General features: G+C 44.5%; 111 protein-coding genes, 7 pseudogenes, 4 riboswitches and 1 other annotated feature (1 of these 123 running past the window's edge). Of the genes and pseudogenes, 44 read left to right on the top strand and 74 right to left on the bottom strand.

Going from position 1 to position 115,343, the window contains the following annotated elements:
• The 27 genes from GJB59_RS01565 to GJB59_RS01435 all read right to left on the bottom strand — a co-directional run.
• Positions 1-31: the beginning of a PHP domain-containing protein gene (locus tag GJB59_RS01565; RefSeq protein ID WP_142828650.1), read on the bottom strand. 785 nt of this gene lie to the left of the window's left edge; the window shows 31 of its 816 coding nt (coding positions 1-31); its start codon is at positions 29-31; the stop codon falls past the left edge of the window.
• On the bottom strand, positions 21-746 hold the full coding sequence (locus GJB59_RS01560) for a phosphonate C-P lyase system protein PhnL (protein WP_142828537.1): 726 nt from the start codon (positions 744-746) through the stop codon (positions 21-23). The genes GJB59_RS01565 and GJB59_RS01560 overlap by 11 nt, the downstream gene beginning before the upstream one ends.
• Positions 747-836: 90 nt before the next feature.
• Positions 837-2,018, bottom strand: a complete 1,182-nt coding sequence (phnM, locus tag GJB59_RS01555; RefSeq protein ID WP_142828536.1) for a phosphonate metabolism protein PhnM — start codon at positions 2,016-2,018, stop codon at positions 837-839.
• A gap of 13 nt (positions 2,019-2,031) precedes the next feature.
• The gene (locus GJB59_RS01550; RefSeq protein ID WP_142828535.1) at positions 2,032-2,871 is read right to left on the bottom strand and encodes an ATP-binding cassette domain-containing protein; all 840 of its coding nucleotides are present in this window, start codon (positions 2,869-2,871) and stop codon (positions 2,032-2,034) included.
• Entirely contained in the window at positions 2,864-3,730 is an 867-nt protein-coding gene (locus GJB59_RS01545; RefSeq protein ID WP_142828534.1) for an alpha-D-ribose 1-methylphosphonate 5-phosphate C-P-lyase PhnJ, read from the bottom strand. The genes GJB59_RS01550 and GJB59_RS01545 overlap by 8 nt, the downstream gene beginning before the upstream one ends.
• A complete protein-coding gene (locus GJB59_RS01540) occupies positions 3,720-4,835 on the bottom strand; it encodes a carbon-phosphorus lyase complex subunit PhnI (RefSeq protein WP_142828533.1) in 1,116 nt (371 codons plus the stop codon). Before GJB59_RS01540 ends, GJB59_RS01545 begins: the two co-directional genes overlap by 11 nt.
• The gene (gene phnH, locus GJB59_RS01535) at positions 4,836-5,432 is read right to left on the bottom strand and encodes a phosphonate C-P lyase system protein PhnH (protein WP_142828532.1); all 597 of its coding nucleotides are present in this window, start codon (positions 5,430-5,432) and stop codon (positions 4,836-4,838) included.
• Positions 5,433-5,468: 36 nt separating this feature from the next.
• On the bottom strand, positions 5,469-5,891 hold the full coding sequence (gene phnG, locus GJB59_RS01530) for a phosphonate C-P lyase system protein PhnG (RefSeq protein WP_142828531.1): 423 nt from the start codon (positions 5,889-5,891) through the stop codon (positions 5,469-5,471).
• Between the two features lie 146 nt (positions 5,892-6,037).
• Entirely contained in the window at positions 6,038-6,739 is a 702-nt protein-coding gene (locus tag GJB59_RS01525) for a GntR family transcriptional regulator (protein ID WP_328822952.1), read from the bottom strand.
• 49 nt (positions 6,740-6,788) lie between these two features.
• Positions 6,789-8,558 (bottom strand): aminodeoxychorismate synthase component I, encoded by a 1,770-nt coding sequence (gene pabB, locus GJB59_RS01520; protein WP_142828529.1) that lies wholly within the window; start codon positions 8,556-8,558, stop codon positions 6,789-6,791.
• The gene (locus GJB59_RS01515; RefSeq protein WP_142828528.1) at positions 8,533-9,156 is read right to left on the bottom strand and encodes an anthranilate synthase component II; all 624 of its coding nucleotides are present in this window, start codon (positions 9,154-9,156) and stop codon (positions 8,533-8,535) included. The genes pabB and GJB59_RS01515 overlap by 26 nt, the downstream gene beginning before the upstream one ends.
• A 142-nt stretch (positions 9,157-9,298) precedes the next feature.
• Complete coding sequence (locus GJB59_RS01510; protein WP_142828527.1) at positions 9,299-9,646, bottom strand: GNAT family N-acetyltransferase; 348 nt, start codon at positions 9,644-9,646, stop codon at positions 9,299-9,301.
• Positions 9,647-9,673: 27 nt separating this feature from the next.
• Positions 9,674-10,078, bottom strand: a complete 405-nt coding sequence (locus GJB59_RS01505; protein WP_142828526.1) for a DUF1259 domain-containing protein — start codon at positions 10,076-10,078, stop codon at positions 9,674-9,676.
• A gap of 491 nt (positions 10,079-10,569) precedes the next feature.
• Entirely contained in the window at positions 10,570-10,758 is a 189-nt protein-coding gene (locus GJB59_RS01500; protein WP_142828525.1) for a hypothetical protein, read from the bottom strand.
• 64 nt (positions 10,759-10,822) lie between these two features.
• Positions 10,823-11,278, bottom strand: coding sequence for a flavodoxin domain-containing protein (locus GJB59_RS01495; RefSeq protein ID WP_142828524.1), 456 nt, complete (start codon positions 11,276-11,278; stop codon positions 10,823-10,825).
• Entirely contained in the window at positions 11,259-12,305 is a 1,047-nt protein-coding gene (locus GJB59_RS01490) for a ribonucleotide-diphosphate reductase subunit beta (RefSeq protein WP_142828523.1), read from the bottom strand. The genes GJB59_RS01495 and GJB59_RS01490 overlap by 20 nt, the downstream gene beginning before the upstream one ends.
• Before the next feature lie 12 nt (positions 12,306-12,317).
• On the bottom strand, positions 12,318-14,603 hold the full coding sequence (locus GJB59_RS01485) for a ribonucleoside-diphosphate reductase subunit alpha (RefSeq protein ID WP_142828522.1): 2,286 nt from the start codon (positions 14,601-14,603) through the stop codon (positions 12,318-12,320).
• A gap of 1 nt (position 14,604) precedes the next feature.
• On the bottom strand, positions 14,605-15,090 hold the full coding sequence (locus GJB59_RS01480) for an acyl-CoA thioesterase (protein ID WP_142828648.1): 486 nt from the start codon (positions 15,088-15,090) through the stop codon (positions 14,605-14,607).
• Between the two features lie 150 nt (positions 15,091-15,240).
• Positions 15,241-15,418: riboswitch (cobalamin riboswitch) on the bottom strand.
• A 105-nt stretch (positions 15,419-15,523) separates the two neighbouring features.
• Positions 15,524-16,300 carry a PAS domain S-box protein gene (locus GJB59_RS01475; RefSeq protein WP_142828521.1) on the bottom strand — a complete coding sequence of 259 codons (777 nt, stop codon included), beginning with the start codon at positions 16,298-16,300 and terminating at the stop codon, positions 15,524-15,526.
• Positions 16,301-16,434: 134 nt separating this feature from the next.
• Positions 16,435-16,620 (bottom strand): DUF3934 family protein, encoded by a 186-nt coding sequence (locus GJB59_RS01470; RefSeq protein ID WP_185960073.1) that lies wholly within the window; start codon positions 16,618-16,620, stop codon positions 16,435-16,437.
• Positions 16,621-16,803: 183 nt separating this feature from the next.
• Positions 16,804-17,280 (bottom strand): glutathione peroxidase, encoded by a 477-nt coding sequence (locus GJB59_RS01465; RefSeq protein WP_142828520.1) that lies wholly within the window; start codon positions 17,278-17,280, stop codon positions 16,804-16,806.
• A gap of 38 nt (positions 17,281-17,318) precedes the next feature.
• Positions 17,319-17,756 carry a MarR family winged helix-turn-helix transcriptional regulator gene (locus GJB59_RS01460; protein ID WP_142828519.1) on the bottom strand — a complete coding sequence of 146 codons (438 nt, stop codon included), beginning with the start codon at positions 17,754-17,756 and terminating at the stop codon, positions 17,319-17,321.
• Between the two features lie 23 nt (positions 17,757-17,779).
• Positions 17,780-18,199, bottom strand: coding sequence for an organic hydroperoxide resistance protein (locus tag GJB59_RS01455; protein WP_142828518.1), 420 nt, complete (start codon positions 18,197-18,199; stop codon positions 17,780-17,782).
• A gap of 167 nt (positions 18,200-18,366) precedes the next feature.
• Complete coding sequence (locus GJB59_RS01450) at positions 18,367-18,924, bottom strand: methyltransferase family protein (protein ID WP_142828517.1); 558 nt, start codon at positions 18,922-18,924, stop codon at positions 18,367-18,369.
• A 447-nt stretch (positions 18,925-19,371) separates the two neighbouring features.
• Positions 19,372-21,024 carry a b(o/a)3-type cytochrome-c oxidase subunit 1 gene (locus tag GJB59_RS01445; protein WP_142828516.1) on the bottom strand — a complete coding sequence of 551 codons (1,653 nt, stop codon included), beginning with the start codon at positions 21,022-21,024 and terminating at the stop codon, positions 19,372-19,374.
• Positions 21,021-21,494 carry a cytochrome c oxidase subunit II gene (locus GJB59_RS01440; RefSeq protein WP_142828515.1) on the bottom strand — a complete coding sequence of 158 codons (474 nt, stop codon included), beginning with the start codon at positions 21,492-21,494 and terminating at the stop codon, positions 21,021-21,023. Before GJB59_RS01440 ends, GJB59_RS01445 begins: the two co-directional genes overlap by 4 nt.
• A gap of 304 nt (positions 21,495-21,798) precedes the next feature.
• Entirely contained in the window at positions 21,799-22,461 is a 663-nt protein-coding gene (locus GJB59_RS01435) for a Crp/Fnr family transcriptional regulator (RefSeq protein ID WP_280525830.1), read from the bottom strand.
• A 223-nt stretch (positions 22,462-22,684) separates the two neighbouring features.
• Here GJB59_RS01435 and GJB59_RS01430 point away from each other — a divergent pair, with 223 nt between their 5' ends.
• From GJB59_RS01430 to GJB59_RS01420, 3 genes are all read left to right on the top strand, one after another.
• Positions 22,685-23,149, top strand: a complete 465-nt coding sequence (locus tag GJB59_RS01430) for a universal stress protein (RefSeq protein WP_142828512.1) — start codon at positions 22,685-22,687, stop codon at positions 23,147-23,149.
• A gap of 287 nt (positions 23,150-23,436) precedes the next feature.
• Positions 23,437-24,819, top strand: coding sequence for a murein hydrolase activator EnvC family protein (locus tag GJB59_RS01425; RefSeq protein ID WP_142828511.1), 1,383 nt, complete (start codon positions 23,437-23,439; stop codon positions 24,817-24,819).
• A 233-nt stretch (positions 24,820-25,052) separates the two neighbouring features.
• A complete protein-coding gene (locus GJB59_RS01420; RefSeq protein ID WP_142828510.1) occupies positions 25,053-25,877 on the top strand; it encodes an SDR family oxidoreductase in 825 nt (274 codons plus the stop codon).
• Between the two features lie 140 nt (positions 25,878-26,017).
• Here GJB59_RS01420 and GJB59_RS01415 read toward each other — a convergent pair whose 3' ends face one another.
• Positions 26,018-27,058, bottom strand: coding sequence for an NAD(P)-dependent alcohol dehydrogenase (locus tag GJB59_RS01415; protein WP_142828509.1), 1,041 nt, complete (start codon positions 27,056-27,058; stop codon positions 26,018-26,020).
• Positions 27,059-27,329: 271 nt separating this feature from the next.
• Between GJB59_RS01415 and GJB59_RS01410 the strand changes: the two genes are divergently transcribed.
• Entirely contained in the window at positions 27,330-27,740 is a 411-nt protein-coding gene (locus GJB59_RS01410; RefSeq protein ID WP_142828508.1) for a MerR family transcriptional regulator, read from the top strand.
• A gap of 111 nt (positions 27,741-27,851) precedes the next feature.
• Here the strand turns inward: GJB59_RS01410 and GJB59_RS01405 are convergent, their stop codons facing one another.
• On the bottom strand, positions 27,852-28,196 hold the full coding sequence (locus tag GJB59_RS01405) for a YolD-like family protein (RefSeq protein ID WP_142828507.1): 345 nt from the start codon (positions 28,194-28,196) through the stop codon (positions 27,852-27,854).
• A 262-nt stretch (positions 28,197-28,458) separates the two neighbouring features.
• On the opposite strand from GJB59_RS01405, the gene GJB59_RS01400 reads away from it, so the two are divergent.
• The 5 genes from GJB59_RS01400 to GJB59_RS01380 all read left to right on the top strand — a co-directional run bounded on the left by GJB59_RS01400 (position 28,459) and on the right by GJB59_RS01380 (position 32,687).
• A complete protein-coding gene (locus GJB59_RS01400; protein WP_142828506.1) occupies positions 28,459-29,319 on the top strand; it encodes a MurR/RpiR family transcriptional regulator in 861 nt (286 codons plus the stop codon).
• A gap of 189 nt (positions 29,320-29,508) precedes the next feature.
• Positions 29,509-30,186 carry an RraA family protein gene (locus GJB59_RS01395; protein WP_142828505.1) on the top strand — a complete coding sequence of 226 codons (678 nt, stop codon included), beginning with the start codon at positions 29,509-29,511 and terminating at the stop codon, positions 30,184-30,186.
• 23 nt (positions 30,187-30,209) lie between these two features.
• Entirely contained in the window at positions 30,210-31,082 is an 873-nt protein-coding gene (locus tag GJB59_RS01390; protein ID WP_142828504.1) for an NAD(P)-binding domain-containing protein, read from the top strand.
• A gap of 21 nt (positions 31,083-31,103) precedes the next feature.
• Entirely contained in the window at positions 31,104-32,444 is a 1,341-nt protein-coding gene (locus GJB59_RS01385) for a TRAP transporter large permease subunit (protein WP_142828503.1), read from the top strand.
• A 15-nt stretch (positions 32,445-32,459) separates the two neighbouring features.
• Positions 32,460-32,687, top strand: coding sequence for a hypothetical protein (locus GJB59_RS01380; protein WP_142828502.1), 228 nt, complete (start codon positions 32,460-32,462; stop codon positions 32,685-32,687).
• 306 nt (positions 32,688-32,993) lie between these two features.
• On the opposite strand, the gene GJB59_RS01375 is transcribed toward GJB59_RS01380, so the two are convergent.
• The 7 genes and pseudogenes from GJB59_RS01375 to GJB59_RS01345 form a co-directional block, all read right to left on the bottom strand.
• The gene (locus GJB59_RS01375; protein WP_142828501.1) at positions 32,994-34,301 is read right to left on the bottom strand and encodes an LLM class flavin-dependent oxidoreductase; all 1,308 of its coding nucleotides are present in this window, start codon (positions 34,299-34,301) and stop codon (positions 32,994-32,996) included.
• A 79-nt stretch (positions 34,302-34,380) separates the two neighbouring features.
• Complete coding sequence (locus tag GJB59_RS01370; RefSeq protein WP_142828500.1) at positions 34,381-35,133, bottom strand: 3-oxoacyl-ACP reductase; 753 nt, start codon at positions 35,131-35,133, stop codon at positions 34,381-34,383.
• Between the two features lie 133 nt (positions 35,134-35,266).
• Positions 35,267-35,755, bottom strand: a complete 489-nt coding sequence (thiW, locus tag GJB59_RS01365; RefSeq protein ID WP_142828499.1) for an energy coupling factor transporter S component ThiW — start codon at positions 35,753-35,755, stop codon at positions 35,267-35,269.
• Position 35,756: 1 nt separating this feature from the next.
• Positions 35,757-36,368: pseudogene (gene thiE / locus GJB59_RS01360) on the bottom strand (thiamine phosphate synthase).
• 19 nt (positions 36,369-36,387) lie between these two features.
• A complete protein-coding gene (gene thiD, locus GJB59_RS01355; protein ID WP_142828643.1) occupies positions 36,388-37,218 on the bottom strand; it encodes a bifunctional hydroxymethylpyrimidine kinase/phosphomethylpyrimidine kinase in 831 nt (276 codons plus the stop codon).
• Positions 37,197-38,012, bottom strand: coding sequence for a hydroxyethylthiazole kinase (gene thiM, locus GJB59_RS01350; RefSeq protein ID WP_142828498.1), 816 nt, complete (start codon positions 38,010-38,012; stop codon positions 37,197-37,199). The genes thiD and thiM overlap by 22 nt, the downstream gene beginning before the upstream one ends.
• A complete protein-coding gene (locus GJB59_RS01345; RefSeq protein WP_185960072.1) occupies positions 38,002-38,163 on the bottom strand; it encodes a hypothetical protein in 162 nt (53 codons plus the stop codon). The genes thiM and GJB59_RS01345 overlap by 11 nt, the downstream gene beginning before the upstream one ends.
• A gap of 86 nt (positions 38,164-38,249) precedes the next feature.
• A riboswitch (TPP riboswitch) is annotated at positions 38,250-38,352 on the bottom strand.
• 83 nt (positions 38,353-38,435) lie between these two features.
• Between GJB59_RS01345 and GJB59_RS01340 the strand changes: the two genes are divergently transcribed.
• Positions 38,436-38,762, top strand: coding sequence for a hypothetical protein (locus tag GJB59_RS01340; RefSeq protein WP_142828497.1), 327 nt, complete (start codon positions 38,436-38,438; stop codon positions 38,760-38,762).
• Between the two features lie 126 nt (positions 38,763-38,888).
• Here the strand turns inward: GJB59_RS01340 and GJB59_RS19335 are convergent, their stop codons facing one another.
• Entirely contained in the window at positions 38,889-39,086 is a 198-nt protein-coding gene (locus GJB59_RS19335) for an IS3 family transposase (protein ID WP_142828496.1), read from the bottom strand.
• A gap of 419 nt (positions 39,087-39,505) precedes the next feature.
• A complete protein-coding gene (locus GJB59_RS01330; protein WP_142828641.1) occupies positions 39,506-40,405 on the bottom strand; it encodes a LysR family transcriptional regulator in 900 nt (299 codons plus the stop codon).
• A gap of 389 nt (positions 40,406-40,794) precedes the next feature.
• On the opposite strand from GJB59_RS01330, the gene GJB59_RS01325 reads away from it, so the two are divergent.
• The 6 genes and pseudogenes from GJB59_RS01325 to bsh all read left to right on the top strand — a co-directional run bounded on the left by GJB59_RS01325 (position 40,795) and on the right by bsh (position 49,514).
• The gene (locus GJB59_RS01325) at positions 40,795-41,910 is read left to right on the top strand and encodes a 5-methyltetrahydropteroyltriglutamate--homocysteine S-methyltransferase (protein ID WP_142828495.1); all 1,116 of its coding nucleotides are present in this window, start codon (positions 40,795-40,797) and stop codon (positions 41,908-41,910) included.
• A gap of 142 nt (positions 41,911-42,052) precedes the next feature.
• Entirely contained in the window at positions 42,053-43,432 is a 1,380-nt protein-coding gene (locus GJB59_RS01320; RefSeq protein WP_142828494.1) for an MFS transporter, read from the top strand.
• A 933-nt stretch (positions 43,433-44,365) separates the two neighbouring features.
• Complete coding sequence (locus tag GJB59_RS01315) at positions 44,366-44,599, top strand: ubiquitin family protein (protein WP_142828493.1); 234 nt, start codon at positions 44,366-44,368, stop codon at positions 44,597-44,599.
• Positions 44,600-45,025: 426 nt separating this feature from the next.
• A pseudogene (locus GJB59_RS19330) lies at positions 45,026-45,307 on the top strand (MHYT domain-containing protein); the annotation flags it as partial.
• Positions 45,308-45,379: 72 nt separating this feature from the next.
• Complete coding sequence (locus GJB59_RS01310) at positions 45,380-48,178, top strand: EAL domain-containing protein (RefSeq protein ID WP_280525828.1); 2,799 nt, start codon at positions 45,380-45,382, stop codon at positions 48,176-48,178.
• A gap of 362 nt (positions 48,179-48,540) precedes the next feature.
• Positions 48,541-49,514: pseudogene (bsh, locus tag GJB59_RS01305) on the top strand (choloylglycine hydrolase).
• A 366-nt stretch (positions 49,515-49,880) separates the two neighbouring features.
• Here bsh and GJB59_RS01300 read toward each other — a convergent pair.
• Positions 49,881-50,639: a TerC family protein gene (locus GJB59_RS01300; RefSeq protein WP_142828491.1), complete on the bottom strand. Its 759-nt coding sequence runs from the start codon at positions 50,637-50,639 to the stop codon at positions 49,881-49,883.
• Positions 50,640-51,201: 562 nt separating this feature from the next.
• Here GJB59_RS01300 and GJB59_RS01295 point away from each other — a divergent pair.
• Together GJB59_RS01295 and GJB59_RS19370 are read left to right on the top strand one after the other, a co-directional pair.
• Positions 51,202-51,891 carry a phosphatase PAP2 family protein gene (locus GJB59_RS01295; RefSeq protein WP_185960069.1) on the top strand — a complete coding sequence of 230 codons (690 nt, stop codon included), beginning with the start codon at positions 51,202-51,204 and terminating at the stop codon, positions 51,889-51,891.
• 289 nt (positions 51,892-52,180) lie between these two features.
• Positions 52,181-53,021, top strand: a pseudogene (locus GJB59_RS19370) (aldo/keto reductase); the annotation flags it as partial.
• A gap of 469 nt (positions 53,022-53,490) precedes the next feature.
• On the opposite strand, the gene GJB59_RS01285 reads toward GJB59_RS19370, so the two are convergent.
• Positions 53,491-54,342 (bottom strand): LysR family transcriptional regulator, encoded by an 852-nt coding sequence (locus GJB59_RS01285; RefSeq protein ID WP_142828489.1) that lies wholly within the window; start codon positions 54,340-54,342, stop codon positions 53,491-53,493.
• Between the two features lie 315 nt (positions 54,343-54,657).
• Between GJB59_RS01285 and GJB59_RS01280 the strand changes: the two genes are divergently transcribed.
• On the top strand, positions 54,658-55,302 hold the full coding sequence (locus GJB59_RS01280) for a DsbA family oxidoreductase (protein WP_142828488.1): 645 nt from the start codon (positions 54,658-54,660) through the stop codon (positions 55,300-55,302).
• A 65-nt stretch (positions 55,303-55,367) separates the two neighbouring features.
• Positions 55,368-56,459 carry an oxidoreductase gene (locus GJB59_RS01275; protein WP_425325253.1) on the top strand — a complete coding sequence of 364 codons (1,092 nt, stop codon included), beginning with the start codon at positions 55,368-55,370 and terminating at the stop codon, positions 56,457-56,459.
• A gap of 515 nt (positions 56,460-56,974) precedes the next feature.
• Here GJB59_RS01275 and GJB59_RS01270 read toward each other — a convergent pair.
• The gene (locus GJB59_RS01270) at positions 56,975-57,328 is read right to left on the bottom strand and encodes a winged helix-turn-helix transcriptional regulator (protein WP_101190298.1); all 354 of its coding nucleotides are present in this window, start codon (positions 57,326-57,328) and stop codon (positions 56,975-56,977) included.
• A 194-nt stretch (positions 57,329-57,522) separates the two neighbouring features.
• On the opposite strand from GJB59_RS01270, the pseudogene GJB59_RS01265 reads away from it, so the two are divergent.
• Positions 57,523-58,508 (top strand): annotated as a pseudogene (locus GJB59_RS01265) (Gfo/Idh/MocA family protein).
• Between the two features lie 15 nt (positions 58,509-58,523).
• Here the strand turns inward: GJB59_RS01265 and GJB59_RS01260 are convergent.
• The 4 genes from GJB59_RS01260 to hxlA form a co-directional block, all read right to left on the bottom strand.
• Positions 58,524-59,375, bottom strand: a complete 852-nt coding sequence (locus GJB59_RS01260) for a Cof-type HAD-IIB family hydrolase (RefSeq protein ID WP_142828486.1) — start codon at positions 59,373-59,375, stop codon at positions 58,524-58,526.
• Positions 59,376-59,435: 60 nt separating this feature from the next.
• Positions 59,436-60,053 (bottom strand): cyclase family protein, encoded by a 618-nt coding sequence (locus GJB59_RS01255; protein ID WP_142828485.1) that lies wholly within the window; start codon positions 60,051-60,053, stop codon positions 59,436-59,438.
• Positions 60,054-60,223: 170 nt separating this feature from the next.
• On the bottom strand, positions 60,224-60,778 hold the full coding sequence (gene hxlB, locus GJB59_RS01250) for a 6-phospho-3-hexuloisomerase (protein WP_101190294.1): 555 nt from the start codon (positions 60,776-60,778) through the stop codon (positions 60,224-60,226).
• Position 60,779: 1 nt separating this feature from the next.
• Positions 60,780-61,421, bottom strand: a complete 642-nt coding sequence (gene hxlA, locus GJB59_RS01245; RefSeq protein WP_142828484.1) for a 3-hexulose-6-phosphate synthase — start codon at positions 61,419-61,421, stop codon at positions 60,780-60,782.
• Between the two features lie 552 nt (positions 61,422-61,973).
• On the opposite strand from hxlA, the gene zwf reads away from it, so the two are divergent.
• The 3 genes from zwf to gnd (GJB59_RS01230) are packed head-to-tail and all read left to right on the top strand — an operon-like array spanning position 61,974 to position 66,332.
• Complete coding sequence (gene zwf / locus GJB59_RS01240) at positions 61,974-63,491, top strand: glucose-6-phosphate dehydrogenase (RefSeq protein WP_185960068.1); 1,518 nt, start codon at positions 61,974-61,976, stop codon at positions 63,489-63,491.
• 31 nt (positions 63,492-63,522) lie between these two features.
• The gene (locus GJB59_RS01235) at positions 63,523-64,896 is read left to right on the top strand and encodes a glucose-6-phosphate isomerase (RefSeq protein ID WP_142828483.1); all 1,374 of its coding nucleotides are present in this window, start codon (positions 63,523-63,525) and stop codon (positions 64,894-64,896) included.
• Positions 64,893-66,332 (top strand): NADP-dependent phosphogluconate dehydrogenase, encoded by a 1,440-nt coding sequence (gene gnd / locus GJB59_RS01230; protein ID WP_142828482.1) that lies wholly within the window; start codon positions 64,893-64,895, stop codon positions 66,330-66,332. The genes GJB59_RS01235 and gnd (GJB59_RS01230) overlap by 4 nt, the downstream gene beginning before the upstream one ends.
• A gap of 389 nt (positions 66,333-66,721) precedes the next feature.
• Here the strand turns inward: gnd (GJB59_RS01230) and GJB59_RS01225 are convergent, their stop codons facing one another.
• The 7 genes and pseudogenes from GJB59_RS01225 to GJB59_RS01195 form a co-directional block, all read right to left on the bottom strand.
• Positions 66,722-67,672, bottom strand: a complete 951-nt coding sequence (locus GJB59_RS01225) for an NADP-dependent oxidoreductase (RefSeq protein ID WP_142828481.1) — start codon at positions 67,670-67,672, stop codon at positions 66,722-66,724.
• A gap of 250 nt (positions 67,673-67,922) precedes the next feature.
• Positions 67,923-69,062: pseudogene (locus GJB59_RS01220) on the bottom strand (zinc-dependent alcohol dehydrogenase).
• A 549-nt stretch (positions 69,063-69,611) separates the two neighbouring features.
• Positions 69,612-70,448 carry a 3-methyl-2-oxobutanoate hydroxymethyltransferase gene (gene panB / locus GJB59_RS01215; RefSeq protein WP_142828480.1) on the bottom strand — a complete coding sequence of 279 codons (837 nt, stop codon included), beginning with the start codon at positions 70,446-70,448 and terminating at the stop codon, positions 69,612-69,614.
• 306 nt (positions 70,449-70,754) lie between these two features.
• Positions 70,755-71,300 carry a GNAT family N-acetyltransferase gene (locus GJB59_RS01210; protein WP_142828479.1) on the bottom strand — a complete coding sequence of 182 codons (546 nt, stop codon included), beginning with the start codon at positions 71,298-71,300 and terminating at the stop codon, positions 70,755-70,757.
• Between the two features lie 25 nt (positions 71,301-71,325).
• Entirely contained in the window at positions 71,326-71,670 is a 345-nt protein-coding gene (locus tag GJB59_RS01205) for a DUF6176 family protein (protein ID WP_142828637.1), read from the bottom strand.
• Positions 71,671-71,676: 6 nt separating this feature from the next.
• The gene (locus GJB59_RS01200) at positions 71,677-72,159 is read right to left on the bottom strand and encodes a GNAT family N-acetyltransferase (protein WP_142828478.1); all 483 of its coding nucleotides are present in this window, start codon (positions 72,157-72,159) and stop codon (positions 71,677-71,679) included.
• Positions 72,160-72,303: 144 nt separating this feature from the next.
• The gene (locus GJB59_RS01195; RefSeq protein ID WP_142828477.1) at positions 72,304-72,993 is read right to left on the bottom strand and encodes a Type 1 glutamine amidotransferase-like domain-containing protein; all 690 of its coding nucleotides are present in this window, start codon (positions 72,991-72,993) and stop codon (positions 72,304-72,306) included.
• 107 nt (positions 72,994-73,100) lie between these two features.
• On the opposite strand from GJB59_RS01195, the gene GJB59_RS01190 reads away from it, so the two are divergent.
• On the top strand, positions 73,101-73,871 hold the full coding sequence (locus GJB59_RS01190) for a nucleotidyltransferase domain-containing protein (protein WP_142828476.1): 771 nt from the start codon (positions 73,101-73,103) through the stop codon (positions 73,869-73,871).
• Positions 73,872-73,925: 54 nt separating this feature from the next.
• On the opposite strand, the gene GJB59_RS01185 is transcribed toward GJB59_RS01190, so the two are convergent.
• The 11 genes from GJB59_RS01185 to gnd (GJB59_RS01140) form a co-directional block, all read right to left on the bottom strand.
• Positions 73,926-74,618 (bottom strand): Na-translocating system protein MpsC family protein, encoded by a 693-nt coding sequence (locus GJB59_RS01185; RefSeq protein WP_142828475.1) that lies wholly within the window; start codon positions 74,616-74,618, stop codon positions 73,926-73,928.
• 164 nt (positions 74,619-74,782) lie between these two features.
• On the bottom strand, positions 74,783-75,151 hold the full coding sequence (locus GJB59_RS01180) for a DUF4181 domain-containing protein (protein WP_142828474.1): 369 nt from the start codon (positions 75,149-75,151) through the stop codon (positions 74,783-74,785).
• Between the two features lie 18 nt (positions 75,152-75,169).
• Entirely contained in the window at positions 75,170-75,718 is a 549-nt protein-coding gene (locus GJB59_RS01175; RefSeq protein WP_142828473.1) for a GNAT family N-acetyltransferase, read from the bottom strand.
• Complete coding sequence (locus GJB59_RS01170; protein ID WP_142828472.1) at positions 75,669-76,232, bottom strand: GNAT family N-acetyltransferase; 564 nt, start codon at positions 76,230-76,232, stop codon at positions 75,669-75,671. The genes GJB59_RS01175 and GJB59_RS01170 overlap by 50 nt, the downstream gene beginning before the upstream one ends.
• Before the next feature lie 15 nt (positions 76,233-76,247).
• Entirely contained in the window at positions 76,248-76,787 is a 540-nt protein-coding gene (locus GJB59_RS01165) for a GNAT family N-acetyltransferase (RefSeq protein WP_142828471.1), read from the bottom strand.
• A 47-nt stretch (positions 76,788-76,834) separates the two neighbouring features.
• A complete protein-coding gene (locus tag GJB59_RS01160) occupies positions 76,835-77,239 on the bottom strand; it encodes a GNAT family N-acetyltransferase (RefSeq protein ID WP_142828470.1) in 405 nt (134 codons plus the stop codon).
• A complete protein-coding gene (locus GJB59_RS19170; RefSeq protein WP_268951296.1) occupies positions 77,236-77,367 on the bottom strand; it encodes a hypothetical protein in 132 nt (43 codons plus the stop codon). The genes GJB59_RS01160 and GJB59_RS19170 overlap by 4 nt, the downstream gene beginning before the upstream one ends.
• A 20-nt stretch (positions 77,368-77,387) precedes the next feature.
• Positions 77,388-77,816 (bottom strand): DUF4181 domain-containing protein, encoded by a 429-nt coding sequence (locus GJB59_RS01155; protein WP_142828469.1) that lies wholly within the window; start codon positions 77,814-77,816, stop codon positions 77,388-77,390.
• Entirely contained in the window at positions 77,806-79,476 is a 1,671-nt protein-coding gene (locus GJB59_RS01150) for an FAD-binding dehydrogenase (protein WP_142828468.1), read from the bottom strand. Before GJB59_RS01150 ends, GJB59_RS01155 begins: the two co-directional genes overlap by 11 nt.
• 381 nt (positions 79,477-79,857) lie before the next feature.
• The gene (gene gntK / locus GJB59_RS01145; RefSeq protein WP_142828467.1) at positions 79,858-81,402 is read right to left on the bottom strand and encodes a gluconokinase; all 1,545 of its coding nucleotides are present in this window, start codon (positions 81,400-81,402) and stop codon (positions 79,858-79,860) included.
• A 161-nt stretch (positions 81,403-81,563) separates the two neighbouring features.
• Positions 81,564-82,448 carry a phosphogluconate dehydrogenase (NAD(+)-dependent, decarboxylating) gene (gnd, locus tag GJB59_RS01140; RefSeq protein WP_142828466.1) on the bottom strand — a complete coding sequence of 295 codons (885 nt, stop codon included), beginning with the start codon at positions 82,446-82,448 and terminating at the stop codon, positions 81,564-81,566.
• Positions 82,449-82,576: 128 nt separating this feature from the next.
• Between gnd (GJB59_RS01140) and GJB59_RS01135 the strand changes: the two genes are divergently transcribed.
• Positions 82,577-83,428, top strand: coding sequence for a MurR/RpiR family transcriptional regulator (locus tag GJB59_RS01135; RefSeq protein ID WP_142828465.1), 852 nt, complete (start codon positions 82,577-82,579; stop codon positions 83,426-83,428).
• A gap of 44 nt (positions 83,429-83,472) precedes the next feature.
• On the opposite strand, the gene GJB59_RS01130 is transcribed toward GJB59_RS01135, so the two are convergent.
• Both GJB59_RS01130 and GJB59_RS01125 read right to left on the bottom strand, forming a co-directional pair.
• Positions 83,473-84,711, bottom strand: a complete 1,239-nt coding sequence (locus tag GJB59_RS01130; protein ID WP_142828464.1) for an MFS transporter — start codon at positions 84,709-84,711, stop codon at positions 83,473-83,475.
• Positions 84,712-84,775: 64 nt separating this feature from the next.
• Positions 84,776-85,031: a binding site (T-box leader), on the bottom strand.
• A 55-nt stretch (positions 85,032-85,086) separates the two neighbouring features.
• On the bottom strand, positions 85,087-85,446 hold the full coding sequence (locus tag GJB59_RS01125; protein ID WP_142828463.1) for a winged helix-turn-helix transcriptional regulator: 360 nt from the start codon (positions 85,444-85,446) through the stop codon (positions 85,087-85,089).
• Positions 85,447-85,587: 141 nt separating this feature from the next.
• On the opposite strand from GJB59_RS01125, the gene GJB59_RS01120 reads away from it, so the two are divergent.
• The 6 genes from GJB59_RS01120 (at position 85,588) to GJB59_RS01095 (ending at position 91,911) form a co-directional block, all read left to right on the top strand.
• On the top strand, positions 85,588-86,814 hold the full coding sequence (locus tag GJB59_RS01120) for an MFS transporter (protein WP_142828462.1): 1,227 nt from the start codon (positions 85,588-85,590) through the stop codon (positions 86,812-86,814).
• A 15-nt stretch (positions 86,815-86,829) separates the two neighbouring features.
• Positions 86,830-87,669 carry an aldo/keto reductase gene (locus tag GJB59_RS01115; RefSeq protein ID WP_142828461.1) on the top strand — a complete coding sequence of 280 codons (840 nt, stop codon included), beginning with the start codon at positions 86,830-86,832 and terminating at the stop codon, positions 87,667-87,669.
• Between the two features lie 242 nt (positions 87,670-87,911).
• A complete protein-coding gene (locus GJB59_RS01110) occupies positions 87,912-88,589 on the top strand; it encodes a DUF4084 domain-containing protein (protein WP_142828460.1) in 678 nt (225 codons plus the stop codon).
• A 69-nt stretch (positions 88,590-88,658) separates the two neighbouring features.
• Entirely contained in the window at positions 88,659-89,801 is a 1,143-nt protein-coding gene (locus tag GJB59_RS01105) for a sensor domain-containing diguanylate cyclase (RefSeq protein ID WP_142828459.1), read from the top strand.
• A gap of 195 nt (positions 89,802-89,996) precedes the next feature.
• Positions 89,997-91,220 carry a dicarboxylate/amino acid:cation symporter gene (locus GJB59_RS01100; RefSeq protein ID WP_142828458.1) on the top strand — a complete coding sequence of 408 codons (1,224 nt, stop codon included), beginning with the start codon at positions 89,997-89,999 and terminating at the stop codon, positions 91,218-91,220.
• A 97-nt stretch (positions 91,221-91,317) separates the two neighbouring features.
• Positions 91,318-91,911 (top strand): histidine phosphatase family protein, encoded by a 594-nt coding sequence (locus GJB59_RS01095; protein WP_142828457.1) that lies wholly within the window; start codon positions 91,318-91,320, stop codon positions 91,909-91,911.
• On the opposite strand, the gene GJB59_RS01090 is transcribed toward GJB59_RS01095, so the two are convergent.
• A complete protein-coding gene (locus tag GJB59_RS01090) occupies positions 91,905-92,717 on the bottom strand; it encodes a PP2C family serine/threonine-protein phosphatase (RefSeq protein WP_142828456.1) in 813 nt (270 codons plus the stop codon). The genes GJB59_RS01095 and GJB59_RS01090 overlap by 7 nt on opposite strands.
• A gap of 163 nt (positions 92,718-92,880) precedes the next feature.
• Here GJB59_RS01090 and GJB59_RS01085 point away from each other — a divergent pair, with 163 nt between their 5' ends.
• The gene (locus tag GJB59_RS01085; RefSeq protein WP_142828455.1) at positions 92,881-93,225 is read left to right on the top strand and encodes a heme oxygenase; all 345 of its coding nucleotides are present in this window, start codon (positions 92,881-92,883) and stop codon (positions 93,223-93,225) included.
• A gap of 99 nt (positions 93,226-93,324) precedes the next feature.
• Complete coding sequence (locus GJB59_RS01080; RefSeq protein WP_142828454.1) at positions 93,325-94,524, top strand: MFS transporter; 1,200 nt, start codon at positions 93,325-93,327, stop codon at positions 94,522-94,524.
• Positions 94,525-94,685: 161 nt separating this feature from the next.
• On the opposite strand, the pseudogene GJB59_RS01075 reads toward GJB59_RS01080, so the two are convergent.
• Both GJB59_RS01075 and GJB59_RS01070 read right to left on the bottom strand, forming a co-directional pair.
• A pseudogene (locus GJB59_RS01075) lies at positions 94,686-95,102 on the bottom strand (cupin domain-containing protein); the annotation flags it as partial.
• Positions 95,103-95,184: 82 nt separating this feature from the next.
• On the bottom strand, positions 95,185-96,234 hold the full coding sequence (locus GJB59_RS01070) for an NAD(P)/FAD-dependent oxidoreductase (RefSeq protein WP_142828452.1): 1,050 nt from the start codon (positions 96,232-96,234) through the stop codon (positions 95,185-95,187).
• Positions 96,235-96,366: 132 nt separating this feature from the next.
• Here GJB59_RS01070 and GJB59_RS01065 point away from each other — a divergent pair, with 132 nt between their 5' ends.
• From GJB59_RS01065 to GJB59_RS01050, 4 genes are all read left to right on the top strand, one after another.
• Positions 96,367-97,158, top strand: a complete 792-nt coding sequence (locus GJB59_RS01065; protein WP_142828451.1) for an ABC transporter ATP-binding protein — start codon at positions 96,367-96,369, stop codon at positions 97,156-97,158.
• A gap of 5 nt (positions 97,159-97,163) precedes the next feature.
• Positions 97,164-98,090 carry an iron-hydroxamate ABC transporter substrate-binding protein gene (locus GJB59_RS01060; protein ID WP_142828450.1) on the top strand — a complete coding sequence of 309 codons (927 nt, stop codon included), beginning with the start codon at positions 97,164-97,166 and terminating at the stop codon, positions 98,088-98,090.
• A 166-nt stretch (positions 98,091-98,256) separates the two neighbouring features.
• Positions 98,257-99,255, top strand: a complete 999-nt coding sequence (locus GJB59_RS01055) for a FecCD family ABC transporter permease (RefSeq protein ID WP_142828449.1) — start codon at positions 98,257-98,259, stop codon at positions 99,253-99,255.
• Positions 99,252-100,259 (top strand): FecCD family ABC transporter permease, encoded by a 1,008-nt coding sequence (locus tag GJB59_RS01050; RefSeq protein WP_142828448.1) that lies wholly within the window; start codon positions 99,252-99,254, stop codon positions 100,257-100,259. Before GJB59_RS01055 ends, GJB59_RS01050 begins: the two co-directional genes overlap by 4 nt.
• Positions 100,260-100,389: 130 nt before the next feature.
• Here GJB59_RS01050 and GJB59_RS01045 read toward each other — a convergent pair whose 3' ends face one another.
• Entirely contained in the window at positions 100,390-101,394 is a 1,005-nt protein-coding gene (locus tag GJB59_RS01045; protein WP_142828447.1) for an EAL domain-containing protein, read from the bottom strand.
• A 292-nt stretch (positions 101,395-101,686) separates the two neighbouring features.
• On the opposite strand from GJB59_RS01045, the gene GJB59_RS01040 reads away from it, so the two are divergent.
• Positions 101,687-102,223: a dihydrofolate reductase family protein gene (locus GJB59_RS01040; protein ID WP_142828446.1), complete on the top strand. Its 537-nt coding sequence runs from the start codon at positions 101,687-101,689 to the stop codon at positions 102,221-102,223.
• A 46-nt stretch (positions 102,224-102,269) separates the two neighbouring features.
• Here the strand turns inward: GJB59_RS01040 and GJB59_RS01035 are convergent, their stop codons facing one another.
• The 5 genes from GJB59_RS01035 to mtnK all read right to left on the bottom strand — a co-directional run bounded on the left by GJB59_RS01035 (position 102,270) and on the right by mtnK (position 108,179).
• The gene (locus GJB59_RS01035) at positions 102,270-103,307 is read right to left on the bottom strand and encodes an ABC transporter permease (RefSeq protein ID WP_142828445.1); all 1,038 of its coding nucleotides are present in this window, start codon (positions 103,305-103,307) and stop codon (positions 102,270-102,272) included.
• Positions 103,231-104,787 carry a sugar ABC transporter ATP-binding protein gene (locus GJB59_RS01030; protein ID WP_142828444.1) on the bottom strand — a complete coding sequence of 519 codons (1,557 nt, stop codon included), beginning with the start codon at positions 104,785-104,787 and terminating at the stop codon, positions 103,231-103,233. Before GJB59_RS01030 ends, GJB59_RS01035 begins: the two co-directional genes overlap by 77 nt.
• A gap of 64 nt (positions 104,788-104,851) precedes the next feature.
• A complete protein-coding gene (locus GJB59_RS01025) occupies positions 104,852-105,934 on the bottom strand; it encodes a sugar ABC transporter substrate-binding protein (protein ID WP_142828443.1) in 1,083 nt (360 codons plus the stop codon).
• The gene (gene mtnA, locus GJB59_RS01020) at positions 105,931-106,992 is read right to left on the bottom strand and encodes an S-methyl-5-thioribose-1-phosphate isomerase (RefSeq protein ID WP_142828442.1); all 1,062 of its coding nucleotides are present in this window, start codon (positions 106,990-106,992) and stop codon (positions 105,931-105,933) included. Before mtnA ends, GJB59_RS01025 begins: the two co-directional genes overlap by 4 nt.
• A complete protein-coding gene (gene mtnK, locus GJB59_RS01015) occupies positions 106,989-108,179 on the bottom strand; it encodes an S-methyl-5-thioribose kinase (RefSeq protein ID WP_142828441.1) in 1,191 nt (396 codons plus the stop codon). Before mtnK ends, mtnA begins: the two co-directional genes overlap by 4 nt.
• 75 nt (positions 108,180-108,254) lie before the next feature.
• Positions 108,255-108,408, bottom strand: a riboswitch (SAM riboswitch).
• Between the two features lie 291 nt (positions 108,409-108,699).
• Positions 108,700-108,809: riboswitch (SAM riboswitch) on the top strand.
• Positions 108,810-108,883: 74 nt separating this feature from the next.
• Between mtnK and mtnW the strand changes: the two genes are divergently transcribed.
• From mtnW to GJB59_RS00990, 5 genes are all read left to right on the top strand, one after another.
• Positions 108,884-110,098: a 2,3-diketo-5-methylthiopentyl-1-phosphate enolase gene (gene mtnW / locus GJB59_RS01010; RefSeq protein ID WP_142828440.1), complete on the top strand. Its 1,215-nt coding sequence runs from the start codon at positions 108,884-108,886 to the stop codon at positions 110,096-110,098.
• 5 nt (positions 110,099-110,103) lie between these two features.
• Positions 110,104-110,769, top strand: a complete 666-nt coding sequence (locus GJB59_RS01005) for a 2-hydroxy-3-keto-5-methylthiopentenyl-1-phosphate phosphatase (RefSeq protein WP_142828439.1) — start codon at positions 110,104-110,106, stop codon at positions 110,767-110,769.
• On the top strand, positions 110,766-111,380 hold the full coding sequence (locus GJB59_RS01000) for a methylthioribulose 1-phosphate dehydratase (protein WP_142828438.1): 615 nt from the start codon (positions 110,766-110,768) through the stop codon (positions 111,378-111,380). Before GJB59_RS01005 ends, GJB59_RS01000 begins: the two co-directional genes overlap by 4 nt.
• A gap of 15 nt (positions 111,381-111,395) precedes the next feature.
• The gene (locus tag GJB59_RS00995; RefSeq protein WP_142828437.1) at positions 111,396-111,932 is read left to right on the top strand and encodes a 1,2-dihydroxy-3-keto-5-methylthiopentene dioxygenase; all 537 of its coding nucleotides are present in this window, start codon (positions 111,396-111,398) and stop codon (positions 111,930-111,932) included.
• A gap of 135 nt (positions 111,933-112,067) precedes the next feature.
• Positions 112,068-115,268: a hypothetical protein gene (locus GJB59_RS00990; RefSeq protein ID WP_142828436.1), complete on the top strand. Its 3,201-nt coding sequence runs from the start codon at positions 112,068-112,070 to the stop codon at positions 115,266-115,268.
• The last annotated feature ends 75 nt before the right edge of the window (positions 115,269-115,343 follow it).

The raw sequence follows: 115,343 nt of genomic DNA, 5'->3' as shown, positions 1-115,343 counted from the left end.
AATGGCTATGGACATGCAAATCAGCTTTCAGCGCCCACACCCACTTTTTCACCGACAGTCAGCTTTCTCGTTTGCATGTCATAAACTTTATCGCAAAGCCCTTCCATGAATTCAATGTCATGAAAAATCCCAACCAGGGTTGTGCCGTTAAGCTTCAACTTTTCGATTATTTCACGGACCTTCATTTTCGATTGCTGATCCAAGCTTGCAGTCGGTTCATCGAGCAGCAGCAAACGCGGTTGTTTAACCGTCGCCATCGCGATGTTCAGGCGCAACTTTTCGCCCCCTGAAAAAGTATTCGGGTAACTGTCCCAAAGTTTCGGATCGATTTCGAAGTGAGCCAACGCTTTTTCTGCTTCCCCGCCGGCCACTGCCTCCGTCGAACCCATCTCCAATAAGGCATTGGTTACCAACTGGCGGCAGGTCGTCCGTGGCATGACATTCAAAAACTGAGAAACATAGCCAATTTCGTATTTCCGCAAGTGCAGCATTTGCCGCTCCGTAATATGTGCCAGGTCCACCACTCCAAAAGCGGAAGAATCGTACATCATCTTTCCATGATCCGGCAAATAGGTGCGATAGATACTTTTTAAAATGGTCGATTTGCCGCTGCCGCTTTTTCCGACGATGCCGATAAATTCACCTGTTTCCAAGGAAAAATGGATGTCTTTTATAGCCGGCATGACTTTATTTAAATGATGGATGGTGAAGCGTTTCTCAAAGCCCGCTATTTCCAGCATTGCCATAGTATTGCCTCCTTTTTCAGCTTAAGAATCGTTGCGACGCGACGTCGCGCTCTTAGGTTAGCTTCAGCTATTTTGCGCTTCCGCTTTTCGTTATTTTATCCGGTAGTTCGTAGTCGTAATCAACGCGCCATTGACCATTGTTGCCGTCAGCATCGGGTAGCCGTCATCCATGCGTTCAATCACCAATAGGTCGGCTCTTTTACCTGGTTTGATCGATCCAAGCTCGTCGTCCATTTTCACTGCTTTTGCCGGATTCAACGTGACCATCTGGAACATTGCGTGCAAATCGTTGCCGTATTTCTCATGCAGATCAAAGACCGCATGCAGCAAAGCCGGAGGATAATAGTCGCTGCACAGGATATCCATACAGCCGTGTCCGATGGCTTCCGCTGCGGACAGATTGCCGGAATGGGAGCCGCCCAACATCACATTGGGAGCTCCGGCGATGGTATGGATGCCCATTTCTTTTGCTTTGATGGCGACTTCCAGAGTAATCGGAAACTCACTGATGGTGGTGCCGAAACTTTGCACTAAATCCAGTTTCTTAACATCGTCGTCATCATGGGAAGCAACAGCGATCCCGCGAGCAAGCGCAATATCTGCTACTTCTTTAATTTTCTCTGCAGCCAAATATTCCGTACTCTGGCGCTCTGCGATGAGCACATTGACGTCTTCATCCGAAATTTCCCGGTAGCCTTTCAAAGTTTCCCGGTAGACTTCCAAGTTCCTGTATTGGCCTTGTCCTGGCGTGTGGTCCATGAATGACAACAGATGCACTTTGCCATCCTCGATATTTCTCACCAGTTGGTCCACTTCATCGATGTTATCGATTTCGAAACGGGCATGCAAACGATGGCGGATCAAATGCAGCCGGTTATGCGTCGCTTCGATGGCATCCACCATACGCTGGATATTGTTCGGATTGCGCATCGGTTTATGTGAAAACACGTCTTCTTTGTAGAATGATAAGGAATGGAACATTGTTGTGATGCCATGGCTGATCAGGATTTTTTCTGCTTCCCGCAAGCTGATGTCGAAGTCCATCATACTGGTCGGACGCGGAGAAGCGATCGTTTCGATGTAATCGGAATGTATATCAATAAAACCTGGAGAAATGTAGCCTCCATTGGCATCAATCAGCCTGGCATCGGGATAATCTACCACCTGTTCTTCCCGAATGATTGACTGGATAATTTCCCCTTCCACTACGACTGCGAACCCTTCAACTATTGATTGCTCAGTTACGATTTTGCCATTATGGATAATATACAAAATATCGATCCTCCTAGAGTAATGAGTACACAAGTTGCTGCGTGTACGCATGTTGTGGGTCTTCTAATACTTGATCGGTCAAGCCCTGTTCGATGATTTCCCCGTTCAGCATGACGATGGTCCGATCAGCCAACATACGGATAACCGCTAAATCATGTGATACCACTATCATACTGATGCCAAGCTCACGCTGGATTTTTTTGATCAAGTCCAAGACGTTTGCCTGAACCGATAAATCCAGTCCAGTTGTCACTTCGTCTAAAAACAGGATGGGCGGATTGTTCGACAATGCCTTAGCGATCTGGACGCGTTGCTGCATCCCTCCTGAAAAGTTGCGCGGTTCTTCTTTCATGCGATGCAATGGAATATGGACATTTTCAAGCAGCCTTTTGCTGGTCGCTTCCATCTCTCCAACATTTCTGTTGCCTGCTGCAATGAGCTTTTCCGCAATATTTCCTACCGAGGAAAAGTTCATTTTCAAGCCGTGCACCGGATTTTGATAGACCATTCCATAATCGTGGTTGCGGATGGAACGCTTTTGCTGGGAAGACAACTCAAAGACATTGGTACCCGTCAAAGCAGGCGTGTGGATATACGCTTCTCCTGACGCTACGTCAGTGTCGAAGTACAGGCATTGCATCAATGTGGATTTGCCGCTGCCGCTTTCCCCCACAATCCCCAAAATTTCTCCGGGATACAAATCAAGTGACACATCACGGACTGCATAAACTGTGCCGCATACGGTGCAGTAGTTTTTCTCTAATCGATCAGAATCCAAATTGGCACAATGGGAACAACCGGGTCCAAACTGCTTGCGCAAGTTACGTACTTTCAATATTGGTTCTTCATGCATAACTGCTTTCCACCTCGGCTTTCTCAGTGCTGTTCAATTGCTCCATGCAATAACTGGTATCGTTGCATTGGTAGACGGTTTCTCCCGTTTTCTGGTCAATCAATTCATCGAGAAAGACATGTGCCGATCCACATAACCGGCATTCCTGGCCTTCAAATGATTCAACAGCAAATGGGTAATCTTCAAAAGCCAAAGATTCGACAGCCGTATAAGGCGGTACGGCATAGATTTTCTTCTCGCGTCCGGCACCAAGTAAAATCAACGCTTCCGATTGATGCATTTTCGGATTATCAAAGCGTGGAATCGGGCTTGGTGCCATGACATAGCGTCCATTGACATAAACCGGATGATCCGCAGCAGTTGCTGTTTTCCCGTATTTGACAATCTGCTCGAACAGCATCAGCCAGGCACCGCTGTAATCGTCTTCGGAATGCATGCGTTTGGTTGCGTACTCGCGTGCCTCCACTGGACGAAGAGGTTCAGGCATCGGTACTTGAAGAACAAGGATTTGGTCTTTCGTCAACGGTATTTCCGGGATGCGGTGGCGGGATTGAATCAAATCAGCCTCTTCGGTTTGATCCGTTACTTGAACACCTGTTGTCTCTTGAACCAGTTTCTTGATACTGACCGCATTGACCGATTCATCTGCCCCTTGGTCGATAACTTTCAGCACATCAGTTTTGCCGATCAAAGACAATGTCAACTGAAGACCGCCTGTTCCCCAACCGCGCGCAATCGGCATTTCCCGTGAAGCGAAAGGCACCTGATAGCCTGGAATTGCGACAGCTTTCAGCGTAGCCCGGCGAATCTCTTTTTTGGAACCTTCATCAAAAAAAGCAAAATGCGTATTAGTTCTCAACTTCCTGCACCTCCTTTTTCACTTGTCGAATACTATCCAACTTAGATTGGAACGTGACGTAATGCGGAAGTTTTAAATGAGAAATAAAGCCGGTGGATTCCACCGAATCGATATGCAGTAAAACAAATTCTTCATCGTGAGTCGGAAAATCCGTATTGGGATGTTCCAGGCATTGATCCAAGATGCTCATCGCAATCGCTTTTGTCTCATTTTGTCCGTAGCAGGCGCCATAGCCAATTTCAAATTCCAATTCGTCTTTATTGTTGTCATTTTTTACGGTTACCGGCACAAATGACTCGACTTCCGTTATACGGATTTCACCTATATAAAACTGATCTTCCGGTTCCTGATTCACTTCATTCGGATGGATGGTGTAAATCGGTATTTTACCGACACGAACTTCGCCGACAGTAGGATGAACTTGGCCGTACCCCCGCAGAGATGCATAACCAAATGATGTTACCGCCCCGGTTTGGCCGCGCGTCATTACCTGTAGCCGTGCACTTCTAGTCGTCGGAAACTGAAGGCTTTTCTTAGTGACGTCAGTGGGGGCTGTATTGTCCGGTTTGTATGTCTCGAACAGGCCCTCCTCGCGCAAATAATCCACGACTTTTGGAAAATAGACCACTTCTTTTGAACCTTGAATAGCTGAAAAATTATCTTTATAATCTTCCAGCCACCGGCGATTAGTTTCCATGCTTTCTTCCAACAACCCGAAATCCAACAGCCGATGAGTGTAATCATACGTGGCACCCAGTAACTGGCCGCCTGGAATATCCTTAAAGCTTGCCGAAATCCGCCGTTCGACCAGCATCGTTTCCGCTTCGACTGTTTCACTGTAGTAATGGCGCGGCAAAGTTGAACGGTGTGCACGCATCAAGAAAACTGCTTCTTCCAAACTGCCTTCTCCTTGCTTGATGGCCAAAGCCGCCAATTCCGGTGAATAAAGGCTGCTTTCTGACATAACCTGGTCAATCATGCTGCCCATCGTCGCCAGGATCGTGTTGATTTCTAAAATCTCTTCGCCTTTTAACCGTTCATAAGTCAGGCGTTTAATCGAAGCCTCTATGGCCTGAGTTCCGCCTTTTACAGGAACATAGCCCATCTATTTCACCTCCATCGGAATTGCTGAAACTGTTCTCGGCAGACAAGCGATTTGAGAGGAGCTATCCGCAAAAATCATGTCAATACCCATCGGATATTCCTTGATGCGGCTGTCTCTGGCTTGCCAGAATCGGAATGATTGCCCCGTTGATAAATGAGCTGCTGTTTCGATTCCAGGTCCTGTCAGCACCAATGCGTCTTCATTTGATAAAACCGCACTTTCAATAATCCAGGTTGCTGATTGCTGAGGGTCGATCAGGTTGCCAATTTTACATTGCGCCATTGCCTCTAAAACGTCCGATTCCTCATCTTCCTGAAGAACGAGAATAAAATCAGCCTCTTTCACTGAAGCAAAACGGGCTGAAGTGTAATTCGAAATTTTCTCAATCAAATTCTGTCGATCTTTTGACAAGACATGAAAAGTCACTTCCGCATCCAGCAAGACCATTGCGCTTAAAATAAACGAATCAGCACAACCAAAATTTATATCCACTTGCTTCGTTTCTTGTTCAATCGATGAAATGGTTCCTGGCCGTGACATGCTATGTAATAGTTTTCGGTAAACCTGCTGCAAGTCGTGTATTTGATCAATCGCCATATAATCTCTCCTGTGTCAGTTAGTTTAGTGGTTCAATTAAACTTCCATTGTTTCAAAGCTGACTTTGGTTTCGAATAGTTCCGCTTGCTGCTGCACTTTCGCCATTCTGATTTTCTTTTCTTCTTCCAAAAGCTGATGTTCCCAATCAACTGCTTCGGGCAACTGAGCCTTATAGGCTGCGTCAATGATTGCCAAATGCGTCGCACGCTGTTCATCCATGCCTACCAGCAATCCAGTTCCGATTTTCCCTGAAATCTCCACTTTTGCTTCTGTTATTAGGACCTCTCCCATATAAAACAAGGAATTTTTTGCTGATTCCCTCATCTTGACCATAATCATTCCTTGCTCAGGCACTGAAACTTCGCGGCATTCGTACTTTTGCGTGATACTGGCTGCCAAAGCCTTTGCTAAACTTCCATCTCCTTGAATAAGAATCTCAGTTCTTTTACGTCTTTTCATATTCCCTGCCTCCTTGTCTACACGTTCATCCTAACTTGTTGCCAAGTGGCTGTGTTTTAAGCTCTAGTAAAGCTTATGTAAAGACGCTTTACATAAAGAGATAAAAAAACAGACAAAGGAAAGTTATCCTTTGTCTGTTTTGATCACTACATGGTGATGTCATATTTGAATTTATCGCTGCGGTATAAGATTCTTGTGTGTTCCAGAACCTCTCCTGTAGCTGCATTGATGCAATCATTCTCTACTATAATGAGCGGCACCATACTTTGGCAATGCAGAAGCTGCTGTTCTTTTGAGGTTGGAAAAGAGATGCCAAGCATGGTTTTGCTGCTGGCAAATTCGGTGTGGCCATGCTTCCGGTAATAAGCGAACATCGAACTGATGTCAGCCCTTTCTTTTTCAATGTCAGGAAACATCTTTTCGCTCACGAAGGAATTGTGGATAGCCATCGGTTGTCCGTCAATAATTCGGATTCTAGAAACCTTATAAACGTGATCTATTGGCTCACAATTTAACAGTTTGTAGACTTTTTCTTCAAAGCCAACTTTTTCACAGCTGATGAGGCGTGTTTCTAAATCGTAGCCTGCCTGTTCCATTTTTTCAGTGAAGCTGACTTTTCCAGTTAAGTGAAGTTGAATCTGCATGGATTCTTCTTTTAAAAATCGTCCCTTGCCTTGCTTTGAATAAATATAGCCCCGCTCCTCCAGTTTCGACAAGGCGGCACGAGCTGTCATGCGCGTTACTCCGTAGCGATTTGCCAATTCATTTTCTGAAGGCAGCTTTGTTCCTGCTGAAAATTGCTTTGACTCAATTTTCTCCATCAACTCATCCAAGATTTCCTTTTCCATATCGAATGAAATAATAAAACCTCCTTCTCTAGCGCTTTCAACTCATCGTCTAGTTGTCGGTTTGACTTATTTCTACGCTGCTCATTAGTTCCACGGAAAGCCAGCCCCTAACGCCATTGATCAGCCAAACCGCTTCGTAATCCTGAAGCTCTTCTATATAGATGATCCTTTCTTCGATGACCTGCTGATCCAGCAAATGCTGCCTGAATGTGCCTGCCAGCAAGCCGCAAGAAACGGGCGGTGTGTAAAAACGGCCGTCTTTTTCAAGCACCAGATTGCCGATGGTGAATTCGGTCAGCTGCTGTTTTTCATTCCACAACAATACTGAAAATACTTCTTCCGGCAGGTTGTTGGCTGCCTGCTCATATACTTCACGATGAGTTGTTTTGTGGAAAAGGAATGGATCTTTGCTGTCTACTGCTGAACGCGCCAAGATACACTTTACCGGCTCTGCGATCGGAGCTGTTTTCTGAGCCTGCACCTCTATTTGCCCTTTATGATTCAGCAGCAAACGGACTTTGAAAATGCCCTGTTTATATTTTTGCGCCAGCTCCATTAATGCATTCTCGGCTCCCTGAATATTTCCCGGGAAATGAAAATAGTCGGCAGAATCCTGGAGTCGCGCCATATGATATGGCAACAACGGATAGTTTCCATCCTCCAGCTTTAAGGATTCCAGCAGGCTGAACACTGGCCTTTTCGCTGTCAGCACTTCGGCTTTTGTCTGCAATTCATTGTACTCTCCTTCGGAAGTAGAGTCCCAGGTAATGCCGCCCCCCACACCGTAACGAGCTGTGCCTTTTTCCTGGTCAACCACGACGGTTCGGATAGGCACATTGAAGGTGGCATTTTTCTCAGGAGTGATGAAACCAATGGCACCGCAGTATACATCTCGTGGCGTTTGCTCCAAAGCGGCTATGTATTTCATCGTGCTGATTTTGGGAGCTCCTGTAATCGACCCGCATGGAAATAATGCCTGAAACCAATTTAATATAGTCGCTGTTGGGTCCAGTTTCGCGCTGACTGTCGATGTCAGCTGATGAACTGTTGGGTAGGTTTCCACCGTAAATAAAGGGTCCGCTTTAACCGTTCCCTGTTTTGCTAATCGGCTCATGTCATTGCGGAGCAAGTCGACAATCATCAGGTTTTCAGCCTTCTCTTTTTCAGAAGCTAGCAGTGCTGTTACTTGTTCTTTGTCTTCCTGTGTTGTGCGTCCCCGTGATGCCGTCCCCTTCATCGGCTTGGCTGTCAGCTTTCCTTCGTAAACTTTAAAGAACAGTTCCGGAGATGCTGAGAGCACACGGAACCTTCCCATATTCAGATAGGCGCCATAATCGGCTTGCTGATTTCTCGCCAATTGGCGGTAAAACCCAAGGCCACTGCCTGTAAATTCCGAAACAAGGCGTTCCGTGTAATTTACCTGATAGGTCTCGCCTTCTGCTATTGCCTGTTTGATCTCTTGAATTCCTTCTTTATACCGTTCCACAGAGCTTGCCATTTCCCAATCTGTAACTGTATATGGCAGTTCTTCCGAAAGAGAAAAGCTTTTCTTCGGTTCATTAAAAATCCCGAACCAGACAAGCGGCATTTCGCCTCCTGCCTGAACTTGCATTTCCGGATGAAAAGCCGGAGCTGCTTCGTAGGAAACGTATCCCGCCGCGTAAAATCCAGCAGCAACCGCCTTTTCCACCTTCCCCAGAATTCCGGGTACTTCTGAAAGAGTACCGGTTTCGAGAACTTCTAAAGGTTCACTGAAAAGAAGCGGTTCAATTTCTCCACTGTCATTCCGGAACTCATACACTAGGTAAGGGTTCGACAAAATCAGCACCTCCCTTGTTGGTGCTTTTCCACTGCTTAGCATGTTCATAGCTGTTTTTCAGCATAGCAAAGCCCTCCACTGTCAAAATCGATTCCGGATGAAACTGGATTCCTTCAACTGGCAAAGTATGATGGCGGACAGCCATAATCGCCCCATCCTCTGAACGGGCCGTCACTGATAAACATTCGGGCAGCGGTTCTTCCGCAACTAATGAATGATAGCGGGTCACAGCTGAAGGGTTGGAAATCCCATTAAACAGCCCTTTTCCATCGTGCGTCAGCATGGAGACTTTTCCGTGCATCGGTTGGCTCGCCTTAACAATCCGTCCTCCGAAATGCTCGATTATGGTTTGATGACCCAGGCATACACCAAGTATCGGGATCTGACCACTCAACTCCTTCAGCACGTCCACGCTTGCTCCATTGGCAGCCGGTCGCCCAGGGCCAGGCGACAGCACAATCAGATCCGGTCCAAGTGCTTCTATTTGTGTTGCTGTGAGTTCATTTTTTTGGAAAACAAGCACTTTCCCATCCAGCTGTTCAAAATAATGGACCAGGTTATAGGTGAATGAATCCTGGTTATCAATGATGATGATCATGAGGAACACCTCTTAATTTCACTTTATTTGGGTCTGTCAGATGCTCCTATTATACGCTGTTGGCAGGTCAAGATGGAAATTTTCCCATTATAAAAAGCCGGCTGCGAATTCGCACAGTCGGCTTTTACTTTGAGATACATTTTTAGACCTTGCATTTCATCATGAAGGGTTTTGTTTCTTCCGTCGCCAGTGCTTTTCGGTTGTCCATCAGCTTCTCTACACGTGCCACCATCATATGGCCGATTCCTTCTCCCCGAAAAGAAGGAATCACGGTAATATGCTGGACAGTAAAGTTTTCAGCATCTTCTATATGAATACCAATTGCGCCTACATAACTATCTCCCGATTTCCAGAGAAAAAGTCGCCAGTCGGCATGTTCGTTGTACAATTCCATAGTCTTTTTCAGGTGTTTGAAATCACGCTCTTTAGGCATGAATGACAGCAGGCCCATCGCGATTTTTTCGTTTGGCCGTTTGTATCTGGTCAGCATGTAAATCTCCTTTCTTCCAGCAGCTGCTCAAACCAGAGAATTTTGTTCGATGGCGTCGAAAGCTGCAGACAGCCTGGCGGCAAAATCCTCAGGTGGCTCCTCTGAAGATAAATACACGCAAATGATATCCGGATTGATATCCATTCGGTGCTGATAGCTTGTTGGGAATGGAATCGGGTGCTGGTGAAGTGCATTTACAAAAGAAGCCAGCTCTCCCGGCAGCAAAAAAATCTCCGCCTGGTTGAACGCTTTTCCATTATCCTTTAGGTTTTTAAAAGAAATATCATGATCTAATGTGCAAATAAAGTTTTTATTATGGGAAGAAATATTTATGGTCCTTTTTCTTTTGATCAGACATTCTCTTCCTTCCACTTCCACCTCAGCATTCATTAACATACCCACTTGTTCCGCCAGTTGCTCTAAATGTTCCATCCTGCTCATCCTTTCTGTTTTTTCCAGAAATTGAAAATCATTGTTAAAAACAGGAGTTCATTGCAAAAAAATGCCGAAAAGAATCGGAAGACTCTTTTCGGCGTTGCCTACAGCACTATTGTCTGTCACATCCAGCCCAGTATATTAGTACAGCATTTAATTTTGAGTAGTTAATATCAGCAATTTAGATGATTAACGGAAATTTTAGGTTTCTGTTCCTTCTAATCTGCTGGTTCTTGAAAGAGGTGAAAAGCTTTCGGGCTGAACTTTAACAAACGCCATTGGATGTCCGTCTTCCCGCACCGACTTTGTACAAGCATCCAAAATTGCCCCCGAAAAAGTCCCCGCTGTTTTCCAGCCGGAAGGAGCGAAACACTTCTGCTCTTTTCTTTTCTATACCCCTTTGCTTGAATAAAACACTTTTGCTCCAAAATAAAAAACCACCTTTCGGCGATTTTTTATTTTGTTTGAATTCATTTTTAAAGAGGATATCAATCTTCCTCTTCAGAGTCGTCATCATCGTCTTCAGAATCCGAATCATCCGTGTTGGAATCTTCTTCATTCTGCATTTCTGAGTCATTATTGTCTTCTTCAGATGGTTCATTGTTGCCGCATGCTGCGAGCATTCCTATCGATAAAAAACCTGCCGCCCCAAGCTTAAAGAATTTTCCTTGTACCATTTTACCGCTCCTCAAAACATCATTTATATAGTCATCCATACCCGTTGATTTGAGAGGGAAACCTTTAGGAAGTGCGCGGCTTGATCAGTTTCACCATTTTCTCGCAGCGTATGGCATCACTCGGCTGCGGCATCAATTCCACTTTCAGGGTAGCTATCAATTGCGTCTTCACATACAGCATGTCGCGGAAGCGGTCGACCGCGCCGCAAAACTCGGCGAAAAAGCTGTCGCCCGTGCCAAAAACAGCTGTCTGGAGCTGTTTTCTATCCAACTCCTCGACAGCTTGGTACAAGCCTTGCATTTCTTCAGGAATTTCGCCGCTTCCCCATGTGTAGGTGCCGATCAATACCCCATCACAGCTGGACAATTCAGACAGTGGAAATTCTTCAACCCGGTACAGCTCGGTTCGCAGGCCCTGTTCCAGTGCAGCTTCCTGCAGCATCTCCGCCAATTGCTCCGTATTGCCGGTGACCGAAGCGTAGACAATCGCTAATTTCGGTCTATAGTTCGTCAAAGCCATTGGACTGTGACACCTTGGTATACGTCCGGGATTTCTGCTCGAAAAAGTCGGATTTCGTCTCGTTCATCATGTCATCGCCAAATACCTGGATCCACGGCATCGGATTGCTGCGTTCTTCATAAAGATTATCCAATCCAAGCTGCCGCAGGCGTTTATTGGCGAGGTACTCTACATAGCCCTCAAACTCCACCAAGTCCAAGCCTTCGATATCAGCGAGAATGTAATGCGCCCATTCTTTTTCGAGCTGCACGGCCTGATCGACTGTCTTGTAGATGTATTGAATATTCTCCTCTGTGTTCAGTTCCGGGTTTTCCGTCATCATGATCCGGATAAACTGGGCAATAAAATAAGCATGCTGCATCTCGTCGCGCTGGATATAGCTGATCATCGTACTGGTTTTCAGCATTTTCTGCTGGCGTGCCAGGTGATAGAAAAAGGCAAAACCGGCATAGAAATAAATGCCTTCCAGGTTAATCGAATTGACGCTCAGCTTGAACAGGTTCTGCGGCGTCGGATTCTGGCGGAATTCCTCGTAAGCATCCAAAATCAAATCGTTCCGTTTTTGGACGACCGGATCGCTTTTCGCCTGGTCAAAGCGTGCATTCTGCTCGCTCACCGAGACCAGCGAACTCAAGATATAGGAGTACGACTCGGTATGGACCGCTTCCTGCTGGGAGATGACCGCGAAAATGGCTTTGAAGCTGGAATCGGTCACGTAATCCATCGCCTGGCTCATTGTCGGCGTCTGCAGGCTGTCGAGCGATGCCAGCTGCGTGTTGATGCGCAAAAAGACATCTTTCTCCACGTCACTCAAGCTGTCCCATTGCTTAATGTCATCCTGCATATTGATTTCCTGCGCTTTCCAGAAGTTGGCCAAAAGCGCCTGGTACAAATCATACATTTGCGGATAAGCAATATCGTTCCAGTTCAATAAGCCTGACGACCGGCCGTTCAAGACGCCGGTCGATTTGTTCGGGTGTTCCGGGTTCAATAATTTAATCTTCGTCAACGGTTCATGTATGGTCATGGAAATCCTCCTTTAGCTTTGGCATGCTTCGCATTCTTCAATTTCCGCCTGTGACGTGCTGCGGACGTAATAGGTCGTTTTCAGGTGGTGCTTCCATGCTTCCAAATGAAGCTCCAGCAATTCTTTCGCTTTGATGGTATGCGGCACATAAAAGTTAAAGCTGATGGACTGGTCGATATGCCGCTGACGCGCTGCATTTTGGCGGATGCTCCATTTCTGGTCCAGCACGTGGCGTGCACGGCGGTAATAATCGTACGTGTTGTGGTCCAGGTCAGGCGCCGTCACCTTGAATTTGAAGTTCTTCTTCTCTTCCGCATATTCAACGGCGTAAAGGGGATCGATGCCATCTGTCGAACCGCCGATTTTGGCGGTCGATGAGTTTGGTGCGACCGCCATCATCCAACCGTTGCGGACACCCGTCGATGCCACTTCCTGCTGCAGCTTGTTCCAGCGTTCACTGCTGTAGTTGCGGCGTTCAAAGTACTCGCCTGTCTGCCATTCAGAGCCCTCAAATTTGCTGAAGGCACCTTTTTCTTCAGCCAGCTGCATTGAGGCGCGGATCGTCTGATAAGCGATTTCCTCGTAAAGCGTATCCGCGAATTCCACAGCCTTTTCGCTTTCCCAATGGATGCCTTCAAGCGCCAAAAGATGGTGCCATCCGAACGTCCCTAACCCTACGGCTCTATATTTTTTATTCGTTGCATCGGCCTGCCCGACAGAAATCGTATTCAAATCAATGACGTTATCCAGCATGCGCAGCTGGATCGGTATTACCCGCTCCAATACATCCGCTTTGACCGCTCTCGGCAAGTTGATCGAAGACAAGTTGCAGACGACAAAATCGCCTGGCTTGCGGATCATCACAAGGTTGCCGTCTTCATCGGTGTATTCTTTCATGATGGTTGTAGCAGACATGTTCTGCATGATTTCTGTACACAAATTACTGCAGTAAATCGACGTCAGCCCTCTGCCTCTTGTGTGCTTGTTCGGGTTTTGGCGGTTGACCTCGTCCCGGTAGAACATATACGGCGTGCCGGTTTCCAGCTGCGATACCATGATGCGCGCCATGATTTCCATTGCCCGGTAAGTTTTGCGCGGCAATAAAGGATGCTCCACAGCTTCCTGATATTTATCGCTGAAGTATTTTTCATCTGCTTCGTCGTAAAAATCTTCAAGTCCAAGCGCGTTGCCGTTTTCATCTTTCCAGCCCATCACTTGCTTGATTTGATGCGGACAGAAGGTATGCCATTCGCCGATGCTTCGGCCATTTTCGTCTTTTTCCTGCAGACGCTCCATGAACAAGTCCGGAATCGACACACCGGTGAAAATATCATGCGCTTTGCGGCGCTCGTCGCCGTTGTTGGTTTTCAGATCCAGGAATCCGTTCATGATGTCCTTGTGGAAAACATCCAGGTAAATTGCTACTGCACCTTGGCGCTGGCCCAGTTGATCAACGCTGACTGCCGTATCATTGACCAGGCGGATCCACGGTACGACGCCTGAAGAATTGCCTTTGAATTTTTTGATGTCCGAGCCCAATGCTCGCACTTTGCCGTAATAAATTCCGATTCCGCCGCCGTCTTTGCTGAGGCGGGCGATGTCCCAGTTGTTCAAATAAATGCCGTCCAACGAATCATCCACGGTATCGATAAAGCAGGAAGACAATTGCCCGAAGCTTTTGCCCGCGTTTGATAATGTCGGCGTTGCGACTGTCATGTACAGGTGGCTCATGGCCCAGTATGCTTCTTTCACCAGCTCCAGCCGGCGCTCTTCTGGTTCGTTTTGCATCAAGGTCATCGCAATGACAAGAAAACGCTCCTGCGGAAGTTCAAACAGCCGTCCTTCGTAGTCTTTTGCCAAATAACGGTCAGCCAGCAGGAACAGGCCGATGTAGTTGAACAGCAGATCACGCTCTGGTTCGATTTCCTTGCCCAGCTCAGAGATTTCTTCTTTCGAATAGCTTGAGAGAAGCTCTCCTGAATAAATGCCGATTTGTGAGAGCTCAACAATCAGGTTATAAAAGTCGCCGTATTTTTGGGAAGCGGGATAATTCCGGCTGCTTCCGGCTTTTTCATACAAGTCGCTCGCATACAATTCTGCCGCAGTGTAAGTCCAATCGGGTTCGTCCATGGTGATGCGGTTCAGCGCATACAGCAGGGATTGCTCGCCTTTTGCCTGTGCGGCCAATTTCGCTGTCCGTTCCAGCAACTCCTTCGTATCCAATCCGTAAACTTCTGTTGCCCGTTGAAGAGCTCGTTCCACCGCGTTCATTTCCGTTGCCTCAATCTTTATATTCATATCAGCTCAGCTCCTTTGCGTATTCGTTCACTTGCATGCGCCGCTGCTTCCGTTCCTGTGCGCTTTTGAATAGTTTTTCCTCAGCCGCCGTTTCCGGAATTACACCCGTTACGGGAGTCGGTTTGCCGCCGCTGTCGACCGCAACCATTGTCAGTATGGCCGTTGTTGTCAAACTTCTGCCGCCAGTTTCGATTTGCTGGCATTCGGCTTTTACATACACTTCCATCGATGTTCTGCCCGTAGATATAACCACGCCCTCTAAAATAAGGACATCTCCCACCTTCGCCGAAGACAGGAAATTTACGGTATCGATCGAAGCCGTCACAACTGCCTTGCCGCTGTGCCTCATCGCAGTAATCGCAGCAATTTCGTCTATGTATGCCAATACCGTGCCGCCGAAAATAGTGCCCATATGGTTGGTGTCAGGCGGCAGCACCAGCCTTGTTTGAATGGTTCTTGCCACACCTGCAGCTAACGCTTCTGTCATTTGCATTCAATCCTCCATTTTTATCACAAAAAGAAAAACCCATCCTCTCAGGGAGGATGGGTTGAAAACGCAGAATGTCGAGTGAAGCCAGCAAAAAGGAGCTGCTCCACACAAAATGCCTTCGTTATCCCTCTCAGCTCCCGGAGAAGATCATAAACTATAACGAAGGCAGGTCTCCTGGCTCGTGCGTCGTCCTTGCTATCTCCTTCCCGTCCATTGGACAGTGGATTGTGACAGCTCGTCAGCACTTACAGTTGCGGGAACAGCTCCGGAATTTTACCGGATTCCCTATTAAGCCTTTTCAGGCACCTTCATTATTGGTTGCACTATATATAGTTTTATTTTTATAAAAAAACACTAAATATTGTATTTCTAAACTATAAATCACTTTAACAGCTTTGACAAGACCTTTCGAGCGCAAAGCAGAAAATTATTAATTTGCAGTCAAATAAAGTTTTAAAGCCTGTTTGACCGTGCCCAATGTTGTCAATTGGCTGAAATCCACACGTGCTTCTACCGCTTTGAGCGCCAATTCCGGACGAATCCCGGTGAAAATGAGCTTGATGCCCAGCAAACGCATAATCTGGTCAATTTTATAAAGGAAGGTTGCTACGACGTGATCAATATTGTAGATGCCCGATACGTCAACGATGAGACAACTTAAATTTTCTCCTTGAACTTTTTGTGGAATGATATCAAGAAGACGGTTGCTTCGATCGCCATCGACCGAACCGACGAGCGGCATGACTGCCAAGCCATCGATGATGGGAACAATTGGCGTTGAAACTTCTTTTTTCAATTGCAGCAACTCACGTGCTATTTTTTTCTGTGCTGTCATGTCTCGTACAATAGATTGAATCGCCGTCGTATTGCCGTATTCAACCGGCGAGCAGTACAATTCGACATCTGCCCGGGTCCCATCAAAACGTTTGACCGTCGTATCCATCAATTCACCGACAGTCCGGTCTTCCATGCCTCTGCGGATACGCTCTGTGATCAAGTCCCTGTAGTCTTCCGTGAAGACGTCTACTATATTTGCACCGACAAGGTCGGCTTGGCTCGCTTTAAAAAACTCAGCGCCTGATTGATTTATGTATAAGACTTTTTGCTTTGAATGAATAATCGTTGTTTCATCAGAAGAATCCGCGATTTGCTGATATAGTTCTTCTTTTTCTGGAATGCTCAATAACGGAGCTGACACATTCTTCATTTTTTCTCACTCCTTCTGCCAAAAAACGGGCTGTTCTTTCATCTTACACTTTTCTGGAAAAACTTTCATGGTTCACCCATCCTTTAAAATCGGATAAAAAAAAGTTGCCCCTTTGGACAACCAAGCTTTGCTATTTATGCATCGATCCATTCAGATTCAGAAGCTCGTTCTTTTTCTGTTTTTGGTTCGTCGGCTTTTTTATTGTTTTTGCTGGTATAAGGCTTAAAACTTTTGGCTTTGTTGGCGCCTGCTTTCCAGCGGGTCCAGCCTTTTTTGCCGGTTCCCTGGCCTGTACCGCTTTTCGCTTTTGCTTTGCTCATTCTAATCACTCCATTACTGCTACGATGATGTACAGCTTATCACATCAAGGGCTAGAGTGAAACAGAAATGTTCGGCTTACGTGCGGGAAAGCCCTCTTTTCAGTATAGCAAATCAAGCATTTCACAGCTATTCTCTAAAATACCGGCAGAAGAATGATAACCGTGCGGCGTCATTCCGCAACTCTACTTAGCCAGCACTTTCTGAATGTCCTTTTCAAACGATTCGGGTTTGTCTTTTGGAGAGAATCGCGAAACAATGTTGCCGTTCTGGTCAATCAGAAACTTCGTGAAATTCCATTTGATTCCGCTTGAGAGAAATCCTTTTGTATTGTCGGTCAGATAGCTGAAAAGCGGATGCGCATCTTTGCCGTTGACCTTTACCAAGTCGTGCATTGGGAACGTCACCCCATAAGTTGTGCGGCAAGCTTCCTGCGCTTCTTCTCCACTGGCTTTTTCCTGGCCGAATTGATTGGACGGAAAGCCCAGCACTACCAACCCTTGGTCCTTGTAATTTTCATACATTTTCTCAAGGCTGTCGAACTGGTCCCTTAAGCCGCACTTGGTTGCCGTATTGACAATCAACATGGCTTTGCCCTTGTATTCGCTTAATTGATATTCTTCTCCGTTCGGTTTTGTCACGGCAATATCATAAATATTCATTCGGCATCACTCCTTGTTTGTTGGCTCAAGACAGTTCCTTACAAATCCATCGTCTTGAAAGAAGCATTCAGCTCTTTCAAGTTCTTCATCAGCTCGATTGCATTGATGCCCATAAAGTCGCAGCTAATCAGTTTCTGAAAGACAGCCTGTTCGACTTCTCCCTGTTCGCTTTGGGCTTTTTCAGTCAGCGAAATCGTAAATGCGCGTTTGTCGGTTTCGGATTGCTGTTTAGTCAGCCGGCCTTGTTCGATCATCCGGCTAATGATCGGGTTCAAGGTCCCTGTACCAAGGCCGAGCCGTTCACCGATATTCTTCGTCAGCAGCCCGTCTTGCTCCCAGAGAACCAGGAGCACCAGGTACTGCGGAAATGTCAGATTGAACGGTTCCAACGCTTTCGCATACATCTTTGAAAAATTGCTGGAAGCTTTATAGACCTCAAAGCATAATTGCTGTTCAAGTTTTGTCGGTTTTTCCATTTGCATCTCACCTATACTAAAGATTATAAAACGTTAATTTCCACATCCACTGATCCTTTGATCGCTTTTGAATATGGGCAGTACTGATGCGCTTTTTCTACGTATTCGTGTTTCAGCTCTTCCTCGATGCCAGTAATGTCAACAACAAGTTTCACCGCCAGCTTAACACCGCCGTTATCCTTATCGCCAATCAATGCGACAGTTGCTGTGACTTCACTTTTCTCTATTTCCACTTTACCAGCTTCCAGCACCAATTCCAATGCGCTGTTAAAGCAGGCGCTATAGCCCGCCGCGAAAAGCTGTTCGGGATTCGTGGCCGTTGTTGCCGAGCCGCCAAGAGCCTGTGGTTTTGCTACATCCAAATAGAAAATATTGTCCGGTGAGTATACGGCCCCGTCTCTTCCGCCTGTGTTGATCATCGTTGTTTCAAATAGTGTTTTCATTTTATATGTTCCTCCATTCATTTATATCGTACACGATTTACATTAAACTATATCGTATGCGATGTAAAAAGAAATGCTCACGTAAACAAAAAAGCCTTTATAAGCCGGAACGGCGAATAAAAGCTTTTGGTTAGACGCATGTGTTTATGTGTTGGCCTTGCAAGATGTCAGTAGATGAACGGAATCAGCCGCGCACGCTCTTTCATCCATTGCTGATAAGCCGGCCCAAACTTCTCGATCAGCAGCCGCTCTTCATAATTGATCCGCTGGAGCAAGGCCCATATCATCGCCCCGCTTCCAAGGGCTGCCGCAATTGGACTGCTGAAAAATAAAGCCATGCCAAGTGTGATGAACAGCAAGCCGGTATAAAGCGGATGGCGAAGCTTCCGGTAAGGGCCCGTGCTGACAATTTCATCGCCTTCACGAACTGTAACGTAACGTGTGAACTGCGATTTAAGATGCAAAATTCCCCAAAACCGCAGAAAAACCCCAAGCACCAGCAAAACAATGCCCAGCAGTTGGCTAACGATAACAAGATTCTCGAACGGCTCCAGTTCCTGTAAAAATGCCGCTGCAAGAATTGTGCCGATCAAAGCCGCTAATATCGAAAAAAAAGTACGTTTTTCCAATGAATCGCCCTGACCGACGCCGCGATTGCGGAAAATCAGGAATTCACTGACCCAAATCAAGCTTATCGCTGTAAAAATTATTTCGATTATCGTCATCGCATAAGCCCCAACTTCCTGTTCTTTTAGTTTCAATATTATAGAACATTTAAAAGGAATACAATTTCCATCCCTTGCCAAACAAGCTTAAAAATAGGCAGTGAGAAAACTTGCGACAAGCTGCGACTTTCCAAAGATTACCATTCACTTTCGGGCCCGCAGCCCTGCTGCCGTGATTTGCGTCCAAACGGATGAGTTTTGTGGGAATTTTGGCTGAGCGACCATAAATCCACAGTGCATTTATTTGAACACAGATAAGAGCCCTGTGCCGACTCGGCAAAGGACTCTTTCATAAGATTTTTTTCTAATCTCCTCAATCACTTTGAAAAACCAGAGCTTCTGCCTTCAGTTCACTCTTCTATAGAAGAGATTTCCACCAGCATCGCCGTAAATGCGACAAAGACAACCGTCAATGAAATGACCATCGTGAACATTATTCCTCAACTCCTACCAAGTTTTGAATCCTTCCGAGCCTGGAGGTGCATGTTGAATCATATGGCTTAATGGAATCGCGTACGCGACTGCAATGAGCAACACCGCAAGACCGATCCAAATCCACCAGTTTTCCAGCCATTTCGGTGTGCGGGACATGTCGCTTTCCGCCATCGGAAAGTCCACCAAGTCTTTTTCTTCAACCGCTTTAGGCGACAGGAACATCGTCATGACAACGATATAGATAAGAATCATTGCCGAAACGAAAAGAATGCTTCCCCCGACGGCCATCGTGACATGATTGGTCAGGATGCCGTCAAACCATTCCATTGCGGAAGGGTGGTTGTTATAACCCGAATAAGCGGTTCTTCGCGGTGCTCCGAGAAGCCCCAAAATATGCTGCGATGTTGACATCAAGAGCATCCCAATCGACCAGGTGATGATTTGGACCAATCCAAGCATCTTCATGGCTTTCGTGAATTTTCTTCCTGTCAGATACGGGATCAGCCAAAACGTCAGCCCCATAAACGTCATGGCCACTGGCGTTCCCACCGTGATATGGAAATGTCCAACAATCCATAAGGTATTGTGGACGACTTCGTTCAATTGGAAGCTCGCATTGATAATGCCGCCAGCCCCACCGGGAATAAAGAATGCCATGGCGATAAAAATGGACGTGAAGCGGATATCTTTCCAAGGCAGCTTCGTAAACCAGCCGAAAAGGCCTTTTCCACCATTCTTGCGTCCAGCGATTTCAAATGTCGCGAACATCGAGAACGCCGTCATCAATGATGGCACGATGACCATGAACGTCAACACCACCTGAAGGAATTTCCAGAAGTTCGAAATTCCCGGTTCTGTCAGCTGATGGTGGAATCCAACAGGAATGGAAAACAGGATAAAGAGTACAAAAGATAAACGTGCCAAAGAATCGCTGAATACTTTTACACCCAGGATTTTCGGTACGATAACGTACCAGGCCATGTATGCCGGCAACAGCCAGAAATACACAAGGGGATGCCCGAAAAACCAGAACAAGGTGCGGCTCAGCTCTACATCAATGGTATCGGTCCAGCCGAAGGCCCACGGGATGTATTGGAACACTACTGTTGCGACCACACCAAGGCACGCAATGATCCACATGATGATGGTGGTGATGGTCATGAACGCGAACAACGGGCTCAACTGCCCTTTGTTATTTTTTCGCCATACGCGGTAATGCCCGACCAACGCGAAACTGCTGATCCACGTTCCAATGATCACTAAGGCAAGTCCTACATAGTAAAAGCCACTTGCCTTTAGTGGTGCATAAAAGGTGTACAGAACAGAAGCTTCTCCTGCCACGATCATGGCAGTCGCCATCACAGTGCCAAGCAGCGTCACCCAGAAACCGACCCAGGAAAACAACCGGACTTTAGGTCCAAAGCTTCCAAGGCTCTTGCTCATGCCCGTAATAAAGAAACCAAAAATAAAAAATGTCGTAAAGATAAGTGCGAGCAGCACGCCATGTGCCGTTAAAATTTGATAGTAATCCAGCCAAGCCGGCAGCTGAAGAGCATCGTTGCGGATAAAGACCTGAAGCAGTCCACATAATGTACCGATTAAAAATGCGGCATAAGCTACGCCGATATTCCATAAAGCGAGTTTGCGATCTTGCACAGCAATCATTCCTCGTACACCTCTATCTCTGTATACATCATGTGATGGCCCGTTCCGCAGTATTCATTGCAAAGAATCAAATACGTGCCGGGTTTTTCAAATGTGTAGGATTTTGTCGTGATGCGTCCTGGAACGACCATCATGTTGACCTTTGTATTATCGATGGTGAAACTATGGACCACATCGGTGCTGGTCACTTTAAAAACGATTTCTTTGCCAACCGGCACTTTTAATTCCGGTGCCGTATAGCCGAAAGCCAGTGCAACAATGGCGACCTGGTAGGTATCATCGTCCAATTGGGTAACGCCCGGATTATCGAAAGGTGCGGTTTCGTTTACTTTTTTGGGATCGATGGTTTCCATCCCTCCCGCAGGGGTATGGTCTTGAGAAAATGCACTCACTCCCACCACGCTTAAAAACACGATCAGTGAAGCAATACCGAATACCAGCCAAATTTTTTCATACTTATGAAGATGCATTCCAATCCATTCCTTTCTTTCTCTCTCCCTTAACGGGCTTCATACATTAAATAAACGGCGATCCACATCACAATGATGATCAGCCCTACTATAAATACACTCACTAACGTACCTTTCAAATTAGGTTCCGGCTCCCGGTTTTCCTGACTCATTTTTTCTCACCTCTTATGCGCATCAATCTTACTTTCAGCCTATGCTATCCCATTGTTTGGCACTGTGACATTTCTCACACTCCAAGCGTATTTTTGACAGATTGACAAATTTCAGACAAAAAAAGAGCCTGCCTTTTGGGCAAGCTCTTGTGTTAATCAATTTTGCATAAATAGATCGGACAGTTTTCGCAATTTGTCTCTACCTTCAAATGTTCAATATCGTGCAATAGTATTTTCCCTTCACACAAAGTCAATAATCCACGTTTTTTCAAATCATTCAACATCCGGTTGACCACTTCCCTCGTCATTCCGCAAAAGTTTGCCAATTCCTGATTGGTCAGCACCATATCAATCAAGATGCCCTTTTCAGTTCGGACTCCGTAGCTGTTGGAAAGTCTGATCAAAGTTGAATACAGCGCTCCTTTTTTGCCATGCAGCAGCAAGTCACGGAATTTCGTCTGTGTTTTCTGCTGGTCAATGCCCATCCACTTCATAAAGGCGACTGACAACTTGCCATTGGACAGCAAGGCTTCTTCCAAATCGTTGATCGAGATGTGAAGGCAAACCGTGTCTTCAATGGCACGTGCATCCAGCATATACTTAGGAGCTTCGGAAAAAATAGTCACTTCGCCAACCATTTGGCCCGGTCCGCAAATTTTTAACGTCAACTCCCGGCCGTTTGGCGTCACTTTTTCAATCTGAATTTTACCTGAGCGAATGATAAAGACTCCGCCGATGGAATCCCCTTCACGAAATAAATAATTGTCCTTTTTCAGTCTTTTGACTTGATGGCGTATGGTCAGCAATTCTTCCATTTCTGTCAATGCTTCCACACTTCCTATATCAGCCTTCAAATCGGCCCCACCTTTCCTCATGCTTCCGAACAGAATCTTTTCTATATTTTACCACGAATTGCCTTGGCTATTATATAAAGTTCATCATCCCGACACCAGTTGCCTAAAGATTATAAAAATTAAGAAGGAACTCTGCGTCCCGACAGCGAATCCCTTTAAGTAGAGAGACGAGGAGGAATGCTGAATGACTTTAAAATATTCCAATATTCTAGTAGCAGTAGACGGTTCCAAAGAATCTGAGTTGGCATTCAAGAAAGGTGCAGCCGCCGCTGCCCGCAACAACGCGACCTTGCACTTGGCCCATATTATCGACAACCGTTCATTTGGTTCCATTGAAGCCTACGACCGCACGATTGCTGATCGTACGAAAAAAACATCCGAAGAACTATTGGCTAAGTACAAAGACGAAGCGCTGGCTGCCGGCGTGGAAAATGTAAATGTCATCATTGAATACGGAGTTCCAAAAATTGCGATCCCGAAAGAATTGGCACCTAAATTAAATGCTGATGTCATTGTTTGCGGTGCGACCGGATTAAATGCTGCAGAACGGTTTATAATGGGCAGCGTTTCCGAACGCATTGTCCGCACAGCCAAATGCGACGTATTGGTTGTCAGACGAGAACAAGCTGACGTATTAGCAGACGAATAACTGAAAGCCTTTCCCCTAGTTTTTTGGGGGAAAGGCTTTTTTTTGTTCCTTTGTAATTAGATAAGTAGCACAGTTCTTCAAAACTACTTGTACAGTTATCTGACTCTTTGTCATGTTCGAAGTCAAATTGATAAGAAACTGTAATAATAAACAGGTTTATGGGGTGGTACAATGGGTCTGCTGGATTTTCCCTAATGCAAAAGAATTGGCCGGGAAAATCACCGAGATAATCTAATTTTTCACGATAACTTATAGATAGCCACGGAAAACGAAAGGGGAGCAAGAGTTTGAAATCATTATCAAAAGTTCTAATGATCGCTTTATCAGCTGTATTGGCTTTAACCATGTTTTTGCCTACCGCAAATGCTGACAAACTGAGTGATTTAGAGAAACAAAAACAGGAGGTTCAACAGAAGCAAAGCGAATTGAACTCCGGAATTCAACAAAAAACCAGTGAAATCTCTCAAAACCAAACCACACTCGAAAAAATCATCGCAAAAATCCGCGAGTTGGATAACCAAATCATCGAAACACAAACCAAAATTGACGTTGCTCAAGCAGAAATCGACCAGACAAAAGTCGAAATCGACGAATTGAGAAAGTCCATTGAAGAGTTGGAAAGAAAAATTGCAGAACGCGAAGAACTTCTAAAAGAACGTGCACGTGCGATCCAGTTAAGCGGAGGCTCAGTCGACTACATAGATGTACTTCTTGGAGCAAACAGCTTTGTCGATTTTATTGACCGATTTTCAGCAGTCAATATCTTAATAGAAGCAGACCGTGAAATTATGCGGGAACAAGCAGCTGACAAAAAACTTCTAGCTGAGCAAAAAGCAGAAGTGGAAACCAAGCTTGCTGAACAAGAAGCTAAAAAAGCAGAATTGGTCACTTTGAAAAATTCACTTGATGCACAAAAAAATGAACAAGCTCAACTTGAAACTGACTTAAAAGCTGAACAATCGCGTTTAGCGAAAGAAAAGTCAACGCTTGAATCAGAACATAGCGAAACAATGAACGTCAGTGCAGATTTAGAGAAAAAAATTGGGGCAGAGCAAGCACGTCTTGCAGAAATTGCACGCAAAGCAGAAGAAGCACGTTTAGCCAGAGAAGCAGCAGCACGTAAAGCGGAAGCCGAGCGCCAAGCTGCGGCATCTGCTGCAGAAGCAGCTGCCGCAGCAGCAGCTTCAAAAGCATCTGAAGTTTCGGCACCTGCAGCGGCACCTCAAGAAGTTACACAAGCTTCGGTAGCTTCCAATGCAGGCAGTTCAACATTCATCCTTCCTTCAACAGGCAGATTTACTTCTGGATTCGGCGGCCGTGACATTGGCGCTGGAGCAGAATCACATCTTGGAATGGATATTGCAAACTCACCTGGAACACCAATTGTAGCCGCAGCGAGCGGAATGGTTTCGCACGCAGGCAGCATGGGCGGATATGGAAATGTTGTTATCCTTACACACTCCATTAATGGCCAAACACATTCGACTGTTTATGCACATATGAATTCAATCAATGTATCAGTCGGCCAATCGGTTTCACAGGGACAACAAGTCGGCGGAATGGGCAACACAGGCCGTTCAACCGGTACGCACCTTCACTTTGAAATTCACGTAGGACCCTGGAACGGCGCACGTTCAAACGCTGTCAACCCTGCTCCATACGTACGATAATAGTAAAAAACCGGTTTCTCTTAGGAGAAGCCGGTTTTTTTTGCTTTGGCGAGGTTTGACCGCTATAAGCTGCGTTCTTGTTGCAAAGCAAAAAAAGAAAAGGGATAAAGCGGTTACATCAAAAGAAATGGTTTATCAGAACACACAAGTGGTAGATAGGAAAAGGATTGATAAATGAATCGTTCTAATAAACCCGAAAGCGGATCATCTCAACTATCGAAGGAGGAAAAAAAATGAGCAGACTACAAGAAAAAATTACCGTTATTACAGGTGGAGCAACTGGAATCGGAAAGGCTACTGCTGAACTATTTGCAGCAGAAGGCGCAATTGTACTAGTTGCGGATATTAAGCAAGAAGAGCTGAATGCAACAGTCGATCAAATAAAGAAAAACGGTGGAAATGCAAAAGGCTTTCAAGTAAATGTTGGAAAAGAAGAGGAAGTCCAAGCATTCGCTAACCAAGTAAAAGAAGAATACGGAGCGGTCTATGCTTTGTTTAACAATGCCGGGATCGATCAAGAAGGTGGAAAAGTACACGAATACCCTGTTGACTTGTTCGATGAAATTATAGAAACCGATTTGCGCGGCACGTTTCTCGTAAGCAAATATTTTATCCCGCTCATGCTGGAACATGGTGGAGCCATCGTCAACAACGCTTCCATGTCCGGAAGCTTTGCTGACTTAAACCGTTCGGGCTATAACGCGGCAAAAGGCGGCATCATCAATTTCACCAAATCCCTGGCGATTGAATACGGAAGATCTGGAATTCGCGCCAACTCTGTTTCTCCAGGCACCATTGAAACACCGCTTATTGACCACTTAGCTGGATCAAAAGAAGAAGAAAGTGGACAACAGTTCAGAGAAACGAACAAGTGGCTGGCACCTTTAGGACGTCTCGGAGACCCTAAAGAAATTGCGACTACTGTTTTGTTTCTGGTTTCTACCGACAGCTCCTACCTGACAGGACAAGATATCGTAGTAGATGGCGGCATTACAGCTTACACGTGGCCGGGCAAGATGGTCATGGACGACAGCTGGAAAAAAACAACCGAAGATTAATAGCAGCAACTGAGTCCGAACAGAACATGCAGAATACAACACAAAAAGGGAAAGAAGATGTGCTAAGATTAGCATCTTCTTTCCCTTTTTAATTTGTATAATTTCTCCTAAGCGTACTGCTCAAATCCAGCCGTTAATGCTTATATTGTGCTGACATCGATAACGAAACGGTACTTCACATCTGAAGCTAATACACGATCATAAGCTTCGTCAATCTGGTCCGCTGAAATGACTTCGATGCTCGGAACAATGTTGTGTTCCGCACAGAAGTCCAGCATTTCCTGAGTTTCACGAATTCCCCCGATCAGTGAACCCGCAAACGACCGGCGGTGGCCAATGAGAGAAAATACATTTACTGATAATGGCTCTGCTGGCGCGCCCACATTTACTAGGGATCCGTTCAACGACAGCAGCGAGAAGTACGAGTCCATGTCGAGCTTGGCACTTACAGTATTGATGATCAAATCAAAAGTACCGGCAAGTTTTTCGAAAGTTTCAGGGTCACTGGTGGCATAGTGGTCTTTTGCCCCGAATTTCAAACTATCTTCTTTCTTGTTCAATGTTTGTGACAAGACGGTAACTTCAGCACCCATGGCATGTGCAATTTTAACAGCCATGTGTCCAAGACCGCCCATACCCACGACCGCTACTTTCTTGCCTGGGCCCGCATTCCAATGATTCAACGGTGAAAACGTTGTAATTCCAGCGCAAAGCAATGGTGCCGCAGCATCAAGTCCAATATTGTCTGGAATTTTCAATACAAAACCTTCCGTTACAACGATATGAGTAGAATAGCCGCCTTGAGTCTGCTCGCCGTATTTGTCGATACCGGCATAAGTCGGAACATTTCCTTTCAGGCAATACTGCTCTTCGCCTTTTTCGCAGTTTTCGCATTCGCCGCAGGAATCAACCATACAGCCTACTCCTACACGATCCCCAACCTTGTATTTAGTGACCTCAGATCCAACTTCTGTAACAATCCCGGCAATTTCATGGCCAGGCACAAGAGGATAGTTTACTGGACCCCATTCGCCGTGTGCAGTGTGAATGTCTGAATGGCAGATCCCTGAATATTTGATTTCAATCAGTACGTCTTGCGTATCAAGGTCGCGGCGTTTAATTTCCGTTTTTTCAAAAGGTGTGTCAGGACCGTTGACAGCTCGTGATTTTACAGTAATCATATAAAAACCTCCTGTATATATTTAAGAGAATTTGCTTGTATCGGCCATTAACGAAAACCATAATTTGGTTCTCCATTAATTTTTTATACAATGCTTCTTTTCTCTTTCCTAACCAATCTTAAAGGCTATAGTTAACTCTAGGTCAAGTGGGAAGCAGAAATCCTTCCGTTTCATATAACCAGGCTTTGACTTTCAACAAATCCAATGATAAAATTCTTCCGAAACCTAGAGTGGGCTCGAGGTATAACTTATATAAAAGAGGAGACAAATCATGAAAACTTTTTCCATCAGCGAAGTTGCAAAAGAATTGGATTTGACCGTATATACATTGCGCTATTACGACAAGGAAGGACTTATGCCATTTGTAGAACGGACACCAAGCGGAACCCGCCTGTTCAAAGAAACCGACATCGGCGCTTTGAAAATCGTAGAATGCTTGAAAGCGAGCGGCATGCCTATTAAGGAGATCAAGAATTTCATCGATTGGTGCTCTGATGGAGATTCCACATTGCAGCAGCGGTACGACATGTTCGTAGAGCGGAAAGCTACAGTCGAAGCGCAAATGGAAGAACTAAAAAAGACAATGGAAATCATCGAACATAAATGTTTCTACTACAAGACTGCTTTGGAAGCTGGCACAGAAGATGTTCATAAGAATAATAAAATTGGAAGTTTCGGCTGATATAGCGTCCGTGATCCTACTTTGACGTTAAAAGCCAGATGAAAAATTCAAGAAATCGATCTGGTATATTCCTCTCGCTAAAAATGGGCCATTCCTGTTGTTCGCCTTCCTTCAGTCAAGCATATGTATTGAAGTAATCATACCGATTGCAAGTTGCCGTTCACCGAACGAATCTTCATACGTGATGGTCCACTGCTCCTGATCCAGCTTTTGAATCGTGCAACGATAATAGTGGAAATGTCGTTCTTGCCAGGATTGGATAAACACGGCGCACTTACGCTCACAGGCTACTATCAGCATATCAATGATGGCCCCTTGTTCATCGGCACTGAGCATCGGCTGCGGATCATTAACAGCATCGTTGTTGAAATCCCAAGCATGTTCCGATACGAAAAGTCCGTCCCATCGTGTTTGCCTTCTTAAATAACTTTTGCCGGTACTGCTTCTTTCTTCCATATTTTTCACTCCTTTTAAATAAGAACATTTGTTCTTATTATACCCATTAAAAGTAGTGATTGCTCTATTTTGAAAACTTTTTTTAAGAAGAACTATAAAAAAGAAAATCCAGAATTCTATAGATCTATTGGCTGAAAAAGTTTTAGCCTCCAATCAGCTCTCTTTTAGCCTCTTCGCTGAAATGAAGTTTATTAATGAAATGTAGTAGACTGTAAGAAACCTATAAAAGATAGATACTAGAGAATAAAAGAAGGAGAATAAAATGACAGATCCTCTTATCATTATAAAAGAAAATTTATCACAATTAACAAATGCTCAGCGAGCCATTGCGGACTATATTTTGAAAAACTCTTCGGATGTAGCTTTTCTTACTATTAACCAATTAGCCCAACGCGTGAATACAAGTACCACTACAATTATGCGGTTAACTTCAAATTTAGGGTACAAGGGCTATAGTGAATTCCAAAAGGGTTTGCAGCAATTATTGCGGGATCAGACAGCTCCACAAAATCGATTGAAGCTCAATTTAGAGAACATGAATGAAGATGATTTATGGGATAACACAATTACGCATCATCTTCACCACATTCAAAAAATGACGGAACAAATGTCTAAAGATCAGCTCGATGAAGTAGTGAAAAAAATTACTTCTTCCAACCAGATTTATTGCACAAGCGTGCGCAGTGGGCTCCCCGTCGGTCAATATTTAAGTCATGGTCTGAACAGAACATTAGGAAACTGTAAACTGATAATCGCTGATACTAGCGATTGGGTAGACGAAGTCATAACAATGCAGCCGCAAGACTTGATCATAGCAACAAGTTTCCCACGTTATGCGAAGCGAATTATCGACTTTATAAAAGCAGCCAAAGAACGCGGCGTCCAAATCGTCGCCATTACCGATAGTTATTCCTCTCCTATTATAGAATATGCTGACATCGCTCTTATTTGTGATTCTTCCAGTCTTGCTTTCCACAACTCCCCTATTGCATCAATGGTGGCAGCGGATTATCTTATTAATGCAACAGCATTGAGCCAATCAGAAAAAGCGAAAAAACGTTTGGACCAAATAAATGATGTGTTAACAAATATGAATTACCATGAAATGCCGGGTCATGAATAGCTGCTCATAGATATCTTTCATGTACATATATAAAATTGAAACTTTTCAAATGACTTGTTAAGTCATTTGAAAAGTTTTTTTATTTTAACTATTTATTATGTAAAGGTTTACATTTTCAAATGTAATTGATATAGTAATAAAAATTACTTTATTTTGAATAAAGTAATAAATATTACTAGAGGTGATTCTATGAAAAGCTCTCACTCAGATAATACTTCTCATTTAATAGCACGAATGAAGAAAATCAGCTCTTCCATTTTTGCAGATGTGATGACTATTAACAACGTAATGGATTACCGTGTAAAAGCAGTGAATTACGCTGAGCCGCTAGTGGGGCGTGTCAGAACCGTCTCCTTGCCTAAAGGAGATAATTTGTTTTTGCATCATGCCATTTATCAAGTAGAACCTGACGATATCATTGTGGTTGATGGACAGGATTATAAAGAAGCAGCTTACTTAGGAGAACTTATGGCTGGGGCTGCTGAAGTATTAGGAATCAAAGGAATTGTAATTGATGGACTTGTACGGGATAAACAAGAGCTTGGCCAGTTGAAAATTCAAATATACGCGAAAGGGTTTTTATCTTCCGGCCCCAGCAAAGAAGGTCCTGGCTCATTTGATACAACGATTACATGTGCAGGAGCAATTGTTTCTCCTCACGATTACATCGTTGCAGATGAAGATGGTGTGGTGATTGTCCCTCGCGAGAATGCCGAAGAGATCGTTGAAAAAGCCGAAAAAAAATTGGCGTACGAACTAAATCGTCTTGAAACCATCAGTCGCTACCAAAAGCAAGAAAGCACAGGAGACAAATCTGCAATCGAACCCGGGTGGCTGCAGGAGAAACTAAAAAAATACAAGCTATAATTTTCAGGAAAGGGGCTATTAAAATGAATATTGGTTTTATAGGATTTGGTGAGGTAGGATACGAAATGGCAAAAGGGTTCATTTCTCATGACAGCCGCCATAAAATATTTGTTTACGATCATTTATACGAAAAAATAGAGACGAAGAGTCGAGCCGAAGAAGCGCAGGCTACCCTTTTTGACAGCCCCTTAAAAGTGGCACAACAAGAACTGGATGTCTTATTTATAGCCGTTCCAGCCCCATATTCATATGATGCATGGAAGTCAGTTTGGTCCGCCTTAACCAGTACAACCATATATGTAGATCTTACAACGGCTTCTTCAGAAACCAAGAAACAAATCAGTGAAGAAATGACCGCCGAAAACAGACGATTTGTTGATGCTGCTATTATGGGACCATTAAAAGGAAACCAGCATAAAGTACCAATGATGATAAGCGGTATCGAATCGAAAAGTTTTATAAAGTTGGGCAAAGAATTGGATATGAATCTTGCATACGTCAGTGAGCTTGCAGGAGATGCCACGAACATCAAATTTATCCGAAGCATCTTCACGAAAGGCCTCTCCACCCTTCTTCATGAAGTGATGGAAATAGCAGAAAAACTGGAATTGGATGAGACGATTTTAGATTCCATTACCGCTACCATTGATAAAGAACCTTTTGAGAATGTAATCAATCGCTTGATTACAGGAAATGTACTCCATTCAGAAAGACGAGTAAAAGAAATGGAAAATGTGATCGCTTTTATGTTGGAAAACGGCGTAGAGCCTCAAATGACCAGAGCTACTCGCGATAAATTAATGAGTATATCCAATGCAGATCTAAAAGAAAAGTTTCATGGAAAAGCACCGACGCATTGGAAGCAAGTGATGCAGCTAATCAATCAAGGAGAATAATTATTCTAGGGAGGATTTTCAATGGGCATTATTGCTCTCGTTGTTTTTGTAAGCGTTTTAGTTTTTTGGAGAATTAAGTTAAGAAGGAACCTTGGAGAAGCTGCTTTAATCGGATTCTTAGCAATTGTTCCTTTGGGAGGATTAGAAGCGCCCTCCTTGTTTATGCAAGGAATTGGCTTTGCTTCCACGTTCTCTGTACTTTATGCTGCTATTGCTTTTGTATTCATGGCTTATGTGATTGATAAGTTTGGCATAGTAGAACGGCTTCTGGCTATTTTAAATTCGTTAGTGGGGCGACTTCCAGGAGCGCCAGCTATTATGGATGCAGTTGGCTCTTCTGTGATGGGGACATTATCTGGAGGAGATTCAGGAAATACAGCTGCAACGGGATCTATTACAGGTCCTTGGATGCTTCGAAATAAATGGAATAAAGAAATAGCAGCTACTGTTTTGGTAGGAAATGGAGGGATGGCATCAGCTTTGCCGCCTACTTCTTCCATGTTTATCATTCTTGGTTTTGCACCGGTAGCCGCCGCTATTACAACCGGTGAGTTTTTCATCGCTTTATTAATTGCCGGTGCATATCAATTTTTACATCGATTGATCATGATTGGTTATTTTGTTAAAAAGCAGAACATTAAAGCCTTTCCAGCAGAGTCATTAAATCCTTTAAGTGTTTCGTTAAAAGATGGATGGACTTCTATTCTCATTTATTTGGGTGCAATCGTTCCATTAGTTTTAACAATTGGACCTTTAAGTGATTTTATAGCCAGCGTGCCATCTTTAGGGGAGGAAGCTTTAGACAGCATTGATATAGTAGTTTGGATCCCTACTTTAATGATTGCAATCGCCTTTTTACTGGGTAGAAAATATGTGCCAACATCTGTATCAGGTTTGTTTGAATTTATAAAAAAAGCCATTCCTCGTTTTACAGTTATTGGAGCATTGATATTTTTTGCAGTTGCTTCAAGTGAAGTATTAACAGCTTTAGGTTTATCTGATAATATTGCACAGCTAATGGGTGCAGTTAACACCCCTAAATGGTTAACTCTTTTAATAATAGGTATAGGGGTTACAGCTATTGCAGGACCCTTGACGTCAACTGGAACACTGACCGCAGTAGGATTAGTCTCCTACGAAATACTGGCATCCAGCGGATTCTCCCCATTGATTTCCGCAGTAGTGGTCATGACTTTTGCTTCGACCTCGGCACAAATGCCTCCAGCTTCCGGATCGATATACATTGCTTCTGGAATTGTTGGAGCAAGACCTGAAAAGACATTTGTTATGTTGATAACCTATTATGCTTGCCCCGTTATTTTTATAGGCTGGTTAATAGGAATGGGAATATTACCAATTTAAGGAGGAACTATCAAAATGCAACTTCTACTGGAACGACTCTTTGTAATTTGTTTGCTGTCATCAATCTTATTGGGATTAATTATGGTAGGAGGCCAATTGATTGGCTTGCTCTTTGGAAATGGGGAGATGGTAGTCCAAAGCAGTGAATTATTGAAACAGCCGACCATTATTTTAGCAGCTATTTTTTCAGGGTTTGCTTTTATACTAGGTTATTTCCCAGACTATAAAGAAAAAGGTGAGTAAAATGAACCCTGAAGGAGGCAACTTTTAAAAAGTAGCCTCCTTCAGGGCTCAATACGTATAAGTAGCTTAATCATTCTATTATTTCTTCTACAGACTAACTTCCGATAACTGCTGATATGTAAACCATCCCTTATTAGAAAATTGCTTAGGCAAGTAAAAAAATGCAGTGAATGGCACTTAAAAATTTCGCTTGCCAAAGCACCTTTTTCTACTTGTTTCATTTTGCAGCAAAGCCCCTTTCATCCGATGGCTTGCCCCTTTAAAAACGACCTCCACCTCTAATTCAGTCACTTCAAACTACTACATTTACGTTAATCCTAAATGTTCGCGGAAAGTACGCCCTTCATATTGCTTTCTGAAGATGTTTCTTTTTTGCATTTCAGGAACAATGAGGTCAACGAAGTCCTCTAAACTGCCGGGTAAGGTAGGAGGCATAAGATTAAACCCGTCAGCTACACCCGCCTCAAGCCAAACCTCTATCTGATCAACAATTTCTTTGGGAGTTCCAATCAACGTGAAGTGTCCGCCGCCTGCATTAAGATATCCTAATAGTTCTTTTACTGTAGGTTGAGTATCGTTAATAATTTCTAGTATTGTTTCATATCTTCCAACTGGCCCCATAAATTCTTCTACTGGAGGTAAGGTAGGTACTTTTTTATCGATTTCCCAATTTGAACAATCTTGTTGAAGAAAGAAACTCAACCGTTTCAAAGCAGTTTCTACAGGTAATTTCTCATCTAATGCTGATTTTTTGGCAAGTGCTTCTTCATGGGTACGACCTACATACGTGACTAAGCCAGGGAATACTTTGATATATCGTTCGCAATCTTTGTTTTGCTTAACCTGTTCATCTAACTTTTTGTGGAACTTTTTTGCTTGGTTTAAGTTCCATGATACAGAATAGACTGCATCTGCATATTTCGAGGCTAATGCAATACCTTGCTTAGAGGCCCCTGCTTGCATTGCTACTGGTTTGCCTTGAGGGCTTTTTGGCGTTGTGGATGGCCCCTTTACTTTATAATAGGCACCCTTGTGGTTAACAGGTCGTATATTTACAGGATTAATCAACTGTCTTTCTGCTCGATCATATAGAAACTCCTTGCTGTCCCATGATAGAAATAACTTATTCATCAAAGCAGCAAATTCCTCAGCTTTTTCATATCGCTTGTCATGGGAAGGCAGTTCTTCCATACTATGATTTAATGCTTCCCCATCCGTCATTGAGGTAACAAGATTCCACCCAACACGTCCTTTAGTAATGTGATCTAGGCTTAACAACTGTCTTGAAGCAGTAAAAGGATTTGAAAAGGTGCTGGAGATTGTTGAAACTAATCCCACATAATTTGTCACTTGAGAAATAGCTGTTAAACTGACCACTGGATCTAGCCAAAATGCTGGCATTTCATCCGAATCGTTAGCCGGGAATGAGTGATTGTCGGCAAAGAAAACCGCATCAAAGCAACCAGTTTCGGCTAACTGTGCTAAGGATTGGTAATAAGCAATGTCCCCAATGCGTTCAATACTTGAATCAGGCATCAACCAAGCAGCTTGATGATGTCCACATCCATATAGCAAAACACCTAAGTGTAGTTGTTTCCCTTGCATTTCTTCCATTCGTTACACCTCTACGTATGTCATGAATAACTGATTAAAGTGTTCTTTTTCAAAAAATTATTTATTGTAATTTAGATTATTAGTTCATTGTCAACCCGCCGTCTATCGTTATATTCTGACCTGTGATGCCGTCAGCATTTTCTGAAGATAAATAAGCGACCATATTAGCTACATCTTCAGGAGTCGTTACTTTCTTCAATGGCGTTGATTGAGCAATTAAATCAAATACTTCTGGGGTTGTAACAGAACTCGCATCAGTCGTTTTTAATAAGCCACCTGAAACTACATTTGCTTTTATGCCGTATTTTCCTAGTTCAGAAGCGATATTACGTGTAAACCCAATTAATCCAGCTTTAGCTGTTGTATATTCGTGGTAAGGTACAACAGGATTTTGATATAAATTGGTGCCGATACTGATAATGCTTCCATTTTGTCGTTCAATATATTGAGGCATTACGCTTTGAACTACATTAAATGCTGCCTTCAAAGTACCATCCAGCTGTTTTTGATAATCTTCCCAAGTGAGTTCTGTAAAGGATTTCTGTTTGTTTGGATCAAATTTGAAGTCTACCAATGCGTTGTTGACTACGACATCTATTTGCCCAAAATATTCCGTTGCTTTCTTTACCATGGCTTCAACTTCTTTACGATTTGTGACATCAGCACGAATTGCAATAGCATTCTCTTTACCCAGCTCAGAAACAAGTTTTTCAGCGGCACCTTCGCTCTTATAGTAGTTGATCACCACTTTAAACCCTTGCTGTGCCAATTTCTTTACGATAGAGGCTCCCAAACCTCTACTACTACCTGTTACCAATACTGTTCTGTTCATCGTAACTCCTCCTCGTATAGTATTTTCAAGGTTCTTACGAACCGATTGTCACTTCATTGAATTTGACTAAATTAACATATCCCTATCTTTCTTTAATGCCCTTATGTTAATCCATCTACATTGTATGGGACTATCAATATAATAAATCCCGAACTTTACTTTTCTCCAATTTATAAACCAGCACGACACCCAGAATAGCGCCGCTAATACTTGAGACAAGGAATGGCGGCATGAAGAAAAATGCTGCAGTTTCGGTGCCCATCAACAATTTCGCATACGGAACGGCAATAAGAGAAGCGATGATGCCGGTGCCAATCATTTCACCCACTGCCGCAAAACCCACTTTTCCAGACATCTTGTACAAGAGCCCAGCTAGCAAGGCCCCGATCATTCCACCCGGAAAAGCCAATAATGAACCGGTGCCAGTCATCACACGCACGACACCTGTCACAAAAGCTATCGTAACTGCCGGGATTGGACCGAAGAACACAGCCGCTATGACGTTAAGTGCATGCTGGATCGGATAGGCACGCGCAATCCCTGCCGGAAAGGACACGACTGCGGAACCTGCGACTGCAAGTGCCACAAACATTGACATAATGACCAGCTTTTTTGTCTTCATTTTAACGCTCTCCTTTATAGGAATTACTGAAATGCGTTAATTCTATACCGACATCTTCAGCGGCCGCCAACGCCGAAATTACCGCTATACCTGTAGCTCCTGCTTGCCAGACAGCCCCGGCATTTTGAGGGGTAATCCCTCCGATGCCAAAAATCGGCATTGCTGGAAAATGGCTGCTGACTTTTTCGATTTCAGAAGTGCCTGCTGGTTGTTTGGAATCCGCTTTCGAACGCGTGCCGAAAATGGGTCCCATGCCAAAGTAATCCGCTCCCGCCTCAATGGCTATTTGAGCTTCATCCAGTGAATGCACAGAAACCCCCAAAATTTTTTCTTTGCCGATCAACGCTCTCACCTATCCGCATTCCAAATCTTCCTGGCCGATATGGACGCCGTCAGCCCCGATCGCTAGCGCCAGTTCCACATCGTCATTAATGAGGAATGGCACCTGATAAGCTGCGCACAAGGATTGGCAATCTTTCGCAAACTGCTGCAACTCCTGTCCTTGCAAAGCTCCTGCTCCTTTTTCTCGAAGCTGGAAATGAGTGATGCCGCCCTGCAAAGCCTTTTCCAATACTTCCAACGGATCTTTCTCACGAACATTGGCGGTACCCATAATGAAATAAAACGCGGGTTTATTGAACAAGATGGACCCTCCCTTTCTCTGGAAAACGCTGGAAAGCTGCATGGTTGGTCGGTCCATGGCCGGCGCCTATATGAAGCTGGTGGCTGAGCGCTGCCTGGATAAAACGTTTCGCCGTATGCAAAGCTTCCTGCATCGTTCTGCCCTTCGCCAATTCAGCTGTCAAAGCCGCAGAAAATGTACAGCCGGTACCGTGTGTCTGTTCCGTTTCAATCCACGGCGAACGCAAGATGAAAGTTTCACCGTTCTGATGAAGGTAATAATCCTCTGCAAAAGCAGAACTTTTTGCATGACCGCCTTTGATGACAACCGCTTCGGTTCCTGTCGCCAAAATTTTTTCAGCGGCTTTCTTCCTATCAGCGGCATTACGGATTTCCATGCCGCTCAGCATTTCAGCTTCTGGAATATTCGGCGTGAAAACCGCTGCCAATGGCAGTAATAATCCGCGCAATGCTTCCAGCGCATCTTCCTGAAGCAGCACAGCTCCGCCTTTTGCTATCATTACCGGATCCACGACAAGGTTTTTCCAGCCATACTTGCTGATGCCTTTCGCCGTTTCAGCAATGATTTCTGCATTGAAAAGCATCCCTGTCTTTAAGGCCGCCAGTTGAAAATCCGCTCCAATAGCATCAATCTGTCCTTTCACCGCTTCAACAGTCAAGGGATAAACTCCGTGAACTCCACAAGTATTCTGGGCAGTGACCGCTGTTATCGTCGAGGTGCCGAACACCCCTAACTCTTGAAAGGTCTTGATATCCGCTTGTATGCCCGCTCCGCCGCCAGAGTCCGAACCCGCTATCGTCAATACCTGTTTGATCGCCACCACAACTCTTCCCCTCCTTCTGTTTTGTGAAATTCGACTTCTGGTTCTTGTTGCTTCATAGTGAACAAAACATCCAAAAAGGCTTCCCGGAAACTGCCTGGACCTTTTGAAATTCCAGCTGCCTGTTCGCCGGCTGCACCATAAAAACGGAGAGCCTGTAAGGTCGCGGCTCCCGGGTTTTCCGGATCCATTGCGACAAAAGCAGCCGTTACGCTGCTGAGCAGACACCCCATGCCTGTCACAGATGCCATCATTGGATCCCCGCCTGAAATCTTTTGTACTTGGTAACCGTCTGTCACCATATCGGCTTCACCAGTCACTGCGGCAATCAAGCCGTATGTTCTTGCCATACGGTTCGCCAGCTCTTCGACATCGACATTGGCATGTCCCGCATCGACTCCTTTGGAGCTACCAGATGACACTCCAGCGATCGCCGCAATTTCGGCTGCATTGCAGCGCAGCACCTGGACATCAACCTCCGTTAAAATTTTCTCGACTGCAGCCTTCCGAAAAGCGGTCGCGCCTGCTCCGACAGGATCCAGAATGACGGGGATGCCTCGCTTATTCGCTTCTTTTCCGGCGAGGATCATGCTATCGAGCGTCTCCTTATTCAAAGTTCCGATATTCAGGGACAATGCCCCGGAAATGGCAACCAACTCCTCCACTTCTTCTTTCGCCTCACCCATAATTGGGGAAGCGCCGATTGCAAGCAGTCCGTTCGCCTGAAAATTAGAAACGACGTGATTGGTGATGCAATGGATGACCGGATTTTCTTTGCGTATTCTATTCAACATGCCAGACACCACCCTCTTCTTTTAAAACTGGCAATTGCCATCTCTTCATCATCGCTAAACTGCATGCTACAATTCTTTTGGCAACATGACATTCATCATCCGTCTCCACTAATTCTGCATTCACTTGCTGCATTTCTTCTGTAAATTCCATTTTCTCCATCCCCTTTCAGGCAAAATAAAATACCGCTTTCCAGTTAAGGAAAGCGGCAATAATACGCAAAGGAATAGAGAAATCCAGCATACTCTCGCCCACTTCCCTCCGCTGGTATGATCCAGATCAGGTTCAAAGGGTCCGAGCTTTGCTCGTCTCAGCCGGTAACCGGCTCCCCCAGTGGTGCATGTATTCAGTTGTTCCTCTAAAGACTATCACAATGTCTGAAAAATCACAAATATAGTTTTGGAATGGCGAAGGGGAGATTGCCGGTGTCATGCTCACCCAAAAACAATACGAAATCTTCAACAGATAATTCAAGCAGGCCACAAGGGATCAATCCCAAGGGATTTTCACGTTCAATTGTTGCACAAAATACGAAAAAAGACATGCTGGTCCAGGATGGCGAGGTCCATCATGCCAAACTGGATTGGGAGTTAATTAAAATTTTTGATGAGACAGGGAAATTGATTCAACAGTCCGGCTCAGTCTTACTCGCCATCGGATTCAATTCAACGCTTCCAGGGAAGGAGTGGTTAATCGCTGTTATAAAAACCCATCAATTAAAGTTTACATCTATTAACCTCTCCGGCCTATAGATTTCAAGTTTTCGTGCATCCCCCTTAAAACCTTAGATGTGCTTTGTTATATTCAAATTTATCCCTCTTCGTGGTAAGTGATTTATACAACTATTTTTGGCGTCATGCTATAGGACTCCAGCACATTCATGTAGAATTTTTTTCAGCTAATCGACTGACATGCGTCCGGTAGTGCACCGGGCTTATGCCGACCATTTTTTGTTTGAGGTGTTCGTTGTTGCAGTAGTTGAGGTACCGTTCAATCCTCTGTTTCAATCCTTTATACAAGGAAGCTTCTTTTCCGTAAGATATATTTTGTTTAAGCGGGCCAAAAGAATTCTCCATGATTTGAATAATAGCTTTTGAGAATAGAGTGGTATTTTGTCGACAACGATTTACTTTCAGAATTTTTCTCGACAAATGTTTTGATTTTATCGATCCGTCCATCGTTTATTCACTCTTTTACATCTCTACACCCAGTTAGTAGGTTGGAAGCTTAAGACGTTCCTTCGATTATGGGAATAAAACCTAATTATCCGAGATTCCTCAATACAGCTTGGGTTGGAGCCTAATTAGAAAACAAACCTGTCCATACTCTTTCGATAGACATTGATCAGGTTTCACTCCTCTTCTAACAGGCAATCCAAACACGTCAGCTCCAGAAAAGCAGCCGTTTCTTTTTCTAAGAGATCTGCATCATAACTGCTATCAGCTGTTGCAGACGAGATTTTTCTGATTGTTAGACCATCTCATTTTTTTAACATCTATTGGATGATCAGCTTCAATTCATCCAAATATACTTTTGCCATTCGACTCAATTGTGTTTTTTTGTGGACTACCCAACCCACTGTAATGATTTCCCCTTCTTCAAGCGGAACAGGCATGATGTTTGAGCCATTCAAATCCGAGCTTAAAATTCCCGTAGAAATTGTATAACCGTTCAATCCAATCAAAAGGTTAAACAATGTTGCCCGATCACTGACTTGGATACTTTTTTTACTGGAAATTGTACTAAAAATCTCTTCTGAATAGTAAAACGAATTAAACTCCCCTTGTTCAAAACTAAGGCGAGGGTAATCTTCTAAATCCGCTAAAGTAACAGCTGATTTTTCCGCCAAGGGGTTCAGTGAACTTACGAAAATATGAGGCTTGGCTGTAAAAAGTACATGAAAATCCAAACCTTCCTCTTTTAGCAGTTGCATCATGACTTTCTCATTAAAGCTGCTGACATACAGAATACCGATTTCACTACGCAGATTTTTTACATCTTCTATAATTTCATAGGTTCTTGTTTCTCTCATGGTGAATTGATATTCATCTTCTCCATACTTTTTAATCATTTCTACAAATGCATTTACAGCAAAAGCATAATGCTGGGTAGAGATTGAAAAAAGTTGCTGAGAAGGGGTGGTGTTGAAATAGCGACGCTCTAATAAATCAGCTTGTTCAATTACCTGTCTTGCATAGCCAAGAAACTCAGCTCCATCTGAAGAGAGTGAAATACCTGTAGATGTACGAGTGAAAATAGTTACCCCCAATTCCTTTTCAAGTTCTTTAATCGCTTTTGATAAAGTGGGTTGTGAAATGTATAATTTGCGGGCAGCTTCATTAATCGAACCACGCGCGACAACTTCTATGACATATCTTAACTGATGTAACTTCATTTTTGCTCCCTCGTTTTTCCTTTTTTGTATTTTCATTTTGTTATTCCATTCTTTGCCTAGCAAAAATTAAAATGAATGAAATACTTAAATACTATATAAATTTTATAATCTTCAACTGCTCTCCTAATAACCATGATGGGCGAACTTCATGAAGCTGAGCTTCATTCGCTTTCTTTTACAAAAGCAATTATACAGGAATAGATCCTTTGAGTTTAAAGCATCTGGATAAAGCGCAAACAATTTTTGTGTGAAGGTATGATCAGCGACGAGATAAACTAGATATAGCTTTTAGTTATAACGGTTGATTACTTTTATCAGTTACACTATACCCTTAAAATTATGATAGGATACTAAAAACAAAGAAAAAATAACTGAAATGAGGGCTTTTGATGCAAACAACACCTAATTCCAAACATAACTCAACCATTTTCCGAGCCGATCAAGTCGGCAGTCTTTTACGCTCGGACTTGCTCAAAAATGTTCGCTCACAGAGAGCTTCCGGGAAAATTTCTGCTGATCAATTGCGAAAATTTGAAGATGAAGAGATTGCCCGAATCGTTCTCAAGCAGAAAGAAACCGGCCTGCAGGCTGTGACGGATGGCGAGTTTCGGAGAGCCTGGTGGCATTTCGACTTTCTAGAAGGTTTGGTTGGAGTAGAAGGCTTTTGGACAGGGAGCGGAATTCAATTCCACCAAACGCAAACAAAATCCCGTGCCATTAAAGTATCAAGCAAATTAGGCTTTGATGCTCACCCGATGCTGGAAGATTATAAATACCTTCATCAAGTAGCTGGGGACCATGTCGCTAAATTCACCATTCCAAGTCCGAGTATGCTTCATTTTCGCGGTGAGGTTGATAAGGCAATCTATCCGGATGAGGCAGAATTCTTTGATGATTTAGCAAAAACCTATAAAAAAGCGTTGCAGACTTTTTATGAAGCAGGTTGCCGTTATCTGCAGCTTGATGATACCGCTTGGGCCTATCTCTGTTCAGAGGAGCAAAAAGAACAGCTCCGTGCTAAAGGGGTCAATCCTGATTATTTGATCAAAATGTATTTAGAGACATTAAACAAAGCGCTAGCAGACCGCCCCGCTGACTTGAAAGTGACCATGCACATATGCCGAGGGAATTTCCGCTCGACTTGGATTTCTTCTGGTGGATATGAGCCAGTAGCGGAGCAATTATTCGGACATCTGAATATTGATGGTTTCTTCTTGGAATATGACAATGACCGCGCAGGTGGATTCGAGCCGCTTCGTTTTGTTAATAGACCTGATTTGAACATTGTTCTTGGGCTGATAACATCTAAGTTCGGAGAACTTGAAAACAAAGACACCATTAAAAAACGAATTGAAGAAGCTTCCCAGTTCGTTGATCTTAGCCAACTTTGCCTGAGCCCTCAGTGTGGGTTTGCTTCTACTGAAGAAGGCAATTTACTGACAGAAGAACAACAATGGGCAAAACTTCAGCATGTGGTCGAAATCTCTGAAGAAGTATGGAAGTAAGATCAGGAGTTTCAACTTCTTCCTTGAGAATTTTTCTAGCCGGAGATTTCCATTAACTCCAGCTACCCTCGGGGGCTTAAACGCTGTTTGCGTAGCGAAAAGTGAACTCGCTACTTTAGAAATAGGATGGGGGGAAAGTGAGATGCGCATTGTTCAGACTACCCAGGTCGTAGCGGAAAGTAAGTTTAATAAATTCCATCTATTGGTGTTTCTTTGGTGTTTCTTTGCCATTGCTTTTGATGGGTTTGATATTGCTTTATATGGAATTGGATTGCCTTTAATGATGGAAGAATTTAACTTAACGCTTGTAGAGGCAGGAGCCATTGGCAGTTACACACTGATCGGAATGATGCTTGGTTCTTTCCTGCTGGGTTCGCTTTCAGATATTATCGGCCGAAAAAAAATATTGGCGATTTGCATGATTTTGTTCAGTGTATTTACCCTGTTGGCTGGGTTAGCCCCTAATTCACTTGTTTTTACCATCATGCGTTTTATTGCAGCGCTTGGAATGGGCGGATTAATGCCAGCTGTCATTGCCGTCATGACTGAGTATTCACCGAAAAAAAATCGGGCGATGATTGTGGCTGGAATGTTTTGTGGTTATTCAATCGGAGCAATTATCGCTTCACTTACAGGTATGTACCTAATAGAAGCTCTTGGATGGAGATTTTTGTATTGGCTGGGGATCATCCCGCTCATTACACTTCCCTTCTTTCTCAACCAATTTCCAGAATCCCTTTCCTATTACATCGTTCGGAATAAAGGCGAAAAAGTCGCGGGCGTTTTAAACAGAATTGATCCGGAGGGAAATTACCAAGCTACAGATGACTATGAATATAAGACTGTGAAAGAACGTGCAAAAGGGTTTCCTGCGAAAAAGCTATTTTCAGACAACCGTGCTGTCAGCACATTCGCTTTTTGGACGATGGTGTTTAGCGGCCTTGTCATGATCTATGGGCTGAATACATGGCTTCCAAAAATCATGCAAGGAGCTGGGTATGGCATCACTTCAAGTTTATCTTTTATCCTTATATTAGCGATTGGACAAATTGCCGGGTCTTTGCTGGGCGGTTATTTAGTGGACCGGGTAGGACACCGAAGAGTGCTTTTATCTATGTATTTCATGGGAGCTATTTGCTTCATTGCTCTTAGTGTAACGTCTGATCTTCTATTATTATATGTATTGGTTGCGATAGGCGGCGCATGTACAGGCGGCACGCAAAATCTGGTCAATCCATATATAGCTGAATTTTACCCCCAAGAAATCCGTTCAACAGGCTTAAGTGTATCGGTTGGGATAGGCCGACTTGGAGCAATTGCAGCGCCGTTATTGATCGGATATCTTTTGGCAACAAATTTGGAACCGCAGCACGCCTTTATGGCATTTGCCATACCAAGTCTGCTTGGAGGAATAGCCCTCTATTTAGTCCAGGAGCGATTTGGAAGCTTTAACAGTCTCATCAAGACATCAGCAGCTCCTAAAGATAAAGCACCCTATCAGGTAACAGACGGTTCCAGATAAAACGTAAAAAAGGATTCCTTCCCTTTATTGAAAAGAGCACCATTTAATGGACAGTTTACTAAAAGCAACCTACAGTTCATGCTGCGATGAGCTGACTTCGGTATTGTGATTCTATCCCTGTCAAGTAGGCATCCGTAATCAAGGTTACTGTTTATTAAGCAATCTTCAACCGCCTTGATGGCCCTAGTTTTCGCTGTAAATACCCGCCGGTAAATGAATCGGTTAGATGCAGCTAGAAATTATAAAAGACAAAATAATTTATCTAATAGTCATGTAAGAAAAAACCTTCACCTTAAGATTTTCTTTCTAAATTTCTACAAAAACAAGATTTTTATTTGTTCCAGATCCTTGCCTATACCCCTCATGTATCTTTTCTGCTTTTACAGGACTCTACTCACTTTTATTGTGCTGTGAAGGTTATTTTAGGCGCTGTATCTTTTGAGGGTCAGGTAAGGGCGCATAAAGTTGCTGCAGGTTGTTCCGCAGTATTTGTATATCCTTTAAGGGAAGTTTTTCATTTTCTTTTCTAATAGAAAAGACTACTTTCATTTTTATAATCGTATACCCGTTAGTGGATATACTTATTTACCGTTCCGTATTTTAAATAATAGATACATAAGTAATAACTTGTAATTAAAAAAACCGTTCGTAAAAGTACACTTACACGAACGAAAAAAGGAAGAGACTTTCTATGAAGTCTCTTCCCTACCGATAATCCCTCATATGTTAACCGATGTAATTATTCACAAAAACTACTTTTGAAATTGTTCTAACTGAACAGAAAATCAAAAATTCATTGGATTATTTCATTTCTGTATCAATTTACTCTCTCGGTTAACGAAGGAAAATGGCATGTTATACTGAAAATAACTGGTTAAAATTGAACCCTACAGGCTTTTTTAGTCACTTTCCGAAGCGAAAGGAGAATGCCTTATGAACAAAGAAAACATTCAAATGTTATTGGAAACCATATGTCAGTACAACACTGTACGGATTACTCAAATCTTTGCTAAAGATGATACCGAATGGATCCGTGTAAAATGCATACCAGATACGCACATGCTTGAAATGACCTATCTGCAGACCGAAACTGTCGAATGCTATGAATCGGTCAAGGAGGCCGTAGAAGTTATTTCTAAGTCTTTTCATCCCTCTATAACTTTCTAGTCTTTATCCTCAATAATTAAAATAAATGAAAGACCACTAGCTAAAGATTGAACTGGTGGTCTTTCATTTTCGAGTTCACTTTATTTAGACAAAGGACTTCTCATAAGTTATGATATGTAATCTGTTTTTTCACCTTATTGATCCAACAAAGAATATTTAAAATCAACAAGGAATACCCCATGGCTCATTTTAAGAATCCAATCGTCCTCTACCTTCACTTTTACTCAAACAGATTCTTTTTCGTTTTATTAAATTCTAAAAATCATTGTTATTTACATTTCCTCTTATGTTTTTCACTGTGTAATTTCTTAATTCATTGAAATACTTCTATTTTTTAGCAATAAAAGGTAATTATATATAATTTTTTGTAAAAAAAGTAATTTATAATAGTCCTTGTAAATTATTTTTAAAGAAAGGTTGGTAGCCATGTCCTTAAGTTCTGTTAGTCCTTTTCTAATAACTCTTTCCGTAGTTATTGGAATCATTTCCTCATATATCGCTTTGATTTTAATTGAAAGAATGGCCGATCAACCGAGAAAGAAGCAGATTTACTGGGTATTTTTCGGGTCGGTTGTCATGGGAATGGGTGTTTTTTCCATGCACTTTATTGGCATGATGGCATTTCATCTAAATTCGCCTTTGACATATGATCCTTTTTTGCTTTTTGTATCTTTTTTCGCTGCAATTATCGCTTCTTTTTCTTCATTTTATATTCTACACCTTACATCTGTGACGACACTCAAAGTGTGCCTAAGCGGACTAACAATAGGGACGGGCATTGTGCTTATGCATTATATTGGGGTATTTGCGATAAGCGAACCCAGCTCTCTTCAATTCAACTTGTTATACATTACCCTTTCCATTCTCATTGCCATTATCTTTTCGATTGTCGCGTTGAAAATTTTCTTTGAAGTAAAAGAAAGTCAGGCTTCTAGCGGCAGGAAAATGGTCAGTGCACTGATTTTAGGATTGGCCATTTCATCGATGCACTATCTCGGAATGAAAGGTGCTTTTCATGTGGAATATTCGCATTCTGAGACAGTTTCGGGTATTCAACCTTTTTCATTAGCCATTATTGTTTCAATCATCATATTTGGCATCCTGAGCATCGCAACTTATTTAGCTTTTCTTAATTCAAGAACGCTAACAATTGAAAGAGGTCTTGTGATAAAAATGAGACAAAGTGAAGAACGATTCCGCCGTTTAGTGGAACTTTCTCCTGAACCGATTGTGGTTCATAGGGAAGAAAAAGTTGTCTTCGTCAACGAAGCCTGCCTAAAAATGGTTGGTGAATCCAATAAAAGTGACTTGATTGGGAAATCAATACTAGATTACGTTCCCGCCGCTTATAAAGGTGTTGTAAGAAAACGTGTTCAAAAAATGAAGATTGGATTCAAGGCAACGCCGATGGAACAGCAAATCATCACTCTAGATGGGTCCATTATTGAAGTCGAAATAACGGGAGTCGGCATTGAATTTGAAGGAAAGCCGGCCATTCAGTTAGTGCTGCGAGACATTACCGAGCAAAAGAAAATCCGGAGAGAATTAGAAGAAAATCAACAACGCTACCAGTCTCTTTTTAAACATAATCCAGATGGAGTTTATTCCATGGACGCCACTGGACAACTGATGAACATCAATCAATCCTTAGAAGGCATATTAGGCTATTCATTGGAAGAATTGATCACCATGACATTTCATGTCGTAGTGGAACCTGACTATTTAGACATGACTAATCAAAAATTTATCGACGCTTTGAAGGGGACACCCCAAAACTACGAGACCATCGGCATTCGGAAGAACGGGGACAGAATCCCGTTGGAAATTACGAATATGCCCATCATTGTGGATGAGAAAGTAACCGGGGTTTATGGAATCGCCAAGGACATTTCTAAAGAAAAAGAGGCGCTTGGTTTATTGGAAGAGAATGAAGAGAAGTACCGGTCCCTTTTTGATTACAACTTGGACGCAGTTTTCGAAATTAATTCGGCAGGATTTTTTACAGATGCCAATAAAATGACGGAAAACTTAACCGGTTTTTCTAAAAACGAACTGCTTACGATGTCTTTTCGGACATTAGTTGCGAAGGATTTGGAGAAGGCGGATGCATTTTTCACGACTTTATTGGACGGCAGTCCCATCACTTACGAACAAGTAATCCGGAACAAGAATGGAGACTTAATTGAAATAGATGTCAGTTCTGTGCCGAAAAGAAAACAAGGCAAGGTTAATGGAATTTTTGCCATTGTCCGGGACGTAACCGAGAAAAAGCAAACGCAGGAGAAGATTAACGAACTTGCCTTTACTGACCAACTAACAGGACTTTCCAATCGGCATTGGTTTTATCAGAATCTCAAGGAAGTTGTATTAAGAAAACAGAACCAGCGGCAACCCATTGCCATTCTTCTTATTGACGTTGATAATTTCAAGGCCATCAATGATGTTCTCGGTCATCACGGAGGAGACCTCTTCCTTAAACAAGTCTCGGCCCGATTCCAATCTTCCCTTATGAACCATGCTTCCATTTCCCGACTTGGCGGTGATGAATTTGTCATCGTGGTTGAAGATGTAATAGAAGAAGATGTAGTCCAGTTAGCTCAGCAGATTTTAGTAGACATGAAGCAGCCAGTCTTACTTTTAGGACAGGAAATCGTGATTACGCTTAGCATCGGTATCAGCATCCAACCTATTTGTATCAGTGACGAAGAGACGCTCATCCGACAAGCTGATATGGCTTTGTATTCAGCCAAGGCAAAAGGAAAAAACAATTATCAATTCTTTACGGAACAGTTGAATGAGAAAGTAAGAAGAAAACTACAATTAGAGAAGGCTTTGCGGAATGCCCTGGAGCAAGAAGAATTTCAACTTTATTACCAGCCGCAAGTTGATTTGCAAACAGAAACACTTGTTGGACTTGAGGCACTTATCCGTTGGAATTCACCTACAGGCTTAGTGTCTCCTATAGAATTTATTCCGTTGGCTGAAGAGACGGGACTTATTCTGCCAATAGGCGAATGGGTGATCAAAGAAGCTTGCCGCCAAATGAAGAAATGGGAATACGATGGACTCCAGAAGGTAAAGGTTTCCGTAAATGTATCAGCCAGACAATTTAAGGATTCCCATTTCGTCAGCAAAGTAAAAACGATTTTGGAAGAAGAAAAAATAGATCCTCACTATTTGGAGATTGAAATCACTGAGAGTGTCATGATGGACATTGAAGAGTCGGCACTTCTTATCAAAGAATTGAAGAAGTTGGGTGTGAAAATAGCCATTGATGACTTCGGGGCAGGTCACACCTCGTTGAATGTCATCAAAAATGTGGAAATTGATACACTAAAAATCGATAAATCCCTCATTGATGAAGTTCTCAGCAATCGACGCAACATGTTCATTTTGGCAGCTATCATTGATGTGGGAAAAAACCTTAATGCAGAAGTTGTTGTGGAAGGTATTGAATTGGAAGAGCAAGTCATCGCGTTAAAAGAATTTGAAGTAGTTGGACAAGGATATTTTTTCAGTCGTCCCCTTCCATTGGAACAGTTGGAGCAAACATGGCTCAAGACAAGGCTGAAGTTATAATAAAGGTAATGGAATCTCTTTAATGAAGAAGGCCTTCACACTTATACATTTATTATCTTTCCATTCATACCGGTATTCGTTTAAAAAGGAAGTACGAATCGCTTAAAGTGAATTGAACCCCGGAAGACAGACACTTTTTTAAGTGTCTGTCTTCCGGGGTTCTTTTATTAATCAATGTCCTCTCTATTGTGTATTAAGTAACCCCTGATAATTTCTGATAGGTAAATCAATCTTTAAATACTAAAGAAGCGAAGTATTAGATAAACAAACTGCCCTGTATACTTTCAAGAACGTGAACTTTTGGACTAAAGGAGAAATGAAATATAAAATTGAATTATCGGAATTTTAAGTAGATTTTCGTTATGCGCACAACCCTCGCGCTATATACGAAAGATCATTATTTTGGGCGCAATTTGGATTTGGAGTTGTCTTACGGCGAGGTCATCACCATCACGCCAAGAAACTTTCCTTTAAGTTCCGAAAGGTTCATGATCTTCCGAGTCACTACTCATTGATTGGCATGGCTATTGTGGTCGATGATTACCCCTTGTATTTCGACGCAAGTAATGAGAAAGGGTTGAGCATGGCTGGATTGAACTTTCCGGAGAATGCTTACTTCTTCCCGGAAACAGCAGGCAAGGACAATGTCTCCCCTTTTGAATTTATTCCGTGGATTCTCGGACAGTGCCAAACCGTTGAAGAAGCCAATGAACTCCTGCCGAAACTGAATCTGGTGAATATGAATTTCAGCGACGAGTTGGCTCTGTCCCCTCTGCACTGGATGATTGCGGATCAAACGCAATCAATCGTTGTGGAATCGACAAAAGGAGCATTGAACGTATACGACAATCTTGTAGGCGTTCTAACCAATAACCATACGTTTGATTATGATTTATTTAACTTGAATAATTACCGCCACCTGTCTCCTACGGTTTCGGACAATAAATTCTCAGATCGTTTGGAGTTGAATGTGTACAGCCGCGGCATGGGCGGAATTGGCCTTCCTGGGGACCTGTCTTCCGCTTCCCGATTCGTCAAAGCGGCATTTACAAAATTAAATTCGATTTCAGGTGATTCCGAGCCCGAAAGCATCAGTCAATTTTTTCACATCCTAAAATCGGTGGAACAGCAAAAAAGCTTATGTGATGTGGACGAAGGCGAATATGAATTCACCATTTATTCTTCTTGCTGCAATATGGACAAAGGGATTTACTATTACACCACCTATGACAATAGCCAAATTACCGATGTCGATATGTAGAAGGAAAATCTGGACGGAACACAATTGACTACCTATCCATTTGTGAAAGGCCAACAGATCCATTTCGTGAATTAATCTAAGTAAAATTAAGGGTTTCTGTAAATAATGAAGAAATTGCTTCGCCACTACAAAGATAAGGCAAGGCCAACTTGAAGGAGTCGGCCTTGCCTTTTTCACTTTTTTATTCGGTTTCTGGATCAACTTTTATCTCCTCGAAAAGAAACATGCATTTCTATAGTTTATTGATAATGTATGTTCTATGAGAGTCGTTAATATTATAAACTGTTGGTAACAGTATACTTATATAGACAAATCGACTTAAAAAGAAATTTATCAGTATAAAAAAACTGAACGACGCAAAAAGGAAGATCCTTGCCGTTAAGCATGTGATCTTCCTTTTGAGACAGCAATTAAATGCTTTTTTTGATAGTAAGTTAGTAATTAAGCTTCTTGCGCCTTCTTTTTCTTCACACTGATCAATGCGCCTACAATCACGATTCCGAGCAAGATTCCCCAGAAAATCAGCTTCCATTCCGTGGAATGGGCAAAGTCATAAGGCAAGATGCCAAGGTCTTTATGCGCTAATGTGAGCACCAAAAGCTTGACGCCAACCCAGCCGACAATCACAAATGCTGTTGTTTCCAATTGCGGATAGTCTGCTAACAACTTGACGAATTTATGTGCTGCAAATCGCATAATGACAAGTCCGACCAACCCTCCGGCAAGCATGACGCCAAACTGTCCGCCATTGATGCCTCCGATTTCCGCACTTCCCAAATGAGGCAACGTCATCGCCAACGCTACGGCGGCCAACATCGAATCGATCGCAAAGGCGATATCCGCCAATTCTACTTTTAAGACGGTCATCCAAAAGCCAGAACCTTTTGTTGCTTCCGGCTCAAGGGAATGTTCTTTCCCTTTCCGCTGATCGTAAATGTGCTTAATCGCGATGAACAGCAGGTAAGCTGCCCCTAGCGCCTGGATTTGCCACACATCCACCAATATCGTAATCATGAATAACGCCGCAAAACGGAAAACGAAGGCTCCCATCAACCCATAAAACAGGGCCTTTTTCTGTTGTTCTTTTGGCAAGTGCTTGACCATAACCGCCATGACCACCGCATTATCAGCGGCCAGTAACCCTTCCAGCGCTACGAGTACGAGCAACACCCATAAATACTCCAATAAAATCGCTTCCATCTTTCATCCTCCTCCTGATTTTTGCCAACAAAAAAGACCCTTGCCTAATAAAAGGCAAAGGTCTCGCTAAGCAAATTGATTGCTATCACAACCGATGGCTACGAACCATGTAATGACGACTGTGAAATAGGTTTCCCTATAGCTACTCCCCCTTGACATAAAGTCAAAGTCTATTGAGTTGTACTGTCAGTATAACATCCAAGAGAAGGATGAAAATCCTATATTTTGTCCATATTATGGCGGACTTGTCAGTCAATTAACTATCTTCACTTTAAACCCTCATATCTTACTGTATGGCTTTAAATTCATTATGGTAGGATATTCGTAACAAAAAAGAGGCGTTTGCATCAGTAAGGGCTTAAGGAAAATCGGAGAAGTTGCACAGTTGAGTGGTATTTGCGAGATAAAATTGTGATGATCGATAAAGCGTTATCCCATTCAGAATTCTTTGCAGCCCTGAATGAACACGACTATAAGCATTATCCGGTACAAGTAACACGTTTCTCATCTCTCCAAACAGGAAAACCGTATGATTATGTCTGAATTACAGGAGTGTAGAAGTATGCTAAATACATTAAAAGCAATCCCTGCCAGAACCTATATTTTAATTGTTACTGCACTTTTCATAATAAGCGGAGGTTTTTACATATTTACAGAGCTTGGTGAAGAGGTGCTGGAGAATGAAAAATTCATGGTTGACCGGCATGTCGCAGAATTTGTTGAAAACCTTGCAACACCTGGAGTTACGACCTTTTTCGCCTGGATTACAGAACTCGGATCGGTCTGGGCGCTGACTGTAGGATCTCTTATTATGTTTGGCGTGCTGGGGTATTTTTATCAGCGGAAAAAGTGGAGAATTGTTTATTTTCTTATTGCAATGGGTGGAGTGACAATCTTGATCAGCGTGCTGAAAGCAGCCTTCTCAAGAGATCGTCCGAACATATTAGAGACATACGATGGAACTGGTTACAGTTTTCCAAGCGGTCATTCAACCGCCCCGATTGTTTTTTATGGATTTATTATGTACTTGGTCATCAGAAGCAAACTGAATGTCTTAGCAAAATGGCTGATCAACATCTTCCTTGGAATCCTGATTTTTTTAATTGCCTTCAGTCGCCTCCCCCTTGGTGTTCATTACTTTACAGACGTAATCGGTGGGCTAACACTTGGGCTGACATGGCTTGTCAGCTGTATCGCAATACTTGAAATTACTTTATGGCATAGTGGAAGAAAAGCGAAAAAAGAATTGTGAAAATGAACTATAGTTAGTATTGAAGTTAAAAATCCTTCGTTTTGCCTTCGTAAATCGATATGGTCTATTGGATTCAACCCTTGATTTTTCGATTAGTGTTCCATGAGTTGCTCCAGCTTATTGATCTTCTCGTTCTGCCCTCTCAGCAATTCGACAATCTGGTTGAGAGACTGTGGAGCAACCATCAACTCCGTATCAAGCCGTTTCATTCCTCCCTCGAACCGTTCCAAAAACTTGGTTTATATTTCTTCAAAGTTCGTCCGTTTGATCTCCTTCAATCGTTGGTCTGGAATCGATTCACACAATCCATCGCGCATTGGAATTAGGAGTTAACATTCTTGATACAGCCAATGTATATGGCAATGGACAAAACGAGCAATTGCTTGGCAAAGCGCTAAAGGGGCGACGGGAACAAGCCGTTATTGCCAGCAAATTCGGGGTTGGCCCTAACTTTGAAGGCATTCATAGCCATCCGGACTAGATTAAAGAGTCCATTGATAAAAGCCTTAAGCGATTAGCCGTTGATTATATCGATTTGTATTACCAGCAACGGTCGATCCAGATGTCTCCATCGAAGAAACAGTAGGAGCGATGGCGTATTTGGTACGGGCAGAAAAAGTTCGGGCCATTGGTTTGTCAGAGGCAACTCCTGAGCAAATCCGTCGAGCACATGCGACTCCTCATCCTGTTGCTGCTGTGCAAAACGAATATTCTCTACGGATACGTGATGTGGAAGGTGATATCATACCACCAGTCAATGAGCTTGGTATTGGTTTTGTAACGTATAGCCCTTTAAGCAGAAGTTTCTTATCTGGGGAGCTGCGCAAATTTGAAGATCTGGAAGAAACGGATGGCCGTCGGACTCTTCCAGGCTTCCAACTGGAAAACTTCTCTAAAAATGTGGAATTAGTCGACAAGATCAAGGAAATTGCTTCGGAAAAAAATGCACACCTTCACAATTAGTCATTGCTTGGACTATGGCTAACGGAACTTTGCCGATTCCTGGAACGATGCGAATTATATACCTAGAAGAAAATGGAGCATCTTTGGATGTCGAACTGACTTCTGAAGATTTACAGCGCATTAATGCACTCATGCCAAAAAATGCAGCGCTTGGAAACCGTTATTAATCATTAATTGGAAAAAGAAAAAACTCCTTCTCCATTAAATGTGTTTTTTTCTTTGTGTTTTTTATAAAAACACGTTCAATTCGCTTTTTTTCCCCTCAAAATTAGAAGTATGGCCCGACTTAAAAAATCAAAAAGCTTTCACAAAAGCATACTTTTACAAATAGATAGAGAGAAGAGGCGATTTGACCATCCTCTTCTCTCCCTTTGCATTTAGACAGCTTCTGATAATCCCTCATATGTAAACTGAAATTCTTTCTTAATCTTCTTATAAAACCTAGCTATTCTACATGATGAATGAAATTTAAATCTTGTTGCGTTGCTTCTCTACATAATCAAAAGACGATTGAAAAATGCCTGCTTCAATCGTCTTTTTTCTTCCCTCCTACGGTTTGGGTTTGGGCCTACCTTACCGCCCATTGCTTGCATGGAATTTATTGATTTGATGTACTTTATAATTGATAAGAACTTGTCAGCTCCAATTTTCAGCATGGCTTTTGATCAAAGAGATCATGCTGTTCATAGACGGAGAAAGCCACTTATCTTTATGGTACGCAAGAAATGTAGAAATCGATGGATGTTCTGGTGCTACTTCTTCTCCCCTTAATTTGTTGCTTTCCAACTCTTCTTTTACCGAAAAGTAAGGAACCATTGAAATTCCTAATCCACTTCTGACACATTGTTTAATTGCTTCAATACTTTGAAAGTCCAAACTTTCCTTCACATCCATCTGCTTAAACCTTAAATAATCATCAAACACCGATTTATAACTACATGATCGCTCCGTATAAAGAACCGTTCGAGTCTCTTCATCTTCTTGCGGGCTAATCAAAACCATCCTTTCCCTTTTCAGTTCTTCGCTATAAATTTCGGGCATGGACCAATCATCTTTTTCCAATATCAATGCTAAATCGATGTCTCCATTTTGAAGCTGTGACGCCATATTATAGTTTTCAATCGATTTAAGTGAAAGATTAACTTTTGGGTAGGACTTTTTATATTCCAGAAGGATAGGCGGCACGCGGCCAATCGTCAGCGATTCCGATATCCCAATCACAAGATCGCCCGTTGGCTCTTCATCCATGTTCAACGCCTGAGCATGCAATTCAATGATCTTTACTGCATAAGAAAGGAATCGCTGACCGTAATGCGTCAACACGACTTTCTTGCCCAGCCGATCAAATAATGGTTTTCCTGCTTCCTCTTCTAATTCTTGGATATGCGTTGTCACGGAAGATTGTGCATAGCCAAGATGATCAGCCGCCTTTTTAAATCCCCCTCTTTCCACAATTGTCTTAAACGTTACAAGGTGCCTAAGTTCCATATATTCACATCTCCCGGATTTGATTTTAGTGAATCAATGATAATTTCTTATTGGTTGCATTATTTTCTTAAAGTGAAGGTACTACTAGACTCTTTTAGGTTCATTTTTAGTGAACTATTAGTTCTTATATATCTATTTTACTAAATTAAATGATCTTATTACAATCCATAGGTGATTGGGAAAAGCAAAGAAATATGGTTGCTGTTTTTGTTTGATTTTGAGTTCATTTCTATTGAACGTATCATTCGGATATATCTATTTTACAGAACAATAAGGATGGATTACACTAAATATATATACAAGGAGGTCATCATGATGACAATCAAAGTAAGAGTCTATTCGGATTACGTCTGTCCATTTTGTTTTCTGGCAGACCAACCTTTGGAACAGGCAATCCAAGGAAAAGATGTGGAAGTGGAATGGATGCCGTTTGAGCTGCGCCCATACCCCAATGCAACGTTGAAACCCGAGGAGCATTATTTACAGAGCACATGGAAACAGTCGGTCTACCCAATGGCTGAACGGCTGGACATTGAAATCACCCTGCCAAAAGTATCTCCACAACCGTATACGCATTTAGCTTTTGAAGGGTATCAATACGCTAAAGAAAAAGGAAAAGGCAATGAATACAACGATCGGTTGCTGCGTGGATTCTTTCAGGAAGAACAAGACATTGGCAGCGTGGAGGTTTTAACCAAATTAGCCAGTGAAATTGGTCTCGATGAAAAAGAATACCAAGAGGCTCTTGAAACGAGAAAATACAAAGAAGTGCATCAGCAAGCCCTAAGACATGCCTACGAAGAAGCGAACATCACGTCGGTGCCAACTTTTGTAATTGGAGAAACGAAAGTTGCAGGCATTCATTCCAAAGAAACGCTTGAACAACTTATTGCTGAAGAGATCAGCAAACAAAAAACGAATTTCCCCGAAGGAATGATGTGCGGAATCGACGGATGTTAACTAGATACGTTGCTTTGGAATGAGAATACGTTAGGAATGAGCATAAAAAAGGAGTGTTGGAATTGATAAAAACAAAATCGTTGTTTGAAACCGTTACATTAGGCAGTACCACATTGGATAATCGGATAGGGCTTGCACCGATGACACGCATCAGTGCCACAACCAAAGGATGGGCAACCGACCAGATGGCGTCGTACTACACCTCTTTTGCCCGTGGCGGGTTTGGACTCATCATTACAGAAGGCACCTATATTGATGACAAGTACAGCCAGACCTATTTGGACCAGCCGGGCATTGCTTTGGAAGAACAAGCGCAAAGCTGGAAACAAGTGGTCGATTCAGTGCATGCAGCAGGAGCAAAAATCTTCATGCAATTGCAGCATTCGGGGCCGCTTTCCCAAGGAAACCGGTTTGCTGACGAAACAATTGCACCGTCAGCCGTTCAACCCAAAGGTGAACAATTGAGCTTCTATTTAGGGGAAGGCCCATTCCAAACGCCACGGGAAATAACAAAAGAAGAAATTGCAGACGTCGTAAAAAGCTTTGTCCATGCAGCAAAACGGGCGCAATCCGTGGGCTTTGACGGAATTGAAATTCATGGGGCCAATGGCTATCTGCTCGATGCGTTCCTGACAGACTATGCCAATCAGCGCGAGGATGAATATGGCGGATCTGCGGAAAATCGTGTTCGTCTGCTAGTGGACATTGCAGAAGCTGTTCGAGATGCAGTGGGCCAGCGATTCACGGTTGGAATGAGAATTTCGCAAGCGAAGGTCAATGATTATACGCACAAATGGGCCGGGAAAGAGAACGAGGCGGAAATTATCTTCGGCCGCTTAGGAAAAACGGGCCTAGATTATCTCCATGTAACGGAATTCGAAGCGTGGCAACCGGCATTTGAACCAGGCGAGGCTTCCCTGGCAGCCCTTGCAAAAACCTACAGCCAGCTTCCGATTATCGCCAATGGACAATTGGAAGACCCGGAAAAAGCAACAAAAATCATCGAAGCCGGACATGCGGATATGATCACCTTAGGAAAAGGCGCATTGGCTAACCAGGATTGGGCTCACAAAGTGCAAAGTGGAAAACCGATGACAGTATTTGATTCAGAGAAAGTATTAAAACCAATTGCAAAAATTAAAGCATTCGAACTGTAAAGAAGAGTGTTAAATAATAGGACAAGTCGCTTTCCTAACCAGAGAGTGACTTGTCCTTTTAAAGTAGTTGAAGAATTATTGTAAAGAGAATCACTTAAGTTACAGAATGATTTAATGCAGTTAACATGACGAATTATCTTAAGTTATATGGAGCTTCCTATAATTGATGATATGTAAACTGATTTTGAAGAGAAAATCCTTTTATAAATTTTCCGGCACAAAATTACAAGTCTAAATATCAGTAAGGCTCCATCTGCACGGAAGTCAGCGCTTGGATTAATTCTATGTGGCATATCTAAATAAACCGGTCTCCTGTACTAAGTACAGTATTGCATCGCATTCATGATATTTTCTAAAGTTCTACCTTGAAAGCTTCCATTGATTCGACACGCCAGTCCAATATTTAATGGAGTATCAATAAAAATTGTTTAGAAGAAACTCCATTAAAATAAAGCGGATTTCATTTTACTGAAATCCGCTTTATTTTATTCAGCTATTTTTAAATACTAACTAACTTAGTTGTTTTCTATTTGCTGATCCAAGTTTTGCTCGATGTATTCTTTGCCCCATTCGTACATGGAATCAAGAATTGGAATAAGGCTTCTTCCTTGTTCGGTAAGTGAGTACTCCACTTTCGGCGGAACCACAGGGTATACTTCCCGGTGGACAATCAAATGATCTTCAAGTTCACGCAATTGATTCACGAGCATCCGTTGCGTGATGCCTGGCATAAGACTTTTTAATTCCCCAAAACGTTTAGTTCCTTCTTTTCCTAAATGCCATAGCACTAGCATTTTCCACTTTCCTCCGATGATGGAAAGTGTCAGCTCTTTTTCACAATTAAAAACTTTCTCTCCTAAATTAGGCATCTATTTTCTTTCCTTCCTTGTTATATTTCTATCGTATACTTTTCGATACTATGTGATAAAAAAGTCAGTACTATAATTAATGTAAATTACTAATTATACTAGATATAGAATGGTTAGTAAATTTTTTTAGCATTGGAATAATGTCTTTGCAATTGTGGGCGATAATGCAATAAAAACAGAAAAGAGGATAAAAAATGATACGAATTGGCATAGTGGGTACTAATTGGATTACAGAAAGATTGCTTGAAGCGGCAAAAGGGATTGAGAATTTTAAATTAGCAGCCGTTTAGCCCCGAACGTTGGAAAGAGCAGAGGAATTTGCCAGTCAATATGGAATAACTAAAATTTTTACCGACTTAGAAGAAATGGCAGTCAGCGATGAAATCGATGCGGTTTATATTGCCACACCCAACTCATTCCATGCTGACCAAGCCGTCTTGTTTTTAAAAAACTCCAAACATGTATTATGTGAAAAACCGATGGGTGCCAATGCAGCAGAAGCAGCGAAAATGATTCAAGAAGCGAAAGATCATAATGTGCTGCTTATGGAAGCGATGAAATCTACGTTGCTTCCAAACTTTAAGGCCATTCAAAATAATCTGCACAAAATCGGCCCTATCCGCAGATACTTTGCTAGCTATTGCCAGTACTCATCGCGTTATGATGCATACAAAAAAGGAACAGTATTAAATGCATTTAATCCAAATTTTGCGAACGGTTCATTGATGGATCTGGGCACCTACTGTTTATACCCGCTCATTTTACTGTTCGGCGAGCCAAAAGAAATAAAGGCCACAGGTCTTATCCTGGATTCCGGTATAGATGGCGAAGGAAGTGTCCTATTGAAATATGATGACAAAGATGCGGATATCATTTATTCAAAAATCACAAATTCCACTTTACCAAGCGAAATCCAAGGGGAAAAAGGAATTATGGTGATTGATAAAATACATTCAGCCGAAAAAGTGGACATTCATTACAACGATGGCACTGTTGAATCAGTGACAGTAGAACAACCTCAGCCCGCTATGTATTATGAAGTGAAAGAGTTTATCGATTTAATCAGCCAAAAGAAAACGGAGTCACTTGTTAATTCGTTTGAAAACTCCTATACCACCATGTGCGTAATGGATAAAGTCCGCCAAGAATCGGCCTGTCCTATCCAAGTGATTCCAAGTAAACGGTCTTCAATTGATCAGGCCGTCGGAAGCGAATCAGAATTTTTTTCTTCTATATAATTGGAAGTATTCACTGGCTCTAAAATAAACTTTTCTAACACGTGAAGCACCCCTTCTTCATTGTTCGTAAAGGTCGTATAATCAGCCATAGCTTTCACTTCCTTTACGGCATTTCCCATTGCTATACCGAGACCGGCTGTCTCAATAAGTTCGATGTCATTATAGTTGTCACCAATACCGATTATTTCTGAACGGTCTATACCAAGTTTTTTCGCTAAGCATAATAGGGCACTACCTTTGTTTGCCTCGGGATGGGTGATTTCAAGGTAGTGTTTTTTTGATTTTGCGATGTGAGCATACTTGCCGAATAAGGTTTGCAATTCATTTTGTAAGTGATCGAGGACGATTGGTTCTTCGATAAAAAGTAGTTTTGTCACGCCTTTTTGGGCAAGCTTGATGAGATTGGGCTCTATCCTATAGGGCACTTTAACTGCTTCAGAATAAGCAATCAGCTTGTCATTTTCTACGGCACTGTAGAGAATATCATCTTGGTATATTTGTAGATGTAATTTTTTCTCACGAGAAATTCCGATTAACTTTTGTGCAATATCGGGAGGAATAGTGCGCTCATATATTACTTCTTTTTCATTAACATCCTTGATCAATGCACCTTGATAAGTGATGAGCGGTACATTTATACCCAACTGCAGGGCAATGAGTTTTGCAGAGGAAAACATGCGGCCCGTAGCAATCGTAACAATTGTCCCCGCTTCCACCGCTTTTTTAATAGCGGTTACTGTATTTGGTGAAATCATTAAATCGTCTGTGAGCAATGTCCCATCGAGATCGATCGCGACCAATTTATACATAGGCTCTCTCCTTACAATTATGTTTTATCTTTCATGGAAAAATGATTGAAACAGAAAAATTCAACTTAATCCTTCAAACAACAATACTCGCGCAGGCGAAGCCTCCGTACCTACTAATTTCAAAGGCGCGGCAACAATAAAGTATTGTCCCTGCTCCACTTCCTTCAATCTCAGGCCCTCTATGATGATGATGTCATTTGCAAATAAGGTTTTATGCGTCGGATGCCCTTCTTGGCTTCTTTCAATTCCAAGCGCATCTATTCCAACCCCGCGAATCCCTAACTCAGCAAGATAGCTTGCTCCATCTTTTGCCAGATAGACAAAATCAAAATTAAACTTTTCCTCAAACGAGTTTTTCGTTTTTAATAAAATAAAATCTCCTTTTTGAAGCTTGAATCCTTCTAAGTCCGTTTTTGAAATTCCGTTCTTTACTGCCGTCAAATCGAGAACTTGACAAGGCCCTACAAGACTGTCCAGCGAAAGCGATTCGAATGTCTCTCCATCCACATTCATATGAAGCGGCGCATCGATATGCGTTCCGGTGTGCACATCCAGATCCAGCCGCGTTTCCGTAACATAGCCGTTTGTCTGCTGATTGATTTTTGGCTGTTTTTCCGGTTTGTCCTTGTAAACGGTCATGCCTTCATAGATCGCCCCTGTTACATCATACATTTTCATGTAATCCAACCTTCCATTACTAATATTGTCTTCAATGATACCTTCACCTTCGCATGCCATTTATACAGTTGTCCAATGAAAATACTTTGGTGCAAAAAAGTTCAAGCTTGATAAACAATTAAAAATAAGCTTGAGCTTAAAAAATCTTAAACTCAAGCTTATTCGTTGTTCTATTCTAAATTCGCATGTCTGCCATACATGACATCGGATTTGAGTCCCTTTTTATCCATGAATCTCAAAATCACCGCGTCATAAAACACAAGAAGCGACTGTTCAAACAATGATCCCATCGGTTGAATCGATTTGCCACTAGTGCCCTCCCCTTTTGCTTGTGCCGGTATTTCAATTCGAATATCCGCCAGTTTGCCTATTGTAGACTCAGGGTTTGTAGTAACAGCCACTATGGTTGCACCGATGCTTTTGGCTTTCTTCGTCATGGCTGCGAGGCTTTGGGTCTCCCCGGAACCAGAACCGACAATGAAAATATCATCGACTTCCAGGTTCGGTGTCACCGTTTCTCCAACCACATACGCATCCAGGCCTACGTGCATCATACGCATCACAAATGCCTTAGCCATAAAGCCGGATCGGCCCCCGCCTGCCACAAATATTTTCTTTGCACGCAGGATGCCATCCACTGCCTTTTCGGCTTCCTCATCATCAATGAGAGCAGTGGTCCGCTTCAATTCAGCCAGTATTTCGTCTGTATAGCCCGCCGTGTTCATATTACGCCGTCACACTTTCTTTCATCATCTTTTGAATTTTTTCCGCTTCCGCGCCCTTGTTCTCTTTGCTTGTAATTCCACCGCCGACAATGATTAAATCCGGTTGTGCTTTAATGACTTCCGGCAATGTCTCCAGTTTGATGCCGCCTGCAATAGCAGTTTTGGCATTTTTTACGACGCTTTTGATTGTACGAAGATCTTCGAACGAATCTTTCCCTTCCGCTTGCAGATCGTAGCCTGTGTGGACACAGATATAATCCGCGCCAAGTTCATCAAGCTCTGCGGCCCGTGTTTTGATATCTTTTACGGCGATCATATCCACCAGGATTTTCTTACCTTGTTTTTTCGCTTCTTCAACTGCGCCCTTGATGGATGAGTCTTCTGCCTGAGCAAGAATCGTAACAATATCTGCTCCTGCAGCAGCAGCATTTGATACTTCATAAGCTGCAGCGTCCATAATTTTCACATCTGCAAGAACTTCTAGGTCAGGGAAGGCAGCTTTTACTTCTGCAACAGCTTTAAGCCCTTCTTTATTGATTACTGGAGTTCCGATTTCAACGATATCGATAAACGCCTCTACTTCTTTAACCACTTCGATTGCTTGTGGAATGTTTACTAAGTCTAAAGCTAATTGTAATTTCATGTGTAATTCTCCTTGTTGTCGTATTTTTGGTTCTAACTTAGAGTAAAACCAACAAGCATTTTTGTGAAGTACGCACTTTAATTTCACATACTGACAAAAAGTATACTGTAGGCGTTTATCACAATGGTAATCTGTTTAATTTCATATATATGCATTTATTTCTTAATGTATCTGATTAACTTTAAGGTTCTATTAAGACCGCTTTAAGATAATCCAATTACTTTTTCCTTTTCACTAAACACTCAGCACGATTCATCCAGTTTGAAAATCAATTATTTGTTTCTTATCCAAATGAGATATTGTAACTTTTCTGCAATCTTAACTTCTAAAAAATATTTCATGATAGAGATTTTTTGTATATCAGATAAGTTTTTAAGAACCGGATCCCTGGTGAATGTCCTCCTCTTTCCCCTGCAACAGTATACTTTTTGTAAGTATATGTTTATAAAGTGCGTACTTACATAAAAAACTTTGAGTCATTATACTAAAACCTGTTGCGATTATCAGTCTTGCCAGAGACATCATAGTTTTAAAAGTAGGAGGTTTTAACAAATGCACATCGAGAATCTGCTTGAAGGATTAAATTTTCAAAATGATTTATTTGAAATCAAACAAGAGCGGCCCCTGCAAAACATGACATTTGTCTTGTTCGGAGCAACAGGAGATTTAGCACAACGCAAGTTATTTCCTGCTCTGTACAATCTATACCTGGATGGGAAGTTACCCGAAACCATCTCGATCGTTGGTTTGGGCAGAGACTATTGTTCAGATGAAATATTTCAGTCTAAAGTGGAAAAAGCACTTTACGCATATTCCAGAAGGTCCATTCACGCTTCATCTTTGCCAGCTTTTTTAGAGAAATTTCGGTATTGCAGCTTTGATGCGACAGAAAAAGAGTCTTACTACAAACTGCGCGAACTTATTGAAAACAGGGAAAACGAGTTGGGTATTCCTCAAAATCGGCTGTTTTATTTGTCTGTGGCCCCCAGCTTAATTGATATTATCACGTCCAACCTTAGTAAAAGCGGAATCAGTCAAAACAACGGGTGGAAACGCCTCATTGTTGAAAAACCGTTTGGAAACAGCCTAAAAACAGCCAGAAAATTAAATGAGAATTTGAGCAACGTGTTCCGTGAAGAGGAAATCTACCGAATTGATCACTACCTAGGGAAACCTATGGTACAAAATCTAAGAACCTTGATCTTGGCGAATCCGATCTTGGAATCTTTGTTGAATCATAAACAAATTTCAAATGTCCAAATTACAGCAAGTGAGACTGTAGGTGTAGAAAACCGGGCTGATTATTATGATAAGGCAGGAGCCATCCGGGATATGGTTCAAAACCACCTTCTTCAGTTGGTCACAATGACAGCTGTCTATCTTTCGGATAACTTCATGGAAAATAAGGGCCGAGTGAAAAAGACAGACATTATTGCCTCTCTCCAACCCATCCGGAAAGAAAAAGCATACCAAAGCGTTGTCCGCGGCCAGTATGGTCCGGGAGAGGTTCAGGGCAACCCTGTCATTGGCTACAAAGAGGAGCCGGGGGTTAATGATTCCTCAACGAATGATACTTTTTTTGCAGCTCGCCTTTCTATCGAACACCCCTCATGGAATGGAATCCCCTTTTATATACGAACAGGGAAACGGATGAATCAGAAGTCGACACAAATTGTCATTGAATTCGAGAACAAGGTGATGGATTTAAATACACAGTTAGGAAGCTCTCCAAATTTAATGATTCTTGAAATTAGTCCAAATGAAAGCATTTCGTTGCGCGTAAATTTAAAAGATCCATCCAGCACTCGATACAAACCTGTTTGGATTGATTTCTCAACCAGCTCAGAAAATCAGCCGGAAGCATATGAACTTCTGCTCTATGATGCACTGCGCGGCGATTCAACGTTCTTTGCCGATTGGAGAGAAGTGGAACTATCATGGAAGTGGATTCAACCACTATTAGAAGCTTACCAAGAGGAGTTATTGCCTTTATATTCTTATCCAGCCGGTTCAACAGGTCCAGAAATGGCAAATGAGTTATTGCTGACGGATCAATCGAAGTGGTGGTAAAAAATAGTTCATTCAAAAGGAGAGAGATTACATGACCGTTTCATTTGATTTCACCAATGTATTATCGTTTATGACGAATAGCGAGTTTGAAAATATTAGCGAATTTGTCAAACAAGCGCATAACCAACTTCACCAGCAGACAGGACCGGGTTCTGACTACTTGGGGTGGATCGACTGGCCGATTAACTATGATAAAGAAGAGTTTCTCCAGGTGAAACTGGCTGCCGAAAGAATTCAGCAACAGTCAGATGCGCTGATTGTGATTGGCATCGGCGGCTCTTATCTAGGCTCCAAGGCAGCAATAGAAGCCTTATCGCATACGTTCCATAACCAAGTTAAAGGAAATACGGAAGTTTATTTTGCCGGACATAACATTAGCCCAGCTTATATCACACATTTGCTTCAGATACTGGAAGGGAAAGACATTTCAATCAATGTGATCTCCAAGTCAGGCACGACCACTGAACCCGCTTTAGCATTCCGGATATTCCGCACCTTTCTGGAAAAAAAGTATGGAAAAAAAGAAGCCGGAAACCGAATTTATGTCACAACCGACCGGAGCAAAGGCGCGCTTCGGAATCTTGCAGTTGAAGAAGGATACGAAACATTTGTCATTCCTGATAATATCGGAGGACGATACTCCGTTTTGACTCCAGTCGGTTTACTTCCGATGGCTGTAGCCGGGCTTAATATCGACCAAGTGATGCAGGGGGCAAAAGCTGCTTACCACAAATACAACAATCCCGTACTCGCTACAAACGAAAGCTACCAATATGCTGCAGTAAGGAATATTTTTTATAATAAAGGAAAATCGATTGAACTGTTTGTAAGCTACGAGCCTGGCCTGCTTTCTACAGCAGAATGGTGGAAACAACTTTTCGGGGAAAGTGAAGGGAAAGATGAAAAAGGACTCTTCCCCGCTTCTGTCAATTTCTCCACTGATTTACATTCAATGGGGCAGTATGTGCAGGAAGGGCGCCGTCTATTCTTTGAAACAGTTTTGCAAGTGAAGAAACCTTCCCTCGATCTTGTCATACAAGAAGATCCAGCCAATATGGATGGGTTGAACTTCTTAGCAGGAAAAACGATGGATGAAGTGAACAAAAAAGCGGCACTTGGAACTTCCCTTGCTCATGTCGATGGAGGTGTGCCGAATCTGGTCATTGAGCTAGACGAACTCAATGAATTCACCTTTGGCGAAATGATTTATTTCTTCGAAAAAGCCTGCGCGATCAGCGGCACTTTACTCGGTGTCAATCCATTTGACCAACCAGGAGTAGAGGCATATAAAACCAATATGTTTGCATTGCTTGGCAAAGAAGGATTTGAAAAAGAAAGAGAAAAGCTGGAAAATCGGCTGTTGCCGTCTGGCAACTCACAAAACGATGAGGTGAAAATACAATGAAGCAGCAAATTGGAGTCATCGGTTTAGGGGTAATGGGAAAAAACTTAGCCCTGAACATGGAGAGTAAAGGTTATTCTGTATCTGTCTATGATTATTGGACAGACCGAATCGACGATTTAGCTGAAAAAGAAGCACAAGGAAAAAAGATTTTGGGAGCATACAGTGTTGAAGAATTTGTCCTTTCATTGGAAACCCCCCGCAAAATCTTGTTGATGGTGAAATCTGGAGACACGACGGATTCGGTCATTGAATCTCTCCTTCCCCACCTTCAATCAGGGGACATTCTAATAGACGGAGGAAATTCGTTTTTTGAAGACACGAATAGGCGAACAGCAAAATTACAAGAAGCAGGCTTGCACTTTCTAGGCGCCGGAATTTCCGGCGGAGAAGAAGGTGCCCGCAACGGTCCTTCCATCATGCCCGGTGGACCGAAAGAAGCATATGAACAAGTCAAACCTATTCTGGAAGCAATTTCGGCAAAAGTAGATGACACTCCTTGCAGTGCCTATATGGGTCCTGATGGAGCTGGCCATTATGTCAAAATGGTCCATAACGGCATCGAATACGGGGATATGCAATTGATATCCGAAGCCTATTTCATCATGAAACACGCGCTTGGCCTTTCTGTCCTAGAAATGTCCACTATATTCTCGGATTGGAACAAAGGGGAGCTTGACAGTTACCTTGTCGAAATTACCGCCGATATTTTGAACAAGCGGGATGAAGATACCGGGAAGCCGCTTGTTGATCAGATTTTGGATGTGGCCGGACAGAAAGGGACTGGGAAATGGACAAGCCAAAACGCGTTGGATTTAGATGTTTCCCTTCCAATCGTCACAGAGTCCGTTTTCGCAAGGTTTATTTCCTCGGTCAAGGAAGAACGGGTCGCGGCAAGCAAAATTCTGCAAGGCCCTGAACCGAAAAAACAGGCAGGCGACTCCCAAGAAATGATTGAAGCCATCCGCAAAGCCTTATACATGAGTAAGATTTGCTCGTATGCCCAAGGTTTTGCCCAAATGCGTGCGGCATCTGAAGAGTATGGCTGGAATATTCCTTACGGGGATGTTGCCATGATCTTCCGTGGAGGATGCATCATCCGGGCGCAATTCCTGCAAAAGATCAAAGAAGCATTTGACGGCAATCCCGAACTGCCTAACTTATTAATTGATCCATATTTCCAGGAGATTATAGGGGAGTATCAGCATTCTCTACGAAAAGTGCTGACGCTGGCCATTCAGCAAGGAATTCCGGCGCCCGCTTTTTCAAGCGCATTGGCTTACTATGACAGCTATCGCTCTGAGACATTGCCAGCCAATTTAATCCAGGCACAGCGGGATTACTTTGGTGCCCATACGTACCAGCGTGTAGACAAAGAGGGCTTTTTTCATACCGAATGGCAAACCAAATACCCAAGAGAAAAGTGCACAGAAGCTTGATGATGCTGTTATCGCTTAATCATACCGAAAGGCCCGTGGGAAGTGAAAACTTTCCCACGGGCCTTTTCGTGTGGCACATTTACAAGTTGTTGAATTAAAACAATCATCCAATCTATTAAAGAAAGGATTAACCTTTTTTTATTGTATTACAAATTCAGTACAGCTTTTTAAAACAAGTGTAAGCATGACTCTATACAGTCTTCTTCAGTAGGTTTCTAATCGCCGTTTATTAGTTACCGGAAAAACGTATCTTTCTTTATCACTGTGAATCGGAAACTCCGTATCTTCATTTCTGAAAGTGATGCCAGACATGTCGAATTGCCGGCAAGAAATTCGCTTAATTGAAAACAGCTCTACAAAGTACGATTTGTTATTATATGGGCCTATGCTTAAATGGATGAATCTACTTCGATCAACACTTTCCCACGGGTCTTTCCAGCCAATTCATGTACGGTTCTAACCTCAGAGAGAGGAAATCTTTCCGTAATAAAAGGAACTACAGCCCCTTCATCCACTAATCGGACAATTTGCGTCAAGTCGTCTGCATTGCTTCGAACAGCCATTCTTTTTGTATTTACTTCTAATTGTTCAGCAAGCTCCTTGCTCGCAGGAGAAAGTGCGGAAACAAGCATGCCTCCTTTATTAAGCAAAGGCAGCCACGTATTTACTTCATCTGATTTGGCAGGCGATACGTTGAAAATCAGATCAACTTTTTCATTCAACACTTCAGGAACCGGTTCATTTTTATAATCAATGATTTCATCAATACCCAGTTCTTTCAGTTTCTGAAAACTGTTCTCGGAAGCACTCCCTATTACATAGGCTCCTTTCCATTTCGCAAGTTGGACTGCAAAGGAACCAACACCGCCAGCCGCTGCTGTTATGAGCACTCTTTGGCCTTTTTCCAGCTTCCCGATTTGAAACAGGGCCTGCCAGGCTGTCAGGGCTGCCAGTGGAATCGATCCTGCATCCTGTAACGGTATGTTAGTGGGAGCTGAAACTATATTCTTTGCCTTTGAAACGACATATTCTGCGGCAGCACCATCTCTTGAAATATCCAGATAGCTGAATACCTTCTGGCCCACCGCCAAAGATTCTACCGATTCCCCTGTTTTCTCAATCACTCCCGCAACATCACTGTGAGGGATGAATGGAAATTCGGGTGAGATGATATTTCCTTGCCTGATCGCTGAATCCAACGGGTTATAGGATGTGGCTGCCACTTTGATCAGCACTTCGTCCGGTCCGACTTCGGGAATACTTACCTCGCTCAACTGAATAACTTCCGGTCCTCCGTGCTGGTTAAACACTGCCGCTTGCATGTTGCTATTTTCCGGCATTTCAAGCCCTCCGTTTCTTCCAAAGTTGGATATTTTTATGGAGTTGAGTCCAAATTAAATAAGAATCTATTAACAAATAAACCCATCGTAACAGGTGTGAACTGAACTTTATATAGGAGCAACTTTATAAAGTATCTACTATTTGGGACTCAGTTCAATAGTAAGTGGATCGATAAATTCGGCAAAAAAATCAAACGCCCCATATGCCATGGGACGTTTGATCATATAAAATCCCAGTATATTTATGGCGTTACGGTTTTAAGATGACTTTTGTGCAATCGTCCGTGTGGTCATTGAAAATCTTGTAAGCGTCACTTGCTTTTTCAAGCGGCATGATATGCGAAATGATTTCACGCGGATCGAATTCGCCGTTCTCGATTTTTTCATAAAGCATCGGCATCAAGTGAATGACCGGCGCCTGTCCCATCTTCATGGTGACGTTGCGCTCAAACATATTGCCGAGCGGGAACATATTGTAAGTAAGGCCGTAAATACCTGTCAGCTGGATCACACCGAATTTGCTGACTGCATCTTTGGCAATATCGATGGCACTAAGCGTTCCACCTTGCAGCTTCAATTTTTGCTGGACTGCTTCAGCCGGAGATTTCTTGCCGTCCATCCCTACACAGTCAATAACGATGCGCGCGCCGCCGCTTGTAATTTCGTGGATGAAGGCACCCATATTATCAGACTGCGTGAAATCAAATACCTCTACGTTATTCATCTTTTTCGCCAATTCCATGCGATATGGAATTTCATCAACTGCAATCACGCGTTTGGCACCTTTCATCCAGGCAAATTTCTGTATCATCAGACCAATCGGTCCACAACCGAGGACAACTACCGTATCGCCTTGTTGTAATCCTGCATTCTCCACACTCCACCAGGCGGTTGGCAGAACATCCGACAAGAACAGCAAAGATTCGTCTTCGAGCTCTGAGGATTCCGGAATGACGAATGGCATAAAATTACCATAAGGGACACGCATATACTCTGCCTGACCACTCGAGTAGCTGCCATACCGTTCAGTAAACCCGAAGTAGCCACCCGTATCAAAATGAGGGTTGCCATTGGAGTTGTCGCACTGGCTCTCCATATCGTGGCTGCAGTAGAAGCAATGTCCGCAGCTGACGTTGAACGGCAGCACAATCCGGTCGCCTTTTTTCACCTTGGTGACCTCTGGTCCAACCTCTTCTACGATTCCCATCGGTTAATGGCAGATCACATAATCTTTTCTTGCTGGCAAAGCTCCTTGATAGATATGTAAATCGGATCCACAAATCGCTGTCGAAGTGACTTTAACGATGATATCATCCTTTTTTTCAATTTCAGGAGATTTCACGTTTTTCACTTTCATGTCTTTCACGCCTTGAAAAGTTACGGCTTTCATTCTTATCCCTCCATTTTATTTCACAATATTATTCCCCTTCCCTTTTCCATCCCATCAAAACGTAGCGAGCAGGAGAGAACGACTAACTCCCATCCTCTCTCCCTACCGTTCGCATTTTTCGGCATACGTCGGTTCAATTAAGGTGCATGATGCAAAGCTTCATAACTTGCGCCGTGACTTTTGTGCACTTGGAAACTCCAGTAGGAGATTCAAGGGTTCTCTGCAATACAAAACTTTTGAAAATCCGCCAGTAACTCCTGCTGTTAAACCGTTCGTAAAAGTACACCTTTATGAACGCTCTAAAAGGGTTGAAAACCGTCAAAAATAGCGTTCGTAAACGTGTCAAAACACTTTACGAACGTTCGCCAATTTGCACACATATTTACGAACGCTTTTCGAAACTTATTAAAGAATATAATTTTCCCCAATAAATTTACCACCTTAGGCTTTACCAAATACGCTTTTATAACTATGACAAAAAAGAAGACCATCAATTGAACCACAAGAAACCCCGGCACCTTTTCCGAGATGCCGGGGTTTTCCTTCTATCTATTCTTTTCCTCCATACAACTGCTGGAGTTCTTCTTCTTTCATGGTAAAACGATGCTCTTCGGCCGGAAAAGCGCCTGATTTCACTTCATCGACATATTGAGTGAGGCCTTGCTTCATGATATCCCCGGTTTCTGCATAAGAGCGTACGAACTTCGCTAAATGATGCGATCCGTATTTCAGGACGTCATGATAAACGAGAACCTGTCCATCCGTTTCACTGCCGGCACCAATGCCGATCACCGGAATCGTCAGTGCTGCCGTAACTTTTTGTGCCAACTGATACGGGATGCATTCCAGCACAAGCATGCAAGCCCCCGCCGCTTCACATGCGCGTGCATCGTCAATCAGTTTCTGTGCAGCATGTGCGGTCTTCCCTTGCACTTTATAGCCGCCAAGGACACCTGCCGATTGCGGAAGCAATCCTAAGTGAGCGACAACCGGGATACCTGTACGTGTCAGCAATTTCACGACATCCACTACTTCGTCTGCGCCTTCAAGCTTCAATGCCTCGGCTCCGGTTTCCTGAAAAATACGGACCGCATTATCAAGCGTGCGTTCTGCATTTCCATGAAATGAAGCAAATGGCATGTCCACTACCAAAAAGGTGTCAGGGGCTCCGCGGCGGGCAGCTTTGCCGTGATGGATCATGTCGTCTACTGTCACTTTCACCGTTGAATCGTACCCCAGGACGACCATACCGAGAGAATCGCCTACTAAAATGACATCCACACCAGCCTGCTCTGCAAGCTTTGCTGATGGGTAGTCATAGGCGGTCAGCATGGCAATTTTTTCGTTCTCATTTTTCATTTTGATAAGTGATGCTGTATTCTTCATTTTGTTCTCTCCTTTGGGGAGGAAAACCGAAATAAAGCCCGTCGGTTCCAAAGCTGGACAGACGGGCAGAAAGTTTATGGTAGGTTTTCTCCGTCCCTGTCGATTTAAGATCAAGGCAGAACTATTCGATTGTTGAGTGTTTTGTATGGGTGCAGTTCAACAATGATACCGCCCTTATTGCCACTATAGCAGAAGCTCGCATGTTGGAACATGTTATCTCTTCCGGAAAATTCTGTTCAACTTTCGCTTTCATAAAAAACACCATCTGTATTTTAATCAAATGCGAAGGGTAGCGACAGTTTCAATTCAGTTGACCTTTACCATTTTCCATTCATCTTCAAGAATTCCGTAAAGCAGCGAATCGCGCCATCCATTGTTCATGCGCAAATTTTGCCGAAGCTGTCCTTCTTTTTTCATCCCTACTTTTTCAAGAACTTTTTGCGAACCGATATTTCCGGGATCGCAACGTGCCTCTATTCGATGAAGCTCTTTTTCTTCAAAGCCGAACTCCAACAGCAATAAAGCGGCTTCTGACGCAATTCCTATCCTCCAATAATCCGGATGAAGAATATAACCGATTTCACCGGATCGGTTAGTGGTGTCGATTGCTGATAGCTCTCCTGCTCCAATAACTCTACCCGTTCCTTTCCAAACAATCGCAAAAGTGAAGCCAGTGCGTGGCTGTTCAAGCTGTTGCTGGAGCACATCCGTTATGTATCGCTTGGTTTCTTGCGGTGAATTGGGTCCCCATGGCTGGTACTGGGAAACAATTTCCTGAGAGGCATAGGCATGGACTGCTTTCCAATCCTCCTGAACGAATTCCCGTAAATAGAACCGGATTGTTTCAAGCATTTTATCCCCTCCCGCTCTAATTAGTTCAATCCATGGCACCTCTTACTTTCTCCTGGATCATGACCACTTGCGCATCCATGTCCACTGACTCGTAGCTTGAATCGATGCAGTCGTTCCAGTAGGCCATATGCTTTTTGTCCACTTCGTGGCTGGAGCTTTCCAGTTCAGCTCCCCCTTGTCCTTGTACCGAATGCCAGTATAAATATGTTGTGCCGCTGATCTCTTCTTTAAAAATTGTTTCGACAAACATTTTTTCATCGTTGAGCGTCAGTAATACTTTCTCCATATGCTCATTCAAAAATCCCATCCATTGGTCAACTGTTTCGTTTTTTCCTTCCTTAACTTTGAACCTTGAAAGTTCCGCAGTCAGCTTCATTCAATCTACGCCCTTCGCTGTTTTTTTGAAGTATCCCAAAGTGGCTCTATTGTTCAATTTTTCAATGACACCTGTTGCCCGGTAGCCCAAGTTTTCGTAGAAGCGGCAATTCCCTTCTTCCTCCAAGATGGTCGCGAGCTCCCAGGTGCCGGCTTCTGCATGGAGCAGTTCTGCCTCTTTCATCGCTTCACCGGCTATGCCGCGCCCTTGAAAACGCGGATCGACAAATAAAGGACTGACCCAAAACCGGTTGCCTGCATCCCTTTTAATGCGGATTGCCCCTATCACTTTTTCTTGTGCCATAATTTTATAATAGAAGGAACCTTGGCTTTCTATTCTGCCAAGCACCTGTTCCAATGTTTCGTTTGCCGGGTTGGTGTTGTAGTCCTGGTATTTCTCCAATAGCGGTAAAAATGCGGATTTTTGCATAGCGAGAATAGCGGATGCGTCCGAGGCCGTTGCTTTTTCCAACCTTATTTTCATCAGAGCACCTCATTTTTTTGTTTTCTAAACAACTAACTTAGAATCGGCGCGTCCACGGGCTATAGGCGGAACGATGAGACGGGTGGTCTTCCTGGCTTAGCGTGTGAGCCTTGCCTAAAGCGGCCGGTGCAGTATGCAAAATGATCATTTCTTGCCCAAATACTCAACCGCCAACTCTTCTTCTCCACCACTAGTAACACGGTAAGCTTTAGCCGTCTGCCTTGAACTGACGATGCGTTTGATATCCTCTTCTACATAATGAACAGCAGCACCGTCGTCTGCTGCGATGCCTTCCTGCAAAGTTCCTTGATCCACAAACTGCCGGTATGCCGGCCTTCTTTCGGCTTCTCCATCGTAATGCGGACAATGGCTGCCCTTTAGAAATCCAAGCGCCTGGAGCGGCTCAAGTTTATCGCCGTATGAATCCGTAACGCCTTCCTCGTACCAGCAGATAGAGCCTGCACTGAGCCCGGCCAATACAACGCCTTGCTCCCAAGCCTTTCTCAGAATTTTGTCCAATCCCCATTCTTTCCACAGCACCAACAGGTTTTTGGTATTGCCGCCGCCTACATAAATAATGTCCTGCTCCAGAACGAACCGTTCCAGATCACGTGTCGGCGGTTTGAATAGAGACAAGTGGCTAGGCACACATTCCTGTTGGTTAAAAAAATCGTAGAACCTTTCAATATAGCTATCGGCATCCCCGCTTGCTGTCGGAATAAAACAGATTTTCGGTTGGGATTTGTTTGCCTGGTCGAGTATGTATTGGTCCAACAACGGATTGTCAGGTTCCATCGAAAACCCGCCACCGCCCATTGCAATGATCTGACGCATATTTTTTCACCCTTCCATAATTTCTTATTTCTATTTATTCTTCAAATTGGAAGGTTTATCCTTCTATGCTATAGTAATAAAAACAAATTCAGCCATGGGGGATTGTCATGCTTGTACAAGAAGTCGCGGTCGAAAAAATTTCAGCCAGTTTAATGCAAAGTCCCTATGTCCGAGCCATTTTCCTGAAAGGGTCCATGGGCAGAAATGAACACGATGAACATTCGGATATCGACATGTATTGCCTGGTCGACAAAGAACAGGAAGACTTGTTCCTCGCGGAGCGCATCACACACCTTCAGGTTTATCGGCCTGTGCTGTTTCAGGACGATATCTTCATCATCGCCCCACAGCTTATAGCAGTCTTTGATGATTTGCTTCATATCGACCTTTTTACAGTAACAGTGGAATCATTCACGCCAAAGGATTTCTTCAAAGTCGTCTATGATCCGGACAACCTGCTTGAGCAATTTGAAGAATCGCAGAGTCTGACGCTCAGCAAAGAAGAGTATAAAGACCATGTCATTGATGTTGCCTGGTTTTTATTTCAATACCGCAAAGCAAGTGCCAGAGGAAATGGCGTTTGGGCAGTGAAGATGCTGTCGCATGTCCAGGAGCACTTGGCACGTGTTTTATTGTACCGGTATGCTCCGGACCGGGCGCAATTGGGCTTGAAAGCCATCAGCCATTCCCTTCCGGAGTTTGTATTTGCGGAAATTGAGAGCATCTCCAGTCTCATGACTCCACTGGATCACCCGGAGGCCGCTTTACAAATCCGACAGCTGCTGGCGAAAGAAGCCGCCTGGATTGATGAGCGTGTATCCGATCGCGATAAAATTATGCCATTGATGCAAAAGATGATCGAAATCCCCAAAAATTAAACAAGCGAAAAGCGCCATATGATGGCACTTTTCGCTTGTTTATCCTATTTCTCTTTAGCGCTCCGGCTCGATCAGCAGCACTATGTACCCGACCTCTTCTTTAAAGTTCCAATCGGTGAACACCTCTACGATGCCACGTTTTAAGATGCGCTCGAGAGCAGAACCATAAATGAGTTTTGATTCCAATGGCCGCTTAGCCAATTTAAGCTCTTCGGTAAAGTTGTTTTTAATCAATTCCTTCTCAAGTTCAATTAAAATCCCGGTTCTTCGAATCAATACAGTCCGTGCATTCAGCCAATAAACCTCTGTTTTCTCCGGTTCTTTCTGAGCTTTCCTGCTGACATCGACCACTTCCTGGAAAAATGCATTTTTGTCTATGCTTTGCGGCCATTCGGTTTGCTCAGCGGCTTCTCCGCTCAACTCCAGAATCAGTAAACCGGTCTTGTTCTCCAGATTCCAATCAGCATAGATTTCTTTTATATCCAGTTCAGCTAACTTCAGCAAGTCCATCTTCACTTGCTCATTCAATTCAGCCATCAGCAAGTCCCTTATCTTCTGTACCTGGGCAGATTGGTTTTGGCTCATCAGCACTTTTTCTGTCGGTCCCAGAAACTCGCGCAAATGAATGACGATAAATGGTTTTTGGATTGCCACATATACTGAAGTCGGTCCTTTTCCGAAATTAGTGCGCAATAGCCCCGAAATATACCCCTTCACTTCCGCTTCAATAGTTTTCTCCCTTTTCATGAACGCTTCTCCTTTGGATGATGCAAAGTTTGTTGCTGATGCTATTCCCCTATACGAGAACCCTAAAACCCGCTCTGGTCCGTTCGTGCTAATATCACCAGGAGAAAAATAGATCTGCAGACTAAACACCCATATACTTTCATCCGATAGAAGGAATTGGTCCATTATGCCAAGATAAAAAAACTCAACAGCAAGACTGCAGCAATGGCAGCTTCTGTTAATTGGCTGATCCAGATATGTTCGTTTTTAGCATATTTCCATTCCATGAAAGCACGGCTGACTGAGCTGATAAGGAAATATAGAAAAAGATAATACACCCAATTGATGCTTCCCATCAATTGATTGCCCAAGCTTATTGCTCCAAAAAGAAAACCGATCATCAGTACTGCTTCCATTAACGCGTGAGTCCGGTTCAATGGCCAATACAGCAATTCTTTGCGCTTGGAAATTTCCCAGCGTTTTCTTACGTATTGCCCTACAAAAAAATTTGCAACAATATAAAACAAACAAAGCATAAGCGCCTTGGCTATCAAACTTTTTCCTCCTCCTTTTTAGCAATCATTTACCCATTCTGTTGTGAGCAAGGAAAAAACAAAGGCATCATGGGATTGGTTCTGTTGATGCAAGTAGCCGCGCAATCGCCCTTCCAGTGTAAAGCCAAGCTTTTCCAAAAGCCGGTTTGACGAAGTGTTTTCCGGAAATGTCACAGCTCCGATCCGATACAGACCGAGTTCTGCAAAAGCATGCTTTAAAACACCGTTGACTGCTTCCTGCATCAATTGCCGGCGCCAATAATCCGGATGCAGTTCATAGCCGATTTCCGCTTTTTTCGCTTTCAAGTTTAGATTGTTCAAACCTATTGTCCCGATAAAACTGTCTGTCTCCTTAAGGCGAATCGCCCAACGCACCCCGCGTTTCGCATGAAAGCTGGCATGGAACGACCGGATGATTTCGACTGCCTCTTCCTCGTGTACTAAAGAATCCATTCCGTAATAGGCAGTCACTTCGTCACGCGACATAATGCCAAAAAATGCTGCTGCATCCTTTTCTTCAACTTTCTCCAAGCGCAGCCTTGCGGTTTCCAATAGTGGAAATTCCATCGTTTTCCTCCTTTTCAATAGCAAACACCCAAACTTTTTTTCCAGACAGGTCAATTTCCTTTTCCATTGCCATTCCAATATGCTGTGCCACTTTTTGCGAAGCCCTGTTATCCCGCTGAATGAGCGAAATGAGGCGGCTTCTTCCCAATTGATGCAAGCCATAGTCACGCAAAGCTCTTGCTGCTTCTTTGGCATAGCCCTGTCCCCAAAATTCTTTGGCTATCCAATAGCCGACTTCCAATTCATCAACCTCTTCAACCGTTTGAGCTACAAGACCGGCATGGCCGATCCGTCTGCCATCCGACTTCCGCACAAGCAGCAAAAGGCCGCTTTGGAAATTTTCTTGATAAGAGCGGTAGATCCAATAAAGAAATTCAAGTGCTTCACTTCGATCTCTGGTCTGACCCTTGCCGATATAGCGGATTATTTCAGGGTCGGACAGCAATGACCACAAAAAATGAAAATCTTCATCTCTATAAGGCCGGAACTCGAGCCTGTCAGATTGAAGATACATGCTAACAGCCCCTTTCTAAAGATCGCGCGGATTGATGATAGCCAGCATTTGATGGTCCTGCCATTCACCGTTGATTTGAACATTCTGGATGGCGATTCCTTCTTTATGGAAACCTGCCTTTTCCAGAACCCGGATGGAAGCATCATTTCCCGGCATGACACCAGCTTCGATGCGGTGCAGTGCCAGCTTTTGAAAAGCATACGCCACGACCAACTTTAACGCCTCTGTCGTGTAGCCTCTATTATTGTATTTCTTATCCAAAGCATACCCGACAACCGCACTTTGCAGCGGCCCTCTCATTACTTGAACGAGACTGATTGTCCCGACCAGCATACCTGTCTCATTCTCAAAAATTCCGAAGCTGTATGCCTGATCACTTTCTTTTTGTTCCGCATAAATCTCAATCAGTTCCTTTTGAATCGCTAATGTATAGAAATCCGGATAGCGGGTCATTGAATATGCTTCAAAAAGGGTCCGATTCTCTATTTCCAGCCGCAGCTTTTCTGTCGCATCTTCCGGAAGAAAAAACCTGATATGTATCCGCTCACTTTTCATTTAAACGTCGCTCCTTTGGTTTAAAACGTTCCACGTGAAACAGCTGTTCATTCATCCATTGTTTTACGGAAGCCATAAAACGGCCGGTAGCCCTGTGCCTCATAGAAACTGCGGGAGGTGCTGCTGGCCAGCAATTCCACCCGGGTTTTCGGGTACTCGCTGTGAATAGCCTGCATCAGCTTTTTCCCAATTCCTGACTTTCGATGATGGGGGCTTACCAGCAATTCGCAAATATAGAGGGAAACGAATCCGTCTGTCAGCCCCCGCAAACAACCCACTACCTGCCCATCAACTTCAGCAACAACTGCCACAGAAGAATTTGCCCATGCCCGTTTTGTGTCTTGTTCTTTTGTCACCAAATTGCTCCATTGTTCTTGTTTGTTTAAGTCATGGATGTGTGGAAAATCCGCTTCCCGGTATGGGCGGATCACTAAAGCTTCTTGTGTTTTCATTTGCCGCTCTCCTTTGCACTTTCTTTTAGCAATGCAATCATTTCTTGATTTTGTTCGATCTGTTTTTCTGAATTAAGGCGGATCATCCTAACCCATCTCAATGCAAAGGCTGCAATGGAATCGCCCATCTTTTTTTCCTCCTTTCATTTCAGAGATTATAGACATACTCAAGAAATTCCGGAAATAAACTTATTCCAAAAGCAATGAAGATGACAGTGGTAGTCAGCGATTCCAACAGCGTATACATATACTCGTAAGGATTTTCCGCGTGTTTTTTCTGAAATGAAGCTTGGACCCCAAGCTGGACAGCTCCGATGACAACTGAAACCAGCAGCACATAAAGACTGGCGGCACCGTATTCAAAAAGTAGCATTGGCACTGAAATCGCCGCAACCACGGATATCCCTTTTAATATCCTGTCCCATTTCTTCTGGTCTTCATACACTTCATTTTTTGAAAAGAACGGTTTTCTTTCCACGCCGAAGATTTGCCGCAAGACGGTATTTGTTAAAAAAGTGCTGGCGGCCACCCCCATTATAAAGAGGACTACCCGCCATCCTATCCCTTCAAATAACACTCACAGAACCCCCTTCGTTCACCACTGCTCTGCCCGCCGTCCTTCCCGAAAACAAGCAGCCGCCAAGAAAAGTGCCTTCAAGCGACCGATAGCCGTGGACGCCTCCGCCTCCGAATCCCGCTGCTTCTCCTGCAGCATACAGGCCGGGTACCGGTTGCTCATTATTATCCAGTACTCTGGCAGACAAATCTGTCTGCAAGCCGCCCAAGGTTTTGCGGCTGACAATATTCAGGCGAACCGCAATGAGCGGCCCTTTTTTCCGGTCCAACAATTTATGCGGAACAGCTACTCGGATCAGCCGGTCGCCCCGGTAATTCCGTGCGCCCCGCATCGCTGTAATCTGCAAATCTTTTGAAAATGGATTGTCGAGCTGCCGGTCGCGCGCTTCTATCTGCTGCTTGATCTTTGAAAAATCCACCAGATTCTCACCAGTCAGTTTGTTCATTCCTGTTACCAGGTCCTCCAGCGTATCGGCTACGATAAAGTCTTCTCCCTTATCCATAAACGCCTGCACCGGCGCTGTAGCTCCGGGGCGGATACGGGATAACACTTGCGGAATGCTTTTGCCGGTCAAATCCGGGTTTTGTTCGGAACCTGACAGCGCAAATTCCTTTTCGATGATTTTCTGAGTCAGGATGAACCAGGAATAGCTGTAGCCGGTCTTTTGAATGGTTTCGAGCGTTCCGAGTGTATCGAATCCCGGAAAATTTGGTGCTGGAAAACGCTGCCCGGTTGCATCGAACCACATGGAAGATGGCCCCGGCAAAATACGAATGCCGTGTTTGCTCCAGACCGGGCTCCAATTTTTGATGCCTTCGGTATAATGCCACATCCGGTCGCGGTTGACGATGCGCCCGCCAGCTTTTTCCGTGATGGCGAGCATTCTGCCATCAACATGCGCCGGCACGCCGGACAGCATCGTCTCGGGTGCTTTGCCTAACCGGCTCGGCCAATTTTCTCTAATCAATTCATGGTTGCCTCCAATGCCGCCGCTCGTCACGACCACAGCCCGTGCTTCGCAACGGAAATTGGCGACTACCTGCCGGGAACTCGCTTCTCCCCGCTCGGCGTTGCTCGGCTCCAGCAGTGAACCCGAAACACCTGTCACCACTCCTTTTTCAGTGAGGAGCTCATCTACTCGATGCCTTGGCCGATAATCAACAAGGCCATTCTTCATATGCTCACGCACCCTCCGCTCGAACGGCGCAACGATGCCCGGTCCCGTTCCCCAGACGATATGAAAACGCGGCACCGAATTGCCATGCCCTTCCGCCAAATAGCCGCCGCGTTCTGCCCAACCGACAACTGGAAAGAATCTGACACCCATGCCGGCCAGCCAGGTCCGTTTTTCATTCGCTGCGAAATCCACATACGCCTCTGCCCATTTCTTCCCCCAATAATCTTCATCCTGCTCCTTGTCAAAACCGGCTGCCCCAAGCCAGTCCTGCCACGCTAATTCTTTCGAGTCGTTAATGCCCATACGCCGCTGTTCCGGCGAATCTATTAAAAACAGACCGCCGAACGACCACCATGCCTGCCCGCCAAAAGACGCTTCCGGCTCCTGATCCAGCAACAGCACTTTTTTGCCCGCGTCAGCGATTTCCGCTGCCGCCACCAACCCCGCAAGGCCTGCCCCTACTACAATTGCATCGAATTCCATCCGTACATCCCCCTTGATGTTGAATGATTCTATAACTGCTTTTATCCCGCTTTAGCGGTTAGTGGGATGCCCCCACTGATTGAAGTTTCTCTTTATCGTATCATGAGCTATTGGAAAATTATAGATATTTTTCATCCGTTTTCTGATTGTTTGGTTTATTTTTACGAAAATTTCTGCCGTACGTGCATATTTTATTTTAAGCGTGCATATCTTTTGCTGAACGTGCATATTTCAAATCGAACGTGCATAAGTTCCAGCCAAGCGTGCATAAAACAAGCCACGACCACCCAGCAGATTTTATTCGAATAAATAAAGAAAGTATTTCCAAGAAATCAACCTAAAAACACCCTGGATCAGCTTTCTGGTCCAGGGTGTCGCGTGTCACTCCAAATGCTTCCGTTGGAAGTCTGAAATGCTTTCGTATTCTTCTGTCAGCAGGCGTGATAACCGGATATAGATGGGCAGCAGTTCCCGGTAGACGCCGGCCGCTGCTTCGTCGGGTTCATGCGTATGCGTCTGGCCGATCATTTCGGAGACGATGCTGAAATCCTCGATCTCCCCCGTGGCGTACATGCCTAAAACGACAGCGCCAAGGCAGGAGCTTTCAAAGCTCTCTGGAACAATCACTGGCTTGCCGAAAACGTCCGCCAGCAGCTGGCGCCACATTTCCGAACGGGCAAAGCCCCCTGACGCCTGAATGCGCACCGGTTCACCGGCCAGTTCTTCGACCGCCAAAAGCACAGTATACAAATTATAGACGATGCCTTCCAGCACAGAACGGATAATGTGCTGCTTTTTATGATGGATGCTGAGTCCGAAAAACGACCCGCGTGCATTGGCATCCCATAGCGGCGCCCGCTCCCCTGTCAAATAGGGATGGAACAGCAAGCCGTCCGCACCGGGGTTGACTGTCTCAGCGATTTTCGTCAGCACATCATACGAATCGATGCCGAGGCGTTTCGCGGTTTCCACTTCAGATGAAGCAAACTCATCCCGCAGCCAGCGCAGGACGATGCCGCCATTGTTAACCGGTCCGCCGACCACCCAATGATTCTCGGTCAGCGCGTAGCAGAACGTCCGGCCTTTTGGATCTGTTTTCGGCTCTGCCGTGACGGTGCGGATAGCGCCGCTTGTGCCGATAGTAACTGCCAGAACGCCAGGTTCAATGGCATCAACACCTAAATTGGCCAATACGCCATCGCTTGCCCCGATGATAAAGGGAACATCTTCAGGAATGCCCATAAACAGTGCATGTTCCGGAACGATTCCCGTCAATTCATGTGTAGTCGGAACCAGCCGCGACAACTGCTCAGGTGCAATGCCTGCCACAGCCAAAGCTTCTTTGTCCCAATCCAGCTCCTGCAGGTTGAAAAGACCTGTCGCAGAAGCAATCGAATGGTCGACTACATATTCTCCGAACAATTCACGAAAGACGTATTCCTTGATGCCGATAAACTTCGCAGCCTGCTTGCAGACTTCCGGTTTTTCATCTTTCAGCCAGACCAATTTTGCCAGTGGCGACATCGCATGAATTGGCGTACCAGTCCGCAAGTAGATTTCATGGCCATTCAGCTGTTCTTTTATGTGCTTGGCGTGTTTTGAGCTTCTCGTATCAGCCCAGGTGATGCTTTGCGTCAGCAGGCTTCCTGAAGCGTCAACTGCAATCAGGCTATGCATCGCCGAACTGAATGACACCAGTTTCAGCTGCTGCAGATCAATTTCGCTTTTCCGGATTGTTTTTCGGACAGAGGTCAACACTGCGCGGAAAATCTCCTCTGGATCCTGTTCTGCGATGAGCGGGCTCGGCGTCTCCAGTGCGTAGAAAACGGTATCGGCTTCTATTACTTTTCCGGATTTATTGAATAAAACCGCTTTTGTCGAAGTGGTACCGATATCCACTCCCAAATAATATGACTGCTCAGGCATAGGAGCCCTCCTCTATATACAAGAAAGAGAAAAAGGAATCACTTCCTTTTTCTCTTCAAGTTTAATTTAGATAAAGAAGCTTATGATCAAGACTACCACGAAACTGGCTAGTCCGAAGACGCCTTTGCCATTATCCGCTAAAGAATATTAGTTCAATCTTCTTATTTCTTCTCTACCGCATGCCCGCCGAATTCATTGCGCTGTGCTGCCACAACTTTCCCTGCAAAAGTATCGTCCTCCAATGAGCGGTAGCGCATCATCAGTGACAGCGTAATGACCGGTGCCGGCACATTCAAATCAAGTGCTGTTTCCACAGTCCATTTGCCTTCGCCTGAAGAATTCATGACGCCTTTGATGCTATCGAGTTTAGCGTCTTTAGAAAATGCGTTTTTCGTCATTTCCATCAAATACGAGCTGATGATCGATCCATTGTTCCAAACGTCAGCCACTTTTTCGTAGTCAAAATCAAATTGGCTTTTGTTCAGGATGTCGAAACCTTCTGCGATTGACTGCATCATGCCGTATTCGATTCCGTTATGGATCATTTTCAGGAAATGTCCGCTTCCCGCTTCTCCCGTATACAAATAGCCATCTTCCACAGAGATGTCTTTTAACAGAGGTTCAATGGTTTTGAACTTTTCTGCATCGCCGCCGATCATCGAACAAATTCCGTGGCGCGCTCCTGCTGTTCCACCGCTTGTTCCGCAATCAAAAAAGTAAATGCCCTGCTCTTTTAAAGTTGCTGCACGGCGTACCGTATCCTTGTAGTTCGAGTTTCCGCCATCAATAATGGAATCTCCCTTTTCGAGCAAAGGCATCAATTGTGCGATAACCGATTCGGTAATTTCACCCGCTGGCACCATTAGCCAAAACGTGCGAGGTGCTGTCAGCTCTTTTACCATTTCTTCAATCGAAGATACTTGGCTGAAGCCATTCTCTTCGATTGCTGCATGGCTGTCATATCCAACAACTTTATGGTTGTGGTCCACCAAGTTAAGCGCCAAATTCAATCCCATTTTTCCTAAACCAATAATTCCAATTTCCATTAGGGAATCCTCCTTTAAAATAAAAGAATATTTTTCTTTAATTAACTCATTGTATCAAATATTTTTCCGCAATCAACATATTGTTGTATAATAGATGAAAATACTTTTACAGAAACGAGGCGCGGTTCATGAAAGAACAGCAATTTGCGCTGGCTGCCATACGCGGTAGTTACCGCCATTTCAGTGAAAAAGAAAAAAAGATTGCCGATTATGTATTAAACGACCCAAAGAATATTATTCATTTGACCATCAACCAGATCGCGGATGAACTGGGGTTGGCTGAATCGACGGTTTTCCGTTTCTGCCAACGAATCGGCTTTAAGGGATTTCAAGCCTTTAAGATTTCGCTTGCCGCAGAAGTAGTGGCACCGTTAAAAGACATTCATGAAAAAATTGAAGAAGGCGACAGCATCAGCGCTGTCACCGAAAAAGTATTCCGGTCCAATATTAAGACGTTAGAAGATACTCTTCAGATTGTGGATGCCGAAGCGATGGCGCAGGCAACTGAAAAACTGATGGCCGCCCGTAAAATCGACTTCTATGGAAACGGTGGTTCTGCTATGGTGGCCATGGACGGTTACCACAAATTTGTCCGTCTCGGACTGCAAGTCTCCATGAATCTCGACTCCCATATGCAGTTGATGGCTGCGTCCCAACTTCGATCGGACGATGTGGCAATCGTTATTTCCCATTCTGGTACGACCACTGACGTCCTTGACGTCCTGCGGGTTTTGAAGGAAAAAGGTGTCACGATCATCTCTGTTACCAACTTTGCCAAGTCCCCTTTATCGAAAGATGCAGACATTGCACTGTACACAGTCTCAGAAGAAACTGATTTCCGTTCCGAAGCCTTGTCTTCCCGAATCGGCCAATTAAGTTTGATCGATGCGCTTTACACCAATTTGATGATCGCCCGCGGCAATGAAGGCAAAAAGGCCCTTCAGGATATGCGCGAAGCGATGTCTCATAGACGTTTATAGCTTAAAAGGCCGTTCCTGTTTTAAGGGAACGGCCTTTTTTTATTTTAACTGTTCTCCTTGTTTAAAACCGGCTGGCGAAGCGGCGGTTGGCTCAAGGTATTTCTTTTCGTTTTTACCAATGTACAAACAACCAGAACTCCCATCAGCAGCATGCACACTGATCCCCCAATGATTACTGGCCGTATAGAAAAGAATTCTGCTGCTACTCCTGCTGACACCGTCAGAAGGATAACGGCTAAGGCTTCCAGCAAACTGTAAATACTGAGGACTCTGCCCATCACCGCAACCGGAATATGATCCTGTACATAGGTTTGGAATCCGGTGTTGGCAAAAGCTAAGGAGAACGCCAAAATCAGGAATCCGGCAGCCGCTCCTTTAAAACCGGCCGCACCCGCATAGACCAAATACCCGATAGCAGTGAACACAGCACCACTTGCCATCAGGAAAGCCGCAGAAAACTGATAAGCCCATATGGAAACAAGGATCGAGCCGGCAATGATGCCAAGTCCAGCCAAGCTGACCAATAATCCATACCGTTGTTCGGACAAACCTAAAACGGTTATGGAAAAGGCCGCTTCCAATGAGTCCAAGGCCGCTGCAAGAACAAGGATAGTGCTGAAAATAAAATACACTCTCATAACGTCAAGGTTTTGAAAACTGAAATCTTTTACGATTTGCCAGTCTTTCAGCAATAAGTGAACTGAAAAATTTCCCGCAACAGAGGCTTCTTTTCCCAGATTCGGCAGCAACATCGTCAACAGGGCTGAAATGAGCAATGCGCCTGCATTTATATAAAGCGCTAAGCTCGGTGTCCCAATCAACAAAAGCAATCCGGCTAGAGCGGGTCCCACCAAAAAAGCCCCTGAATCGATCAGGCTTCTAAAGGCATTAAATCTTTTTCTTTGTGACGGGTCCAACAGCATCGTGATATAAACCATGGACGCCGGTTGAAAGATAGAGCTTCCTACCCCAATCAGAAAAACAATCATGTAAATAACAGGCAGCGAAGTGACAAAAGGCAAAGAGCCGATTAACGATGCCCGTAAAATATCCAGTGCGATCAAAATCGACCTTTTGTTCATCCGGTCGATTAAGGTTCCTCCCCATACATTTGTGAGTACTGATGCTGCTGGCTGCATCAAGTAGAGAACGGATACCGCCAACACCGATCCTCCTGCCATTTCGAAAACCCGCAGATTTATTGCAATAAGATAAACCCAAGCTCCAATATTCGCAATTCCAATGGCCATCAGCATAATGAGTGGCGCTTTCCAATGCCCCATCCTCTATTCCCCCGCTCACCTTTTTATTTGGAAAATAAAAAAATCCCACCTCCAAGACCATTGTCTTGGAGGCGAGATTCGGTTTCGCGGTGCCACTCCAGTTGTTTCGACATGTCGCCACATCGAACTCATCAAGTACGGCAGGATCGCCTGCTTATACTCTAGCTCTGTAACAGGAGCTCCTGTCACACCATCGCCGTGTAATCGGTTCCGATGCGCTGCTCAGAGTTTTGCTTCAATCATCCGTTCTTGTTCCTTTTCAGCTGCCGGAACTCTCTGGAAAGAATGGAATGACCTACTCTTCTCTTCAAGGCATTTTGTTTTTTTACATCCTAGCATTTTATCCCATTGCCTGTAAATGTTTTTTCAACGCATTCACTCGTTTAAAATCCCTTCCTGCAATACAGCAGATTTATCCCCATACACTTTTGTCAGGTGCATGTCGCCCCATGAACAAAGGGAATTCAAGATTCCTTCCAAGCTGATGCCGTATTCGCTCAGTTCGTACTCCACTTTTGGCGGGACCTGGTTGTAGACAATGCGGTTGATGACTCCATCACTTTCAAGTTCACGCAGTTGCTGCGTCAACATTTTCTGGGTGATGTCCGGCATGAGCCGCTTCAGTTCACTGGTCCGTTTTTTGCCGCGCATCAAATGGCAAAGAATGACGGTTTTCCATTTGCCTCCGATCACTTCCAAAGTTGCCTCTACCGATATGTTGTATTTCTTCTCCATTGCGCTTCTTCCTTTCTTATAGGCACTAAAAAGTGTCTACAGCACTTTAAAGTGCGTACTTCCTTTTGTTTACTCCATACCACATACTAGCATTTATCGACCGAAATTGATTGATGAAAACTTATTTGGAGGAGAAAAAATATGTCTATTAATAAAAAAAGAAGCACCTTAGCCTTGTTGGCACTGGCACTCAGCGCGTTTGCCATCGGCACGACCGAATTCATCAGCGTTGGCCTGCTGCCGATGATTGCAGAGGATTTGACCATCAGCGTTACAACAGCCGGCTTGACGGTTTCACTTTATGCGTTAGGCGTCATGTTCGGTGCGCCTGTCCTGACGTCACTGACAGCCAATATGTCACGGAAATCCCTGCTGCTGTGGATCATGGTGATATTCATACTTGGCAACTTGCTTGCCGCAACCGCCACGACGGTCGGAGTGCTGCTAATAGCGCGAGTGGTTTCAGCTCTTGCCCACGGGGTATTCATGGCTATCGGGGCTACCATTGCCGCTGACTTGGTTCCTGAAAACAAACGGGCCAGTGCCATTGCGATCATGTTCACCGGATTGACTGTCGCTACGGTCACAGGCGTTCCTTTCGGTACATTCCTGGGTCAGCAGTTTGGCTGGCGCTCAGCATTTATGGCCATCGTCGTCATCGGGATTATCGCGTTTATCGGAAACAGTGTCTGGATTCCGTCCGACCTGAAAAAAGCTGTCCGCACTTCTTTCCGCGACCAAGTAAAATTGGTGACAAACGGCCGGTTGCTGCTGGTTTTTGCCATTACAGCCCTTGGTTACGGCGGCACGTTCGTGGTATTCACTTACCTGTCCCCATTGCTGCAGGAAGTAAGCGGATTTGAGGCAGGAACGGTCACGCTCATTCTGGTAATTTACGGCATTGCCATCGCCATCGGCAATACGGTTGGCGGCAAGCTTGCCAACCAGAATCCAATCAAAGCCTTGTTCTATATGTTCCTGATCCAATCAGTCATTTTGCTTGTCCTGGCTTTTACCGCGCCGTTCAAAATCGCTGGCCTCATCACCATCATCATTATGGGCCTTTTCGCTTTCATGAATGTTCCGGGACTGCAGGTTTACGCAGTGATGCTTGCGGAGCGCTATGTACCGAGTGCAGTGGATGTGGCATCAGCCATCAACATCTCTGCGTTTAATGCCGGCATTGCCATTGGCGCGTTTCTGGGAGGTTTAGTGGCTGACTCGATCGGCCTCATCCATACATCGTGGATTGGCGCCATCATGGTTTTCGGCGCTGTCTTACTGAGCGCATGGAGCCGTCACCTGGAAAACAAAGAAACACGCACCCAAACCGTTCCACACCAATTGCACGAAACACCAATCAACTAACTGGAGGATGATGAAATGAAAAACTTACAGGATACAACTACTTTACACAACGGCGTTAACATGCCGTGGCTCGGCCTCGGCGTATTTAAAGTCAACGAAGGATCGGAAGTTATCGATGCAGTCAGTACTGCGATTGCCAATGGCTACCGCAGCATTGATACAGCTGCAGCTTATGGCAACGAAGAAGGTGTGGGCCAAGGAATTCGCGATGGATTGGAGAAAGCGGACATTCCAAGAGAAGAGCTTTTTGTCACTTCGAAAGTATGGAATTCGGATTTAGGCTATGAAGAGACTCTCGCTGCCTATGAAACCAGCCTGAAAAAAATGGGCCTGGATTATCTGGATCTGTATTTGATCCACTGGCCGGTTGAAGGGAAATTCAAAGATGCGTGGCGCGCTTTGGAAACCTTGTACAAAGAAGGACGTGTCAAAGCGATTGGTGTCAGCAACTTCCATATCCATCACCTGGAGGAGTTAATGAAAGATGCGGAAATCATGCCCATGATCGATCAGGTTGAATACCACCCGCGTCTGTCTCAGCAAGAATTGCATGATTTCTGCAAAGCACATAACATCCAGCTTGAAGCCTGGTCTCCTTTAATGCAGGGCGAACTGCTGAATCATCCTTTGCTTGTGGAAATTGCGGCTAAAACTGAAAAAACGGTTGCACAGGTCATCCTTCGCTGGGATCTGCAAAATGGAGTCGTGACAATCCCGAAATCTACCAAAGAAGTGCGGATTATTCAAAATTCACAGGTTTTCGATTTCCAATTGACCGATGAAGACATGGAAAGGATTTCACAATTGAACGAAAACCGCCGAGTCGGTCCGGATCCGGACAACTTTGATTTTTAATTCCACAAAAACCTCCTTTTTTCTAATAGAAGGAGGCTTTTTTCTGTAAATTAACAGTAGCTGGTTATACAATTCGATTGTGGTTTTATTTTTATAATTTTTTCTTAAAATAATAAAAAAAAGCATTATATTTACAGTAGATATAACGTACTATAATAACAAGCACTTTTTCCGGGAACGCTCCGTTAACTCTCTGTTCTGGAGCTTAACTAATTTCGATTTTGAGCAGGGAGGTTTATCTAATGGGATCTAAAAATAAAAAACGACTGGCTCTAAGTTTCATTATATTTTACATCCTGCTATATTTCGTCTGGTTGAATGTCTGGGCAGAAAATGAAACTGTTTTGACTTTTGGCGGGAATGTTCTTTCCAGCATAGGCTGTCTGATTGCTTCAGTCTGGCTTTTCCAAACTTCGCGAAAAAGTACAGGAAATGAAAAGGTCTTTTGGCTGCTCCTCGCGATCGGTACTTTGAATTACTTTGTCGCCGAGGTTCTATGGATAATCTATGAAAACATCTTATTTGGTGAAGTTCCTTTTCCAGGACCCCCAGACTTATTTTACTTGCTTCAATTTGGTTTTTACTTAGCAGCTTTTTCATTTAAGTTGGTTAAGGAAACCGAAAAGCACCAGTTTATCAAATTCTTTTTCGATGTGCTGATCGTCATGGTCGTCGCTGCTACGTTCAGCTGGCATTTTCTGCTTAGCCCAATTATTGAAGTCGGCGATGTCGCGACATATCCCTTACTTGTTTCGCTAGCCTACCCAATAGGTGATTTAACTCTCTTACTTGGCGTTCTCAGTATTTATTTGGGCATAAAGAAATCCACTTTCAACAAGAGCCTGTTTTTTCTTTCACTGGGACTATTTTTTCAAATTATTGCTGATTCTGCCTATATGTACTTAATTTCTGTGGATTAATACAATTCCGGCAGCCTGATTGACCCTCTATTCGCTTTGGCCGTCTTATTAATAGGTTTTTCCGGATTTTTGAGCACTGTACAAACATTGGATCCCGAAGCAGCCTTACTAGATGAAAAACCTGTACAGCAACTGGATTTCCTTCGCCTTTCGCTTCCTTACGTTACCGTTTTGATTTTGTTCGTTTTCATGGCCTCCCGCTCTTCTGGCATTGATGTGGTGACAATCGGTTCAGGAATTTCCATCCTATTGGTCATATTCAGGCAAATTATAATTATTTCAGAAAATCAGCAATTGCTTCAGAAATACCAGGATAAAACCGAGCAGCTTGATGTAAGCGAGCAGCGCTATAAGTCTTTATTTGATTATCATCCGGATGCTGTCTATTCACTTGATGTGACCGGGCGCTTTGAAAGCGCCAATCCATCCAGCAATGCTCTTTTCGGATATGAGAAAAATGAACTGATTGGCCTTTCGAACTCTTTATTCATTGAAAAGGACATGCAGCTCCAAGCTGCCCAGTATCTGGAGAATGCGCTGCGGGGACAGCCCCAAAGCTATGAAGTGCCGATGCGCAGCCGGTTTGGCGAATTCCATTACCTCAGTGTCACCAACATACCGATTATGGTGCGCAACAATATTGTCGGCATCTTTGGCATCGGCAAAGACATTACAGAGAATAAGAAAAATGAAGAAAAAATTCAATTTCTAGCGTATCACGACCCGTTAACTGGCTTAGCGAACCGCCGATACTTTGGAGAATCGTTGAAAAAAGCAGTGACAGAAGCCGAACTGCTGAACGAAATGTTTGCGGTCATGTTTATCGATCTGGATCATTTTAAAGAAGTTAACGATACATTGGGGCATGATATTGGAGATGAACTGCTGATTTCTGTTGCAAACAGGATCACAAGCTGTATGAGCAGCAATGATCTCGTTTCCCGGCAAGGAGGAGACGAATTCACATTGATCATGCGCAACGTCAGCGGATTGGAAACAGTTGCACAAACAGCTGATAAAATCTTGAGTTCACTGAAGCAAGCGCATCGTATAAACGATGCTGAAATTTTCAGCCCGCCAAGCATCGGCATTGCCGTTTATCCATTAGATGCTTCGACCCCTATGGATTTAATGAAGAAAGCCGATAAAGCCATGTACGAGGTCAAAGCCAATGGCAAAGGCCATTATCAATTCAGCAAAGAAACGATCTGAATAACCCCCAAACAGTCCTCGAGCGAGCGCTGTTTGGGGGTTATTTGGTTGCCAAACGTTCTCTCTGTCTTTTGCATTTTTTCTGCGGGAAGGGCAAGCAGACATTTTGACAGGCCCGCTCACTCTGTTATAAGTTAGGAAAGTTAATTCCGATAGAAATTATAAGGATTACTAGTTTAAACAAGGAGTGAGACTATGAAAACCGCTTGGAGATACTATGTCAATGCTTCATTGATTTTTAAAATTACCATTGCACTCATACTCGGCGTCGGCGTCGGTTTGATATTTGGGGAACAGGCAGCTGTTCTGGCTCCGCTTGGCGATTTGCTGCTGAACTTATTGACCTTCCTGATCATTCCGCTGATTCTTTTCACCATGATGGTCGGCATTAACCAATCTTCCATCGGAGATCTTGGAAGAATGGGTGGCAAGGTCTTCGCTTACTATACACTCAGTTCTGCGTTCGCTATTATTGTCGGATTGGCCGTAGCCAGTTTTTTTCAGCCGGGCACCGGCATGCAGCTGCAGGGCAATGAAACTTTTGATGTTCCGGAAAACCCCGGAATCGTCAGTGTCCTGCTGAACATTGTCCCTTCCAATATTTTCACAGCTTTCACCGAGCTGAATCTGCTTGGCATCATTTTCACCGCCTTCGCTTTTGGCATCGCGCTATCCTATATGCGCGATTCCAGTGAATTGGAAAGCCTGGGCGAGCATTTGTACAAAACCGTAAATGCGCTGAACGAAATGACCATGCTTGTATTAAAGGCAGTTTTGCAATATGTGCCGATCGGAATTTTCGCCATCATGGCTGAGACTGTCGGGAGCCAAGGATTCGATACGCTTTTGTCACTCGGTGAAATGGTGCTGGTATTGTACGTGGCCCTAATTGCTCAAGTGCTTCTCTATACGTTGGTTTTGCTGATATTCAAAGTAAAACCGGGCCAGTTTTTCAAGCAGGCCCGCACACCGATGCTGACTGCATTTGTTACACAAAGCAGTTCGGGGACGCTGCCATTGACCTTGGATGCCGCTAAAAATTTAGGGCTGTCGAAAAGCCTATACGGATTCAGCCTGCCGCTCGGCGCGACCATTAATATGGACGGGGCCGCCATCCGGATTGCTGTATCAGCCGTTTTTGCAGCAAATCTCGTGGGAGATCCGTTAAGCCTGTCCGAAATGATGATGGTGGTGCTGGTCGGAACTCTGGCGTCTATCGGAACCGCTGGCGTTCCGGGTGCTGGAATAGTCATGATTGCCACTGTATTTGTCCAATTGGGCTTGCCGATGGAAGCTGTCGCATTGCTCGTTTCCATTGATGCATTGGTCGGAATGGGCTGCACCGCATTGAACATTACCGGCGATCTGGTCGGAACCACGGTGATTGATAAAAACGAAAAGAAACGAAAAACCGCATAATTCGATAAAAGAGGCTGCCCTTTTTAGGCAGCCTCACTTTTTAAAATCCGGTGATTCCGTTATGCTGGTAAGTAACACACTAAAGGAGATGGCTCCATTGACAACAATTGGTTTGGTACGGCATGGCATAACGGATTGGAACATACAGGGCATCGCCCAAGGATCTTCGGATGTCCCGCTCAATGAAACGGGACGCCAGCAGGCGGAGTCGCTTGCAAACCGGCTTGCTGCCGAAGAAAATTGGGACCTGATCATCTCAAGTGACTTATCCCGTGCAAAAGAGACGGCTGAAATTATTGGCCGAAAACTCTATTTGCCGGTCAGCCATTTTGATACGCGGCTGCGTGAAAGAAGCGGCGGCAAAATTGAAGGCACGACAGAAAGAGAGCGCCTTGAAAAATGGGGACCCGACTGGCGAAATCTCGATTTAGCGATGGAGGACCTGGGGGAGGCAACCGAACGGGGGCTGGCCTGCCTCGAGGACATTCTGGAAAATTTTCATGGCCAGCGTGTGCTGCTGGTCAGCCACGGAGCTTTAATCGGCTTAATGCTCCAAAAACTCATGCCCGAAAAATTCAAGGAAACCTCCATGGACAATACGTCCATCACAATGTTAAAAAATGCTGATAGCCGCTGGGATTGTTCGCTGTATAATTGTACGGTCCATCTGGCAAAGAGCGAAAGCTACTGATTGCTGGCATAGCTTGCCTGCTCCGGCACATCCACTTTCCACGAAACCACGGTCGCGCTGTCGCGAACGTGGTTTTTCTGGATAGTTGCCAGTAACGCAGCCACCCCGTCAGTTGTTGCGGCTCCCTTGCACTGGTGCCATATGCTTTTAGGCTCGGCAAATACCGCACCTGGACATTCCACCAGTCCGTCTGTCGCCAATAGGAGCTGATTTTCTCCTTGCCGCAATTCCCTTACGCCGCTGCTGAAGCAGGGAACCTGTTGTTCGAAAGTATTTATCTGCCCGACCCATTCGTAAAATTGGCGCTGATTGATTTGGTACTGTCCAAAAGCTTCCAGTTCCGGATGAAAAACGTACAGCAGACAATCACCAATGGAAAGCCAGTACAAGTACTTCCCTTTTCTTACCGCTATGAGGCACGCCGTCTCGCCCTGTACATGCCGGCATGCTTCCATAAAGCTCTGTTCCTGGAACATCTGCAATAATGCTTTTTCAAAGCTGATGAAAAATTCAGTACCGATTTCACCTGATAGGAGCGAAGCGATAGAACTTTGATGCTGTTCCACTTGTGCGATGACCAGTTCGGCACTCTGGGCTGAATTATGCGCATCCAAAATCGCCATGAACTCCCAGTCCTCTTGTTCGCTGACCCAAACCAGGCAGCCATCTTCGTTCTTGGTTTGGCCAGCATCAGAATTTCCGCCAAATCGCCCAACCACCACCCGGCCGATTTGCTGAACGTCGGGCTGATTGATGTAAGGAGCGTTGCTTCCTGTCCAGCTAAATTTTTTTATTTGTTGCGTCATGCATCCAACCCCATTTCCAATATTCTTACAATTATAGTTTACGGGAAGAGGAATGGACAGAAAAAGATAATCGATAGCGTCAGCATACACATCATTTTTCAGAATGTGATAAAGTTAGTAACAGTGAGCAACATAAATTTGAGTGAAAAAGGAGAGATTCTTGATGTATATCGTAACCAACCGTATTAAAATGAAACCGGGATTCGCAGAAAAAATGGCTCCTAACTTTGCCCGGCCAGGTGCTTTGCAAGAAATGGAAGGCTTCGTCAAAGTCGAAGTGACAGTTACGCAGAACTTGACCGAATACGATGAATTGAACGTCAATATGTACTGGGAGAACCTGGAGAACTTTGAAGCCTGGAAAACCAGCGATACCTTCAAGGAAGCCCATAAGCGCCCTGAAGCAAGTTCAGACAGCAATGAACCGAAAAAAGAATCGCCGATGCTCGGCAGTGAACTGGTAATCACCAAAATCGCCGCTCTTATCGAAGCGAAAACTTCAAACTAATGAAAAAAAACAGATAGCCTGATTTTGGCTGTCTGTTTCTTTTGTGGCTATCCCTTTCTCTGTTCCAAGAATTACATTACCCAGCAAGGAGCATTTCTATTGAACAATTCAAAACCCGCTTTATGGACAAAGGACTTTATCGTCACCGCCTTAGTGAATTTTTTCTTGGTCCTTATTTTCTATCTCTTGATGGTCACCATCGCCGTTTACGCCGTCGAGGAATATAACGCGTCAACGAGTGAAGCCGGTCTGGTTACCGGGATTTTCATCCTGGGTGCACTGGCTGGAAGGCTGATTATCGGCCGCAGCATCGATAAAATTGGCCGTAAACGGACCTTGATCATCGGCCTTGCTTTGTTTACGCTGACTACCTTTTTCTATTTCCTGAACTTTGGCTTGCCGTTTCTTTTGCTCAACCGTTTTCTTCACGGCATGACCCTCGGGATGGCGAGTACGGCGGCCGGAACCATAGTTGCCCAGATCATTCCGATGAGGCGCAAAGGCGAAGGCATCGGCTACTTCAGCCTCAGTGCAACGTTGGCGACTGCTTTTGGGCCGTTCATCGGTTTGATGATGAGCCAGCACAGCAGCTATGAAATGATTTTTTCGCTGTGCCTGGCTTTAGGTGCAATCAGCTTGATCGTCTCTTTTTTTCTTTATGTTCCGCCGATTGAAGCCCCACCTTTCACTGACGAAACGAAAGGGTTTAAAATTTCCGATTATATCGAACCGAAGGCTGTACCGATCGCACTTGTTTGTCTGGCGATTGCCCTTTGCTATTCCAGTGTTCTATCCTTCATCAATTTCTACGCCATGGAAGAGAATTTAGTGGAAGCCGCCAGCTACTTCTTCCTGGTCTATGCGCTGGCAATATTGGTTTCACGGCCATTTACCGGGCGACTGATGGATTTGAAAGGTGCGAACTTTATCATGTATCCGGCCTTTGCCGTTTTTGCAGCCGGTTTGTTCCTGTTGAACGTTTCGAGCAGCAGTGCAGGCTTGCTGGTTGCCGGTGCATTGATCGGCTTTGGCTTCGGCAATATGCAGTCAACAGCACAAGCTGTGGCCGTTAAACTGACACCGCCTCACCGGATGGGGCTTGCAACGTCGACGTTTTTCATTTCGATGGATGCCGGACTCGGCTTTGGCCCCTATCTTTTGGGCTTCGTAATTCCGTTGATCGGCTATAGCTCGCTGTATGGGATTCTTGGCTTTGCGGTTCTGGCAACCGCATTCCTGTACTATATGCTGCACGGCAAAAAAGAGCGCGCGGACGCGGCGGCTTTGGCTTATAAGTAATCTCGATAAATTGAATGAAAGAAGGTTACTTTAACCGCTTCGGCCGCTATTAAAGTGCTCTAGCAACTAGCGAAGACTTTTATGGAAGCAATAAGGCAGCATGAGTTCTGTTGAAATATTTACTTCACTAATATAAAAAAACGGCCCAAGTGGCCGTTTTTTTATTCTTCCTCTTCTTCTGCTTTTTCAGCAATCGCTTTGGTTTTATGGACTGTGCCGTGCGGATGTTCAGGCGGTGCATAAATTGAATAGATTTTTAAAGGCTTGTCGCCTGTATTTGTGACATTATGCCATTTTCCTGCCGGAATCATAATGGCGTAGTCATCTTCAGCGTTTTCTTCAAATGTCAGGTTTTCTTCGCTGTCGCCCATTTGGACAAATCCTTTTCCAGCTTCTACCCGCAGGAATTGATCACCTTCGTGGACTTCCAGGCCGATGTCATCCCCTACTTCGATGCTCATCACGGTTACCTGCAAGTTTTTCCCTGTCCACAACGCTGTGCGGAATGTGTCATTTTGCTTGGTTGCCTCTTCGATATTTACAACAAACGATTCTGCTCCATAATCCTTTAATTCCATTGTCAATTCCTCCTCCGAATTTGCTTAACAGCCTTCTATACCTCTGATGGGGCTGTCTGAAACAATCCGGAAGGGCCTTTTCTTACACCAATAATTGCTTGACCAATTCCTTGTTGCGCTTTTTGAATACTTCATTATGAGAAGATACCATCGCGATTTTGTTCGCGTCCGGCTGAATGTAGTGCTTTGCTTTATTGACTGCATTGGCAGCGTCATGGAAAGTCCCGGCAATCAAATTCAGTTTTCCTTCATGCTGGAGGATGTCACCCGCAGCAAAAAGGCCCGCCACTGAAGATTCGCTGCTCGGTGTACCCGCAATGTAATAATCGTCAGCAATTTCAATATTCAACGGGCTGTTCCCAAGCAAACTGATATCGCGTTCATAGCCATGATTGATGATCATTTCGTCGATCGGCAGCACCTGGGTTTCTTTTGTTTCCTGATGGGTCAGTTCAACGAATTCAATGGCGTCACGATCATCCGATGCGATCAGGCGTGTGATATTAGTATGCAGGCAGCAAATGGCGGATCCGTTCATCAACTGTGTCACCTGTGCCTCATGTCCTGCAAGTTCCGGCTTGCGGTAAGTAACGTATACTTGCTTGGCAATAGGCTCGAGTTCATTGGCCCAGTCGATAGCTGAGTTTCCGCCTCCAGAGATGAGAACCGTCTTGCCTTTGAAGCGTTCCAGTGATTTGACCGTGTAATTCAGGTTGGATACTTCAAAGCGTTCGGCTCCTTCAATCATCAGCTTTTGAGGGTTCAGGATGCCGCCGCCAACTGCGACGATGACCGTTTTCGATAAATGCACATGGCCTGAAGAGCCGATCAATTCAAAAATGCCTTCTTCGTTTTTTGCTATGGACTCCACTTTTTCGTTCAATACGACTTCCGGTTGGAATGTCAGCCCTTGTGCAACCAATTGATCGATGAGCTTTGCTCCCTGGATTGGCGGCTGTCCTCCGACATCCCAAATCATCTTCTCCGGGTACACATGAATTTTCCCGCCCAATTGCGGCTGGAATTCAATAATCTTCGTTTTCATTTCCCGAAGGCCGCTGTAAAATGCCGAATACAGCCCTGCAGGACCCCCGCCTATAATCGTTACATCAAAAAGCTCGTTTTTCACCATCTATTTTCACTCCTATCCCTCTATATTACGTATTGACAATGCTTGAAATTAGTCTTATAGTATTGATTGTACTGAAATTGAGAATCATTATCAACGAAAAAGATAAAGAATTTAGAAAAGGAGGTTTTTGGGATGGTGCGTTTGTTCACCGAGGAGCTGAATATCAGCTATGGAGACCGCTTGATTGTCAAAGATTTGACCGTCCAAATTCCAGACAAGAAAATTACGACAATCATCGGCTCCAACGGCTGCGGCAAATCAACGCTGCTAAAAGCGATTACTCGTGTGATTTCGCATCAATCCGGATCCGTGGTATTGGACGGCAGCAACATTGCCCAGGAAAACACGAAGTCCCTGGCAAAAAAAATGGCCATTCTTCCTCAAACACCTGACAGTGCTGCCGGATTGACGGTTGGTGAACTGGTTTCCTACGGCCGCTTCCCTTACCAGAAAGGTTTTGGCCGATTATCAAAAAGGGATTATGAGATTATCAATTGGGCACTCGATGTCACCGGCACTCAATTCTTCAAATACCACCCGGTTGACGCATTGTCCGGCGGCCAGCGCCAGCGCGTTTGGATTGCGATGGCGTTGGCACAGGAAACCGAAATGATCTTTCTCGATGAGCCGACCACCTACTTGGACATGGCCCATCAGCTGGAAATTTTGGAATTGCTGCAGCAATTGAACCGGGAACAGGAACGGACCATCATCATGGTGCTCCACGACCTGAACCAAGCGGCGCGTTTTGCCGATCACATCATCGCCATGAAAGATGGCCAGATTGTAAAAGCCGGCAATTGCCATGAAGTCATTACACAACCCGTATTAAAAGAAGTATTCCGGATCGACGCTGAAATTGGGTTGGATCCACGAACGCAAAAACCGATGTGCACTACATATAACTTAATCAAAGGAGTCTAACCGACATGAAAAAATTATTTTTGCCCCTATTCCTATTCACTTTGCTGCTGATTCTTGGCGCATGCAATTCCGAGTCAACCACTGAGGAAACAGAAAGCGCAACGGCTGATCAATCTTCCGAAACCATTACATATGAATCGGAAAGCGGACCTATCGAAGTTCCTGCAGATCCACAGCGTGTAGTCATGCTCTCTTCTTACGCCGGTGACGCAATATCTTTGGACGTCCCTTTAGTAGGAGTAACTTCCTGGGCAAAAAACAACCCGCGTTTTGAAGAAGAGCTGGCAGACGTGGAAGAAGTAGCAGAAACAGACCTGGAAAAAATCATCGAATTGGAACCTGACTTAATCATTGGCTCTTCAACTACAGCCAACATCGATAAATTGAGTGAAATCGCACCAACGGTCACGTACACTTACAACAACGTCGGCTATTTGGAGCAACATCTGGAAATCGGTAAAGTATTAAACAAAGAAGAAGAAGCACAAGCTTGGATCACCGACTTCCAGGAACGCGCACAGCAAGCTGGAGAAGAGATCCGCGCTGAAATCGGCGAAGACACAACCGTTTCCGTTATTGAAAACTTCGATAAGCAAATCTATGTATTCGGAGACAACTGGGGACGCGGAACGGAAATCCTTTACCAGGAAATGAAATTAAAAATGCCGGCAAAAGTGGAAGAAATGGCTTTAGCAGACGGTTACTATATGCTTTCTCAGGAAGTGTTGCCGGAATACATGGGTGATTACGTCATCTTCAGCAAAGACAGTTCACAAGACAACTCATTCCAGGAAACGGATGTGTACCAAAACACACCTGCCGCTCAAAACGGACAGATTTTCGAAGCTGATGCAAAAGAATTTTACTTCAACGATCCAATTTCATTGGATTACCAATTGGAATTCTTTATTGAGAATTTTTTAGGACAGTGAAATTGCTGTAGAATCATCATTTCATAAACCGCTTTGTGACATACCTATTGTGTACGATTAAGTAGTTCAACTTATATAACTAATAATTTCATTCAACTTATATACTAAAAAAGAGGAATTCTGATTTTAGAATTCCTCTTTTATTCTCAGGAAAAGATGATGATTAATGAGTCCTAAAGTTTCCTTTCCAATCAAATTCATAGTAAGCCTGCTTCTGCTGGTGCTGACGCTTGTCGTCTCGTTGGTTTTCGGAGCTGCGGATATTAGCCTAAAAGAAGTGGGGCTGGCATTGTTTTCGACCAGTTCCAGCGACGGAATCGGCGTTATTCGGGAAATCCGGCTGCCGCGTGAAGTCGCCGCCATCTTTGTAGGTTCTGCTTTAGCAGTATCTGGCGCGATGATGCAGGGGATGACCCGCAATCCACTGGCCGATCCGGGCCTTCTCGGTTTGACGGCCGGTGCCAATGCGGCGCTTGCTTTCACTTTAGCCTTTATTCCCGCGGCCAATTATTTCGGCATCATGATTGCCTGCTTTGTCGGAGCAGCAGCTGGTGCAGCTTTGGTCTTCGGCATCGGTGCTGCGAAAAAAGGCGGCTTTTCACCTTTTCGGATCGTTCTTGCCGGAGCCGCCATTTCGGCCTTTCTGACAGCGATTGCTGAAGGGATCGGACTGTATTTCAACATCTCTAAAAACGTCTCACAATGGACAGCAGGCGGCTTGATCGGAACTTCGTGGGGGCAGCTGCAGGTGGTTGTTCCGTTTATCGCCGTTTCGCTGCTTATTGCTTTGTTGCTGTCACGTCAATTGACCATTCTCAGCTTAAGTGAAGAAGCCGCCATTGGCCTCGGGCAAAAAACAGCGCAGATCAAAGCGATCCTGTTTGTTGTTATCACATTGCTGGCAGGTGCCGCCGTTGCACTGGCCGGTAATATGGCCTTTATCGGCTTGATGATTCCGCATGTTGTCCGGTCAGTCGTAGGAACCGATTACCGCTTCATCATCCCGATGTCCGCAGTGGCTGGTGCCATTTTCATGCTGCTTGCCGACTTGATCGGCCGGACCATCAATTCACCGTTTGAAACACCGGTTGCAGCGATCATTGCGATCATCGGATTGCCGTTCTTCCTGATCATTGTCCGTAAAGGAGGCAAAGCATTCGCATGATCCATTCAAGCTTACGCAAAAAACAACGCATTTCGTATTACCTGTTGCTGGCGTTGATCCTGTTGACAGCAATCGCAAGTATGGGCATGGGCTACTCTCCCATCTCCTATGACCGCTTGATCCCGGCAATTTTTGGCCAAGGTACGTTTAAAGAAGAATTTATCCTGTTTTCCATTCGCTTGCCGCGCATTTTAATCACGGTGCTTGCCGGAATGGCGCTGGCTTTGTCCGGGGCTATTTTACAAAGTGTGACGCGAAATGACCTGGCTGATCCCGGAATCATCGGCATCAACTCAGGAGCCGGCGTTGCCATAGCCGTGTTCTTCTTATTCATTCCCGTAGAGGCGGGTGCTTTTGTTTACTTGCTGCCTGTCGTTGCTTTTGGCGGAGCGCTGGCGACTGCCGCACTGATTTACGCATTTTCCTATTCGCGCGTTACCGGCTTGCAGCCCATCCGCCTCGTGCTCGTCGGCATCGGTTTTTCGATGGCTTTATCGGGAGTCATGATCGTTCTGATTTCTTCCGCTGAACCGGAAAAAGTCGACTTTATAGCCAATTGGCTGGCCGGAAATATTTGGGGTGCAGATTGGCCGTTCATCCTGGCTATCCTCCCATGGCTGTTGGTGCTGATTCCGTTCACCATGTACAAAGCCAATCGCATGAATGTTCTTGGCCTCAGTGATCCCGTCGCCGTAGGGATTGGCGTTTCCATCGAAAAAGAACGGATCGTTCTGCTGCTGGCTGCTGTTGCGCTTGCTGCTGCCGCTGTCTCAGTTACCGGCGGGATCGCCTTCATTGGACTGATGGCGCCGCATATTGCAAAAGCCATCGTCGGTCCGCGCCATCAAATGTTTTTGCCGCTAGCGATTTTAATCGGCGGCTGGCTTTTGCTGCTGGCAGACACCGTTGGCCGGAACCTGCTCGAACCTTCTGGAATTCCCGCAGGCATCATGGCCGCACTGATCGGAGCTCCTTATTTCATTTATTTGCTGTTGAAAAAATGACAAAAAACACAGTAAACTTCATTGCGAAGCTTACTGTGTTTTTATTTACCGGAAAGCAGCTGCCAAACACTATCCGTTGATCTCATGAATAAATAAGCCAACAACCACGACAGTTGTTGGCTCTTTCGATTTATACTTCCAAATGCTTTTCGTACAAAGGAGATGCAGCCGGCTTCCCAAAATAATAGCCTTGGAATAATTGGTACCCTCTTTGCTTCAGCCAGTCAAAATCCTCACGTGTTTCAATGCCTTCCGCTAATGGAATCGAGCCGATTTCCAAAGCTTTATCCAAAAACTTTTCCGCGACTTTCTGCTTTTCCGCATCTTCTGCGACATTTTGGACATACTGCATGTCCAGCTTCATATACTTAGGTTTCAAGTCGGCCAAAAGCTCGATGGTGCTATAGCCCTCGCCCACATCATCCAATGCGTAATCGAATCCTTTTTCCCGATAATAGGTTAGAATTTTTTTCAAATGATCAATATCGTCGACTCTTTCTGTTTCCACCACTTCAAATACTAGTGATTTTGGATTTACCCCTAATTGCTCTGACAACGAAATTGTCGAGCGGAGACAAAATTCGGGGGAGTAAATAGAAGTGGGAATAAAGTTAATAAACGCTTTTTCTCCTTTTAATACAGCCGCATATTTCACGGCAGTCATTCTGCATACCCGGTCCAATGCGTATAAACGTCCACGCGTTTTGGCTGCAGGAAAAATTTCATTCGGATAGATCATCGAACCGTCTTCATTTTTAAAACGTGCCAGCATTTCATAGGCAAAAATGCTTTCATCTGCATCCACGATTGGCTGATAGTGGCAAGTGAGCCTTTCATGTTGAATGACATCGTCTATCCATTCAGTTGCAAAAACCTGTGACATCCCCTTTAATGGCTGCCATGCTTCCTGATTGATACGGAACACCACTTGATCCACATCCAGTAAATCACTGCAAAAGTCCAGAAATTCTCTGGCGCCTATTTCATCCATCTGCAGCTTGTTTCCTTTATTGATAACCTCGATTTCTCTTCTTTCCAAATGATCTATAACTATCTGTAAAGCAGAAAGATTCTTCTCACCTTCCAGCTTGATTTCAAATTTAATTGCCGCAACTGAGCAGCCGTTACATTGCATAATTAATTCCTCCCTTTTATATGGTATTTATAGTTTACTTTATAAGTAATAAGAATTGTTATTTTTTGCGAAAAATTTATTTAAACTAATAAAAAAACTAACCAAAAGCTAGCTATTTTCTGATTTTTCCACTGATGCACTCGAAATGATGAACTGTTGTACCTAATTCCCTTGCGCAGATGGACGATGGAGTGAGTTTAAAATAAAGGATTTTTTCTACCAGCGGAGAATATATACATTAATTGTCCTCTGTTTCGGTTTTAGTTGAAGTTGAGAAAAAGGAGCTGTTCGTATGGGGAAAATCATTGTAGCGATGTATTTGACGCTCGACGGAGTCATGGAGGAGCCTTCCTGGACTGCACCCTACTGGGATGATGAGATAGCTAAATACCAGTTGGACCTTCTGTTCCGCAGTGACGCACTTCTGCTTGGAAGGGTTACTTATGAGGGATTTGCTGCAGCATGGCCGGCAGCCGAAGATGAAGAAGGCTTTGCCGACCGGATGAACCAGCTGCCAAAGTACGTGGTTTCCACCAGCCTGAAGCGTACAGAATGGAACGCACGCTTGATCACCGACAATGTAGCGCAGGAAGTTGCCAAACTGAAAAAAACCGGACAGCGGCTATTGGTCTACGGCAGTGCGGAACTGATCGAAACTTTGCTGAAGCACGATTTGATCGATGAATTGCACCTGATGACCTTCCCGCTCATTTTAGGAGAAGGCAAACGACTGTTCAAGGAAAATGCCGACCAGAAAATGTTCAACCTGAAGGAAATCCGCTCAACTGACTCGGGCGTCCTCATCGCCAGCTATACGCCCGATAAATAAAAGCAAAACAAAAAGGCTTCCACAATGGGAGCCCTTTGTTTTGCTTTTATGCTTTAGAAAACTTCTTTTTGGCGTAGACATAAGTAACTGCCAGTGCAGCTACCAAAACGCCGCCTTTTATGATATCAAAAGCGTAGTATGGAAGATTTAGTATTGTTAAGCCGTTCAATAGGATTCCGATGACTGCAGCACCGAAAAACGTACCGAGCGCATTCGGTTTGCCTGCTCCCAAAACCGAGTAGCCGACAAAGACAGCTGCCACGGCTTCCATCATCAATGGGGCCCCTGCATCAATCTGCCCTGAACCTACGCGGGCAGTGAACAAGATACCAGCCATTGAAGCAAAAACGCCGGATATCACATAAGCCGTGAACTTTACTTTTTTGACGCTGACGCCTGACAAAGTAGCCGCTTCTGCATTTCCGCCTGTCATGTACAGCACTCTTCCCCAGCGCGTATGGTTAAGCACCACGTAAGAAGCGAGGACCATCACCAGCATGATCCATACCGGAACCGGCAAACCCAGCATTTGTCCTTGGCCGATCCATAAAAAGGCTTCCGATAATTGCCCAGGCGCCGTTCCGCCTGAAGTCAGAGGCATATTATTGTAGATCGAATAGCCCTCCGTATATGTCCGGTGCAAACCGGCCACGATATACATCATACTCAAAGTCGCCAGCAGATCCGGAATACCGATGACTACAATGAGAAAACTGTTAACCGCACCGACCAGCACCCCGATCAATAGCGGCAAAATCAGTACAAGCCATAGCGGCATGTCGTACCAGACCATCAACGAGGCGGAAACGACTGTCGATAACGACATGGTCGAACCAACGGACAAATCAAAGCCATCCACTACCAGCGTGAATGTCACGCCCAAAGCGAGCAAAGTGACAATGGAAATCGAGCGCAGAATGTCTGAAAAATTGCCGTACGTGAAAAAGGCGTCGCTGATGGTGCTGAAATAAAAAATAATGAAAATGAGTAAGGCAATGGCGCCGTATTTAAATAGAAACTGAATCGCGTTTTCTTTCACCGAATTCTTGTTTTTCCCCAAGCTCTTCTTTTCCGCCACTTGCATACAATAAAATCCTTTCTTGGGTCGCTTCTTGTCGTGATAATTCTTTCACGATTTGACCGTTGTACATTACGAGAATGCGATCGGAAATTCCGATGGCTTCATGAATTTCACTTGAAAAGTATAAACACCCCTTGCCGCTTTCGGCTAATTGGCGGATCAATTTAAAAATGTCGACTTTCGCTCCAATATCGACGCCTTTTGTCGGTTCATCAAATAGGTACAGAGCCGAATTGAGCGAAATCCATTTGCCGATTGCTACTTTTTGCTGGTTCCCTCCACTTAAATGAACAAGCGGTGTTTCTGTACTACCGGTTTTGATGCGAAGCCGCTCAATGATTTCATTGGCAAAGCGCTTTTCGGCTTTCCGGTCCATCAACAGACGCTTAGAGAATTGTTTGAGGTTGGGGAATGATGCATTGGCTTCCAGCGATTCCTGAACAAACAATCCCTCTTTTCTCCGTTCTTCCGGAATCAGCGCCATCCCCGCTTTTATGGCATCTGCCGGATGTTTGATCTTGGCGTTCTTCCCAGCAAGCTTAATCGTTCCGGATGTCAAAGGAGTTCCGCCGAACAACGCTTTCGCGAGTTCTGTTTTGCCGGCACCCACCAGTCCGACGACACCGACCACTTCGCCTGCCGCAACTGTCAGCGACAAATTCTTGAGCTTTTGGCCATCCGATAAATTCGACACTTCCAGTAAAGCCGTTCCAATGTCGTGCGCACTCGGCTCTAATTCGTGGCTGAGCGCTGCACCCAGCATCGCTTCAATTACCCCGTCCTGATCGGCTTGAGCCGTATCATAGGTTTGGACAAGGGTGCCTTCTCGCATGACCGTGATCCGGTCGCTGATTTCAAATACTTCCGGCAGGCGGTGGGAAATGAAAACACAGCCCACGCCTTGCGCTTTTAATTTCTCAATAACCGTATACAGCTTTTCCGATTCATGAATCGACAGCGGCGCCGTTGGTTCATCGAAAATAATGATTTTCGCTGAATGGACCAACGCTCTCGCAATCAGCACCGTCTGCTTTTCCGCCAAGGTCAGGCGCGCCGCTTTCTGCTGGACATTGATGTTGTCTGCCTGGAGCTCCTGCAGCACCGACCGGGCCTTTTCATTGATCCTCTGTCTGGAAACAAACAGATTTCCTTTTTCTGCAAAGGTATCAAGAAGAATATTTTCCGCCACGGTCAACTCGGACACAATGGCGGTGTCCACTTCCTGGTAAACACAGTAGATTCCTTGCTGTTTGGCGGCTTTCGGCGAATCCAGCCGAATAGCGGCGCCATCGAGGTAGATTGATCCTTCATCCTGTTGGTAGACGCCAGACAAAATTTTGATCAAGGTGCTTTTTCCTGCACCGTTAACGCCAAGAATGGCATGGACTTCACCTTTTTTCAATTGGAACTCCGCTCCTTGAAGCGCCGTGACGGTGCCGAATTTCTTTCCGATAGCGGTCATTGAAAGTAACGGTTCTACCATAGAAATGCCCCCTTTCTGATAAAAGAGCTGTCCCCTCTTTCAGGACAGCTCGAAATGGTGAAGTTTATTGGCCTTCCAATTCGCGCAGGTCATCTGTATAGCCTTGGTCGCTTGCGCCCCAGCCTTCTACGTATTCGCTCAACTCATCCGTGGTTACCGTTTCTTCAGGCAAGTTTTCCGCCTCGATGAATACCGGCTCCAGAACCACTTTTTCTTCCGGCTGCTCGCCGTTCAACAACTGATACAGGTAACGCACTTGAATACGTCCGATATCCGCTGGATCGACAGCTGCAGAAGCGAGCCATGGGCTGCCGTCTTTTTGCATCAATTGCAGATCTTCATCGCTCATGTCAATACCGTACACTTTAATATCAGTACGCCCTGCCTGTTCAATGGCACGGACGGCACCTTTTGCAAATTCATCCCAAGAAGCCCAGACTGCCGTGATCTCGCCTTCGTTCGGGTATTGCTTCAAAACAGCTTCCATTTGTGATTGTGTATCCAATGCCGTGTTGTCAGTAGCAGCACCAAATGCCGTTACTTCCTGGATGCCCGGATTGTCAGTCATGAATTTCTCGTAGGCAACCTGGCGTCTTTCCATTGGCGCAAAGCCGGCTGTCCAAATTTTGACGATATTGGCTTCGCCGCCGTTATCTTCCGCCAGTTTTTCCAGAGTCATCTCAGCCATTTGCTGGTCGCCCTGCTCTAAAGAAACAACGCCTTCCACATCGATGCCTGTATCAAATGCCACTACCGGAATTCCGGCTTCCAGCGCCTTTTCAACACCTTGGTTCAAGGCTTCTTTCGTTCCGTGGTCAATCAAAATCCCATCGACGCCCTGGTTGATCGCAGCATCCAGATTGGAGGCCATTTTTGCCAAATCACCTTCAGAGGTGAACACGGTCGCTTTGCCGCCAAAACTCTCAACCTGTTCTTCTACCCCCGCAATATATTGAGCAGAAAATGTGCCCAGATTGATTTGCATGATCAATGCAATTTCCTTGCCGGCAAGCGGGTGGTCAGAGGCTTCGCTTTCAGTATCTGAAGAAGTTTCTTCTTCGCTGACGTCACCCTGAGGCTGGCACGCAGCCAAAAACATACTGATAAATAATAATGCGGCTAGCAGCCAGATGGATTGTTTTTTCATGTTCTTTCTCCTTTTCCTGCAGTTGCACCAAGCAAATCAGGGATGTTTTTTTGATAGTCGGATTGTATAATGCCTTTTTCAGTAATGATGGCAGTGATTAAATGTGCCGGTGTTACATCAAATGCCGGGTTGAACACTTTCGTGCCCAGCGGCGCTACCGGCTGCCCATTCATATGTGTGATTTCTTCCGGGTTGCGCTCTTCGATTGGAATCGAGCTTCCGTCTTCGATCGATAGATCAAAAGTCGAAGCCGGTGCTGCCACGTAAAACGGAATGCCGAATGCGGCAGCCAGCAACGCTAAATTATAAGTGCCGATTTTATTGGCCGTGTCGCCATTGGCTGCGATGCGGTCGGCACCGACAATGATGGATTCAACCTCTTTTGCTTTGATGGTGTGTGCGGCCATGCTGTCGGTGATTAACGTAACGTCAACTCCGGACTGCTGCAGCTCCCATACCGTCAGGCGGGCGCCTTGATAAATCGGACGGGTTTCGCAGGCGAACACTTCAAACTCTCGGCCTCGCTCACTGCCCAGATGAAACGGGGCTAATGCCGTGCCATACTTGGCTGTGGCAATCGAGCCGGCGTTGCAGATGGTCATCACCCTCGTCTGCTCCTGCAGCAACACCAATGCATGCTCGCCGATGCTGCGGCACGACTCTTCATCTTCCTTGTGGATCTTCACCGCTTCAGCCAATATCAGCAGCTTTGCTTGCGGTACATTCTCCGCCTCTCGGACCTTGTCTTTCAAGCGGCTGAGCGCCCAGCCGAGATTGACCGCAGTCGGCCTGGACGAATTCAAGTACGCTGCGTCTTTTTCGACGTATTGCTGAAAAGCTTCCAGTGAATCCGTGTCATGCCGCTTGGCGCCGTTAGCCAAGCCATATGCTGCAGTGATGCCGATGGCGGGTGCACCGCGGACCTTTAATGAAAAGATCGCATCGTAGACGTCTTCGACGGTTTCAAGTGTCAAATATTCAATGGCATGCGGCAGTTTTTGCTGATCCAGAATGGTCAGCTGCTGGCCGTCCCATTTGATGGACAAAGGAATGCTCATATGCGCGCCTCCTCCAAAATTTGCAGTATATCCTCAATTGATGCGATTTCCTGACGCTGGAGAATTAAAGCCCGGCCAGTCTTCAACGTCTGTTTTTTAGAGATGATTCTGTTTTCCGTGTCTTCGATGCTGTCCAAGTCTTTGACATGCGCCAAACCGATTGTCCGGCGAATCAATTCGCACCCGGCAAAACCGGCCGCATCTGTCAGCACTTTACCGAGCACATACTCTAGGTAGCCGTCCGTCTCCTTGAACGATTCAACACTCTGTTTTTTCCATAACTCCGCAAATGAATAAGCAAAAACGTTCCATGTCTTTCCGATATCCTCCACAATCACTTGTCGATTTTCGCCTTCGCGCGTGATGGATTGGAAAATGAGATTGGCCAGGAACAAACCGACATCAAATCCGATCGGGCCGTAAAAGCCAAACTCCGGATCGATAACCTTTGTTTCTGTCTGGCTGGCAAAAATACTGCCTGTGTGAAGGTCGCCATGCAGCAATGCTTCCGATTCGGTCAAAAAGCTTTTCTTTAACTTAGCCACTTCCAGCTGCAGCTTCCGATCACTCCAAATCGCTTCTGCCTCCGTTTGGAGCTGCGGTTCGTAATCGTTGGTGTCGAGGTCAAAGAATGGATCGGTAAAAATAAGATCTTCCGTAATCTTGCATAGCTCGGGATTGGAAAACTCCGCAGCCAAACGCTTTTTTTCAAAAGGATGCAAGCCGTAATCAGAGGTGTGGAATAAAGTCAGTGCCAGATATTCGCCGATATCCTGCGACAACCTCGGAAAATTCTTTCCGTTGATCAAACCTTCCCGCGCAATCTCCAAGTGGGATAAATCTTCCATTACGGTAATAGCCAGTTCTTCATCAGTGGCGTAGACAACCGGCACCAAGGAAGGGACAAATTCTCCGTGCTTTCGGAGTACATTGGCTTCGATCGTTGCCCGCTTTAATGTCAGCGGCCAGCTTTCGCCGATGATCTTAGCGTAGGGCAATGCCTGTTTGATGATCAGCCGATTTCCTGTATTCGGATCTTCAATTTGGAAAACATAATTCAAGTTGCCATCGCCGATTTCCCGGCAAGTCAATTGGGCAGCAGGGTCAAATGTATGAACCGTTTTTGCCAATGCAATCGCTGTTTCTTCCGTTAAGGCTTTATAAGTAGTGGGAACCGTAAGTGTCATTGTAAATCTTCCTTTCATGTGCAATATAAAAAGCCTCTTTCATAAAGAAAGAGGCCAGAATAAGAGATTCCATGCCTCTTATCTTTCAGAAATAAATTTCTGATGGAATTAGCACCGTGCCTTGCAGGATTTTCATCCTGGCGCATAAAGCGCCCCTTCTCACGAAGGTATTACGGTCGGTTGCTGGGCGTCATCGGGCCAATTTCCCTCTGCCAGCTCTTGATAAGAGTACTGCGTATTATTTAATTAAGTTATGAAAAGAATCCTATCACGATTCAGAATTAACTGTCAATCCATTTTTCCAATAAAAACAATTTTATGATAACGGAGTTGACAGAATTATGCGCACATGAAATAATCAGAATTACTTTACTGTATTCAATTAAGATTCCGCAAACCAGCGCCGCTTTTCCGCGGAAAGCGTCCACCTGGAACGATTTCTTCTTTGCAGAAGCATCTGTTTAGTATGATTACGAAAATCGTTGAACCCTATAAAACTGCCATACCCAATTTCATATCTTTCTTATTTAGAGCAGGTGGAGGGACAAGCCCTATGATACCCGGCAACCGGTCCATTGATGGACACGGTGCTAATTCTTGCAGCCAGAACCGGTGGCTGAGAAATAAGAAGTTGTTAACGCCCTTAACCTCTTCTTATTTGAAGAGGTTTTTATTTTTAAAATTTGCATGGGAGTGTGGAATACATGAGCGTTTTGACTGCTACATATCAAGTCTACGGAAAACCGGGTTCGTTCGAAAAAAAAGCGGACGGCATCGCTTTGGGACTGACCATAGGTTCTTGGACTGACTTGCCGCTGCTTGAACAGGAACAACTGAAACACCATAAAGGAAATGTCGTGTCCATCGAAGAATTTGACCAAGAACGCCACCCGCTAAAACCGGATTTAATAAAAGCAGAGCTTGAAATTGCCTACCCAAGCGTGAATTTTTCGGCTGACCTGCCTGCCATTTTGACTACTGTTTTCGGCAAATTGTCGTTGGATGGCGAAGTAAAGCTATTGGATCTGGAGTTTAGCCACGACCTGCTTAGCTACTTTCCTGGACCGCGCTTTGGCATCGAAGAAATTCGCGACACTCTTGGCGTTAGAGGACGGCCGCTTCTCATGAGTATTTTTAAAGGCGTCATCGGCCGTGACCTCGATTTCCTGTCCGCTCAATTGCGTCAGCAGGCATTTGGCGGCGTGGATCTGGTCAAAGATGATGAAATATTATTTGACAACCCACTAACCCCATTTGAAAGCCGTATTACTACGGGTAAACGAGTGCTTGACGATGTCTATGAAGAAACGGGACACCGCACCCTTTATGCGGTAAACCTCTCAGGAAGAACTTCAGAATTGAGAGGAAAAGCACGAAAAGCACGCGAGCTTGGAGCTGATGCCTTGTTGTTCAACGTCCACGCTTATGGACTTGATGTGCTGCAGGAACTCGCGGAAGACGATGACATCGCTTTGCCGCTCATGGCACACCCAGCTTTCAGCGGCGCCTTCACTTCCTCAGCCTTTTATGGTCTTGCCACACCGCTGGCACTTGGAAAATTGATCCGTTATGCCGGCGCTGACTTTTCACTGTTTCCTTCACCTTACGGCAGTGTTGCGCTGGAAAAAACAGCAGCCTTGGCACTTGGCAAAGAACTGACGCGGGACAGCCCGCTAAAACGCAGCTTCCCAGTGCCATCCGCCGGAATCCATCCGGGTCTTGTGCCTTTGCTGATGGCGGATTACGGAATCGACAGCGTGATCAATGCCGGCGGCGGCGTTCACGGACATCCCGCTGGAGCAGCTGGCGGCGGACAGGCATTCAGACAAGCCATTGACGCCGTGCTGCAAGGAGAAACCTTGCAGAATGCCGGCAAACAGCATAAAGAATTGCAAACAGCACTTGAACTATGGGGGTGAAAACAGTGAATAAACCGATTATTTTTTGTGATTTTGACGGTACGATTACAGCCAATGACAATATTATTGCCATCATGGAAAAATTTGATCCACCGGGATGGGTACCGGTCAAAGACCAGATTCTCGACCAATCCATCTCAATACGTGAGGGTGTCGCAAAAATGTTTTCCTTGCTTCCGGTTTCGGAAAAAGACGAAATTATTTCCTATGTTTTGGAGCAGGCGGAAATACGCGAAGGATTCAGCGACTTTGTCGCCTACTCGAAAAAGCAGAATTTGCCTTTGTATATTGTCAGCGGCGGAATTGATTTTTTTGTCCATCCACTCCTTGAGCCTTTCGGACCTTTTGATGACATCTACTGCAACAGCGCCGACTTTTCAGGTGATCTTATCAAACTGGAGTTTCCGCATGGCTGCGACGATGCCTGCACAAGCCAAGGCTGCGGATGCTGCAAACCATCCGTCATCCGGGATCTTTTGGACAAAGACACGAAAAGCATCGTCATCGGAGACTCCATCAGCGACTGGGAAGCTGCAAAAGAAGCGGATTTCGTTATTGCCCGGGATTTGCTGGCTGAAAAATGCCATGAGGCCGGCATCAATTATGAACCGTTTGAAACCTTCCATGAAGTCATCGCCATTGTCGATGAATACATAGGGGTGAAATCATGACTGTATTACAGGACAAATGGCTGGAACTGGCGGATGTCAAAGACGAGCTGGCGGTTCGCGACTGGTTTATGGGAACCAGCGGCAATCTCGCCATCAAAGTGGCGGACGAACCGCTGGAGTTCCTGGTAACCGCGAGCGGCAAAGACAAGAAAAAACGTACAGATGAAGATTTTCTGCTTGTTGATGCCAATGGCCAGCCCGCTGTTGAAACATCGCTGAAACCCTCTGCCGAAACCTTACTGCATTGTGCAATTTATGGAAAGACCAGCGCAGGCTGCAGCCTTCATGTCCATACTGTCGCCAATAATGTCATTTCCGAATTATACGGCGATGCCGGAAAAATCGATTTCCAGGGACAGGAACTGATCAAAGCCTTTGGATTATGGGAAGAAGACGCGGTACTGACGATTCCCATCATTCCCAACCACGCAGATATTCCAAAACTCGCCCATGAATTTGAATCATCCATTACCGCTGATAAAGGAGCGGTGCTGATCCGCAACCACGGCATCACCGTCTGGGGAAAAAATGGCTTTGAAGCGAAAAAACTGCTTGAAGCTTGTGAGTTTTTATTTCAATACCAATTGGCATTGCAACTACACTTAAAATAAGAGAGGAAGATTAGAATGGCTATTATTAAAATTCAAGGAACAAACGAAACGATTGAAGCACAAACAGAGGTTGCAGCATTTTTGGAGCAGCAGGAAGTCGTTTATGAACACTGGGACAACACTAAATTACCCGAACACCTTCGCGAAAAATTCGATTTGAGCGATGAAAACAAAGATGAGATTCTTCAAGCATTTAAAACCGAAATCGACGACATTTCAGAACGCCGCGGGTACCAGGCGGCAGACATCATTTCCCTGTCAGACTCCAATCCGAAACTCGATGAGCTGCTGAAGAACTTCCAGCGTAAACATATCCATACAGATGATGAAGTACGCTACATCGTCAGCGGACATGGCGTCTTTATCATACAAGGAAAAGACGAACGCTTTTTTGAAGTCCACCTGACTCCAGGCGACTTGATTTCGGTACCGGAAAACATTACACATTACTTTACACTTGCTGATGACCGCAAAGTTGTAGCCGTTCGCATCTTTGTGACAACAGAAGGCTGGGTACCGGTTTACCAGGAGGAAAGCAACGTTCAAAACTAATAATATGGTCCAAAGATTCGACTATGTCGGGTCTTTTTTATTTTGAAAAAATAGGTAATTTATTTCTATTTTATCCAATTTTTAAGCTATAATAATCTTCGAGATGTACTTTGTAAATAGAAAAGAGTGGTTTGAATGAAGAAAATGCTTCTGTCCTTATTGGCAGTTGTAGTTTTAATTGGCTTACCTATTGTGATTTGGTTTTTTCAGGAAGAAAAAATAGTGAATGTAGCGATTATCGACAAAACGGTTCCGACCGAAAGCTACCGTGAGCATAAAGGGTTGACCTGGCTGCTGAACCACCACCGCTATGTATCTGAATCTGGAGGCGCGTATCAAGCCGATGCTGATTATTACGGCTTTGTTCCGGATGAAGAAGCGGAAAGCTACACGACTCGTGAATTGCCTGAAGATTTGTCTGGAACCGACCTCATTTATCTGGCGGATTCTTATGGCGTATACGAGGAAGACCTCCCGTGGCAAACCGCGGAAAAAAAACCGGGCAGTTCATCCATGATTTCTGGCGGACTTCAAATGGATGAATGGCAGACCATCAAAAAGCAGGTAGAGTCTCAAGGAACGGACTTGGTTGTGGAGTTCAATACTTTCGCCTCCCCTACTCCAAAAGAAGTGGCCCAGGACATGAATGAGTTTTTAGGACTCGAGTGGAGCGGCTGGAGTGGACGCCGTTTTGTGGACCTTCGCGCACCTGAAGGCGAAGTGCCTCAGTGGATAGTGGCTAACTATGAGAAAAACGATATGAAATGGAATTTTGAAGGCGCTGGATTTGTCCTGGTCAATGATGCTGAAGGTGACATTGTGGTCCTTTCCGAAGAGGCTGGAGAAGTCGGCGCTGAGGGGCTCCACTTAGACTTTACTGAACAGGGCACTGCCCAGTTCGATTTAACAGATAGCCCTTCTTTCGGTTATTGGTTTGATATTAACGAGGCGGCTGCAGGCACCGAAGTTCTGGCAGACTATCAATGGGATCTCGAAAGCGCAGGCAGCGAGAAACTAAAAGCTGCCGGCATTCCCGAGAACTTTCCCGCTGTATTCCATCAGTCCAAACAAGGAGCAGACCTCTATTATTTTGCCGGAGATTTTGTTGACATTGACGACACCCCGAGCTTCTACCGCTACTCGGGATTCTCGAAACTGCGGTCATTCATTTCCATGGAATCACTGGATGCCGAAAAGAGTTTTTACTGGCAAACTTACGTACCGATGATGGAAACCATTTTGGCAAATACAGAAGACAAGAACACAGAGGTTGAGACGGTCAATGCAACTGCCGCCGAGAAGGAAGGCATCGCTTATCCTTCCCGCGTAAACGGACAGGCGTTTGAAGTCTACCAGGACGGCGAATGGCAGCCATTCACCATTAAAGGCATCAATATGGGAATGGCCAAACCGGGAACGTTTCCCGGAGAAGCCGCAATTACACGGGAGGAGTATGACCGCTGGTTCCAGGCAATTGGCGAAATGAATGCCAATGCAGTGCGCGTCTATACTCTCCATCCTCCAGCGTTCTATGAAGCCTTTGCCGCTTACAATGCCAGCGCCAAAGAGCCGCTTTATCTGTATCACGGCGTCTGGATTGACGAAGAGCCTTTGGTGGAGACCTTGGATGCCTTCACTCCTGAAATCACTGAACGCTTTGAGGCTGAGGTCAAAAAAGTTGTCGACGTCATCCACGGTGACGCAGTCGTGGAACAAGAACCTGGCCATGCTTATGGAAGCTATAAGACAGATATCTCTCCTTACGTCATCGGCTGGATGATCGGCATTGAATGGTTCCCTGGAACGGTCCATCAGATGGAGCTTGACTACCCTGAACTGGGCGACTATGATGGCACCCACGTATACACAGAAGGCGCCAATCCCATGGAACATTGGCTGGCGCAGCAATTGGACCGCCTCGCGGAATACGAGCTGGACGAATACCAAAGCATGCGCCCGCTCAGCTTCACCAACTGGGTGACGACGGACAATATCGATCAGCCTGCCGAGCCGAGTGAACAGGAAGACATGGCCACCGTCGATCCGAATCACATCAAAACCAAAGGCGTGACAGATACGGTCGGCATGTTTGCATCCTATCATGTCTATCCGTACTACCCTGATTTTCTGAATTTGGACGAACGCTATACCGAATTTGTAGACCATCGCGGAGAGTTCAATAACTACGCGGGTTACTTGAAAGATTTAAATGATTCCCACGACATGCCAATTGTCATCGCCGAGTTTGGTGTGCCCGCTTCGCGCGGCATGACCCATGAAAACCCGTTCGGTTGGAACCAGGGATTTATCTCTGAAAAACAGCAGGGTGACATTGTCAGCCATCTGTATGAAGATATTCTAGAAGAAGGCATGCTGGGCGGAATGGTATTCACTTGGCAGGACGAATGGTTTAAGCGCACCTGGAATACAATGGATTATGACAATCCGGACGAACGGCCCTTCTGGTCAAATGCACAAACCAACGAGCAGCAGTTCGGCCTGCTGAGCTTTGACCGCCATAAAGTGAAAGTCGATGGACAGGACGATTGGACAGACGGTCAGACACTTTACGAAAAACAGGACGGAGCGCTCAGATCGCTTGCTTTAGATTCGGATGAACGATATGTCTACATTAAAGCCCAATTCGATCCGGCCAATAAAACCTGGTGGGACGAACAGGATTTCAACCTGTATTTCAGCGTTCGTGAAGACAAAGGCATCGCAGTTGATGCTTTGGAGAACACAGAATTTTTGGCAGATTTCCAGTTAAAAATCACAGGATTGGAGCAGGCGCGCTTGTTGGTGGCCGGTGACTACGACAGCTTCTACTATGATTATCACGAACGTTTGGAGATGATTCCAGCAGAAGAAAACATCGAATCGACTTTCCAACCGATCCGTCTGGCCTTGAACAAAGAATTTGTTCGCCCCGATACCGGCGAAGTGTATCCGTTTGATGCATATGAAACAGGCATCCTGCGATTCGGCATTGCCAATCCGGAGCATGAAGACTATGATTCTCTGAATGATTATTATTACGACAAGGAAACCGGAATCATGGAAATTCGGATTCCGTGGATGCTGCTGAATGCCAAAAACCCGGCCAAACGGGAATTTATCGGCGACCTTCAGAAAGATGGCATTGAGGCTTCCGATACGATCGACGGGCTGAATGTCACTGCTAGTTTAAGCGGGCAAGACGGAAAAGCGGTTGAAACTTTCGCAGCTGCCCAAGCTGCCCAATACACATGGGATACCTGGGGCTTGCCGCAAACTGAGGAGCGGCTGAAGCAATCGTATTACATTCTTCAAAAGACCTTTGGCGAGACAAAGTGATATAAACCAAATAACAAAAAGAAGGAAGCCGTTTACTGAACCGCACCCCAAATGGTAGACACTTTAAAAAAAGTG

It is taken from the genome of Planococcus soli, assembly GCF_016881065.1.
GTDB classification, from domain to species: domain Bacteria; phylum Bacillota; class Bacilli; order Bacillales_A; family Planococcaceae; genus Planococcus; species Planococcus soli.
The sequence above is the reverse complement of the archived record's forward strand: the minus strand, read 5'-3'. Positions and strand labels throughout refer to the sequence as shown.

What these genes read in the sequence shown, in the direction of transcription:
- GJB59_RS01560 (WP_142828537.1), bottom strand. Translation starts at nt 746, where the DNA reads ATGGCAATGCTGGAAATAGCGGGCTTTGAGAAACGCTTCACCATCCAT.
- GJB59_RS01550 (WP_142828535.1), bottom strand. Translation starts at nt 2,871, where the DNA reads ATGCATGAAGAACCAATATTGAAAGTACGTAACTTGCGCAAGCAGTTT.
- GJB59_RS01540 (WP_142828533.1), bottom strand. Translation starts at nt 4,835, where the DNA reads ATGGGCTATGTTCCTGTAAAAGGCGGAACTCAGGCCATAGAGGCTTCG.
- phnH (WP_142828532.1), bottom strand. Translation starts at nt 5,432, where the DNA reads ATGGCGATTGATCAAATACACGACTTGCAGCAGGTTTACCGAAAACTA.
- phnG (WP_142828531.1), bottom strand. Translation starts at nt 5,891, where the DNA reads ATGAAAAGACGTAAAAGAACTGAGATTCTTATTCAAGGAGATGGAAGT.
- GJB59_RS01525 (WP_328822952.1), bottom strand. Translation starts at nt 6,739, where the DNA reads ATGGAAAAGGAAATCTTGGATGAGTTGATGGAGAAAATTGAGTCAAAG.
- GJB59_RS01515 (WP_142828528.1), bottom strand. Translation starts at nt 9,156, where the DNA reads ATGATCATCATCATTGATAACCAGGATTCATTCACCTATAACCTGGTC.
- GJB59_RS01510 (WP_142828527.1), bottom strand. Translation starts at nt 9,646, where the DNA reads ATGCTGACCAGATACAAACGGCCAAACGAAAAAATCGCGATGGGCCTG.
- GJB59_RS01505 (WP_142828526.1), bottom strand. Translation starts at nt 10,078, where the DNA reads ATGGAACATTTAGAGCAACTGGCGGAACAAGTGGGTATGTTAATGAAT.
- GJB59_RS01500 (WP_142828525.1), bottom strand. Translation starts at nt 10,758, where the DNA reads ATGGTACAAGGAAAATTCTTTAAGCTTGGGGCGGCAGGTTTTTTATCG.
- GJB59_RS01495 (WP_142828524.1), bottom strand. Translation starts at nt 11,278, where the DNA reads ATGGCTTTGACGAACTATAGACCGAAATTAGCGATTGTCTACGCTTCG.
- GJB59_RS01490 (WP_142828523.1), bottom strand. Translation starts at nt 12,305, where the DNA reads ATGACCATACATGAACCGTTGACGAAGATTAAATTATTGAACCCGGAA.
- GJB59_RS01485 (WP_142828522.1), bottom strand. Translation starts at nt 14,603, where the DNA reads ATGAATATAAAGATTGAGGCAACGGAAATGAACGCGGTGGAACGAGCT.
- GJB59_RS01480 (WP_142828648.1), bottom strand. Translation starts at nt 15,090, where the DNA reads ATGACAGAAGCGTTAGCTGCAGGTGTGGCAAGAACCATTCAAACAAGG.
- GJB59_RS01475 (WP_142828521.1), bottom strand. Translation starts at nt 16,300, where the DNA reads ATGAAGAATGTGTCAGCTCCGTTATTGAGCATTCCAGAAAAAGAAGAA.
- GJB59_RS01470 (WP_185960073.1), bottom strand. Translation starts at nt 16,620, where the DNA reads ATGAGCAAAGCAAAAGCGAAAAGCGGTACAGGCCAGGGAACCGGCAAA.
- GJB59_RS01465 (WP_142828520.1), bottom strand. Translation starts at nt 17,280, where the DNA reads ATGAATATTTATGATATTGCCGTGACAAAACCGAACGGAGAAGAATAT.
- GJB59_RS01460 (WP_142828519.1), bottom strand. Translation starts at nt 17,756, where the DNA reads ATGGAAAAACCGACAAAACTTGAACAGCAATTATGCTTTGAGGTCTAT.
- GJB59_RS01455 (WP_142828518.1), bottom strand. Translation starts at nt 18,199, where the DNA reads ATGAAAACACTATTTGAAACAACGATGATCAACACAGGCGGAAGAGAC.
- GJB59_RS01450 (WP_142828517.1), bottom strand. Translation starts at nt 18,924, where the DNA reads ATGACGATAATCGAAATAATTTTTACAGCGATAAGCTTGATTTGGGTC.
- GJB59_RS01445 (WP_142828516.1), bottom strand. Translation starts at nt 21,024, where the DNA reads ATGATTGCTGTGCAAGATCGCAAACTCGCTTTATGGAATATCGGCGTA.
- GJB59_RS01440 (WP_142828515.1), bottom strand. Translation starts at nt 21,494, where the DNA reads ATGCATCTTCATAAGTATGAAAAAATTTGGCTGGTATTCGGTATTGCT.
- GJB59_RS01435 (WP_280525830.1), bottom strand. Translation starts at nt 22,461, where the DNA reads ATGGAAGAATTGCTGACCATACGCCATCAAGTCAAAAGACTGAAAAAG.
- GJB59_RS01430 (WP_142828512.1), top strand. Translation starts at nt 22,685, where the DNA reads ATGACTTTAAAATATTCCAATATTCTAGTAGCAGTAGACGGTTCCAAA.
- GJB59_RS01420 (WP_142828510.1), top strand. Translation starts at nt 25,053, where the DNA reads ATGAGCAGACTACAAGAAAAAATTACCGTTATTACAGGTGGAGCAACT.
- GJB59_RS01415 (WP_142828509.1), bottom strand. Translation starts at nt 27,058, where the DNA reads ATGATTACTGTAAAATCACGAGCTGTCAACGGTCCTGACACACCTTTT.
- GJB59_RS01410 (WP_142828508.1), top strand. Translation starts at nt 27,330, where the DNA reads ATGAAAACTTTTTCCATCAGCGAAGTTGCAAAAGAATTGGATTTGACC.
- GJB59_RS01405 (WP_142828507.1), bottom strand. Translation starts at nt 28,196, where the DNA reads ATGGAAGAAAGAAGCAGTACCGGCAAAAGTTATTTAAGAAGGCAAACA.
- GJB59_RS01400 (WP_142828506.1), top strand. Translation starts at nt 28,459, where the DNA reads ATGACAGATCCTCTTATCATTATAAAAGAAAATTTATCACAATTAACA.
- GJB59_RS01395 (WP_142828505.1), top strand. Translation starts at nt 29,509, where the DNA reads ATGAAAAGCTCTCACTCAGATAATACTTCTCATTTAATAGCACGAATG.
- GJB59_RS01390 (WP_142828504.1), top strand. Translation starts at nt 30,210, where the DNA reads ATGAATATTGGTTTTATAGGATTTGGTGAGGTAGGATACGAAATGGCA.
- GJB59_RS01385 (WP_142828503.1), top strand. Translation starts at nt 31,104, where the DNA reads ATGGGCATTATTGCTCTCGTTGTTTTTGTAAGCGTTTTAGTTTTTTGG.
- GJB59_RS01380 (WP_142828502.1), top strand. Translation starts at nt 32,460, where the DNA reads ATGCAACTTCTACTGGAACGACTCTTTGTAATTTGTTTGCTGTCATCA.
- GJB59_RS01375 (WP_142828501.1), bottom strand. Translation starts at nt 34,301, where the DNA reads ATGGAAGAAATGCAAGGGAAACAACTACACTTAGGTGTTTTGCTATAT.
- GJB59_RS01370 (WP_142828500.1), bottom strand. Translation starts at nt 35,133, where the DNA reads ATGAACAGAACAGTATTGGTAACAGGTAGTAGTAGAGGTTTGGGAGCC.
- thiW (WP_142828499.1), bottom strand. Translation starts at nt 35,755, where the DNA reads ATGAAGACAAAAAAGCTGGTCATTATGTCAATGTTTGTGGCACTTGCA.
- thiM (WP_142828498.1), bottom strand. Translation starts at nt 38,012, where the DNA reads ATGTTGAATAGAATACGCAAAGAAAATCCGGTCATCCATTGCATCACC.
- GJB59_RS01345 (WP_185960072.1), bottom strand. Translation starts at nt 38,163, where the DNA reads ATGGAATTTACAGAAGAAATGCAGCAAGTGAATGCAGAATTAGTGGAG.
- GJB59_RS19335 (WP_142828496.1), bottom strand. Translation starts at nt 39,086, where the DNA reads ATGGAGAATTCTTTTGGCCCGCTTAAACAAAATATATCTTACGGAAAA.
- GJB59_RS01330 (WP_142828641.1), bottom strand. Translation starts at nt 40,405, where the DNA reads ATGAAGTTACATCAGTTAAGATATGTCATAGAAGTTGTCGCGCGTGGT.
- GJB59_RS01325 (WP_142828495.1), top strand. Translation starts at nt 40,795, where the DNA reads ATGCAAACAACACCTAATTCCAAACATAACTCAACCATTTTCCGAGCC.
- GJB59_RS01320 (WP_142828494.1), top strand. Translation starts at nt 42,053, where the DNA reads ATGCGCATTGTTCAGACTACCCAGGTCGTAGCGGAAAGTAAGTTTAAT.
- GJB59_RS01315 (WP_142828493.1), top strand. Translation starts at nt 44,366, where the DNA reads ATGAACAAAGAAAACATTCAAATGTTATTGGAAACCATATGTCAGTAC.
- GJB59_RS01300 (WP_142828491.1), bottom strand. Translation starts at nt 50,639, where the DNA reads ATGGAAGCGATTTTATTGGAGTATTTATGGGTGTTGCTCGTACTCGTA.
- GJB59_RS01295 (WP_185960069.1), top strand. Translation starts at nt 51,202, where the DNA reads ATGCTAAATACATTAAAAGCAATCCCTGCCAGAACCTATATTTTAATT.
- GJB59_RS01285 (WP_142828489.1), bottom strand. Translation starts at nt 54,342, where the DNA reads ATGGAACTTAGGCACCTTGTAACGTTTAAGACAATTGTGGAAAGAGGG.
- GJB59_RS01280 (WP_142828488.1), top strand. Translation starts at nt 54,658, where the DNA reads ATGACAATCAAAGTAAGAGTCTATTCGGATTACGTCTGTCCATTTTGT.
- GJB59_RS01270 (WP_101190298.1), bottom strand. Translation starts at nt 57,328, where the DNA reads ATGCCTAATTTAGGAGAGAAAGTTTTTAATTGTGAAAAAGAGCTGACA.
- GJB59_RS01260 (WP_142828486.1), bottom strand. Translation starts at nt 59,375, where the DNA reads ATGTATAAATTGGTCGCGATCGATCTCGATGGGACATTGCTCACAGAC.
- GJB59_RS01255 (WP_142828485.1), bottom strand. Translation starts at nt 60,053, where the DNA reads ATGAAAATGTATGATGTAACAGGGGCGATCTATGAAGGCATGACCGTT.
- hxlB (WP_101190294.1), bottom strand. Translation starts at nt 60,778, where the DNA reads ATGAACACGGCGGGCTATACAGACGAAATACTGGCTGAATTGAAGCGG.
- hxlA (WP_142828484.1), bottom strand. Translation starts at nt 61,421, where the DNA reads ATGAAATTACAATTAGCTTTAGACTTAGTAAACATTCCACAAGCAATC.
- zwf (WP_185960068.1), top strand. Translation starts at nt 61,974, where the DNA reads ATGCACATCGAGAATCTGCTTGAAGGATTAAATTTTCAAAATGATTTA.
- GJB59_RS01235 (WP_142828483.1), top strand. Translation starts at nt 63,523, where the DNA reads ATGACCGTTTCATTTGATTTCACCAATGTATTATCGTTTATGACGAAT.
- gnd (WP_142828482.1), top strand. Translation starts at nt 64,893, where the DNA reads ATGAAGCAGCAAATTGGAGTCATCGGTTTAGGGGTAATGGGAAAAAAC.
- GJB59_RS01225 (WP_142828481.1), bottom strand. Translation starts at nt 67,672, where the DNA reads ATGCCGGAAAATAGCAACATGCAAGCGGCAGTGTTTAACCAGCACGGA.
- panB (WP_142828480.1), bottom strand. Translation starts at nt 70,448, where the DNA reads ATGAAGAATACAGCATCACTTATCAAAATGAAAAATGAGAACGAAAAA.
- GJB59_RS01210 (WP_142828479.1), bottom strand. Translation starts at nt 71,300, where the DNA reads ATGCTTGAAACAATCCGGTTCTATTTACGGGAATTCGTTCAGGAGGAT.
- GJB59_RS01200 (WP_142828478.1), bottom strand. Translation starts at nt 72,159, where the DNA reads ATGAAAATAAGGTTGGAAAAAGCAACGGCCTCGGACGCATCCGCTATT.
- GJB59_RS01195 (WP_142828477.1), bottom strand. Translation starts at nt 72,993, where the DNA reads ATGCGTCAGATCATTGCAATGGGCGGTGGCGGGTTTTCGATGGAACCT.
- GJB59_RS01190 (WP_142828476.1), top strand. Translation starts at nt 73,101, where the DNA reads ATGCTTGTACAAGAAGTCGCGGTCGAAAAAATTTCAGCCAGTTTAATG.
- GJB59_RS01185 (WP_142828475.1), bottom strand. Translation starts at nt 74,618, where the DNA reads ATGAAAAGGGAGAAAACTATTGAAGCGGAAGTGAAGGGGTATATTTCG.
- GJB59_RS01175 (WP_142828473.1), bottom strand. Translation starts at nt 75,718, where the DNA reads ATGGAATTTCCACTATTGGAAACCGCAAGGCTGCGCTTGGAGAAAGTT.
- GJB59_RS01170 (WP_142828472.1), bottom strand. Translation starts at nt 76,232, where the DNA reads ATGTATCTTCAATCTGACAGGCTCGAGTTCCGGCCTTATAGAGATGAA.
- GJB59_RS01165 (WP_142828471.1), bottom strand. Translation starts at nt 76,787, where the DNA reads ATGAAAAGTGAGCGGATACATATCAGGTTTTTTCTTCCGGAAGATGCG.
- GJB59_RS01160 (WP_142828470.1), bottom strand. Translation starts at nt 77,239, where the DNA reads ATGAAAACACAAGAAGCTTTAGTGATCCGCCCATACCGGGAAGCGGAT.
- GJB59_RS19170 (WP_268951296.1), bottom strand. Translation starts at nt 77,367, where the DNA reads ATGGGCGATTCCATTGCAGCCTTTGCATTGAGATGGGTTAGGATGATC.
- GJB59_RS01150 (WP_142828468.1), bottom strand. Translation starts at nt 79,476, where the DNA reads ATGGAATTCGATGCAATTGTAGTAGGGGCAGGCCTTGCGGGGTTGGTG.
- gntK (WP_142828467.1), bottom strand. Translation starts at nt 81,402, where the DNA reads ATGCCTGAGCAGTCATATTATTTGGGAGTGGATATCGGTACCACTTCG.
- gnd (WP_142828466.1), bottom strand. Translation starts at nt 82,448, where the DNA reads ATGGAAATTGGAATTATTGGTTTAGGAAAAATGGGATTGAATTTGGCG.
- GJB59_RS01135 (WP_142828465.1), top strand. Translation starts at nt 82,577, where the DNA reads ATGAAAGAACAGCAATTTGCGCTGGCTGCCATACGCGGTAGTTACCGC.
- GJB59_RS01130 (WP_142828464.1), bottom strand. Translation starts at nt 84,711, where the DNA reads ATGGGGCATTGGAAAGCGCCACTCATTATGCTGATGGCCATTGGAATT.
- GJB59_RS01125 (WP_142828463.1), bottom strand. Translation starts at nt 85,446, where the DNA reads ATGGAGAAGAAATACAACATATCGGTAGAGGCAACTTTGGAAGTGATC.
- GJB59_RS01120 (WP_142828462.1), top strand. Translation starts at nt 85,588, where the DNA reads ATGTCTATTAATAAAAAAAGAAGCACCTTAGCCTTGTTGGCACTGGCA.
- GJB59_RS01115 (WP_142828461.1), top strand. Translation starts at nt 86,830, where the DNA reads ATGAAAAACTTACAGGATACAACTACTTTACACAACGGCGTTAACATG.
- GJB59_RS01110 (WP_142828460.1), top strand. Translation starts at nt 87,912, where the DNA reads ATGGGATCTAAAAATAAAAAACGACTGGCTCTAAGTTTCATTATATTT.
- GJB59_RS01100 (WP_142828458.1), top strand. Translation starts at nt 89,997, where the DNA reads ATGAAAACCGCTTGGAGATACTATGTCAATGCTTCATTGATTTTTAAA.
- GJB59_RS01090 (WP_142828456.1), bottom strand. Translation starts at nt 92,717, where the DNA reads ATGACGCAACAAATAAAAAAATTTAGCTGGACAGGAAGCAACGCTCCT.
- GJB59_RS01085 (WP_142828455.1), top strand. Translation starts at nt 92,881, where the DNA reads ATGTATATCGTAACCAACCGTATTAAAATGAAACCGGGATTCGCAGAA.
- GJB59_RS01070 (WP_142828452.1), bottom strand. Translation starts at nt 96,234, where the DNA reads ATGGTGAAAAACGAGCTTTTTGATGTAACGATTATAGGCGGGGGTCCT.
- GJB59_RS01065 (WP_142828451.1), top strand. Translation starts at nt 96,367, where the DNA reads ATGGTGCGTTTGTTCACCGAGGAGCTGAATATCAGCTATGGAGACCGC.
- GJB59_RS01060 (WP_142828450.1), top strand. Translation starts at nt 97,164, where the DNA reads ATGAAAAAATTATTTTTGCCCCTATTCCTATTCACTTTGCTGCTGATT.
- GJB59_RS01055 (WP_142828449.1), top strand. Translation starts at nt 98,257, where the DNA reads ATGAGTCCTAAAGTTTCCTTTCCAATCAAATTCATAGTAAGCCTGCTT.
- GJB59_RS01050 (WP_142828448.1), top strand. Translation starts at nt 99,252, where the DNA reads ATGATCCATTCAAGCTTACGCAAAAAACAACGCATTTCGTATTACCTG.
- GJB59_RS01045 (WP_142828447.1), bottom strand. Translation starts at nt 101,394, where the DNA reads ATGCAATGTAACGGCTGCTCAGTTGCGGCAATTAAATTTGAAATCAAG.
- GJB59_RS01040 (WP_142828446.1), top strand. Translation starts at nt 101,687, where the DNA reads ATGGGGAAAATCATTGTAGCGATGTATTTGACGCTCGACGGAGTCATG.
- GJB59_RS01035 (WP_142828445.1), bottom strand. Translation starts at nt 103,307, where the DNA reads ATGCAAGTGGCGGAAAAGAAGAGCTTGGGGAAAAACAAGAATTCGGTG.
- GJB59_RS01030 (WP_142828444.1), bottom strand. Translation starts at nt 104,787, where the DNA reads ATGGTAGAACCGTTACTTTCAATGACCGCTATCGGAAAGAAATTCGGC.
- GJB59_RS01025 (WP_142828443.1), bottom strand. Translation starts at nt 105,934, where the DNA reads ATGAAAAAACAATCCATCTGGCTGCTAGCCGCATTATTATTTATCAGT.
- mtnA (WP_142828442.1), bottom strand. Translation starts at nt 106,992, where the DNA reads ATGAGCATTCCTTTGTCCATCAAATGGGACGGCCAGCAGCTGACCATT.
- mtnK (WP_142828441.1), bottom strand. Translation starts at nt 108,179, where the DNA reads ATGACACTTACGGTTCCCACTACTTATAAAGCCTTAACGGAAGAAACA.
- mtnW (WP_142828440.1), top strand. Translation starts at nt 108,884, where the DNA reads ATGAGCGTTTTGACTGCTACATATCAAGTCTACGGAAAACCGGGTTCG.
- GJB59_RS01000 (WP_142828438.1), top strand. Translation starts at nt 110,766, where the DNA reads ATGACTGTATTACAGGACAAATGGCTGGAACTGGCGGATGTCAAAGAC.
- GJB59_RS00995 (WP_142828437.1), top strand. Translation starts at nt 111,396, where the DNA reads ATGGCTATTATTAAAATTCAAGGAACAAACGAAACGATTGAAGCACAA.
- GJB59_RS00990 (WP_142828436.1), top strand. Translation starts at nt 112,068, where the DNA reads ATGAAGAAAATGCTTCTGTCCTTATTGGCAGTTGTAGTTTTAATTGGC.